The following is a 95324-nucleotide window of genomic DNA, read 5'->3' on the forward strand; positions in this document are numbered from 1 at the left end:
GGAGCACCTCCTCCTGGTGGGCCAGCGGCGGAACGTCGAGCTCCAGGTCATGCCTACCGACTGCGAGGACAACGCGGGTGTGAACGGCCCCTTCACGGTCGTCACGCGCAAGGACGGCAAGAAGTTCCTGTACGTCGAGGCACAGAACACCAGCTCCTTGACCACCGACCCTGAGCAGACCGTTCTCGCTGCAGCCCGCTATGGGATCATCCGGTCGCAGGCTCTCGCCCCGCGAGAGTCACTGGCGTTCATCGAGAAGTTGCTGGGAGAGCTATGAACAACGCTGAGCCCCTCGCCTGGTTCAAGAGCAGCTACAGCGGAACCGAGGGCGGCCAGTGCATCGAGGTCGCGACCGGCTCGGGAACCGTGCACGTCCGGGACTCCAAGGACGTGAGCCGCCCGGCCCTCCGGGTCTCGCCCGACGCATGGGCCGGTTTCATCGGGCTCGCCTCGGCCGAGTAGTACAGCCCGCCGTTGTACGTGTGAGAGCCCTGCCCGTCCGAGCCGGACGGCAGGGCTCTCCGGCTGGATGATCTACGCCCCGGGGCGGTATGCCTCCAGGCGGTCGGCCAGTTCCACGGGGTGACCGAGCATGGGGCAGTGGTCACCGGGCATCTCGTCGGGTGTGATGCCCAGGCGTTCCCGCACGATCCGGCGCATGTACGCGGCGGGGAAGAAGCGGTCGTCCCTGGCCAGGAGGAACTTCGTGGGCACATCCGGCCACGCGGCCAGTGGCCATGGCTTCTTGAGCGGCGTGGCCGATTGCGTGCGCGTGTGCTTCTGGGCCTCGGCGGCCAGAGCCGGCGGGGTGTCGTGGTGGAACAGGGCGACGTCGTCCTCCGGGTCGCCGCCGTCGCGTCCGTCCTGTTCGCGCCTGGCCTGCTCGTAGCCGGTGTTGGCCCACCACTCGCCCGGACTCTCGCCCGGTGCCGGGATCTGCGCCTGCAGCATCACCAGCACGTCCGCCCGCACGCGGCCGCACACCAACGGTGCGGTGAACCCGCCGAAGGAATGGGCCACCAGGATCAGATCGGTGCGATCGCCGATGGGCCTCGACCACGGCGTCGGCGTACTCGGCCAGACCGGCCGAGTCGTCGTCGCAGGGCAGGTCCACCGCCACCACGTCATGGCCCCGCCTGAGCAGCTCGGCCTCCAGCAGGTGCCAGTACCAGGGGTCGGACGCCGCACCGGGAATCAACACGTACGTTGCCATCGTCAGCGACCTCTCCGCAGCGAACACGGCGCCTCGGCGCCTTCGTTTTCAGCAACTGAGGTTGCTCAGGTGCCGGTGGAGCTCCTTGTGTCCTTCCGGGTCGGGGTGCAGACCGTCGACGAGCAGGTGGGGTCGGTCGCGGAGCGGCTCCCACATGTCGAGGAAGTCGATGTGGTTGTCCTCGCACCAGGTCTGCAGGATGGCACGCAGCGCGAGCGCCCGCTCCGTGGTGAAGCGGAGGCCCTCGTAATCGCCGAGCCGTGTCTCGTCGACCCAGACCGGTCCGACCACGACCATGCGCGCGTTGTGCTGCCGGGCTGTCGCGGCCAGCGAGGCGAGAGGGCCGTCGACGTGCGGCAACGCGTCGCGGTCGGTGTCCGACGCGGCGACCGGCAGGGCCGAGTCGTTGATCCCGGCGGCCACGACGAGCGTGTCGGGGTGGCGGGGAGCCAGGAGCGGCGGAGTCTGCTCGCCGACGTCGGCCAGGCTGCTGCCGGGGATGGCCAGGTTGAAGACTCGGTGCCGGGTCTCGTTCGCCGCGATGTGGGCAGCCGAGAAGTGCGCGGCCCAGCCTCCCTGAGCATCGCAGCGTCCGTACGCGATGCTGTCGCCGACGATCACGACACGTGCCGCCGCGCGCAGCGCCCGCGCGTCCAGGTAGGCCCACGCGGTCTCCCCCGAGGTGAGGAGTACGCGCCGCCGGGCGTAGTCGTCCACCTCGTAGTCGTCGGCGGCGGCCAGCTCCCGGTCGCTCAGACGCAGGACGGCGCCCTCGACCGTGGCGCCGAGCTTCCGCTCCAGCGTCAGGTGCACGTCCTGCCCGCTGGTGGCGATCACGGACTCGTCGGTGATGGTCAGGGGCCTGGTCGTGTAGCCGGCCAGTGACGCCGCGGTCGTCGGTACCGTGCGACCGAAGAGGGCGGTCTGGACCTGCTGGTCCAGCAGCGTGCCGAAGGAGAACAGAGCGTGGGGGCGCGGCTCGGTCACGTCGTGGCCTTTCAGTCAGAATGATCGAAATTCAGCCTATCGGCCCCAACAATCTCGCCACGGGCCGCTAAGCCAGCCGGGCCGCCAAGCCAGCCGGACCGCCAAGCCGCCCGGACCGCCAAGCCGCCCGGACCGCCAAGCCGCCCGGACCGCCAAGCCGCCCGGACCGCCAAGCCGCCCGGACCGCCAAGCCGCCCGGACCGCTAAGCCGCCCGGACCGCGAGGCCGACCGAGATCGCGCAGACCGCGAGGCCCGTGACCAGGGCGCGGGCCGGGACGGTCAGGCGGCGGACGGCGGGCGTGCGGAGAAGGGCGATCGGTACGGCCGCGACGGCGAGGCAGATCGGCACCCAGCGGAGCGGGAAGCCGTCGGTCGGTCCCGCGTCCGCCTCCGCCCACAGGGCCAGGAACGCCAGAAGGAAGAGCAGCAGGAGGGCGATGGCCCACAGCACGCCGGCCATCACGGCGAGGCCGGTTCCGCGGGGGCGTGGTGGTGCCGGGCGGGCGGGGCCGTAGAGGGTGCGGTACGTGTCGGGGTTCACGGGCTGCTCCTTCGGCTGAGGTGAACCCATCGTGGGGTCCCGGGCGCCGTCGGGGCGTGGGTGTGCGTGCTCAGTACCGGGCGGGCCCGTACTCAGTCGTCCTCCTTCAGGACGGGGAAGCGGCGCGGGGCCAGGGTGAGGAGGGCCAGGAGCGCGAGGGCCGCCGCGCCCGCGGCGCCCAGGTAGACCCAGTCGACGGCCGCGTCGACCGCTCGGCGGATCCGGTCGGTGGAGGTCAGGGCGCGGGCCAGGGTGTCGAGGTCGGTGTCGGCGCCGAGGCGGGCCGCGAGGACCCCGTTGGCGATCGCGCCGAACAGTGCCGCGCCGACGCTCTGGCCGACCTGGCGGCAGAAGAGGACCGAGGCCGTCGTCGTGCCCCTCTCCCCGTACGGGACGGTCGACTGCACGCCGACGATCAGGGGCAGTTGGAAAAGGCCGAGGGCTCCGCCGAGCAGCAGCATCAGGAGGGCGGGCTGCCAGGGTTCGCCGGGGAACGGCAGGAACGGGAACGCCAGGAGGAGGAGCACGGCCAGGGAGATGCCCAGGATCGCCGTGAGGCGGAAGCCGATGCGGGTGTAGACCCGGTTCGAGAGCGCCGCCGTGATCGGCCAGCTCAGGGTCCATGAGGAGAGGACGAAGCCGGCGGCTATCGGGCCCAGGCCGAGGACCGACTGGGCGTACGTCGGCAGGAAGACCGTCGGGGCGACCATCAGCAGGCCGAGGGCGCCGAGGGACAGGTTGACGGCGGCGATCGTGCGGCGGCGCCAGACCCAGCCGGGGATGATCGGCTCGGCCGCGCGCCGCTCGACGACGACGGTGAGGGCGGCGAGGGCGGCGGCTCCGCCGAGGAGGCCGAGGGACGGGGCCGAGAGCCAGGGCCAGGCGACTCCGCCCTGGACGAGCGCGGTGACGAGTACGGCTCCGGTGGCGAAGATCGCGAGGGCGCCGGCCCAGTCGATGCGGACGGGGTCGCGGGGGGCCGTACGGGCGGGTTCCACCAGGTGGCGGGTGATCAGCCAGAGGGCGAGCAGGCCCACCGGGAGGTTGATGAGGAAGATCCAGCGCCAGTCGGCGTACCCGGCGAGGAGGCCGCCCATGGCGGGGCCTGCGATGGAGGAGGCGGCCCAGACGGAGGAGAGGCGGGCCTGGATCTTCGGGCGTTCCTTCAGCGGGTAGAGGTCGGCGGCGAGGGTCTGGACGGTGCCCTGGAGGGCGCCGCCGCCGAGGCCCTGGACGATGCGGAAGGCGATCAGGGAGGCCATGTTCCAGGCGGCGGCGCACAGCACGGAGCCGATGAGGAAGAGGACGGTTCCGGCGATGAGGACGGGCTTGCGGCCGAAGGTGTCGCTGAGCTTCCCGTACACGGGCAGGGTGACGGTGACGGCGAGCAGATAGCCGGAGAAGAGCCAGGAGAAGACGGACAGTCCGCCGAGGTCGCCGACGATCTGCGGGACGGCGGTGGACACGATCGTGCCGTCGAGGGCGGCGAGCCCCATGGCGAGCATCAGGGCGGCCACGACGGGCCCGCGGCGGGCGGTGGCGGAGGCGGGGGGTGCGGGCGCCGGATCGGCTCCCGTCCGGGTCGTCGACGGTTCCGTCACCGCGCACCATTCCTTTCTTCGTACACCTAAAGATGCGCGGACAGGGTCTCACCCGACGGGTGGCGGCGGGTAGTCGTCGACGGTCACGGAGTCGTGGAGGCGTGCGCTCCTGGTGGTGAGGCGGATGAGGGCACGGCCGGGACCCGGGGGCAGGGCGGAGATCAGGCGGGCACCCTGGGTCAGTCCCCACACGCCGAGGCGGGTCGTGGGGACCAGGGTCTTCGCCGCGCTCAGCGCGGCCGCGCGGCTGCCGTCCGCGTACTCCCTCATCGCGCGCTCGTATGCGGGGAAGGCGCGCTCGTGGTCGCCGCCGGCCCGGGCCAGCTCTCCGGCGAGGACGTACGCGCCGACGACGGCCAGGGTGGTGCTGCCGCCGACGGCCGGACCGGGGCAGTAGCCCGCGTCGCCGACGAGCGTCACCCTCCCCTGCGACCAGGTGTCCATGCGGAGCTGGGTGATCGAGTCGAAGTAGAACGCCGGGGTGCGGTCGAGCTCGTCCAGCCAACGGTCCACGTCGGGGTGCATGCCGGTGAACGCGCCGCGCAGCAGCTCCTTCTGCCGGGGCACGTCGCGGTGGTGGCAGTCGAGTGCGCGCTCGCTCCGGAACAGGAACAGCGCCCGCGCGTCGCCGAGGTGCCGCGCGCCGTACATGCCGGCGGTACGGCCGACGCCGACGTGCATGAGGAGCTCGCGGTCGAGGCCGGCGGAGTTCGGCAGGGTCAGCACCCCGAAGTGGGCCCCGATGAAGGCGGTGGAGCGGGACTCCTCGTCGAAGGTGAGGCGGCGCACGGTGGAGTGCAGTCCGTCCGCGCCGACGACGAGATCGAAGCGGCGCGGCGCGCCGTTCTCGAACCGCACGTCGCCGTCGGGCGAGATCGCGGTGACCGAGTCGCCGAAGACGTACTCGACGTCGTCGCGCGCGGCGTCGTAGTAGATCGCGCTCAGGTCGTCGCGCATGATCTCGACGTGCCGGTCGGAGGCGGCGCCGAAGATCCTGGAGAGGTCCGCCCGGACGGGACGCCGTGAGCCCTCCCGGTGGACGGTCATCCGGTTCGTGCCGGTGGCCCGCTCCTCGACGCGCGGGAGCACGCCCATCCTCTCCGAGACGAGCACCGCGGGCCGGAACAGGTCGACCGCGTGCCCGCCGGCCCTGCGCAGGGCCGGCGCGCGCTCGACGACGGTGACGGAGAAGCCGTGCCGGGCGAGCCAGTAGGCCAGCACCGGACCGGCGACGCCCGCGCCGGAGACGAGGATCCGCATGGCACGCCTCCCTTTCACGGTGTTCGCGGAAGTTGTCATGGGCCCACCGTCTCCGCCGGTGCCCGTCGGCGGATTGGACGAATGTTCCGCTCGGGCGGCTCACGTAGCACCATGGGAGGGATGCAGACGTTCAGGCACGGTGCGGCCGAGTGGGGCGTCGCCTGCCCGCGGCGGCCGAGCAGGGTCGCCGGAGTCACCATGGCCGGGTTCCGGGTCGGTGACCTGGACGCGCTCCGGATGGTGCCGCACCCGGCCGTGACGCTGGTCCTGGAGTTCGGCGCCGGCCCGCCCGTCCTCGACTGTGTCTCCGGGCAGCAGCGCGGGTGCGTCGTCGCCGGGCCCGGGCTCGGATCCGGAGGCACGGTCCGGGCGCGAGGAGAGAACGTCGAGTGCGTGCAGGTCCGCCTGTCCCCGGTGGTCGCGGGCGCGATCCTGGGCGTCTCCCCCGCCGAACTCGACGGCGCCGTCGTGCCCTTGGACGCCCTGTGGGGCCGGGAGGTGTCCGGGATCCGGGAGCGGCTCGGCGAGGCCTCGTCCTGGCAGGAGCGCTTCGCACTGACGGACGCGCTGCTCGCCCGCCGGCACGAGGCGGGACGGCCGGTGGACCCGGAGGTGGCCCGGGCCTGGCACCGCATCGTCGGCAGCCGTGGCCTGACCCGGGTGGACGGCCTGGCCGCCGAGGTCGGATGGAGCCGGAAGCGGCTGTGGTCCCGGTTCCGGTCGCAGCTCGGCCTGCCGCCCAAGAACGCCGTGAAGCTGGTCCGCTTCGACCACGCCGTCCACCTCCTCGTCGCGGGCGAGGGCGTGGCCCGCGTCGCGGCCGACACCGGCTACGCCGACCAGTCCCATCTGCACCGGGACGTCAGGGCGTTCACCGGGGCGACGCCCGTGACCGTGGCGGACGAGCCGTTCCTCGCCGTCGACGCCCTGGCATGGCCGAGCCGCGGAACCGCCTGGTCCCCCCACCTCAGGGTTGAGAACCCCTAGGGGTCTCTCCCCCATGCGGCCCAGGGATCGTTCGTACCGGCGGAGGACGAGAGGCAGGGGTGGCCGGTTCTTAACTGGAACCTACAGACCCACCCACCTTCCCAAGGAGAAATCCGTGACTTCGGCTGTGACCATCCCCAGGCACGGGGGTACTGGCGAGGGGACGGCCGTCGCGGCGCGGGCGCGGCAGGTCGTGAAGGCGTACGGCTCCGGGGAGACCCGGGTCGTCGCCCTCGACTCCGTCGACGTGGACATCGCCCGCGGGAAGTTCACCGCGATCATGGGCCCCTCGGGTTCCGGCAAGTCGACCCTGATGCACTGCCTCGCCGGGCTCGACACCGTCACCAGCGGGCAGATCTTCCTCGACGAGACCGAGATCACCGGCCTCAAGGACAAGAAGCTCACCCGGCTGCGCCGGGACCGGATCGGCTTCATCTTCCAGGCGTTCAACCTGCTGCCCACCCTGAACGCCCTCGAGAACATCACGCTGCCGATGGACATCGCGGGCCGCAAGCCGGACGCCGAGTGGCTGCGGCGGGTCGTCGACACCGTCGGCCTGTCCGAGCGGCTGGGGCACAGGCCGAACCAGCTCTCCGGCGGCCAGCAGCAGCGCGTCGCCGTCGCCCGCGCGCTCGCCGCCCGCCCCGAGATCATCTTCGGCGACGAGCCGACCGGAAACCTCGACTCGCGGGCCGGCGCCGAGGTCCTCGGCTTCCTCCGCGCCTCCGTGGACCAGCTCGGGCAGACCATCGTCATGGTCACCCACGACCCCGTCGCCGCCTCCTACGCGGACCGGGTGCTCTACCTGGCCGACGGGCGGATCGTGGACGAGATGGAGCGGCCCACCGCCGAGGCCGTACTCGACCGGATGAAGGACTTCGACGCGCGCGGGCGGACGTCATGACCGTCCTCAGGACCTCGCTGCGCAACTTCCTCGCGCACAAGGGCCGCATGGCGCTCTCCGCCGTCGCCGTCCTGCTCTCCGTCGCCTTCGTCAGTGGGACCCTCGTCTTCACCGACACCATGAACACGACGTTCGACAAGCTCTTCGCGTCGACCGCCTCCGACGTCACCGTCAGCCCCAGGAGCGCGGGCGGCAACGACGAGACCCCGCAGAGCGGCCGACCCGAGTCCCTCCCCGCCTCGCTCGTCGAGCGGGTCCGGAAGGTCCAGGGCGTCAAGGACGCGCAGGGCTCGGTCACCTCCCTGAGCGTCACCGTCGTCGACGGGCACGACAAGAACGTCGGCCCGACCGGCGGCGCGCCGACCATCGCCGTCAACTGGAGCCCGTACGAGCTGCGTTCGGTCGAGCTGGCCTCCGGTCACGAACCGCGCGGGCCCACCGACGTCGTCGTCGACGCCGGCACCGCCGAGAAGCACCACCTGAAGATCGGCGACACCCTGCGCACGATCGCCGTCACCGGTGACCTCACCGCGAAGATCTCCGGCATCGTCGAGTTCAAGGTCACCAACCCCGGCGCCACCGTCGTCTACTTCGACACCGCCACCGCACAGCGCGGACTCCTCGGCAAGGAAGGCCTGTTCACCCAGGTCATGGTCGACGCCAAGCCCGGCGTCACCGACGAGGCCCTCAAGGCGGACGTGGCCGCCGCCCTCGGCGCCGACGCCAGGAACTACAAGCTGCACACCGCCGCCGAGGTCGCCGACGCGGGCCGCGAGGACGTCGCCGGCTTCCTCGACGTCATGAAGTACGCGATGCTCGGCTTCGCCGGGATCGCCTTCCTCGTCGGCATCTTCCTCATCGTCAACACCTTCTCCATGCTGGTCGCCCAGCGCACCCGCGAGATCGGCCTCATGCGGGCCATCGGGTCGAGCCGCACGCAGGTGAACCGTTCCGTCCTCGTCGAGGCGGTCCTCCTCGGCCTCGTCGGCTCGGTCGCCGGCGTCGCCGCGGGCGTCGGCCTCGCCGTCGGGCTCATGAAGCTCATGTCCTCGATGGGCATGGAACTCTCCACCCGCGACCTCACCGTCGCCTGGACGACCCCCGCCATCGGCCTCGCCCTCGGCACCGTCGTCACCGTCCTCGCCGCGTACATCCCCGCCCGCCGGGCCGGGAAGGTCTCCCCGATGGCCGCCCTCCGCGACGCGGGCACCCCCGCCGACGGCAAGGCGGGACGGGTACGGGGCGTGCTCGGGCTCGTCCTCACCGGCGCCGGAGCGGCCGCCCTGGTCGCCGCGGCCCGCGCCTCCGAGGCCAAGCCCGGCTCCCTCTGGCTCGGCCTGGGCGTCGTCCTCACCCTCCTCGGCTTCGTCGTCGTCGGCCCGCTCCTCGCCGGCGTCGTCGTCCGCGTCCTCGGCGCCGTCGTCCTGCGGATCTTCGGCCCCGTCGGCCGCATGGCCGAACGCAACGCGCTGCGCAACCCGCGCCGCACCGGCGCCACCGCCGCCGCCCTGATGATCGGCCTCGCGCTCGTCGCCGGCCTCTCCGTCGTCGGCTCCTCGATGGTCGCCTCGGCCACCGAGGAACTCGACCGCTCCGTCGGCGCCGACTTCATCGTGCAGTCCGGCACCGGGCAGCCGATCGTGCCGCAGGCCCAGGCCGCGCTGGAGAAGACCCCCGGCCTGGACCACGTCACCGAGTACAAGTGGGTCGACGCGAAGATCACCGACCCGCGGGGGAAGACCACCACGGCCGACCTGGCCGCCACCGACCCCACGTACGTGAAGGACCTGCGGCGCGAGACCACCGCGGGCACGCTCACCGACGCGTACGGCGAGAACGCGATGTCCGTCGGCAGCGAATACGCCACCGGGCACGGCGTGAAGGTCGGCGACGTCCTCACCGTCGCCTTCAAGGGCGGCGACACCGTCAAGCTGAAGGTCGCGGCGATCACGGCGGACACCGGGCAGGTCGACAAGGGCGCGATGTACACGAACGTGTCCACCGTCGCCCGCCACCTGCCCGCCGAGCGGGTGCCGAACAGCCTGCTCATCCTCGCCAGCGCCAAGGACGGCCAGGAGGACGCGGCGTACCAGGCGCTCAAGGACGCGCTCGCGCCGTACCCGCAGTACAAGGTCAGCAACCAGGCCGACTACAAGGAGGAGCTGCAGAACCAGGTCGGTCAGCTGCTCAACATCGTGTACGGGCTCCTCGCGCTCGCGATCGTCGTCGCGGTCCTCGGCGTCGTGAACACCCTCGCGCTCTCGGTGGTCGAGCGGACCCGCGAGATCGGCCTCATGCGGGCGATCGGGCTCTCGCGGCGGCAGCTGCGGCGCATGATCCGCCTGGAGTCGGTGGTCATCGCCCTCTTCGGCGCGCTGCTCGGCCTGGGGCTGGGAATGGGCTGGGGCACGGCGGCCCAGAAGCTCCTCGCGCTGGAGGGGCTCGGGGTCCTGGAGATCCCGTGGCCGACGATCGTGACGGTCTTCATCGGCTCGGCGTTCGTGGGGTTGTTCGCGGCGCTGGTCCCGGCGTTCCGCGCGGGCCGAATGAACGTCCTGAACGCCATCGCGACGGACTAGCTGCGCCGCCGCCCCGTTGTGGGCATGCGTTCCGCCGGGGCGGTGCCCACCCGCAACGGAGCGGCGCTCACGCCCGTTGTGGGCAATCGTTCCTCCCCCAGACTTCGTCCGGGAGGTGCCCCCAGGGCGGAACGGGTGGGCACAACGGAACGGCGCCCTTGCCGGCGCCAGAGGCTCCCGGGCCTGGACCCGCACCCTGTGCACTGGTGGTGCGGGTCCAGGCGCGTAAGGCGGAGGCGCCGCTGAAGGGCGCCGTCCCGTGTGCCCACCCTCCCCCAAGCTCTCGGCTTCGCTCGAGCAGGGGGGACCCCCATCGCCCCTTGCGGGACGATTGCCCACACGGGCCGGGGCACCGCCCAGGAGGGTGCGGGCCCAAGCCCGCGCGGGCCCAAGCCCGTCGTGTTTCGGGCGCGGGGGTTCAGGGCGCGTCGTAGGCTGGTCGCACCGGGCCCCGGCGTCCGGGACCACCCGGCCCGTGAGACGTGTCGGGCTGTTCGCGTTGCCCGCCCGCCCCCCGTCGTACGAACCCGGGATGGAAGAAGGTCCATGAGCCTGCACGGTCTGCTCGATGTCGTCGTCAAGGACGCCGCCCTCGCCGAGGCGGTGAAGGCCGCCGCCGACGGGAACCGTCCGCACGTGGACCTGGTCGGGCCGGCCGCCGCGCGCCCGTTCGCCGTGGCCGCGCTCGCCCGGGACTCGGGCCGGCCGGTGCTGGCGGTGACGGCGACCGGCCGGGAGGCCGAGGACCTCGCCGCCGCGCTGCGGTCCCTGCTCGACCCGGACAGGGTCGTCGAGTACCCCTCCTGGGAGACCCTGCCGCACGAGCGCCTCTCGCCCCGCTCGGACACGGTCGGGCGCCGGCTCGCCGTGCTGCGGCGGCTCGCGCACCCGAGCGAGGACGACCCGGCCGCAGGCCCCGTCTCCGTCGTCGTCGCGCCCATCCGTTCCGTACTCCAGCCGCAGGTCAAGGGGCTCGGTGACCTGGAGCCGGTGGCCCTGCGCAGTGGCCAGACCGCGGACCTGAACGACATCGTCGAGGGGCTCGCGGCCGCCGCGTACTCCCGGGTCGAGCTGGTCGAGAAGCGCGGCGAGTTCGCCGTGCGCGGCGGCATCCTGGACGTCTTCCCGCCCACCGAGGAGCACCCGCTCCGGATCGAGTTCTGGGGCGACGACGTCGAGGAGATCCGGTACTTCAAGGTCGCCGACCAGCGGTCCCTGGAGGTGGCCGAGCACGGGCTCTGGGCGCCGCCCTGCCGTGAGCTGCTGCTGACGGAGGACGTGCGCGAGAGGGCCGCGGCGCTCGCCGAGGAGCATCCCGAGCTGGGCGAGCTGCTCGGCAAGATCGCCGAGGGGATCGCGGTCGAGGGCATGGAGTCCCTCGCGCCGGTCCTCGTCGACGACATGGAGCTGCTGCTCGACGTCCTGCCCAAGGGCTCGATGGCCGTGGTCTGCGACCCGGAGCGGGTCCGTACCCGGGCCGCCGACCTCGTCGCCACCAGTCAGGAGTTCCTCCAGGCCTCCTGGGCCGCCACGGCCGGCGGCGGCGAGGCCCCGATCGACGTGGGCGCGGCCTCCCTGTGGGGGATCGCGGACGTACGGGACCGGGCGCGGGAGCTCGGCATGGCCTGGTGGTCGGTGTCGCCGTTCGCGGCGGACGAGACCGTCGCGGGGGACACCCTGACCCTCGGCATGCACGCGCCCGAGTCGTACCGCGGCGACACCGCCCGCGCGCTCGCCGACACCAAGGGCTGGCTGGCCGACGGCTGGCGCACGGTGTACGTGACGGAGGCCCACGGCCCCGCGTCCCGTACGGTCGAGGTCCTCGGCGGCGAGGGCATCGCCGCCCGCCTGGACGCGGACCTGGCGGAGATCTCGCCGTCCGTGGTGCACGTGGCGTGCGGCTCCATCGACTACGGTTTCGTCGACCCGGCGCTCAAGCTGGCGGTGCTGACCGAGACGGACCTGTCGGGGCAGAAGGCGGCCGGCAAGGACGGGCAGCGGATGCCCGCCAAGCGGCGCAAGACGATCGACCCGCTGACCCTGGAGGTCGGCGACTACATCGTGCACGAGCAGCACGGCGTCGGCCGGTACGTCGAGATGGTGCAGCGGACCGTGCAGGGCGCGACCCGCGAGTACCTCCTCGTCGAGTACGCGCCCGCGAAGCGCGGCCAGCCCGGCGACCGGCTGTACATCCCGACCGACCAGCTGGAGCAGGTCACCAAGTACGTGGGCGGCGAGGCGCCGACCCTGCACCGGCTCGGCGGCGCGGACTGGACGAAGACGAAGCAGCGCGCGAAGAAGGCCGTCAAGGAGATCGCGGCCGACCTGATCAAGCTGTACAGCGCCCGTATGGCCGCCCCCGGTCACGCCTTCGGCCCGGACACGCCGTGGCAGCGGGAGCTGGAGGACGCCTTCCCGTACGCGGAGACGCCCGACCAGCTGTCGACGATCGCCGAGGTGAAGGAGGACATGGAGAAGACGGTCCCCATGGACCGTCTGATCTGCGGCGACGTCGGCTACGGCAAGACGGAGATCGCGGTACGGGCGGCCTTCAAGGCGGTCCAGGACGGCAAGCAGGTCGCCGTCCTCGTCCCGACGACGCTGCTCGTGCAGCAGCACTTCGGCACGTTCAGCGAGCGGTACTCGCAGTTCCCGGTGAAGGTGCGGGCGCTGTCCCGGTTCCAGACGGACACCGAGTCGAAGGCGACGATGGAGGGGCTGCGGGAGGGCTCGGTCGACGTCGTCATCGGCACCCACCGCCTCTTCTCCTCCGAGACGAAGTTCAAGGACCTGGGCCTGGTCATCGTCGACGAGGAGCAGCGCTTCGGCGTCGAGCACAAGGAGCAGCTGAAGAAGCTCCGGGCCAATGTCGACGTGCTGACCATGTCCGCGACCCCGATCCCGCGCACCCTCGAGATGGCGGTGACGGGGATCAGGGAGATGTCGACGATCACGACGCCCCCCGAGGAGCGGCACCCGGTCCTCACCTTCGTCGGGCCGTACGAGGAGAAGCAGATCGGCGCCGCGATCCGGCGTGAACTCCTGCGCGAGGGCCAGGTCTTCTACATCCACAACCGGGTCGACTCGATCGACCGGGCGGCCGCGCGCCTGCGGGAGATCGTGCCCGAGGCGCGGATCGCGACCGCGCACGGCCAGATGTCGGAGCAGGCCCTGGAGCAGGTCGTCGTCGACTTCTGGGAGAAGAAGTTCGACGTGCTGGTGTCGACGACGATCGTCGAGTCCGGCATCGACATCTCCAACGCCAACACGCTCATCGTGGAGCGCGGCGACAACTTCGGCCTGTCGCAGCTCCACCAGCTGCGCGGCCGTGTCGGTCGAGGCCGCGAGCGGGGTTACGCGTACTTCCTGTACCCGCCGGAGAAGCCGCTCACGGAGACCGCGCACGAGCGGCTCGCGACGATCGCCCAGCACACCGAGATGGGCGCCGGCATGTACGTGGCGATGAAGGACCTGGAGATCCGCGGCGCGGGCAATCTGCTCGGCGGCGAGCAGTCCGGTCACATCGCGGGCGTCGGCTTCGACCTGTACGTACGGATGGTCGGCGAGGCCGTCGCCGACTACCGGGCCTCTCTGGAGGGCGGTGTCGAGGAGGAGCCGCCGCTGGAGGTCAAGATCGAGCTCCCGGTCGACGCCCACATGCCGCACGACTACGCGCCGGGCGAGCGGCTGCGGCTCCAGGCCTACCGGTCGATCGCCTCGGCGAACTCGGAGGAGGACATCAGGGCCGTACGCGAGGAGCTCACCGACCGGTACGGCAAGCTGCCCGAGCCCGTGGAGAACCTGCTCCTGGTCGCGGGCCTGCGGATGCTCGCGCGCGCGTGCGGGGTCGGCGAGATCGTCCTGCAGGGCTCCAACATCCGTTTCGCGCCGGTGGAGCTGCGCGAGTCCCAGGAGTTGCGCCTCAAGCGGCTCCACCCGCGCTCGGTGATCAAGCCGGCCGTGCACCAGATCCTGGTGCCGCGCCCGACGTCCGGGAAGATCGGCGGGAAGCCGGTGGTGGGCCGTGAACTCCTCGCGTGGACGGGCGAGTTCCTGACGACGATCCTCGGGGGCTGAGGGCGTACGGCGGCGCTCCCGGGGGGCGCCGCCGTACCGCTGTCACAGCTCGTCGATGTCGAGCGCCCCGGCCATGGCGCGGTAGCCCGCGTCGCCCGGGTGGAGGTGGTCGCCGGAGTCGTACGCGGGGAGGATGCGGTCCGGGTCGGCCGGGTCGGCGACGGCGCGGTCGAAGTCGACGACGGCGTCGTAGGCGCCGGAGGTGCGGACCCAGTCGTTGAAGGCGTCCCGCTTGGCCTCGTTGACGGGCGTGTCGTAGAAGGAGCCCTTGATCGGGGTGAGGGTGGCGCCCACGACCTTGAGGCCCTTGGCGTGGGCCTCGGCGATCAGGGTGCGGTGGCCGGCGATCAGCTTCTCGACGGAGACCTCGGGGGTGGGGCCGCCGGGGAAGGCCGGTCCGCTGCCGCCGAAGTCGTTGATGCCTTCGAGGAGGACGACGGTCCGCACGCCGTGCTCGGTGAGCACGTCCTTGCGGAAGCGGCTGAGGGCCTTCTCGCCCGCCCAGGTGGTGTCGTTGACGACCTCGTTGCCGCCGATGCCGTGGTTGAGGACGGCGCGGGGCCGGCCGGAGGCGGCGATGCGCTCGGCGAGCTCGTCGGGGTAGCGGTTGTCGGCGTCCGGGGTGGAGCCGACGCCGTCGGTGATGGAGTCGCCGAAGGTGACGATGCCGTCGCGGCGGGCGGTGTCGCGGCCGCCGGTGACCTCGACGCCGGAGAGGAAGTACCAGGAGCTGCTGGTCTCCTGGAAGGCGGCGCCGGAGAGGTCGGCGCGGTGGTCGCCGGTGGCGCGGTAGCTGGTGGCCGAGGCGAAGGAGTGGAAGGTCGCGGGGCCGGTCGGGCCCGCGAGGTAGAGGGTGACGGTCAGCTGCTCGAAGGCCTCGACGGGGAGGTTCACGGCGTCGCTGAGGAGGGTCTCGCCGGCCGGGATCGTCACGGACGGCCGGTGGTCGAAGCGGAGCGTGCGCACGGAGCCGGGCACGACCGCGCTGCGGGCCTTGTCTCCGGGGGCGGTACGGGCGACGGTCGCGCCGGTGATCCGCAGCGGGCCGGTGCCGTAACGATTCGTCAGCTCGATGCGGGTCCGGGTGCCGGCGGCGGTGACGCGGACGACTTGTCGGACCGTCTGGTTCTCGAAGCCCTGCTGCGACCAGTTGGGGCCGAGCGGCGCGGCCGCCGACTGCGGGGACGCGGCCCATGCGCCTCGCCAGGCGGGGCCGTTGGGGCCGTGGTGGCCGCTGTCGGCGAGCGCGGTGGGCGCCAGCGCCAGCGTGGCGGTGGTGAGGAGGGCGAGCGCGGAGCGGCGGAGGGTGTTCGAGGTTCGCATGCTTTCGTCAATTACGCGCTGACGCGGGCTATTCCCGTTCCCCGGTGGGAAGTTGGGGCGCGCCGCCGCCGGAAAGGAGTCCGGTGAGCGAGCGGAAGTACTCCTCGGGGTCGCGGTCGCCGACAGCGTCCCGCACGTTGTGGGTGAGGAGCAGGGTCGCGAAGCCGTGGGCGAGCGACCAGGCGGCGATGCCGGCCGTACGGGCGTCGGGGACGGCGCCCAGGTCGGCGACGCCCGTGCGCAGTTCGGCGGAGGCGCGCTCCTTGGCGGCGAGGAGGTCCGGGTCGTCGGCGCGCAGCAGCTCGGGCTGGAACATGACCTGGAAGTGCGCCGGGTGCTCCGTCGCGAAGCGGACGTACCGCACGCCGCGTTCGCGCAGCCCGGCCGTTCCGGCGAGGGCCTCGGCGAGGAGTTCGTAGCCCTCGGCGGCGATCGCGGTGAGCAGGCCGGTGCGGTCCTTGAAGTGGTGGGCGGGGGCGGCGTGCGAGACGCCCGCGCGGCGGGCGAGGTCGCGCAGGCTGAGCGCCCCGGGTCCGTCGGTGGCGATCACGTCGAGGGCGGCGGCGAGGACGGCCTGCCGCAGCTCGCCGTGGTGGTAGGTGCTCCGGCTCGTCGTCATGGCTGCAGCCTAGCCGCTATCTAGTCATTGACAAGTTCCCGCGCCGGGATGCAATCTAGTCACCGACAAGATGTGGATGAAGCCGGGAGGACCTCGTGGACACCGCTCGCGTACGTCAGATGTGGCACCTGCTCGAACCCCTGCACGCCGTGCTCTACTACGCCCCCGAGGCCTTCGAGGAGGCCGCCGCCCTCGGCTACGAGACCGCCGACCGCTGGCCCTCCTACTTCGCCTGGCGCGCCGCCGCGCTCGGCCCCGCCGGACCGGTCCGCGTCGCCTCCGCCTTCTACAGCTTCAGCCCCGGGGCGGTCGCCCGGCACGTCCCCGCCGCCTGGGAGGTCGCCGCCCCCGCCGACGTGCTCGCCGCCCGGCTCCGCGCCGTCGACCGCACCTACCGGACCCTCCTGGGACAGGAGACGCTCGACAGCCCCGCACTGGCCGAGGCGGCCGCGCTCGCCCGCCGCGCCGCCGAGGCGGCCGGCCTCGAAGGCCGCCCGCTCGCCGCCGCCCACGCCGAGCTGCCCTGGGCCGACGCCCCGCACCTCGTCCTCTGGCAGGCGGCGACGATCCTGCGCGAGCACCGGGGCGACGGCCACATCGCCGCCCTGGTCGCCGCCGGCCTCGATCCGGCCGAGTCGCTCGTCTCCTTCGCCGCCGTCGGAGCCGCCCCGGAGCCCGTCTTCCAGAGCCGCGGGTGGAGCCCTGCCGCCTGGGCCGCCGCCCGCGAGCGCCTCACCGCCCGCGGCCTCCTCGACCCCGAGGGAACCGTCACCGAGGCGGGCCGCGCCCTGCGCGACGAGGTCGAGCGCCGCACGGACGAGCTGGCCGCGGGCCCCTGGGAGGCCCTCGGCCAGGAGGACACCGCCAGGCTCGCCGACCTGCTGGGCGGACCCTGGCTCACCGTCATCGGCTCCGGCCTGCTGCCCGCCGAGAACACCCTCGGCATCGGCAAGATCTGACGCGACCTCACCTCCCGGGCCCTCGGGCCCGTCCGATTCGGGACCAAAGATCCGAAGGGCCCGCATCGCTCGGCCTAGGATCCCAGGGTGCTGACACGTCGAACGCTCCTGCCCGCCGCCCTCGCCGCCACCGCCGTCCTCACGGCCGGCGCCTGTTCACCGGCCGGAGGCGGCGAGCCGTCCGGCGGCGCGGCCGGGAGACCCGCCGCACGCGGGACGGCGCTCGCCGCGGTGGACACCCTCACCGTCAAGGGCCGCGCCCCGAAGACCGGCTACGAGCGGGAGAAGTTCGGCCGCGCCTGGGCGGACGTCGACGGGAACGGCTGCGGAACCCGCGTTATCTCTATGCTTCGCCGGGTGGCTGAGGCATTTACGCAGCTCATGCAGGGGATGGTGAGTTGTGCTTACTGAGAGGCACATGAGTCACAAGAGGGTGGGTGGCGTGCGCTTCCTCCGTGCGGTGACGGTGGCGACGGCTGGCGTGCTTCTCGTGTCGGGATGCGGGGGTCTCGGCGATGACGGCTCCTCCGCGGGGCCCGGACCGGCTCCCGGTGGGCGGGTGGTCAGCCCGCTCAAGAACCCGGACGGTACGAAGCCAGGGCTCGCGCCCCTGACGACCGCGGAGGACAGGGCCGAGGCCCGCAAGCTCATCGAGGAACTGTCCACGAAGGGGCGGGGGCCGAAGACGGGCTACGACCGCGACAAGTTCGGCTATGCATGGATGGACACGGCCGATGGGGTGCCGCTCGCGAGGAACGGGTGTGACACTCGAAACGATCTCATTCGCCGCGATGGCCAGAAGCTTCGTTTCCGAGCCGGCTCCGACTGCGTCGTGATCGCCATGACGCTTGACGACCCGTACACCGGGACGACCATCGAGTGGCGCAAGCAGCAGGCCTCCGAGGTGCAGATAGACCACGTGGTGCCGCTGTCGTACAGCTGGCAGATGGGTTCGTCTCGCTGGCCGAAGAGCAAGCGCGAGCAACTCGCCAACGACGTGCTCAACCTGATCCCGGTCCAGGGCCGAGCCAACTCGGCCAAGGGCGATTCCGGACCGGCGTCCTGGCTGCCTCCGGACAAGCAAGTCAGGTGCTCCTACGCGGTCCGCTTCGCACAGGTGGCCCACAAATACGACCTTGCGGTGACGAGAGCGGACAAGGCGACGATGCTGAAGCAGTGCGAAGACTGATTGCGATGTCGGAGGCGGTGACTAGGGTGCACTGCCGTGGACGCTGCTGATCTTGACTACCGGACCCGGACGTTGTCCGGCTGCATTCCTCCGCTCCTGGTCACCCGACTTCTCGAGCTGGGCCACACGGAGGAGGTGGAGTTCCAGGCCCGCCGTGGGGAGTGGTTCTGCGCGCGGGAGTGGGCGCGGCTGCTCGGCGACCAAGGTCGGCAGGCCGAGGCGTTGGAGGTGCTTGCTCCGTACGTCGCCACGGGCTGGTGGCCGGCCGCCCAGGCCCAGGCGGAACTACTGGAGAGCTGGGGGCGGGCCGAGGAGGCGATCGCGCTGGCCCGGCCGTACGCGGAGGTCGGAGGGCTTCCGCTCGAGTTCTTCGCGCGGCTGCTTGCCCGGCACGGACGTACGGACGAGGCGATCAGTCGGCTGAGCGCCGGGGTGGAGGACTGGTTCCTTGCCACCGCCCTGGTCGACATCGCCGAGGGAACAGACCGGGACGCAGACATCGCCGCGCTGCTGGCCGCCCGGATTCCGGACCAGCACCGGTGCGACAGCCCATGGTGCTGCCGAGGCCTCGAACCCGACACGGCGATCGGGCTGCTTGCCACGATCCGCGAACGTCAGGGCCGCGTCGACGAAGCGATCGCCCTGCTGCACACCCGGCAGCACATCACCTCCGTCAACAATCACGACCAACTGGCCGACCTGCTCGCGAGACACCATCGGATCGAGGAACTGCGGGCCTACGCCACGTCCGAGCACCACGGACACGCTGCGCAGTGCCTGGCCGACGTGCTGGCGGAACGCGGCGACGTGGAAGGAGCGATCGCCGCCTACCGGACGTTCGGCGCTTCACGGGAAGGCCTGTGGAACGTGGCCGTCCCTCTGACCCGACTTCTGGTCCGGCACGGCCGCAGCGACGAGGCGATCGAGGTGATGCACACGCTCGCCGACCAGGTCGGCGCAGAGGACTGGATCGTCGACACGCTGTGCGGCCTGTACGCCGACCACGGCCGGGCTCAGGACGGCCTGGCCTACCTCGACGCACTTGAGGCGCGCCGCGGAGGCGAGGAGGAGTGGGACTTCTTCAGGCTGCGGCTTCGGCTCATGGCCGACTGCGGCCTGCTCGACGAAGCGATCGAGCAGGCGCGGACGCATGCCCAGGGCGACGCCTCGTACGCGGCCGGGACCATCTCCGGCCTTCTGGCCAAGGCCGGTCGGGTCGAGGAGGCCGTCGCTGTACTCGAACCGCATGCCTTCGCCAACCGCAGTTCTCTGGCTGGGCACCTCATCGAGTTGGGCCGCGTCAAGGACGCCGTGGTGCTCCTTCAGCAGCGCAATCCGGAGCCGGTCGCACCCGGTGAAGAAGAAGTACGGCGTGTGGGTGACGGCGGGGGAGCGGGACGCGATGAAGCGGGTCCTCGGGACGTGCCCGCAGGAGAGGCTGCCGTAGAAAAACGATTGGGCTGGTCGTGAACGGTCTCTAACCTGGCCCCATGGACCTGAACATATCGACCCTCGCCGAACGTCCCGAGCTCGAAGGGGCGATGTGGTCCATGAAGGACCTCTGGCCCGAGTTCATGATGTACGACCCGGTCGGCTGGGCCAACATGGGCCGGATCGTCCGGGAGTTCCCGGAGTTCGTGCTCGTCGCCACCGACGCCGGGGGCGCGGTCGTCGCCCGCGGCTTCAGCGTGCCCTTCGCGCTCGACGTGGAGGGCCGTCGCGAGCTGCCCGCCCGCGGCTGGGACGAGGTCCTCAACTGGGCCTTCTCCGACCTGCGGCACGGCCGGGACGCCGACACGGTGAGCGCGATCGAGATCACCGTCGACCTCGGCCACCTCGGCAAGGGCATCTCGCACACGATGCTCGCCGCCATGCGCGCCAACGCCGGCAAGCGCGGCTTCGCCGAACTGGTCGCCCCGGTCCGCCCCAACGGCAAGCACCTGGAGCCCGAGGCCTCCATCCACGAGTACGCCTTCCGTACGCGTGAGGCCGACGGCCTGCCGCACGACCCGTGGCTCCGCGTCCATGTGCGCGCGGGCGGCGTGATCGAGGCGGTGGCCCCGGCGTCGATGACCGTCTCCGGCTCGCTTGAGCAGTGGCGCGCGTGGACCGGGCTGCCGTTCGACGCGGACGGGCCGGTCGAGGTCAAGGGCGCGCTGGTCCCGGTGCACTGCGAGGCCGCGCGCGGCTACGCGGTGTACGTGGAGCCCAATGTGTGGGTGCGCCACCGCACCTGACGTCCTACCCGCACGTGAGAGAGGGCCGTTCCCCCCCCGGGTGACGGCCCTCTCGCACGTGTCGCTCAGCACGCGTCGGTCAGTCGGTCTCGACGATGTCCTTCGCCGCCGGGGCTTTCGCCGCGACCGGCTTGCCGTAGTGGGAGAAGGTGATCGTCCCCGGCTCCTCGCCGCCCTTCGTGACGATCCGCAGCACGTACGGAGTGCCCTGCGTGGCCACGTAGACCGTGTTGGTCTCGCCGTCGTCGCCCGGCTCGGTGAGGGCCAGGGCCTTCTGGCCGCCGACGGTGGTCTCCGCCCCCTTCACGATCCCGCTCGCGCCCTGCTCGAACCCGCCGAGGAGCTCCTTCAGGTCGCAGAGCTCCACCATGCCCTTGTTGTCGGGGTCGGAGAGGGCCCCCTTCAGCCAGCGGCCCTTGAGCTCCTTGACCGTGGCGTCCTGCGCCTCCGGGCCCTCCTCCTTGACCTGCTCGCGCAGGAAGGCCTCGTCGAAGCGCATGTAGACGGTCTTGTCGTCGGTCTTGAGCAGTTCGACCGTGCTGGCCGCGCCCATGGTCAGGGTGCCGGTGCAGCGGCCCCGGGTGTCGAGGGACAGATAGGCCTTGAGCGGCTCGACGGGTCCCTGTTCGTCGACGTCCACGGTCAGGGACGTCGCGCTCCTCGTCGCCGCGAAGGCCTTGTCGACGATCTGCGATCCGGTCAGCTCCCCGAAGGGCCCGGCCGGCTTCGCGTCGTCCGTGGAGGGGCCGCAGGCGGTGGCCCCGAGGGTGAGGGCGGCGCTCAGGACGGTGACGAGGGCGGTCCGGCGGGGGGCGGCATGCATGGTGGTGTCTCCGGGAGGGGTTGTACGGGGGGTGGGGCCCCGAAGGGCCCCGGTCCTTGGGGTGCGTGGTGCGGGTCCGGCCTGGGTCAGCCGATCTTCAGCTCCCACTGGGAGGCGTCGTAGTCCCAGCCCGGGTTGACCTCGACGGTCAGGTTCTTGGCGTCCTTGGGGGCGTCGAAGGCGACGGTGACGGTGGCCTTCTTGCCGGGCATGATCGTGCCTTCGAAGCCCGCACCGACCTTGTCGTCGTAGATCTCCTCGGCCGCGACGCCGTTCTTGCCGGCGGTGGCGCTCAGGCTGACCAGGGAGGTGTCGAACTTCTCCTTGCTCTTGTTCTCGATGACGACGGTGACCTGGTACGCCTTGTTGCCCTTGGTGTGGCCCGAGGCGAACTCGCCGGGGGAGTACGACTTGGGGTCGGAGACCGTGACCGTGAGGTCGTCGTCGTAGACCGCGCTGTCGCCGTCCGCCAGGCCCGCGCCCTTGTTCTTGCCCGCCTTGCCGGCGTCGGCCGCCGGGGCCTTGCTCGCCGGGGCGGAGCTCGACGGGGCGGTGTCCTTGATGGACTTGTCGATCTCGTCGACCGCGTCGCCGACGGCGGTGACCACGATGACCAGGCCGACCACCGAGAGGACCAGGGACGCGAGGCCCAGGATCACGCCGGTGAGCGCCACGCCCTTGTTGTTCGCCTCGCCGCGCTTCACACGGCCCTTGCCGACGAGACCCAGGATCAGGGCGATCAGGCCGAGGATGCCGGCCAGCCAGAAGAAGAGCGGGATGAAGCCGGAGATCGTGCCGATGATGCCGAGGATCAGGGCCGTGGTGCCGAGACCGTTGCGCATGACCTGCGGGGCGGCGGCAGGCGGGACCTGGGTGTCGTACGACATGGGTGTGTCCTCCCGGACGATGGCGATGTCTGGTGCGATGGGTCAATCACAGCAGAGCCTGTGAACCGAGTCAACACGGTTCACGGAAAATGGGTCGACTCACACTGTGAAGTGGTGCGGCGCGTGTTCCTCGCTAGGATTGGTGTCACAGCCAGAGGGCGAGCCAGGGGAGTTGGGTCACGTGCCGGAGAACGAAGCAGCGGCGGGTGCGGAGCAGCCGGGCGGTACGGCCGACGCGGGTGCCGGGGCCGAAGAGAACGCCGCCGACACGAACGCCGCCGAAGCGAACACCGCCGATCCGGCCGCCGAAGCGAACACCGCCGAGGTGACCGCCGCCGGGATCGCCCGGCTCGCCGGGGTCGGCAGGGCCGCCGTGAGCAACTGGCGGCGCCGCCATCCCGACTTCCCCAAGCCCGTCGGCGGCACGGAGACCAGTCCCTCCTTCGCCCTCGCGGACGTCGAGCGCTGGCTCCGCACCCAGGGCAAGCTGGCCGAGGTCCCGCTCAAGGAGCGCGTCTGGCAGCAGATCGCGGGCCACCCGGCCGGCGCCGTCACCGCCCTCGTCCACGCGGGCTGCGCCCTCCTCCTCGTACGGGACAGGTCCGCGGCCTGGCCCGCGCTCGCCGAGCTCTCCGACGAGCGGCTCGCGGAGGTGCTGCCCGTCGCCCTGGAGGAGACGCTCACCGAGCGCCTCGGCCCCGGGCGGGCCGTCCTCACCCCCACCAGCGCCGCGCTCGCCGCCTCCGTCCCGCTCCTGCGCGGGGCCGCCGAGCTGGCGGCCGGGACCGGGGTGCGCGGGGCCTTCGAGTTCCTGCTCGGCCGTCACCTGGACGCCAACCCGCGGCAGTACACCCTCACCCCGCCCGGCCCCGCCGCCCTCATGGCGGCGCTCGCGGCGGCCCCGAGGACGGGGCGCGGCGGAGTCCCGCTCACCGTCCTCGACCCCGCCTGCGGGACCGGCGGCCTGCTCAGCGCGGTCGAGCTCCCCGGCGCCGTCTGCGGCCAGGACGCCGACCACGACCTCGCCGCGCTGACCGCCCTGCGCCTGGCGCTCGCCAGCGACGCCGACATCCGCGTCCGGTCCGGCGACAGCCTGCGCGCCGACGCCTTCCCGACGCTCGCGGCGGACGCGGTCCTGTGCCACCCGCCGTTCAACGAGCGGAACTGGGGCCACGACGAGCTGGCCTACGACCCGCGCTGGGAGTACGGCTTCCCGGCCCGTACGGAGTCCGAACTCGCCTGGGTCCAGCACGCCCTGGCCCGTCTGCGCCCCGGCGGCACCGCCGTCCTCCTCATGCCGCCCGCCGCCGCCTCCCGCCGCTCCGGCCGCCGCATCCGCGCCGATCTGCTCCGCAGGGGCGCCCTGCGCGCGGTGGTCGCCCTCCCGGCCGGCGCCGCCCCGCCGTACGGCATCCCGCTCCACCTGTGGGTGCTGCGCCGGCCCGTCCAGGGCGAGCGCCACACCGGCGAACTCCTCCTCGTCGACGCCGCGTCCGAGCAGTCGGGTCCCGGCCGGGAGGGCCGCGACCGGCTCGACTGGCCCGCCGTCCACTCCGCCGTACTGGACGCCTGGACGCCCTTCGACCGGGACGGCACCCTCGCCGGGACCCCCGGGGCGAGCCGTTCCGTGCCGGTCATCGAGCTCCTCGACGACGACGTCGACCTCGCCCCCGCCCGCCACCTCCCGCCGCCGGCCGCCGCCGAGGGCGCGGTCCAGCTGGCCGGGGTGCGCGAGCGGCTCACCGAGACGCTGCACCGGACCCGTGAACTGACCCCGCCGCCGGTGACCGACCCGGGCTCCGGGACCGGGCCCGGCCGGCCCACGACCACCGTCGGCGAACTCGCCCGCGCCGGAGCGCTCGCCCTGCGCGCGGGCGGCACGGGCACCGCCCCCGCCGGCGCACCGGTCGCCGTCCTCACCGACCACGACGTCCTCGCCGCCCAGCCGCCCTCCGGGACGCTGCCCGACGGCCCGCCCGAGGAGCCCGTCCTCCTCGCCGCCGGGGACGTCGTCGTCCCGGTCCTCGGCGGCGGCGCGGCCGTCCGGGTCGTCGACGCCTCGGCCGAGGGCGCGGCGCTCGGCCGGAACCTCCAGCTGCTCCGGCCCGATCCGGCGGCCCTCGACCCCTGGTTCCTGGCCGGTTTCCTGCGGGCCACCGCCAACACCCGGCAGGCCAGCAGCTACGCCTCCACCGCGACCCGGCTCGATGTCCGCCGCCTCCAGCTGCCCCGGCTGCCGCTGGCCGAACAGCGCAGGTTCGGCGAGCGGTTCCGGGCGCTCGCCGAGTTCGAGGAGTCGCTGCGGCTCGCCGCCCGGCTCGGCGACCAGCTGGTCCAGGGCCTGTACGACGGCCTGGCGGACGGCACGGTGGCCCCGTAGTCCGCCGCTCGGTTCGACAACGGTTCCGGGGATCCCGGAACCGTTGTCCGCGGGGGTGTATACGCTCGTCTCCGCACCCATCCGTCCGAGCAGGAGCAGCAGGATGTACGGCCCTCCGCAGGCCCCGCAGGTTCCGCAGCAGCCGAAGAGTCCCGCCTCCGCCGGCCGGATCGCGTTGCTCGTCCTCTTCTCCGCCCTCGCGCTGCTGAGCTGCGGCCTCCTGGCCTGGGCGCCGATGCTGCGCCTGGCGAGCGTCACCCGCAGGGCGCTGGACTGGGTGCTGTTCGGTGTGACGTTCCTGGTGGCGGCCGGCCTCTTCACGTACGCGGGGGTCACCGGCGACCAGGAGCCCACCACCGCCGAGTCCTTCATCGGCGTCGGGACGATGGTGCTCCTGGTGGCGGGCTCGATCACGTACTACCTGGTGACGGAGATCCGCCGGTTCGACCGGCCCGGCGCGGCCCCCGCGTTCCGCCCGCCGGGCCACGACCACGCCACCGCCGTCACGGTCCCGAGCACGATGCCGAACCCGAACCCGTACGTCCGCCCGGTCGTCGCGCCGCCCACCGCGCCGGCGCCCCGCATCGACCAGGTCCGCGCCGAGCTCGACGAGCTCAGCGACCTGCTCAGGAAGGACACCGGGAACGGCGGGGAAGGCGCGGGCGGCAGATGAACGGGCGGGTCATCGGCGGGCGTTACGAGCTCGCCACCGTCATCGGCCAGGGCGGCATGGGCCAGGTGTGGACGGCGTACGACGGACGTCTCGACCGCCGGGTCGCGGTGAAGCTGCTCCGGCCCGCCACCATGACCGGCCCCGCCACCGCCGCGGAGGAGCTGCGCCGCCGCTTCGTGCGCGAGTGCCGGGTCACCGCGCAGGTCGACCACCCCGGTCTGGTGACCGTGCACGACGCGGGCAGTGACGGCGACGACCTGTACCTCGTCATGCAGTACGTGGAGGGCGCGGACCTCGCGGACCATCTCGCCGAGCACGACCCGTACCCCTGGGAGTGGGCGGTCGGCGTCGCCGCGCAGCTCTGCGCGGTGCTCGCCGCCGTGCACGCGGTGCCGATCGTGCACCGCGACCTCAAGCCGCGGAACGTGATGATCCGCCCGGACGGGGCGCTGACCGTCCTCGACCTGGGCGTCGCCTCCGTCCTGGACACCGACACCACCCGCCTCACGCACACCGGTTCGCCGATCGGCAGTCCGGCGTACATGGCGCCGGAGCAGGCCATGGGCGGCGCCGTCGGCCCGTCCACCGACCTGTACGCGCTCGGTGTGCTGCTCCACGAACTCCTCAGCGGGAACGTGCCGTTCGCCGGATCCACCGCGCTGGGCGTCCTCCACCGCCATCTGCACGAGCCGCCCGCGCCGCTCCGGCAGCTGCGCCCCGAGGTCCCCGAGGCCCTCGAAGCGCTGGTCCTGCGGCTGCTCGCCAAGGACCCGCAGGCACGGCCGTCCGGTGCGCACGAGGTGTACGAGCACCTGCTGCCGCTGCTTCCGGCGCGCGGTGCCCCGGCGGGCCCGATGGACCCGACGCGGCCGTTCCTGCGCCCGCACGCGCCCTGGCCGGACCGTGCGCCGGGCCGTGCGCAGGACCGGGCGGTGCCGCTGCCCCCCGTGCCTCCGGTCCCGGTGCCTCCGGTCCCGGTGGCGCCGCCGTCTGCGCCGGCCGGTCCCCGTACCGATCCCCGTACCGACCCCCGGGTGTACGCGAGCGGGGCGCCCGCGCGTCCCGACGTGGCCGCGGCCGTCGACGAGGTCAAGCGGCTGCTCGCGGAGGGCTCGCTCACCCAGGCCGTGGACATGCTCGGCGGGATCCTGCCGGCCGCGGCGGCCGAGCATGGAGAGGGGTCGCCGGTCGTCCGGATCCTGCGCAAGCAGTACGCGTCGACGCTGATGGACGACGGCCAGTACCGGCGCGCGCTGCCGGAGCTGCGCCGGCTCGCGGAGGACCGCGGGGCCGAGGCGGGTCCGGCGGACCCGCAGTTCCTGCAGTTCCGTTACGACGCGGCGCTGTGCCTGGAGCAGTTGGGGGAGACGGCCGCCGCGCTCGCCGAGTTCCGTGCGGTGCTGCCGTACTACGAGCGGGATCTGGCCCGGGCCTTCGACATCCGGCAGCGGATCGGGCTGCTGCTCCTGGCGGCGGGCGAGTACGCGGCCGGTCAGGAGGAGCTCCAGCGGCTGCTGTTCGACGCGGAGCGCGCGTACGGCCCGTATCACCCGCTTCCGGTCGAGTTGCGGCGGGCGCTGGACCACCAGAGGCAGCTGGGGCAGCGGCCCTGACGGGGTGCCAGGGTCACGACTCGGCAACTGATCGGGGAGTGGATCTTCATGATCCTTTTTGACCGTTTTGGCACATGTAACGTTCGCGTCTGATCATGTCCGCGTCCCCCAAGGAATTCCACATGACGACGCCTCCCGCTCCCTTCGCCCCCGAGCAGCCCGCCGCCCCCGCCAAGAAGGGTGGCGCCCTCCTGAAGAAGGTCGGCGGCATCGTCGTCGCGATCGTCGTCGCCGTCGCGGTGAAGCTCGGCCTCCCGCACCTCACGGGCGACGCCCCGGTGCACGCCGAGGCCGGCGAGTGCGTCACCGTCACCGGTCCCGACAACGACCCGAAGGTCGACACCGTCGACTGCTCCTCCGGGAAGGCCGACCTGTTCAAGGTCGTCAAGGTCATCGACAACACCTTCGACCTGAACAAGTGCGGCGACGAGCTCTCCGCCCTCGCCCAGCAGCTGGGCTCGGACAAGTTCGTCCTCTGCCTGGACGAGGTCGCCGCGAAGTAGTCGCGCGCACCGCCCCGTACGACGCGAAGGGCCGGAACCCGATGGGTTCCGGCCCTTTCCGCTATCTCAACGTATAGCGCAGAGGGGGCCTTGCGGCAAGGCCCCCTCCGTGGCGCACAATCGCTCCTCGAAGCCAGAAGATGTATGAAAACGGGGTATTTGCCATATGACGTCCCTTATTGCCGGTGTGTTCGACCTCTCCGGCAACCTCGCTCCCAAGGCCGACCCGGCGCTCATCGCCGCCGACGAGCAGCACTTCGCCGCCATCGCCCGCTGCCTCGACGAGACGATCGCCGAACTGTCCGAGCGGCTCGACGCCGAGCGGAAGGCGCCCGGTGGCGTCGGCCGGGAGGCGATGGACCGGGACGCGGAGATCCACCGGCTGAGCGGCCGCCTGCGCACCCTGCGTCGCTTCGGCCTGGACCTGTGCCTGGGCCGGGTCGTCGGCACCGACGACCCGGAGCCCGTGTACATCGGCCGCCTCGGCCTCACCGACAGCACCGGCCGCCGCCTGCTCATCGACTGGCGCTCCCCGGCGGCGGAACCGTTCTTCGCGGCGACGCACGCCACCCCCATGGGCCTGGCCAGCCGCCGCCGCTACCGCTGGTCCGGCGGCCGGATCACCGACTACTGGGACGAGGTCTTCACCGCCGAGGGCCTCGAAGGCCACGCCGCGCTCGACGACCAGTCCGCGTTCATCGCCAGCCTCGGCGGCAACCGCTCGCCCCGGATGCGGGACGTGCTCGCCACCATCCAGTCCGACCAGGACGCCATCATCCGCGCCGGCTCCCGCGGCGCCCTCGTCGTCGACGGCGGCCCCGGTACGGGAAAGACCGTCGTCGCCCTGCACCGCACCGCGCACCTGCTCTACTCCGACCCGCGGCTCGGCCACCGCCGGGGCGGCGTCCTCTTCGTCGGCCCCCACCAGCCCTACCTGAACTACGTCGCCGACGTGCTCCCCAGCCTCGGCGAGGAGGGCGTGCGCACCTGCACCGTCCGCGACCTGGTCGCCGAGGGCGCGAAGGCCCCGGCGGAGACCGACCCGGAGGTGGCCCGCCTGAAGTCCTCGGCGGACATGGTGCGGGCGATCGAGAAGGCCGTGGCCTTCTACGAGGAGCCGCCCACCGAGGGCATGACCGTCTCCACCCACTGGTCGGACATCCCGCTGACCGCCGCCGACTGGGCCGAGGCCTTCGACGCGGCGGAGCCCGGCACCCCGCACAACGAGGCGCGCGAGCAGATCTGGGAGCACCTCGTCTCGATCCTCTTCGACAAGTACGACGGCGAGGAGATCCCGGAGCAGCAGTTCCGCACGTCGCTGCGCCAGGACCGCGAGCTGACCGGCGCCCTCCACAGCGCCTGGCCGATGCTGGAGGCGGCCGACCTCGTCGGCGACCTGTGGACGGTCCCCGCGTACCTGCGGATGTGCGCGCCCTGGCTGACCCCCGACGAGGTGAAGCGGCTGCGACGGGCGGACGCCCAGGCGTGGACGGTGTCGGACCTGCCGATCCTGGACGCCGCCCGGCAGCGGCTCGGCGACCCGGCGACGGCCCGGCTGAACCTCCGGCGCAAGGCCACCGTCGCCGCCGAACGCGAGCGGATGGCCGGGGTCATCGACAGCATCGTCGCGGCCGACGCGGACGGCGAGGGCGCGGTCACGATGCTGCGCGGCAAGGACCTCCAGGACAGCCTGATCGACGAGAGCGCCCTGCCGACCGCCGAACTGGAGCCGCTGGACGGCCCGTTCGCCCACATCGTGGTCGACGAGGCGCAGGAGCTGACCGACGCGGAATGGCAGATGCTGCTCCTGCGCTGCCCCTCCCGCAGCTTCACGATCGTCGGCGACCGCGCCCAGGCCCGCAACGGCTTCACCGAGTCCTGGCGGGAGCGCCTGGAGCGCGTCGGCTTCGACCGCATCGACATGACCGCCCTGAGCGTCAACTACCGCACGCCGGAAGAGGTCATGGCGGAGGCGGAGCCGGTCATCCGCGCCGCGCTCCCGGACGCCAACGTGCCGACGTCGATCCGCAGCAACGGCATCCCGGTCACCCACGGCCCGGTCGCGGACCTGGAGGAGATCCTCGACGGCTGGCTCGACGAGCACGCGGAGGGCGTCGCGTGCGTCATCGGCGCGCCCGCCTTCCGTGAGCGCCCCCGCGTCCGCTCGCTCACCCCGACCCTCTCCAAGGGCCTCGAATTCGACCTGGTCGTCCTCGTCGACCCGTCGCGCTTCGGCGAGGGCGTCGAGGGCGCGGTCGACCGGTACGTGGCGATGACACGCGCGACGCAGCGCCTGGTGATCCTGGGGAGCTGAAAAGGAAATGAGCGTCGTCGGGCCCCCTTGCTAGGGTGCCCGGATGGCATCGATCAAGGAAATCCAGATCACCCTCGACTGCGCGGAGCCCGCGCGCCTCGCCGAGTTCTGGTGCGAGGCCCTGGGGTACGTCCTTCCGCCGGTCCCCGAGGGGTTCGCCACCTGGTCGGAGTACCACCGGTCGCTGCCGCGCGAGGAGCAGCCCGTCTACTTCGCCTGCTCCGACCCCACGGGCGCGGGCCCGCGCGTGCTCTTCCAGCGCGTTCCCGAGGGCAAGGTCGTCAAGAACCGGGTGCACCTCGACGTGCGCGCCGGCAAGGGCCTTGTGGGCGACGAGCGCCTCGCCACCCTGGAGGCCGAGTGCGAGCGCCTGGTGAAGCTGGGCGCGACGCACCTGTACACGCAGTACGCAGACGGGGAGAACGAGTCCTGCATCACCCTGCAGGACCCCGAGGGCAACGAGTTCTGCCTCGACTGAGCGCCGAAGTCGTACGAAGCGGCCTCCGCCCCTGCCGGGCGGGGGCCGTTCGGCGTGCCGGGACCCGACTGCTGCGGGTCGCGCACCGCATCGCGCGGGCCCGCGACCCGGTGGGGCCCGACATCCTTCCAAGGACCGAGGGAAAGAACCCACCCCACCCCACCCTGCCCCACCTGCGTGGAGGCCCACGGCTACCTGCTCCGGCAGGACCGTCCGTGCGTCAGGCGCCCCGCGGGTCCCGCTTCATGGCCCACAGGACCGGGCCGCCGCCCGGCAGCGGGAACTCGTCGACGACCTTGAAGCCGAAGTGCTCGTACACCGGCAGGTTGTCCGGCTTGGAGGACTCCAGGTAGACCGGCAGGCCGTCCGCGTCGGCCTTCGCGAGGCCCGAGCGGAGGAGGGCCGAACCGTGGCCCCGACCGCGGGCCGCGGGGTCGGCGCCGATGACGGCGAGGTACCAGTGGGGCTCGCGCGGGCCGTGCTCGGCGGCCGCCGTCACGGCCTGCTGGAAGACCGGGGCGCGGTCGCCGAGTATCTCCACGAGCCGGCGGATCGTCTCCGCGTCGGGGTCGGCCTTGTCCGCACCCTCGGGCGACACCCAGAAGGCGGCGGCCGACCCCGTCCGCTCGCAGACGCCGTGCAGGCCGTATTGCCGGGTGAAGAGGGTCGTGAAGTAGCGGACGAGGTCCGTCTCGCGCGAGGCGTCGTCGGGGAAGAACCAGCGCATCATCGGGTCGTCGCCGAAGGCGGAGGCCAGCGTGCGGCCGACCGTGTGAGCGTCGTCGATCGTGGCCGTTTTCGGTGTGTTCGACAGGGTCATACGGGTCATTCTGCACCCGTGATGATCTTGGTCGGGGAGGGGGTGGGCCCTCCGGGGTCCGCGCCTGGTCAGGCGGTCGGCGGCTGGGTGCGGAGCAGGCGTACGGCCGCCACGGCCGGCAGCGTGATGCCCACGGCGAGGACGGCGAGCAGCTCCGTCGGGCCGAAGCGGGCGGCCAGGAGGAGCGCGCCGAGCGCGACGACGACCGGGGTCGCGAGGGTGAGGGCGGTCGTCTGGGCCTTGGTGCGCCGGTCCCACGCGTCGGACGTCCACAGCAGGACGAGGCCCACGATCAGGACGGCCACGGCGGGCGCGGAGCCGCCGAGCGCGGAGAGTCCCGTGATGCCGATCAGGACCGCCGTGACGACGTTCCGCGTGCGGGGCTTGACCTTCGGAGCGTCGGCGGCGGTCTCCGGCTCCTCCGCGCGGGCCGCGGCCACGATGGCGGAGGGGCTGCCGAGCCGTTCGAGGGCCTCGCGGACGGCCTGCGGGTCCTCCTCGTCACCGACGGCGACCGCGAGGTGTTCGCGCAGGTCGGCGAGGAGTTCCTCGCGGCGCCCGGCGGGCAGGAAGGACGCCTCCCGCTCGATCGTGGCCAGGTAGTCGGTCACGAGGGGGTGTTCGGTGCCGGTCATGCGGAGCCTCCGTGGGGTGCGGTCAGGAAGTGGTCGACGCCGTCGCGGAAGCGCGGCCAGCTCTCGGCGAACTCGGTGAGCGCGGTCCTGCCCGGCGTGGTGAGCGTGTAGTAGCGGCGGGCGGGTCCGGTGGCCGACTCGCGCAGCTCCGTGTCGACGAGCCCGTCGCGGCGGAGCCGGGACAGCAGGGGGTAGATCGTGCCCTGGCTGGTGGTCATGACGCTGACCGCGGCCAGTTCGTCGAGGATCTCGACGCCGTAGCGCGGCCCGTCGCGCAGCAGGGCGAGGACGCAGTACTCCAGTACGCCCTTGCGCAGCTGACTGGCGACCTTTCCGGCCGCCGTCTCGGATCTTGCTTCGCCAGGAACCATGTAATGCAAGATACCCCCGAGTGTGCCGCCGATCAACGCCCCCGAACCGCGTGCGACGATTTCCGTGTGCGTGAACTGAACGAGCTGACCCGGGTCGACGAGCCGGCGTGGCCGCTGCTCGAAGAGGAGCTGCGGGCCGCGAAGGTGCCCGTCGAGGTGCTGGACCCGGACCCCGGACAGGCGGCGGCCACCCTCATCCAGACACAGGTCACCGTCCGCTCGTACCTGGGCGCGTTCCTGTTCCACACCGGCGGGGTCCTCGTCGACGACGGCTGGCTGCGGGTGTACGGCAGCCCGGCCGCCCACAACGACCGGCGGCTGCCCGGCCTCGCCGCGGTCAACGGCTACCCGGCCGGGCCCGACCCCGACTGGCGGCCCGCCGCCGGGCTCGTCGTCGCGCACGACGTGCTGGGCGGGGCCTTCGCGATCCAGGGTGGCACCGAGGAGGAGACCGGACTGCCGGGCCGGCCCGGCGAGATGGTCTACTTCGCGCCCGACTCGCTGCGCTGGGACGCCATCGGCGCCGGGTACGGCGCCTGGCTGTCCTGGCTGCTCGCCGGAGGCGCCGAGGAGTTCTACGAGGGGCTGCGCTGGCCCGGCTGGCGCGACGAGGTCCCGAGCCTGACCGGCGGGGAGGGGCTCAGCCTCTATCCGCCCCTGTGGTCCGCCGAGGCGCACCAGGACCTGGCCGGCACCAGTCGCGCGGTCGTCCCCCTGGACCAGCTCCTCGCCATCGGACGCGAGACGGCCCTGCAGCTCGACGGCGACGACCCCGGCTTCCTGGGAGCCCCGTGAAGGCGGGGTGACGGGCGCGCCACGCCGGGCGAAACCCGGCGACAAACGCGTTCTCGCCGCTGCATTCTGGCCGCCGACGGCAAGATCGAACGGGGGAGCGTGCGATGTGGTCTGTGGTCTCGGCGGGGGAGTTGCCGGCGGCGGAGCGTTTCGACTGGTTCGCCGACCTGGTCACGCGGGAGGTGATGCCCACCGCGCTCAGCATCGAGCGGACCGCCGACTTCCAGGCCGAGGCCGCCGTCCTGGACCTGAACACCGTCCGCGTCGCCCGGTTCTCCTTCTCGCCCCTGCGCTCCCGCCGTACGCCCGCGCTGATCCGGCGCGGTGACCCCGAGCAGTACCAGCTGGGCCTGATGCGGCGGGGCGCCACCACACTGTCCCAGCAGCGCAACGACTGCAGCGTCGGCGCGGGGGACCTGGTCTTCTGGGACACCTCCCGGCCCTCCGACGCGGCCATGCCCACCGAGGCGGGGCTCGTGCAGCTGCTGATGCTCCAACTCCCCCGTGACGTACTGCCCTTGCGCACCCGGCGGATCGACCGGCTGCTCGCCAGCCGCATCCCCGGAGGCCACGGGCTCGGGGCGGTCCTCGCCTCCTTCCTCGGCTCCCTGGAGGGCCACGCCGGGCAGTGCGCGCCCGAGGACCTGCCGCGGCTCGGCTCGGTCGTCGTCGACCTCGTCGCCGCCTGCCTCGCCCAGAACCTCGACGCCGAGGACCAACTCCCCGCCGAGGCGCGGTCGCGGGCCCTGCTCCAGCGGATCCACACCTTCCTCGACACCCACCTCGGCGACCCCGACCTCACCCCGGCGGCCGTCGCCGCCGGCCACCACATCTCCGTACGGACCCTCCACCAGCTGTTCCGGGCGTACGGCGACGGGGAGACCGTCCAGGCCCGGATCCGGCGCCGCCGCCTCGAACGCTGCCGCGACGACCTCGCCCGCCCCGCACTCCTCGGGCTTCCCGTGCAGGCCGTCGCCGCGCGCTGGGGGTTCAGCGGCCCCGCCGTCTTCAGCCGCGCCTTCCGGGCGGCGTACGGCCTCAGCCCCACCGAGTACCGTGCGCTGAGCGTCAAGGAGGCCCGCGCCCGGCGCACAGCGTGACGGACGCTCCCGTTCCTAGGCTCGGAGCCGTCCGGCAGGCTTCGAGAGGACGGGGGAGGACCACCATGACCGACAGGAACAACGGACAGGCGATCTGGGACTTCGACGCGTGAAGAACAGCACCGTACGCACACGGCGGCTCGACCTCGTGCCGCTCGCCGTCGCGCACGCCGGCGAGATGACCGGTGTCCTCGCCGATCCCGCCCTGCACGCCTTCATCGGCGGCGCCCCGCTGACCGGGCCCGAGCTGCGGGCCCGGTACGAGCGGCTGGCCGCCGGATCGCCGGACCCGGCGGTCGTCTGGTGCAACTGGGTGGTGCGCCTCCGGGCCGAGGACCGGCTCGCCGGGACCGTGCAGGCGACGGTCACCGGAGGCGGGCGGACCGCCGAGGTCGCGTGGGTGATCGGGACGGAGTGGCAGGGCCGGGGGATCGCGCGCGAGGCGGCCGAGGGGCTGGTCGGACTGCTCCTCGACCGGGGCGTCCGTACCGTCGTCGCCCATGTCCACCCCGAGCACGCGGCCTCGGCGGCCGTGGCCCGCGCGGCGGGCCTCACGCCGACGGACGAGCGGCAGGACGGCGAGGTCCGCTGGGAGCTGCGGAACGCCCCGTAAACGAGGTGCGGTCGGGCGGGGCGGCTGTGCACACTCGCCCCTGTGCTCACCGACCACTGGCCGCTGATGGCCCTCCGTGTCCGTTCCCCCCGCCTGGAGCTGCGGCTCCCCTCCGAGGAGGAGCTCGCCGAGGTGGCCGACGTCGCCGCGCGCGGCGTCACCTCGCCCGGCGCCCGGACGACCCCGATGCCGTGGACGGAGCTGCCGCCCGCCGAGCGGGCCCGGCACGTGATCCAGCTGCACTGGAGCCGCCTCGGGCGGTGGACCCCGCAGGACTGGGCGCTGAACCTCGTCGCCTTCCACGAGGGCCGCCCCATCGGCATCCAGGACGTACGGGCCGTGGACTTCGGCGTCCGGCGCGAGATCGTCTCCGGCTCGTGGCTCGGCCTCGACCACCACGGCAAGGGCCTCGGCACCGAGATGCGGATCGCCATGCTGTACCTGGCGTTCGCGGAGCTCGGGACGGTCTCGGCGACGTCGCTGTCCTTCGCCGACAACCACGCCTCGGCAACGGTCTCCCGCAAGCTCGGCTACCGCCCCGACGGCATCACCCGCGACGTCCTCCACGGCGAGGTCGTCGAATCCCTCCGCTTCCGCCTCTCCCGGGAGGACTGGACCGCCCAGGACCACCCTCCGGTGACGGTGACCGGCCTGAAGGGCGGCGAGGAGCTCTTCGGGATCGAGGCCGTCAGCGAGGCGACCGCCCGGTCCTGACCCGCGCCATGGCCACGCCCAGGAGCCCGAGCGCCGCCAGTGCTCCCACGGCCAGTCCCGCCCGGAGGCCCGGTGGGCGGAACGTGCAGGAGAGTTCGCCGGTCCGGGTCGGGACGGCCAGGAGGCCGCCGTACGGGACGGGGGCGGCGCCCTCGCAGTGCCAGCCCGCGATGTGCGGGGCCGCCACGACCGCCGTGCCCGTGGTGCCCGGTGGGAGGTTGGCCCGGATGCCGTTCGAGGCGACCTGGACCGACGTCGCCGCGTGGGCGCGGAGGATCGTCACCGCCGCCCGCAACCGCTCCCTGTCCAGGCAGCCGAGCTCGCCGGGCCCGGGGAGGTCCGGCTTCAGGCCGGGCACGCGCTGGACGCCCAGGGACGTCAGGGCCGCGCGGCGCTTCGGGCCGCCGCCGAGGAGGTGCGCCGGGGCGTTCGAGCCGAGGCGGGCCGTGCCCGTGGCCTCGGGGGACCAGAGGAAGACCTCCGTACCGACCTGGCACGCGCCCGCGTGCGGAGCCTCGTACACCCGGGAGCCGAGCAGGAGTTCCTGGTTCCGGAAGGGCGACGGGCCGTAGGCCGGCGGCGGGCCCGGAGGCCGTACCGTCACCAGCGGCAGATACGCCTCCGTACGGACCACTCCGCCGTCCCGCCACCGCGCGCCCACCCCGAACAGCGCGTCCGTCACCGGATTGTCCAGGCTCAGCAGGTTCCGGCCGCGCGAGGTCCAGCCGCCGCCGAGCGCCGCGAGGGTCTCGGTCAGGACCGCGGGGGTGTGGCTGCTGTAGTACGCGGCGCCCTGGCCGCCCAGGAGCAGCGGATCGTTTCCCGCGACCCGGGGAAGGCCGGAGTCCGTGCGGTACGCGGGCCAGCCGTCGGCCGCCGCGAGGGCCGCCGCCCGCCGCTCCTGCTCCGCGCCCCACGGCGGGTAGTCGTCGAGCCGGACGAGCCGCTCCCGGTCCGCGTATGCCGTGGTCGCCGCCGCCTGCCCGAGCAGGGTGCCGGTGACGAGGAGCGCGGCGAGGAGCCCGTACCGGCCCCGGCGGGGGAGCAGGAGCGCGCCCGCCACCGCCGCGAGGCCCGCGCCCGCGAGGAGCAGCGCCCACGGGGTGAGGAGCTCGCTCGGCAGGGCCCCGGCTGTGAGGGCCAGGACGACCGCCGCCCCGCCGAGCAGCGCCCTGCGGTCCGGCAGGCCGTGCGCGAGGCCCGTCCAGGCGGCGAGCACGAGGACGCCGGACAGCACGAAGGTCTGGCGGTACGGGCTGCCGTTCGGCGTGGCGAAGACGTGCCACAGCAGGTGCGTCGGGGTCCACTGCATCGACAGCGCGACCGCCGCGCACAGACCGCCCCACAGCCACCGCTCCCGGCCCGGCGCGTCCCGGCGGAAGAGCAGCGCCCCCGCGAGCAGCGGCACCGCCGTGCAGACGAAGGCCGCCGGCGTCGCGAAGCTGTACGTCACCGGCAGCAGCCGGGCCAGCACGTCCGTGCCGGCCGCCGGGGCGAAGTCCCGGACCACGCCCGGGTGGGCGTGCCGGGAGCCGAGGAAGACCGGGACGAGGACGGGGGCCGCGAGGCCGATCCCGAGGACCGTGGTCAGCGCCGCCCTGAGCAGCGTCCGCCACCGGAAGGAGTCCGTGAGCGCCAGGCGGACCAGAAGGACGAGGGCGGCGCCGAGGGTCGCCATGTAGGCCGTGTAGAAGTTCGCGAGCCAGCAGACCGCCACCACCAGCGGGCCCAGGAGCGGCCGCCGGCCCTCCCGTACCCACTCGCCCACCAGGCAGAGCAGCGGGAAGGCGATCAGGCCGTCCAGCCACATCGGGTTGTACGTGCCCTCCGCGAGCGACCAGCCGCACAGCGCGTACGAGGCGCCGAGCACCGACGCCCACCACCACACGCCCGCCGGGCCGGTCCGCCGCAGCAGGAAGGTCATCGCGGCCGCCGCCAGCGCCGTCTTGAGGACGGTGATCCCGTACACCGCGTACTCGATGTCCCCGCGCGGGAAGAGCGCCACCAGCGGGGCGAACGGGCTCGACACATAGGTGCCGTAGTCGGGCAGGAAGCTCGTGCCCCAGCCCGCCCGCCAGTCGAGCAGCAGCCCGCCGTCCGCCCGGCCCCGCAGCAGGTCCCACAGGTGCGCGTGGAACGGCACGAACTGGTTGGCGAGGTCGTTGACGGCCCGGTGGCGCGGCCCGAAGGGGAAGACCCGGGCGACGGCGTCCCCGCCGCAGACGGCGAGGGCGGACAGGACGGCGGCGAGCAGACAGGAGAGCTTGGTTTTCGGCATGACGGATCGAATATGACAGCGACGGCACGGGAAGTGACGGGTCCGACGGGCCAGTTCACGTGATGGTCGCCTGCGCGCCATCCACCCGGACCGGCCGGGACACCGGGCTCCGTTGTCGTGGTCCGTGTGCTGCTCTCGATCGTCGTCCCGTGCTTCAACGAGGAGGACGTCCTCGCCCGCTTCCACGACCGTGTGACCGCCGAACTCGCCCGTCTCGACGGGGAGTTCGAGCTGGTCTACGTGGACGACGGAAGCCGGGACGGGACCCTCCCGCTCCTCCGTGAGCTCGCGGGGCGCGACCCGGACCGGGTCCGCTACCTCTCCTTCAGCCGCAACTTCGGCAAGGAGGCCGCGATGCTCGCCGGGCTCCGGCACGCCGCCGGCGACGCCGTCGTGATCATGGACGCCGACCTCCAGCACCCGCCGGAGCTCGTGCACCGCATGGCCGCCCTGTACGCCGAGGGGTACGACCAGGTCGTCGCCCGCCGCACCCGCGAGGGGGACCGGGTCACCCGTACCCTCACCGCCCGCCTCTACTACTGGGCGATCAACCGGCTCGTCGACGTCGAGCTCGTCGACGGCGTCGGCGACTTCCGGCTCCTGTCCCGCCGCACGGTCGACGCGGTCCTCGGCCTCGGCGAGTACAACCGCTTCTCCAAGGGCCTCTTCTCCTGGGTCGGCTTCCGCACGACGACCTTCTCCTACGAGAACGCCGTCCGCGAGCAGGGCCGCTCCAAGTGGTCCTTCGGCAAGCTCCTCAACTACGGCCTCGACGGACTCCTCTCCTTCAACAACAAGCCCCTGCGGGCCGCCGTCCACCTCGGCCTCCTCCTCACCGTCGTCGCCCTCGGCTACGCGGCCTGGATCGTCGGCGACGCCCTCGTCAACGGCGTCACCACCCCCGGCTACGTCACCCTCCTCGTCGCCGTCACCGCGCTCGCCGGCGTGCAGATGGTGATGGCAGGACTGATCGGCGAGTACGTCGGACGCATCTACTACGAGGTGAAGCGCCGGCCGCACTACCTGTTCAAGGAGACGAGCGGAGGTGCGCAGGCGGCCGACACCCGGGTGACGGGTGAGTCGTTGTGGGAAACAGTCGCTCCGAAGTAGTGGCTCCGGCCCCGGCGACTCCCTACCATCGATCACCGCAAGGTCGTTCAACTGACGCACGACCAGCCCGGGAGGCTCCTTTGCACCGCCGCACTGCGCTCACCGTGTCCGCCGCCCTGCTCGCCGCGGCCCCGCTGCTCACCGCCTGCGGCAGTGACGCCCACCCAGGAGCGGCGGCCGTCGTCGGCGGCGAACGCATCGACGTCTCCAGCGTCCAGGCCCAGGTCGCGGACGTCCGGGCCGCGCAGGCGGCCTCGCCGCAGTCCGCCCAGCTGGTCGCCGCGACCGGCGACCTCAGCCGCCGCAAACTCAACGTCATGATCTTCGACCGGGTCGTCGACAAGGTCGCCCGGGACCAGGGCGTCACCGCCACCCGCGCCGAGCTCCAGCAGACCAGGGCCTCCTTCGTCCGCCAGGCCGGCGGCGAGGACCAGCTCGCGGCCGTCCTCCTCCAGGAGCAGGGCGTGGCGCCCGACCAGATCGACGCCTTCGTCCGCCGCAACGTCCTCATGAACAAGATCGCGACGAAGCTGGGCGCGAGCGACGACGCCGCGGGCCAGAAGAAGCTGACGGACGTCTTCTCCGCCGCCTCCAAGGACCTCGCCGTCGACGTGAACCCGCGCTTCGGCCGCTGGGACGACGCCCAGGTCCGCCTCTCGGACACCACCGCGCCCTGGCTCCACCAGATCAGCCAGGACCCGGCCGCCGTCCCGTCCGGTGCGTGAGTCCGGGTAAGTTCGAAGGGTGACTTCTGAGAGCCCCGGCCGCATCGTCCTGCTCACCGCCAGCCACCGCGTGGCCCCCGGACTGCTGTCCTGGCCCGCCTGGCAGGCGCTGCACGGGGCCGACCGGGTGCTCTGCCCCGACGGGGACCACCCCCAGCTGCCCTACCTGAGGGAGGCCGGCGTCGCCGTCGAGCACGCCCGGCCCACCGCCGAGGAGCTCGTCGAGGCCTGCGCGGGGGGACGCACGGTCCTGCTGCTGCCCTCCGGCGAGGGGGACAGGGCGCTGACCGACGGCCTCGCCCGGCTCGCCGGCTCCGGCCGCGTCTCCATGCCCGACCTGGAGCTGCTGCCCGGCTCGTACGACCTGCCCGGCGCCCGTCTCCTCGACCTCGTGCAGATCATGGACCGCATCCGCCGCGAGTGCCCCTGGACCTCGCGCCAGACCCACCAGGGGCTCGCCAAGTACGCCATCGAGGAGGCGTACGAACTCGTCGAGGCGATCGAGGAGGGCGACCGGCACGAGCTGCGCGAGGAGCTCGGGGACGTCCTGCTGCAGGTCGTCTTCCACTCCCGGATCGCCGAGGAGGACGCGGAGGAGCCCTTCTCCGTGGACGACGTCGCCGGGACGCTCGTCGAGAAGCTGATCCACCGGCACCCGCACGTCTTCGGCGACGCGACCGCCGAGACCCCCGAGGACGTCCACGCGCACTGGCTGCGCACCAAGGCGATCGAGAAGCAGCGGGAGTCCGTGACGGACGGCGTCCCGCTCGGCCAGCCGGGCCTGGCGCTCGCCGCGAAGCTCGCGGGGCGGGTCCGGTCGGCGGGGCTCGACGTGAAGCTCCCGGCCGGTGAGGGCATCGGGTACGAACTCCTCGCCCTCGCGGCCCGCGCCGAGGCCTCCGGCGTGGACCCGGAGGCGGCCCTGCGGGCTGCGGCCCGTACGTACCGGGACGCGATCCGCGCGGCGGAGGGGCTGTAGCGCGGGTGAGCGGGTGACCCGTCACGCGGACCGGAGGAAGAACCGGACCGTCGTCGGGCCCGTGCAGCGGAACTCGTGGCCCGAGACGCGCCCGTACGGACGGCCCGCCCGGACCGGACACGCCCGTCCTCTGCCGCATGGCGTACGGACGACTACCCCTCGCGCGGCGCCCGGGCCTCCGGGTTGTGCCAGAGGGGGGCCGGGGGGCCCAGGAGGCGTTCGGCGGCGGTGCTCGGGCGGGTGGTGAAGCGGCCCACGGACGGCAGGGTGTCGTGGTGGATCCGCGCGGGCTCGGTGCCCAGCTCCTCCAGGACCTCGCGGACATCCGTCAGGAAGGCCGGCGGCCCCGCGAGGTACACGTCGTGCGCGGACCAGTGGACGCACGCCCGCAGCGCCTGGAGCAGCCGCTCCGTCGCCTGGTGCCGGCGCTGGCGCGGGGCGGCCGTGATGTAGGTGACGTGGAGTCCGGGGAGCCGTTCCTTCAGGAGCTCGACGTCCTCGCGCCCGTACAGGTACTCCTTCGCGCGGGCCACCACGAACAGTCGGCCCTGGAGCTCCGGCTCGGCCTCGGCGGCCTCCGCGAGCAGCGCCCGCACCGGGGCCCAGCCCGTACCCCCGCATATGTAGGTGCGCAGTCCGCCCCGGGGCGTCCGCGCGGTCAGCCCGCCGCCGGGGGCGCTGAGCCGCAGCACCTCGCCCGGTCCCGTCTCCTCGACGAGCGCCGTGCTCATCGCGCCGCCCGCCACCCGGCTGACATGGAGCTCCACGGTGCCGTCAGGGCGGGGCGCGTCGGCGAGGGAGTAGGTGCGCCAGACGCGCGGGACCCGCAGCGAGCTGACGCTGACGTACTGGCCGGGGCGGAACGGCAGCGGCTGCCGGGGGCGGAGGGTGAGGACGGCCAGGTCCTCGCCGTACCGCTCGTGGCGGACGACGTCCGCGTCCCACCAGGCGGGCTCCCCGGCGCGGGCCGCGGTGTCGGCGCCCGCGAGCATCAGGTCGGAGACGAGGCCGTACGCCTCGGACCACGCCTTCTCCGCCTCCATGGTCCAGGCGGCGCCGGCGGCGTGCGCGAACGCGGCGAGCAGGCTCTGCCCGACGGCCGCGTACAGTGCGGGGGCGGCGAGGAACTTGCGGTGGTCGCGGCCCAGCTGCCCCAGGTACGTCGCGAGTCCGGGTTCCTCCAGATGCGTCACCACGTGCGTGAGGGCGGCGAAGAGCCGGTCCCGCTGGGGGAGCATGTCCTCGGGGAACAGCTCGCGCACACCCGGGTTGTGCCAGAAGAGGTGCGAGTAGAAGAACGTGACGGCCTGCTCTGCGCGTCTCTCGACGACCGCGAACGTGCTTCTGAGTAGCTGAGGATCCACTGACAAGAATCTAGGGCACGACATGCGCCTCTTGATCACAGGTTCTCCACGAACGTGACGCCCGGGGCCGCCCTGTACGGTCGTGACGTGAGTACGACCCCCGGCCCCAGTCCCGCCCCCGAGCTCTTCACCTGGGAGTTCGCGAGCGATCCGTATCCCGCCTACGCCTGGCTGCGGGAGCACGCGCCCGTGCACCGGACGACGCTGCCCAGCGGGGTCGAGGCCTGGCTCGTGACGCGTTACGCGGACGCCCGGCAGGCCCTCGCCGACCAGCGGCTCTCCAAGAACCCTGCGCACCACGACGAGTCGCCGCACGCCAAGGGGAAGACGGGCATCCCGGGCGAGCGCAAGGCCGAGCTGATGACGCATCTGCTCAACATCGACCCGCCGGACCACACCCGGCTCCGGCGGCTCGTGTCGAAGGCCTTCACCCCGCGCCGGGTCGCCGAGTTCGCGCCGCGCGTGCAGGAGCTGACGGACCGGCTCATCGACTCCTTCGTGGCGCGGGGGAGCGCCGACCTCATCCACGAGTTCGCCTTCCCGCTCCCCATCTACGCGATCTGCGATCTGCTCGGGGTGCCGGAGGAGGACCAGGACGACTTCCGGGACTGGGCCGGGATGATGATCCGGCACGGCGGGGGGCCGCGCGGCGGGGTCGCCCGGTCGGTGAAGAAGATGCGCGGCTATCTCGCGGAGCTGATCCACCGGAAGCGCGAAGAGCCGGGAGACGACCTGATCTCGGGGCTGATCAAGGCCTCCGACCACGGCGAGCACCTCACCGAGAACGAGGCGGCGGCGATGGCGTTCATCCTGCTGTTCGCCGGCTTCGAGACGACCGTCAATCTGGTAGGAAACGGACTTTACGCGCTTCTTCGGAACCCCGAGCAGCGCGCGCGGCTCCAGGAATCCCTCGCCGCCGGGGAGACCGGACTCCTGGAGACCGGCGTCGAGGAACTCCTGCGGTACGACGGGCCCGTGGAGATGGCGACCTGGCGGTACGCGACACGCGCGCTGACCATCGGCGGGCAGGAGATCCCGGCGGGCGACCCGGTGCTCGTGGTGCTCGCCGCCGCCGACCGGGACCCGGAGCGGTTCGACGGCCCCGACACCCTCGACCTCGCCCGGCGCGACAACCAGCACCTCGGCTACGGGCACGGCATCCACTACTGCCTCGGCGCTCCGCTCGCCCGCCTCGAAGGTCAGACGGCGCTCGCGACCCTGCTGACTCGCCTGCCCGATCTGCGACTTGCCGCCGACCCTTCCGAACTCCGGTGGCGCGGTGGGCTCATCATGCGTGGTTTGCGCACGCTTCCGGTGGAGTTCTCCCCTTCCGTACCCCTCTTGCACACTGACGGACCATCAGAAATGTGATCTTCACGTGATCGCGGGGCGATCGACTTGTGACGGGCGTTCGAATACCGCTACGTTTCCCGGCAGTCTCAGCCGTCACGCGAAAGGCCCTCCTATGCGTTCCGGGAACGGACGACACCGTCGCCCCCGTCAGGCCCCCGCCATCGTCGTCGCCGCGGGCGTCACCGGATCCGCCATGGCGCTGCCGCTGCTCGCCACCGGATCCGCCTCCGCCGCCGACGCCGCCACCTGGGACCGGGTCGCCGAGTGCGAGTCCGGCGGCCAGTGGAGCGCCAACTTCGGCAACGGCATGTACGGCGGCCTGCAGTTCACCCAGGACAGCTGGGAGCGGCACGGCGGTCTCGCGTACGCGCCCAGCCCCGACCTCGCCAGCCGCGCCCAGCAGATCGCGGTGGCCGAGAAGGCGCTCGCCACGGGCAGCGACGAGTGGGCCACCTGCGCGCCGATCGCCGGCCTGAAGAACGACGGCAAGGCCACGGGTGTGAACCCCGGCCCGACCGTCGTCCCGACCACGCCCACGGGCCCCCTCCCCGAGTCCAACCGCACCACGGGCACCGAAGGCTCGGCGGCCGGGCGCTCCGCCGCGTCCGCGACCCCGGCCACTCCCGCGACGCCCGCCACGCCCAGCGCTCCGGCGACCTCCGCGACCCCGGCCACGCCCGCGACCCCGGCCACGCCCGGCACGTCCGCGAGCCCGGTCACACCCGACGCATCCGTTACGCCCGGTACGCCGGATTCGTCCGAGACGCCGAAGGGTGACGTGCCGTCGGCCACGCCCGGCACCGGCAAGCACCGGGGTGAGGCCGCCCCGGAGGAATCCGGCACAACGGACGGTTCGCTCGAAACCGGCCGACACGCGTCGAGCCCGGACAAGCCTGCGGAAAAGGTCGACTCCACGACGGCGGCTGACGGTGTGAAGCACGCGGGCGCAACGGACAGTCAGGACACTTCGGGCGAATACACCGTGCGACCCGGTGACAGCCTGTCCGACATCGCGGAGGAGAACGAACTCCCCGGAGGCTGGACCGCCCTCTACGACGCCAACCGGGGGACCGTGGGCACCGATCCGAACCTCATCCTGCCTGGTCAGAGCCTTGACCTGACGGCGGGTTCGACGGCGGCGGCGGGTTAGTTCGCGGTCTTATGTCCGGTTCTGGGCAAGTGAGACATGGGTCTCTTCGTCCCAACTGGCGTGTCACGTCCGCAAACTTTGCTTCCGTCACCTCTCACCTGCGCAAACACCGCCCACCGGAGGGCAAGCAGGGGCGATATTTCCGCAATAAGCCTCTTTGAACTTCCGGTGGGTCTGTGTCTACGGTCGTCACCGCTCGCCACCGCGGGCCCCGTCGACCGAAACGCCGAATCCTGCCGTCGGCCGCCGGGAACAGTCGTCGCGCAAGCGCCGAAGGCAGGAGTGGGGGACCCAAGGTAAGTGCCGGTCCCGGCCGTTGAGACAGACGGCCGACGACCGGCTTGGGGTGAAGCCGCGTGCAAGGACACGCGGCCGGGCAACTTTCCGGCCCGAACCCGACAGCTCACCTCACAGGCGTCGGTGAGGAGAATCCCCATGCTGTTTTCCGCCAAGGGCAAACACCGCCGTCCCTCCAAGGCCGCCCAGGTCGCCACGCTCGTCGGCGTGACCGGTGTCGCCGTCGCCGCCCCGCTGCTGACCGCGGGCACCGCCTCGGCCGCCACCACCGCCGAGTGGGACACCGTCGCCCAGTGCGAGTCCGGCGGCAACTGGTCCATCAACACGGGCAACGGCTTCTACGGCGGCCTGCAGTTCACCAACTCCACCTGGGCCGCCTTCGGTGGCACCGCCTACGCCCCGCGCGCCGACCTGGCCTCGAAGGCCCAGCAGATCGCCATCGCCGAGAAGGTCCTCGCGGGCCAGGGCAAGGGTGCCTGGCCGAGCTGCGGCGTCGGCCTCTCCAGCGCCTCGTACGACGGCGGCGCCGCCGAGACCGCCCCGCAGCAGAGCGAGCCCCAGCAGGCCGCCCCGCAGCAGGCCGCCCCCAAGCAGCAGGAGCGTCGCGCCGAGCAGCCGACCAGCCGCAGCGAGCAGCGCAAGGCGCCGAAGACCGTCACCACCCCGACCGGCAAGAAGGTCAAGAAGGGTGACGGCGAGTACAAGGTCGTCGCCGGCGACACCCTCAGCAAGATCGCCCAGGCGCACGGCGTCAAGGGCGGCTGGGCCAAGCTCTTCGAGCTGAACAAGGACGTCGTCGAGAACGCCGACCTCATCTACCCGGGTCAGCAGCTCCACCTGAAGTGAGCCCGGCGGCTCGCGTGAGTCCGGCGGCTCACGCGGCCCCGACGACCCTCCCGCGGTGACCACCCCGGTCCGGCGTGCCCTTCCCCCGTGCGCGCCGGACCGGGGTTCCCCCGTTTCAGGCGGGGCTCCGTGGTTACCGTCCAGTAGATCTGGGGTCCTTCGTCCCGGGATGCGTGCCCTTGGGTCCTTTTTCGTCCCAGGGGGCGGGCGCACGGCGGGCCGGAGCCCCCGAGCCGGTTAGGCTCTTGTCGCAAGGCCACGCGACCCTGCACGACCTTGCGTCACATCCAGCGTCACATCCCAGAAGGAGATGCTCGTGCCGTCCATCGACGTCGTCGTAGCCCGGGAAATCCTGGACTCCCGAGGCAACCCCACGGTCGAGGTCGAGGTCGGCCTCGACGACGGCAGCACCGGCCGTGCTGCTGTTCCGTCCGGCGCCTCCACCGGTGCGTTCGAGGCCATCGAGCTTCGCGACGGTGACCCCAACCGCTACCAGGGCAAGGGTGTCGAGAAGGCCGTCCTCGCCGTCATCGAGCAGATCGGCCCGGAGCTCGTCGGCTACGACGCCACCGAGCAGCGCCTGATCGACCAGGCCATGTTCGACCTGGACGCCACCGAGAACAAGGGCTCGCTCGGCGCCAACGCCATCCTCGGCGTCTCCCTCGCCGTCGCGCACGCCGCCTCCGAGGCCAGCGACCTCCCGCTCTTCCGCTACCTGGGCGGCCCGAACGCGCACCTGCTGCCCGTTCCGATGATGAACATCCTCAACGGTGGGTCGCACGCCGACTCCAACGTGGACATCCAGGAGTTCATGATCGCCCCGATCGGCGCGGAGTCCTTCTCCGAGGCCCTCCGCTGGGGCACCGAGGTCTACCACACCCTCAAGTCCGTCCTGAAGACCAAGGGCCTCTCCACCGGCCTCGGCGACGAGGGCGGCTTCGCCCCGAACCTGGACTCCAACCGCGAGGCGCTCGACCTCATCCTGGAGGCCATCAAGCAGGCCGGCTACGTCCCGGGCAAGGACATCGCGCTGGCGCTCGACGTCGCCGCGTCCGAGTTCTACAAGGACGGCGTGTACGAGTTCGAGGGCAAGTCCCGCTCGGCCGCCGAGATGACCGAGTACTACGAGGAGCTCGTCTCCGCGTACCCGCTCGTCTCCATCGAGGACCCGCTGTTCGAGGACGACTGGGCCGGCTGGAAGGTCATCACCGACAAGCTCGGCACCAAGGTCCAGCTCGTCGGCGACGACCTGTTCGTCACCAACCCGGAGCGCCTCGCCCGCGGCATCGAGGAGGGCACCGCCAACGCCCTCCTGGTCAAGGTCAACCAGATCGGCTCCCTGACCGAGACCCTGGACGCCGTCGAGCTCGCCCAGCGCAACGGCTTCAAGTGCATGATGTCGCACCGCTCCGGCGAGACCGAGGACGTCACCATCGCCGACCTCGCCGTCGCCACCAACTGCGGCCAGATCAAGACCGGCGCCCCGGCCCGCTCCGAGCGCGTCGCCAAGTACAACCAGCTCCTGCGCATCGAGGAGATCCTCGACGACGCCGCGGTCTACGCCGGCCGCAGCGCCTTCCCGCGCTTCAAGGGCTGAAAAGGCCTGACGCTGTAATAGGGCCGGCCTCTCCGTAGGGCGGCTTCCGTACGTCCCCGTACTCGGTCCCGTACCGTGTGCGGGGACGTCCGCGTGAACAGGGGAGGCGACACGACATGGCCGCGAAGGACCGGGACCGGTTCTCGACCGCGACCCGGATCAGGCTGCTCGGCGAGCAGACCGCCGCCCGTGTCTACCGCTCCCAGACCCGCCGCCAGGCCCGCCGCTCCCGGCTCACCGGCCGCGCGGCCTTCCTCGCCCTCGTGGTCTGCTCCCTCGTCGTGGCCCTCGCCTACCCGATGCGGAGCTACGTCTCCCAGCAGGGCGAGATCGCCGAGCAGGAGCGCAGGGCCGCCGAGGCCGCCCGGCGGGTCGAGGAGCTGAAGGACGAGAAGGCCCGCCTCCAGGACCCGGCCTACGTCCGCCGCCTCGCCCGCGAGCACCTGCACTACGTGCTCCCCGGCGAGACCGGCTTCACCGTGAACGACCCCGACGCGGAGCAACGGCCCCGCGCCGACCAGGGCGCGGCCGACCGCCCCTGGTACGACAACCTCTGGGACGGCGTCGACCACGCCGACCGTCCCTGACCCCTCCGCGACACGAACAAGGCAGACATGGAAACGCCCCCTCCGCAGACCGAACGCACCGAGCCCACCGAGACGGACATCGCCGCCTTCGAGCTCCAGCTCGGCCGCCCGCCCCGCGGCCTGCGCGCCATCGCGCACCGCTGCCCGTGCGGGAACCCGGACGTCGTCGAGACCGCGCCCCGGCTCCCCGACGGCACGCCGTTCCCGACCACGTACTACCTGACCTGCCCCCGGGCGGCCTCGGCCATCGGCACCCTGGAGGCCAACGGGGTCATGAAGGAGATGCAGGCCCGGCTCGCCACCGACCCGGAGCTGGCCGCCGCCTACCGGGCCGCGCACGAGGACTACATCGCCCGACGTGACGCCATCGAGGTCCTGGAGGGCTTCCCGAGCGCCGGCGGCATGCCGGACCGGGTCAAGTGCCTGCACGTGCTCGTCGGCCACTCCCTGGCCGCGGGCCCGGGCGTGAACCCGTTCGGCGACGAGGCCCTCGCGATGCTGCCGGAGTGGTGGGCGAAGGGCCCCTGCGTGAACCCGTGCGCCGACAAGGATGAGGAAGAAGGAGCGAAGTGACCAGGGTCGCGGCAATCGACTGCGGTACGAACTCCATCCGCCTCCTCGTCGCCGACGTGGCTGTGCCCGAGAGCGCCTCCGGCGCGGGGTCGACGGGCGAGCTGATCGAGCTGGACCGGCGGATGACGATCGTCCGGCTCGGGCAGGGCGTCGACAAGACCGGCCGGCTCGCCCCCGAGGCCCTGGAGCGGACCTTCGCGGCCTGCCGCGAGTACGCCGAGGCCATCAAGGAGCTGGGCGCCGAGCGGCTGCGCTTCGTCGCCACCTCCGCCTCCCGCGACGCCGAGAACCGCCAGGACTTCGTGAACGGGGTCGTGGAGATCCTGGGCGTCGAGCCCGAGGTCATCACCGGCGACCAGGAGGCCGAGTTCTCCTTCACCGGCGCCACCGGCGAGCTGCACGGGGACGACCGGCGCCTCGTCGTGGACATCGGCGGCGGCTCGACGGAGTTCGTGGTCGGCAACAAGCACGTCGAGGCCGCCCGCTCCGTCGACATCGGCTGCGTCCGGCTCACCGAGCGGCACGTCCGCCACGACCCGCCGACCGCCGAGGAGGTCGCCGCGATCCGCGCCGACGTCCGTACCGCGCTCGACCTGGCCGCCGAGACCGTCCCGATCGACGCGGCCGACACCCTCGTCGGACTCGCCGGCTCGGTCACCACGGTCGCCGCGATCGCCCTCGGACTCCCCGAGTACGACTCCGAGAAGGTCCACCACTCCCGGATCTCCGCCGCCCAGGTCGCCGAGGTGACCGAGCGGCTCCTCGCCTCCACCCACGACGAGCGGGCCGCGATCCCCGTCATCCACCCCGGCCGGGTCGACGTGATCATCGCCGGAGCCCTCGTCCTGCGGGAGATCGTGGAGCGCGTCGGGGCCCGCGAGGTCGTCGTCAGCGAGCACGACATTCTCGATGGGATCGCTCTATCCGTGGCATAGCGGGCGACTATCGAGCCCTCCGGCGACACCCCGTCGGAAAAGGTTCGTGAAGTTCTTCACAAGGAAAAGGGCCCTGATGGCGCCCGAGGAAGGTCATTGGGCCCTCCGAGGGGCGTCTCAGGGCCCTTTCGCAGGTCCGGAGGCCGATTCGCTCGATGTTTCCATCGTGTGAAGCTGGGCTCCGGTTCAGCGTTAACGGGGGCTCTCCAGGCCAGTTCACAAGGGGTGAACAACGTTCGCCCTTGCACCCTGGTTCCTTTGCAGCGCCATGACATGGATCACGTGGGCGGCGGAGTGTAGCAGAGGTGTCCACAGACCTTGTGAAGGGGCGCACGAGCACCCCCCTCAGGAGGGGTGGATACTCGATCCCATGAGCACCACGGAGCGTCCCAGGATCCTCGTAGTAGGCGGCGGGTACGTAGGCCTGTACGCAGCTCGGCGCATCCTCAAGAAGATGCGCTACGCGGAGGCGACCGTCACGGTCGTCGACCCGCGGTCGTACATGACCTACCAGCCCTTCCTCCCCGAAGCCGCCGCCGGCAGCATCTCTCCGCGTCACGTCGTCGTCCCGCTGCGACGCGTCGTCCGCGGAGCCGAGGTGCTCACCGGCCGGGTCACCACCATCGACCAGGACCGCAAGGTCGCCACGATCGCGCCGCTCGTCGGCGAGGCGTACGAGCTGCCGTTCGACTACCTGGTCATCTCGATGGGCGCGGTCTCGCGCACCTTCCCGATCCCCGGCCTCGCCGAGCAGGGCATCGGCATGAAGGGCATCGAGGAGGCCATCGGCCTGCGCAACCACGTCCTCGAGCAGCTCGACAAGGCCGACTCGACCACCGACGAGGAGGTCCGCCGCAAGGCGCTGACCTTCGTCTTCGTCGGCGGTGGCTTCGCCGGCGCCGAGACGATCGGCGAGGTCGAGGACATGGCCCGCGACGCCGCGAAGTACTACCAGAACGTGTCGCGCGAGGACATGCGCTTCATCCTGGTCGACGCGGCCGACAAGATCCTTCCCGAGGTCGGCCCCAAGCTCGGCCAGTACGGCAAGGAGCACCTGGAGTCCCGCGGCATCGAGATCTACCTCGAGACCTCCATGGACTCCTGCGTCGACGGCCACGTCGTCCTGAAGAACGGCCTCGAGGTCGACTCCAGCACGATCGTCTGGACCGCCGGTGTGAAGCCGAACCCGGCGCTCGCCCGCTTCGGTCTGCCGCTCGGCCCCCGCGGCCACGTGGACTGCAACGAGAAGCTCCAGGTCAACGGCATGGACTACGTGTGGGCCGCGGGCGACAACGCCCAGGTCCCGGACATGGCCGCGATCAAGGCCGGCGTCCCGCGCGAGCGCGCCTGGTGCCCGCCGAACGCCCAGCACGCCCTGCGCCAGGCCAAGGTCCTCGGTGACAACGTCGTGGCCGGCATGCGCGGCTTCCCGCAGAAGGAGTACAGCCACGCCAACAAGGGCGCCGTGGCCGGCCTCGGTCTGCACAAGGGCGTCGCGATGATCGTCATGGGCAAGGTGAAGATCAAGCTCAAGGGCCGTCTCGCCTGGTACATGCACCGTGGCTACCACGGCATGGCGATGCCGACCTTCAACCGCAAGATCCGCGTCTTCGCCGACTGGACCCTCGGCATGTTCCTCAAGCGCGAGGTCGTGTCGCTCGGCGCCATGGAGACGCCGCGCGAGGAGTTCTACGAGGCGGCCAAGCCCGCCCCGGCGCCGGCCGCCCCGGCGCAGGAGAAGGCCAAGGCCTCCTAAGCGGCACCGGCACCACCCGCAGTACCCAGCAGCACCAGCAGTTCCAGCAGTTCCAGCAGTACACGCAAGGCCGTAAAAGGGCCGTCCGCCATCCGTGGTGCGGACGGCCCTTCGCGTGTTTTGCCGACTTGTTGCGCGGCGCCGGGACTGCAAACGCCTACGGACGGTGTTCCCTTGGTGACGAGCATTTCTGGGGCACGAGATCACGGAGGTGTGCACCATGGCCGACGCCGCGTCGCGGCTGACGACACTCGCCGAGGAACTCCTCGGAGAACCGCTCCCGGTCCGCCTGCGAGCCTGGGACGGCAGCGAGTCCGGGCCCAAGGGCGGCCCCGTCCTGATCGTCCGCGACCGCCGGGCCCTGCGCAGGATGATCTGGAAGCCCGGCGAACTGGGCCTGGCCCGCGCCTGGGTGGCCGGCGAGATCGACGTCGAAGGCGACCTCTACGAGCTCCTGGACCGCCTCTCGGGCCTCCTGTGGGAGCGCGGCGAGGAGACCAGGAGCCTGCTCGACTCCGTACGCGACCCCAAGCTGCGTGCAGCCGCCCGCGCCCTGCTGCGGCTCGCCGGGCCCCTGCCGCCGCCGAAGCCCCCGGCCGAGGAGATGCGCGGCCGCCACGGCAGCCGGCACAGCAAGCGCCGCGACAAGCAGGCGATCAGTCACCACTACGACGTGGGCAACGACTTCTACGAGCTGGTCCTCGGCCCCTCGATGGTCTACTCGTGCGCGTACTGGACGGAGGACGGCACCCTCGAGGACGCCCAGCGCGACAAGCTGGACCTCATCGCCCGCAAGCTGAACCTCAAGGCGGGCGACCGGCTCCTCGACGTGGGCTGCGGCTGGGGCTCCATGGCCATCCACGCGGCCCGCGAGTACGGCGCCAGGGTCGTCGGCGTCACCCTCTCCCGCGAACAGGCCGCCTACGCCCGCAAGCGGATCGCCGACGAGGGCCTCACCGACCTGATCGAGATCCGGGTCCAGGACTACCGCGACGTCGCCGACGGCCCGTACGACGCGATCTCCTCGATCGGCATGGCCGAGCACGTCGGCGCCGCGAAGTACCGGGAGTACGCCGACGACCTGTACGCCCTCCTCAAGCCCGGCGGGCGGCTCCTGAACCACCAGATCTCCCGGCGCCCGGAGCCCGACGAGGAGGCCTACGAGGTCGACGCGTTCATCGACGCGTACGTCTTCCCCGACGGCGAACTCGCCCCCATGGGACGCACCCTGACGACCCTGGAGGACGCCGGCTTCGAGGTCCGGGACGTCGAGGCGATCCGCGAGCACTACGCGCTCACCCTGCGCCGCTGGGTGGCCAACCTGGAGGCCGGCTGGGACCGGGCGGTCCGGCTCACCTCGCCCGGACGGGCCCGGATCTGGCGGCTCTACATGGCGGCCTCGGCGGTCTCCTTCGAGCGCAACCGGATCGGCGTGAACCAGTTCCTCGCGGTGAAGACCCCCGTGTCGGGGAAGAGCGGGACGGCGCTGCGTCCGCGCGTCTGGCAGGAGTGAGACGACGAAGGGCCGGTCTCCCGTGGGGGAGACCGGCCCTTCGTGCGGGCGGGTCCTACTCGGCCTTGATGGCGGTGAGCATGTTCAGCTTCGCCGCGCTGCGGGCCGGCCACAGGGAGGCGAGGACGCCGACCAAGGCAGCCAGGACCACGAAGATCCCGATGCGGTCCCAGGGCACGACCAGGCCGTAGCCCGGCAGGCTGCTCTCGAAGGTCTTGCCGAGGGCCCAGGCGAGGAAGGTGCCGAGGCCGATGCCGACCACCGCGCCGAACACCGAGATGACGACGGCCTCCAGACGGACCATCCGCTTCACCCGGCGCCGGTCGAGACCGATGGCCCGGATCATGCCGATTTCCTGCTGCCGTTCGAAGACGGACATCGCGAGGGTGTTGACGACACCGAGGACGGCGATGAGCAGAGCCATCGCGAGCAGGCCGTACATGATGTTCAGCAGGAGGTTGATCTGCCCGCCGAAGGTGTCGCGGATGTCCTTCTGGTCGAGGACGGTGATGGCCGGGTTGTCACCCATGGCCTTGGCCAGCGCCCGCTCGTTCGCGTCGCTCGCGCCGCCGTCGGTGGAGACGAAGATCCGCGGGATGTACGGCTGCGGGTCGTGCGCGTCGAGGATCTTCGCGTCGACGAGGACGGGGGAGAGGAGCTCGCTCTCCTCGTAGATCGCGCCGACGGTCAGCGTGCTCTTCTTCTTGTCCACGTACTCGACCGGGACGGTGGAGCCGACCTTCAGGCCGCGGCCGGCGGCGGTCTTGTCCGCGACGGCGATCTTCCCCTCGCCGAGCGAGGCCAGCGAACCGTTCACGACCCCGACGTTGAGGACCTTCTCGATGTCGCCGGGGATGACGCCGGAGGCGGAGACGAACCTGCCCTTGAGGTCGAAGCCGCCGAACTGGTCGGGGGAGACCGCGGTGACGCCCGGGGCCTTCTCCAGGGCCGTCAGGGCCTCTCTGGACAGGCCGTTGCCGCTGGCCATGGTGACCATGTAGTCGGCCTTGACCTGATCGACGGTCATCTTGTCGAGGGCCTGGCCGGCGCTGACGCCGATCACGGACAGGCCGGTGACCAGGGTGAGGCCGATGGCGAGCGCGGAAGCGGTGGCGCCGGTGCGGCGCGGGTTGCGGACCGCGTTGAGGCCGGCGAGCTTGCCGGAGATCCCGAAGGCCGCCTCGAGGAGGGGGCGGAGCAGGGCGATCACGGGCCGCACCAGGAACGGGATGAGGACGATGACGCCGATGAGGGTGGCGAAGGCGCCGCCCGCGATGGTCAGGCGGCCCTCGTCGCCGCCGGTGTTCGCGCCGAGCACGATGAGGACGGCACCGATCGCGGTGATCGCGGCACCGATCGAGTTCCGTACGACCAGGGACTTGGTGGACGGCGTCGCGTGGACGCTGTTCATCGCGGCGACCGGCGGGATCTTCGCGGCGCGGCGGCCGGGCAGCCAGGCGGCCAGCGTGGTGATGACGACGCCGACGCCGAAGGCGGCCACGGCCGGGGTGGCGCCGAGGACCAGAGAGCCGTCCGGGACCTTCATGTCGAAGGCGGCCATGCCGGAGCGCAGGGCCACGGCGAGCCCGATGCCGAGGACGTATCCGACGGCGGAGGCGAGCAGGCCGACGATGCCGGCCTCGGCCAGGACGGAGCGGGTGATCTGCTTGCGCGAGGCACCGACCGCGCGCATCAGGGCCAGTTCCTTGGTGCGCTGGGCGACCAGCATGGTGAAGGTGTTGGAGATCAGGAAGATGCCGACGAAGAGCGCGATGCCGGCGAAGCCGAGCAGCGTCTGGTTCAGGGCGCCGAGGCCGGCCTCGATGTCCTTGGCCTGCTGGTCGGCGAGCGCCTGCCCGGTCTGGGCGGTGGCGGCCTTCGGGACGACCTTCAGGACCTCGTCGCGGAGCTTCTCGGCGTCCGCGCCGGGGGCCGCCGTGACGTTCATGTCCGAGTAGTAGCCGGGCTTGAGGTAGAGCTTCTGGGCGACCGGGGCGTCGAAGACGACGAGGCTGCCGCCGGCGTTGACGGCGCCGTCCTCGGTGGTGAAGACGCCGGAGAGGGTGAACTCCTTGACCGGGCCGTTGGTGGCGACCCGGACCCGGTCGCCGACCTTGTAGCCGCCCTTGTCGGCGGTGTCCTTGTCGAGGGCGACCTGGTCGTCCGTGGCCGGGCCGTTTCCGGTGGTGAAGGCGAGGGCCGGGTCCTTGCCGTCCTTGCCGGGGGCGAAGTTGGTGCCCTTGTTGGACCAGCCGACGCCGATCAGCTTGCCGTTCTTGTCCGGCACGCCGGCGAAGCCGTCGACGCGCGGGGCGACGGCGGTGACGCCGTCGAGCTTCGCGACCTCGTCGACGGTCCGCTGGGAGAGGCCGGGGTTCTTGAGGGCCTCCTCCGGGTTCGGCCGGAGGCTGACCGCGACGGCCACGTCGTCGTAGCTCTTGGCCGACTGGTTGCGGAAGGCCTGGGAGAGGGTGTCGGTGAAGACGAGGGTGCCGGAGACGAAGGCCACGCCGAGCATCACGGCGAGGACGGTCATCAGCAGCCGCGCCTTGTGCGCGAGGACGTTGCGCAGGGCGGTACGGAACATGGGTGGGTCCTGGGGTCCTGGAGGAGGGGTTCGGGTACGGGGGTGACGCGCGTGCGTCAGCTCGTACGGCCCTTGGCGTCGAAGGCCTTCATGCGGTCGAGGACGCCGTCCGCCGTCGGGCGGAGCATCTCGTCGACGATCCGGCCGTCCGCGAGGAAGATGACGCGGTCCGCGTAGGAGGCGGCCATCGCGTCGTGGGTGACCATGACGACGGTCTGGCCCAGCTCCCGTACCGAGTTGCGGAGGAAGCCGAGGACCTCGGCGCCCGAGCGGGAGTCCAGGTTTCCGGTCGGCTCGTCGCCGAAGATGATCTCGGGGCGGGAGGCGAGGGCGCGGGCCACGGCCACGCGCTGCTGCTGGCCGCCGGAGAGCTCGGACGGGCGGTGGCTGAGCCGGCCGGAGAGGCCGAGCATGTCGATGACCTGCTGGACCCACTGCTTGTCGGCCTTGCGGCCGGCGATGTCCATGGGGAGCGTGATGTTCTCCAGGGCCGTCAGCGTCGGCAGCAGGTTGAAGGCCTGGAAGATGAAGCCGATCTTGTCCCGGCGCAGCTGGGTGAGCTGCTTGTCCTTGAGGGTGGAGAGCTCCGTCTCGCCGATGCGGACCGAGCCGGAGGAGAAGGAGTCCAGGCCGGCGACGCAGTGCATGAGCGTCGACTTGCCGGAGCCGGAGGGGCCCATGATCGCGGTGAACTCGCCCTGCCGGAAGTCCACGCTGACCCGGTCGAGGGCGACCACCTGGGTCTCGCCCTGTCCGTAGACCTTCGAGAGATCCGTGGCGCGGGCGGCCACCGCGGTGGCGCGGGACACGGTGGGGGTGGTGGTCACGGGAGGACTCCTGTCACTGCGACGGCGATTCGGGAACCTCTCCATCGTGTCGAGCGTCAGGGGCCCGGGCGTCCGTCCACGTGCCCGTTCCGAGGGCAGTCTCGAGTCTGACCGGGGGGCCGTTCCGTCCTCCTGAGGTATGACGGCGCCCCTGAGAGACGCGGTCGCGCCGACGTGACAGAAGTGCGACGACTTTTCGTCATTCCAGGGGGTGCCGCTTTGCGCCTGCGACCCCCGTCACAGTTTGGCGAAAGGGCCCCCACCTGCACTGACGCACCCTCAGACGTCAATAAAATAAGACAACATCGGGACGATCTTCCGCTGATCGGGGGAAGCCGTCCGGATAGGCTCATGTGCCAACGCGGAGCTTCGCGGCGACGCCCGGATGGTGGAATGCAGACACGGCGAGCTTAAACCTCGCTGGCCTTCGGGCCGTGCCGGTTCGAGTCCGGCTCCGGGCACCATGGTTGCGCTAGCGCGCCAGGCGTGCGAGCAGCCCGGTGGCGTACTCCTCCGGGAGGAGGGGGCCGGCCGCGCCCGCCTCGCCGCGCAGGGTCTCGTCCGCGAACTCCTCGTCGAGGCCGTCGTCCACGCCGCTGTCGATCAGGCGCAGGAACCGGGGGAGCCGAGGCCTCCCGCCCATCCGGCTCAGCTCGGCCTCGTCCTCCAGCTCGGGAGCGGTGCCGTTGTGGGAGAAGAGGACGCCCGTGCGGTGCTCCAGCCGCTGGTACTCCATGCCCGCGAGGGCGTAGCGGGCGGCGAGGGCGCCCTGTCCGGTGCCGCCCACGGTCAGCGGGGCGTCGCCCGTGCTCTGCGCGAGCGCGCGCGTCACGGCGTTCTGGACGATCCCGCCGTCGCCGGTCATGGAGCCGTCGCCGGGCAGGCCGAGCAGGACCAGGTCGTGGCCGCGCGCCGTGAGTTCCGTGAGGAGCGAGTACGAGCCGTGGTCCGCGCTCGCGGCCAGGGCGGCGGGTTCGACACCGGCGTCACCGGCCAGGATCACGGGCCTGGTGAGCTTCTCGTCCGCCAGGAAGACCCATGCGGTGGCGTGGCGCAGGGTCCAGGTCTCGTTCGGTTCGGCGGCCATGGGGCTCTCCTGGGGAGGGGGTGGTTCCGTACGGGACGAGCCTGGCCGGGCGGGGCGGCCCACCGCCGACGAAGATCGAAAACTTACGGGAAAAGATCCTCCCCGAGCACTAGGGCGTTCCTTTTGCCTACCCATTACTCTTGACGCAAGACCGCGCCGCGCGGTCTTGCCATGGAGGAGTGAGATGAGGAGCAGCAACCCGGTCTTCTCGCGACGGGGGTTCAGCCGCGACGCCGGCTACGCGGGCTTCAACGCGCAGCAGCCGCAGGCCGGGGGCCCCGCCGTCGGAACCGACCCGTACGCCCAGGGCAACCCGTACGCCCAGGGTGCGACGAACCCGTACGCGACCAACCCGTACGCCCCGCAGGACGTCCAGCTCGGCGCCCCGCAGCAGGCCCCCGGCAACGTGATGACGATCGACGACGTCGTGAGCCGTACGGCCATGACGCTCGGCACGGTCGTGCTCACCGCCGTCCTGTCCTGGCTGCTGCTGCCGGTCGACCCGGCGAACCTGGGCAAGTCCTACGGCATCGCCATCGGCGCCGCCCTGGTCGCCATGGTCCTGTCGCTGGTGCAGTCCTTCAAGCGCAAGCCGTCGCCGGCGCTGATCCTGGCCTACGCCGCCTTCGAGGGCGTCTTCCTCGGCGTCATCTCGGCCGCCGTCTCGACGTACATCGCCGACGGCGTGGTCATCCAGGCGGTCCTGGGCACGATGGCGGTCTTCGCCGGTGTGCTCATCGCCTACAAGATGGGCTGGATCCGCGTCACGCGCCGCTTCTACGGCTTCGTGATCGCGGCCGCGATCGGCTTCACGCTGCTCATGCTGGCGAACCTGCTGTTCGCCGTCTTCGCCGGCGGTGACGGCCTCGGCTTCCGCAGCGGTGGCCTCGGCATCGTCTTCGGCATCGTCGGCATCATCCTCGGTGCCTGCTTCCTGGCCCTCGACTTCAAGCAGGTCGAGGACGGCGTGACCTACGGCGCGCCGCGCGAGGAGGCCTGGCTGGCCGCCTTCGGTCTCACCATGACCCTGGTGTGGATCTACCTGGAGATGCTGCGTCTCCTGTCGATCCTGCAGGGCGACGACTGACGCGTCACCCACTGACGGAAGGGCCCGCCCGGCTTCGTGCCGGGCGGGCCCTTCCGTGTGTCCGGGAGCGGGTCCGGGACCTGACCGGAGCGCGTCCGGAAGGCGTGTCCAGGAGCGCTTCTAGGCTGCGGCGGCGTCCAGCAGGACCCTCGCCGCCGCCTTCGCCTGCGCGGCCGGTTCCGGGGAGCCGGTGATGCCCGCGACGGCCATGGCGCCGTTGGCGAGCAGGGCCAGCTGGTCGGCGAGGGCGGGCGGGGCGCCGAGCGCGTCCGTCTGGTCCGCGAAGTAGGCCCGCAGGGCCTCCTTGTGGTCGCGGGCGATCGTGGCGACCGCCGGGGCGACCCCGCCGAGCTCACCGAAGGTGTTGATGAAGGCGCAGCCGCGGAACTCGGGCTCCGCGAACCAGCCGGCCAGCCAGTCGAAGACGGCCAGGGCCCGCTCGTACGGCCCGTCGGCGGTCCGGGCGCCGTGCGCGGCCAGGGCGGCCCGTACGGTCTCGTCGCGGCGCCGCAGGACGGCCTCCACGAGCACCTCCTTGGACGGGAAGACCTGGTAGAGCCGCTTCAGGGAGACCCCCGAGGCGGTGCGGATGGCGTCCATGCCGACGGCCTGCACCCCCCGCTCGTCGAAGAGCCGCTCCGCGGTGTCGAGCAGCTTCAGCTCGGCGGTTTCCGCGTCCATCGTCCGATCACCCCTTGCATGGAGAACCATCGTTCTCGTAGTCTACAGGGCATCGGGAGAACGATCGTTCTCCCGATCGGAAACCGGAAACGGGGAGTCAGCCATGTCCGCATACGCCCTGCGCGCCCGCACCGTCACCGTCGACGGGCTCGACGTCTTCTACCGGGAGGCCGGCGACCCGGCGAACCCCACCCTCGTCCTGCTGCACGGCTTCCCGTCCAGCTCGCACATGTACCGGGGGCTCATCGCCGAGCTCGCCGACGCGTACCACCTGATCGCCCCCGACCACATCGGCTTCGGCGCCTCCGCCGCACCGGCCGTCGAGGACTTCGAGTACAGCTTCGAGAAGCTCACCGAGATCACCCTCGGACTCCTCGACCGGCTGGGCGTGGACAGGTTCGCGCTCTACATCCAGGACTACGGAGCGCCGATCGGCCTGCGGATCGCCTCCCGCCACCCCGAGCGCGTCACCGCGATCGTCAGCCAGAGCGGCAACGCCTACCTGGAGGGCTTCACGCCCTTCTGGGACGTGCTCTTCGCCCACGCCGAGGACCGCGCGGCGAACGAGGCCGGCGTACGGGAACTGCTGACCGCCGAGGCCACCCGCTGGCAGTACACCCACGGCGTCCCCGCCGACCGGCTCGACCGCATCGGCCCCGAGACCTGGACCCTGGACCAGGCCGGCCTCGACCGGCCCGGCAACAAGGAGATCCAGCTGCAGCTCTTCTGGGACTACCAGTTCAACCTGGACGGCTACCCGGCCTTCCAGGAGTACTTCCGCACCCACCGGCCGCCGCTGCTCGCGGCCTGGGGGCGCGGCGACGAGATCTTCGGGCCGGCCGGTGCGGAGGCCTTCGCCCGCGACCTGCCGGACGCCGAGATCCACCTCCTGGACGCCGGGCACTTCGCGCTGGAGACGCACGGCGAGGAGATCGCCGCGCTCGTCCGCGACTTCCTCGGCCGGCACGTGAAGTGACGGCCGGTCGGTTCCGAAGCGGGTCTAGAGCAGCCTGCGGGCCGCCCGCCGCAGGTCGTACTCGTGGATGATCGCCTTCGCGTGGCCGTACGCCAGCTCGTGCGCCCCGCGGAGCCAGCTGACCCGCTCCTCGAAGCGGAGGAGGGAGGGGCCCTCCTCGACGGTGCGCATCCAGTCGGCGATCTCACGACCGGTGCGGCGCGGGATCCGGGCCAAGAGGTTGCGGTGGGTCTCTTCGGAGAATGTGTGGGACATCGGCGCCTCCGGACGCGTCGTACCGTGTGCTGCTCCTCGTACTCCTTCCCGTCACCGTGCCGAAGCCTCGGGCCGTTGGCAAGGGGCCCGGGAGGGCGCGTAGGGTCGCGGAGTGCGTGATACGAGTGAACTGACCGCCGCCGTCGAGCGGTTCGCCGACCGGCTGCGGGCGGCCCCGCAGAGCCGCCTCAAGCAGGGCGCGGCGGCCGAAGGACTCGCCCTGGCCAGGGAGTTGGCGGTGCGCGCGCAGCGCGCCGAGGACCGGGAGCGGGAGCCGAGGATCATGCCGGACGCGGGTCTCTTCGCGGTCGGCGACCAGCTCACCGTCGCCGGGAACGATCTGGCCGAAATCCTGCGAACGGCCCCGGCCGGTTCCCGCGAGGGGGAACTGGACGAGGCCGTGAGGCTGGTACGGGAGGCGGCGGAGCGCTCGGGGCTCTGACGCCGCCTCTTCAGGGGCCTACAGGGAGGCGATGACGCGGTCGGCGAGGATGTAGACGTTCTCCTCGTCCGAGTCGCCGTACGAGAAGGTCAGGGCGAAGGCGCCCGAGACGCCCGAACCGCCGAGCAGGACGGGGGTGCGGCCCGCGCGCAGCGCCTCCGCGAGGCGCTCCGCGGTCTCGCGGTGCCCCGGGGTCATGCAGAGCGTGGTGCCGTCCGCGAAGACGTACACGTCGAGGGTGCCGAGCGGGCCCGGGCGCACGTCGGTGAGCGCGGTACGGGTGTCCGCGAGCTCCTCCAGGCGGGCCACCGTCCGCTCGTGGTCCGTGACGACGGGCGTCTGCACCGGCACGAAGTCCGGGTGCGAGGGGTGCCGGCGGCGGGCCGCGGCCAGCTCCACGGAGTCCTCGGGGTACTCGGGGTACTCCTCGAAGGAGTCGAAGGCGTCCAGCGGGTCGGGGCCGTCGAGCGCGGCGGCCTCCGCCTCCATGGCCTCCAGGGCCATCGCCTCCAGGCCCACGAAGTCCGCCTGGCGCGGCACGAAGAGGGTGCCCTCGTCGGCCGGGCCGCCCAGGCCGCCGAGCAGGGACGGGGCGTCGGCCGCGTCACGGGCCTCCTGTGCGGCCCAGAACGCACGCGCCTCGGCGAGCTCGCGCTCGCGCTCCTCGGCCAGCGCCTCGGCGACCGCGGCCCGTATCTCGGCGGCGGGCGTGGCCCGGGCCGCGGGGACCGTGGCGCCGTGACCGGCGGCCAGCTCGCCCCGCAGGGCGCTGACCTCCTTGCGGAGACCGTGGACGGCGTGCAGGGCAGCAGCGCCCACGGCCGTGGCGGCGGCCGTGGTCAGCAGCAGGGCAAGAGACATGGCGCTCACTGACGTACTCCCAATCCGAGTCGATCCCCCGACTTCCTACATCAGCTTGTCCTGGGGTGGTGCTCGCTGTCAGTGCATTACGTCACGAATTGGACAGGTATTTCTGCCAGGCGTTTAGTCCCGAAACGGCTCTGACCTGGGAAAACGAACTCCCCCGGGATGTAGGTCACATCCTGGGGGAGATTCGGTCACGGCTCGGACGCGGAGCGGTTGACGCGCTCGGCGCGTGGAGAGCGGGGGCTCAGCGCGTAGGTGCCGCCTTCGTTCCTCAGGCGACCCCTACCCTCCGCTACGGCTCAGCTCAGTCGCTCGCTTTTCCGGTCGCACTGAGCTTCACCTCCGCTGCGGGCAGGTGCCGCCTTCGTTCCTCAGGCGACCCCTACCCTCCGCTACGGCTCAGCTCAGTCGCTCGATGACCATCGCCATGCCCTGGCCGCCGCCCACGCACATGGTCTCGAGACCGAACTGCTTGTCGTGGAACTGGAGGCTGTTGATCAGCGTGCCGGTGATGCGGGCGCCGGTCATGCCGAAGGGGTGGCCGACGGCGATGGCGCCACCGTTGACGTTGACCTTGTCCAGGTCGAGGCCCAGGTCCTGGTAGGACGGGATGACCTGGGCGGCGAAGGCCTCGTTGATCTCGGCGAGGTCGATGTCGCCGATGGTCAGGCCGGCGCGCTTGAGGGCCTGCTTCGAGGCCTCGACCGGGCCGAGGCCCATGATCTCGGGGGAGAGGCCGGAGACGCCGGTGGAGACGATCCGGGCCAGCGGGGTCAGGCCGAGCTCGCGGGCCTTGGTGTCGGACATGATCACGAGCGCGGCGGCGCCGTCGTTCAGCGGGCAGCAGTTGCCGGCGGTGACCAGGCCGTCGGGACGGAAGACCGGCTTGAGGCCGGAGACGCCCTCCAGGGTGACGCCGGCGCGCGGGCCGTCGTCGGCGGACACGACGGTGCCGTCCGGGAGCGTCACCGGGGTGATCTCGCGCTCCCAGAAGCCCTTCTTGATGGCTTCCTCGGCGAGGTTCTGCGACCGAACGCCGAACTCGTCCATCTCCTGGCGGCTGATGCCCTTCCAGCGGGCCAGGTTCTCCGCGGTCTGGCCCATGGCGATGTACGCGTCGGGGACGAGGCCGTCCTCGCGCGGGTCGTGCCAGGTCGAGCCCTCCGACTCGGCGACGGCCTTCGTGCGGGCCTCGGCCTCGGCGAAGAGCGGGTTGTGCGTGTCGGGCAGGGAGTCCGAGTTGCCCTTCACGAAGCGGGACACCATCTCGACACCGGCCGAGATGAAGACGTCGCCCTCGCCCGCCTTGATCGCGTGCAGCGCCATGCGGGAGGTCTGCAGGGAGGAGGAGCAGTACCGGGTGATCGTGCAGCCCGGCAGGTGGTCCATGCCCATCTGCACGGCGACGATCCGGCCCAGGTTGTTGCCCTGCTCGCCGCCGGGGAGGCCGCAGCCGAGCATCAGGTCGTCGATGTCGCGCGGGTCCAGCTCGGGGACCTTGGCGAGGGCGGCCTGGATGATCGTGGCGGTGAGGTCGTCCGGCCGCAGGTCCTTCAGGGAGCCCTTGAAGGCCCGGCCGATGGGCGAGCGGGCGGTCGAGACGATCACGGCTTCGGGCATGACGGCTCCCTGAGGGTGCGGAGTGGGCGGACTGAACAGGAAGTTACCCGTACGTACCGCACGGGTCACCGCCCGGAAGGTGTGACGCGGACCTCTTTTCTAAGCGAGCGCTCAGTCGAGACGGCGCCCTCCAGCGGCGCCTCCGCGTTCCGAGCCTGGACCCGCACCTCCAGGGTGCCGCACGACGCGGTGCGGGTTCAGGCGCGGGAGCCTCTGGCGCCGGCAAGGGCGCCGTCCGTTGTGCCCACCCGTTCCGCCCCAGCGGAACGATTGCCCACAACGGCGGGGCGCAGGCCCACAACGGCGGGGCGCAGGCCCACGACGGCGGAACGCCTGCCCACAACGGGCGTCAGGCCTGGGCGTCCTCCGGGGTCGGGGTTTCCGTCGGGACCGGGAGGCGGCGGCGCCGCCGGTGCTTCAGCAGGGCCCACGGCGCACGCGCCCCCGTGACCTCCGTCCCCGCCTCCCGCGCCGCCTCCGCCGCCGCCTTCGCCACCGGCAGCATGTCCTCCCGCCGCTCCGGCTCCAGCCGGTCCGTTTCCGGCCAGACGCCCAGCGCCGCGCACAGCGTCGGCAGGACGGCCATCGCCGCCGTCGCGTACCCCTCCGCCGAGGGGTGGAAGCTGTCGATCCCGAACATCTCGCGCGGGTTCGCCGCGAACTCGGGCCCGAGGAGATCGCCCAGGGACACCGTCCGGCCCCCCTGCTCCACCACCACGATCGTCTGCGCCGCCGCCAGCTGCCGCGAGGCCCGCCGGGCGAGCCAGCGCAGCGGCTGGTAGACCGGCTCGATCGTGCCGAGGTCCGGGCAGGTGCCGACCACCACCTCCGCGCCGACCGTCCGCAGCCGCCGCACGGCCGAGGCGAGGAGCCGTACGGACTCGGTCGCCGGCAGCCGGTGCGTCACGTCGTTCGCGCCGATCATGATCACGCACACGTCCGGTGGCCCCAGCGGCTGGGCGAGGAGCAGCGAGACCTGCCGCTCCAGGTCGTCCGAGCGCGCCCCCGAGAGGGCCACGTTCCGCAGGACCACCGGCCGCTCCGCCACCGCCGCGAGACCGGAGGCGAGCAGCGCGCCGGGCGTCTGACCCGAGCGGCGCACCCCCTGGCCCGCCGCCGTGGAATCACCCAGAAGGGCCAGCCGCAGCGGGTCCTCCGTGCCGAAGGCGCGGCCGTAGAGGCCGTCCGCCACCGGCGGCAGCGGCGCCGGGGCGCCGTAGACCGTGCGCTTGGCCAGCTGTGCCTCGGCCAGGAGGACCCCTACCGCCGCCACCCCGATCAGCCCGATGCTCCCGCCGCCGTACGCCGCACCTGCCGCGATCCGCCGCGCCACCCTCGCCCTCGACATGGGGGCCGTCACCTCCTTCAAGCCGTTCAGGGTGTAACTGCCCCGTAACCCGCTCCGACTACGCATACGCTGGCCACACCATTACGGAGACCCCGGAGATTACGGTGCAATTCCACGACTCGATGATCAGCCTCGTCGGCAACACCCCGCTGGTGAAGCTCAACAACGTCACAGCGGGCATTCAGGCGACCGTTCTGGCCAAGGTCGAGTACTTCAACCCCGGAGGCTCGGTCAAGGACCGGATCGCCCTGCGCATGATCGAGGCGGCCGAGCAGAGCGGTGAGCTCAAGCCCGGCGGAACCATCGTCGAGCCCACGTCCGGCAACACCGGCGTCGGCCTGGCGATCGTGGCCCAGCAGAAGGGCTACAAGTGCATCTTCGTCTGCCCGGACAAGGTGTCCACGGACAAGATCAACGTGCTGCGCGCCTACGGCGCCGAGGTCGTCGTCTGCCCCACGGCCGTCGACCCCGAGCACCCCGACTCGTACTACAACGTCTCGGACCGCCTGGTCCGTGAGACGCCGGGCGCCTGGAAGCCCGACCAGTACTCGAACCCGAACAACCCGCGCTCGCACTACGAGACCACCGGTCCCGAGCTCTGGGAGCAGACGGACGGGAAGATCACCCACTTCGTCGCGGGCGTCGGCACCGGCGGCACGATCTCCGGCACCGGCAACTACCTCAAGGAGGTCAGCGGCGGGAAGGTGAAGGTCATCGGCGCGGACCCGGAGGGTTCGGTCTACTCCGGCGGTTCCGGCCGTCCGTACCTGGTCGAGGGCGTCGGCGAGGACTTCTGGCCGACCGCGTACGACCGGAACGTGACGGACCGGATCGTCGCCGTGTCCGACAAGGACTCCTTCCAGATGACCCGCCGCCTCGCCAAGGAGGAGGGCCTCCTCGTCGGCGGCTCCTGCGGCATGGCCGTCGTCGCGGCCCTGGAGGTCGCCAAGGAGCTCGGCCCGGACGACGTCGTCGTCGTGCTGCTGCCGGACTCGGGCCGCGGCTACATGTCGAAGATCTTCAACGACGAGTGGATGGCCGACTACGGCTTCCTGGAGGACACCTCCACCGCCACCGTCGCGGACGTCCTGCGCCACAAGGAGGGCGGCCTGCCCTCGCTCGTCCACATGCACCCGGACGAGACCGTCGGCCAGGCCATCGAGGTGCTGCGCGAGTACGGCGTCTCCCAGATGCCCATCGTGAAGCCCGGCGCCGGCCACCCCGACGTCATGGCCGCCGAGGTCGTCGGCTCGGTCGTCGAGCGCGAGCTCCTCGACCACCTGTTCACCAAGAAGGCCTCCCTGGAGGACCCGCTGGAGCAGCACATGAGCGCGCCGCTGCCGCAGGTCGGCTCGGGCGAGCCGGTCGCCGACCTGATGTCCGTCCTCGGCGAGTCCGCCGACGCGGCGATCGTGCTCGTCGAGGGCAAGCCGACCGGTGTGGTGAGCCGTCAGGACCTGCTGGCGTTCCTGGCCGGCGGCGGTTCGAAGTAGGCGGTATGCAGCAGTTCGTGCAACTGGTACGAGGGCGACACGTACCCGCAGCACCCGCTTAACACGCGTCCGGCACATTGGTGGTTGTCGGCGTCACGGACTTCCGGAGCGGCTCCCGGGCCTCCACAGACGCCGCGGACGCGGAGACCGGCCCTGACCCGGGCCCGTGTCCCTCGCGGGGACCGCCGTCGTCCCGCCCCCCGTTTCGGGGGTGCGGCGGTCCCCGCGCCAACCGCCTCGCTCGACGCCGACGGGCCCTCGCTCACGCGGGGGCCCGTTCGCCTGCGCGCCGGGGCCCTCCCCGGGTAGCCTCCGGGGCCAGTGACATCCGAACGCAGAGGCGGAACCCCGCTCTGGATCAAGGTCCTGGGTGCGGTTCTGCTCGCCCCCGCCGTGGCGCTCTTCGCCCTCTACGTCCTCGCCCAGGCCCGCGAGTCCGGCCGGGAGGAGGACGCCTTCGACGCGACCCGGGCGGACGCGGCGCGGTTCGCCGACGTCCTCGCCGCGGAGGGCGGCACGCCTTCCGAGCGGGAGGTCCGGGAGGCCCTCGACCGGTCCGCGGGCGGCGGGCAGCGCCCGGGGGTGCTCGTGGAGGTGCGTCCCACGAAGCAGGGCACCCGGGTCCTGGTGCAGTTCTCCCGCATGTACGAGCGGACCGTGGTCGTCTTCGGCCCGGCCGAGGCCATGACCACCCGCTGCTTCACCATCGAGCTCACGGAGACGGACCGGCCCCGGGTCGCGGCCCACGGTTCCGGCGTGTCCTGCTCGGCCGTGGCCGCCCGCCCCTCGCCCTGAGGGCCCCCGACTGCATATCCTTATGCAACGTCTTTTGTGGGTGAATAGGTGAAGGGGGCGGCATGAGCGACAGCCCGGCCGGTCGGCTGCAGGCGCTCTTCGAGGGGCACCGGCTGACGCCGACGCAGCGGCGGATCGCGCACTGCATGGTCCGGCGCGCCGGCGACGTGCCGTTCCTGTCCAGCGTCGAGCTCGCCGAGCTCGCGGGCGTCAGCCAGCCCTCCGTGACCCGCTTCGCCGTCGCCCTCGGCTTCGACGGCTACCCGGCGCTCCGCAAGCACCTGCGGGACAGCATGCCCGCGGCCGCCGAGGAGGCGTCCGGCCACAACGAGTACCAGCAGGCCGTGCTCGCCGAGATCGAGAACCTCCAGCACCTGGCCGGACTGCTCGCCGATCCCGCGCCCGTCGAGCGGGCCGGCCGGCTCCTCGCCGGGTCCCGGCCGCTGCCCGTGCTCGGACTGCGGGCCGCCTCCTCGCAGGCCCGGGGCTTCGCCTACTTCGCCGCCAAGGTGCACCCGGACGTCCGCCTCCTCGACGAGGGCGGCTCGATGCTCACGGACCGCATCGACGCGGCCGTACGGGCCGGGGCGACGGCCCTGCTCTGCTTCGCGCTGCCCCGGCACCCCAAGGAGGTCGTCGAGGCCCTGGAGTACGCGCGGGCGGCGGGGCTCACGGTCGTGACCGTCGCCGAGTCGGCCTTCGCGCCTGTCGCCGCCCACAGCGACCTGCTCATCCCGGCCGCCGTCGGCACCGGACTCGCCTTCGACACGGCCTGCGCGCCGATGCTCCTCGGCCGGGTCCTCCTGGAGGCGATGGCCGACGAACTCCCCGACGCGCAGGCGCGTCTGGAGGAGTTCGACACGAAGGCGGCGTCCCGGGGCCTGTTCGTCGAGTAGCCGTCAGACCTCCAGCTCGGCCTCGATCTTCTTCAGCTGGTGGCGGGCCATCGCCAGGTTCGCGCGGTTCTTGTCGAGCGCCAGGTAGAGGAAGAGGCCGTTGTTGCCGCGCCCCTTGAGGAGCCGGATCAGGTGGTACTGGCTGCCGAGGGTGATGAGGATGTCCTCGATCTCCTCGTTCAGGCCCAGCATCTCCATCGTCCGTACCTTGGCCCGGACGACGTCGGTGTTGCCCGCCGCGGCCATGTTCAGGTCGAGCTCCTTGCCGCCGCCGATCGTGCCGAGCGCCATGCCGCTGGTGTAGTCGACGAGGGCCGCGCCGATCGTGCCTTCGATCTGGGCCGCTTCCTTGAGGGAGGTCTCGGTGTTCGCCATGGTGTCGTTCTTCTTCCTTCTCGGTGCTGTTCGGACGGGTTCAGTTCAGGTCTCTGCGTTCCAGCGCGCCGTCGACGAGCTCCCCTATCCGGGCGCTCGCCCTGCGGGCCTCCAGGTGGAGCCGGCCCACGTTGATCCGGGGTTCGGCGAGGAGCGTCAGGACGGCCGAGCCGCCTGCCGCGTACGTCGCCACGTAGCCGTCCTCGCCGCGTACGAGCAGTTCGCGGAAGCGGCCCTGCCCGGTGGTGTCGGTCAGCCGCTGGCCGACGCCGAGCGCGGCGGCGGTCAGCGCGGCCACGCTCTCCGCCTCGCCGTCGACGGTGTCGTGGGCGAGGACGAGTCCGTCGGCGCTGGCCGCCAGCGCCCCGGTGAGCTGGGGCAGCCGCGCCCGCAGCCGTCTGAGCTCGCCTAGGACCTCGGCTTCTGCCGTCATGAGCTGTCTCCTCTCGGCGCGCATGCGCAGGGCACGCCTCATCACAGGTGTGCCTCCAGGGCGTCACGGAGCCGGCGCAGCAGGGCGATGTCGGGATCGGCCACCGGCGGGGCCGGTAAGAGCACCGGCGGGGGCGGCACGGAGTCGGGTTCCGGCGGTGTCTCCACGAGCCCGGCGGCGGCGAGGCGCCGCACGTCGAGCAGTGTGTGGAAGGCGGGCCGGCCGAGCAGCCGGGCGAGCTCGGCGGGGGTCTTCTCCCCGTCGGCCGCGGCGAGCAGCGCGCGCTGCCTGGCGCCCACGGTCTGGCCGGGGGAGGCGGGGCGCGGCACGACCGGGGCGGTGTCGACGGTGGCGTACGGCCAGACGGCGTCGAGGAGTTCGCGGCGGCGGACGGTCTCGCGTTCGACGGCCTCCGCGGAGACCGGCCGCACGGTCCCGAACCAGTGCCCCACCCCGTAGCGGAAGCGGGTGGGTCCGCTCGTGGGGGAGAGGGCGAAGAAGGCCGCGTCGAAGACGGCGCCGAGGTGGCAGATCTCCAGTTCGCCGTCGCGCAGCCGGCCGCTGTCGACGAGGAAGCGGCCGACGGCGCGGTGGGCGCCGGCCCGGTCGACGGCCTCGTCCCAGCCCTCCCGGGGCAGCCGGCCGCCGGTGGTGAGGAGGACGTCGACGCCGGGGGCGGCGGGGGACTCGGCGTGTACGACCCGGCCGTCGACGAGGTAGAGCGTGCCGTGGTCGCGGAGCAGCGCGCCGGTGGCCTTCTCGGCGGCGAGCCGGACCAGCATCGGGGAGACGGCCGTCCGGCTCATCCGAGGACCAGTCTCTCGGCGAGGTCGCGGAGCCGGAGGCGGGCGAGGGCGAGGTTGCCGGAGTCGCGGTCGAGCCAGAGGTGGAGGAAGACGCTGCTGTCGAAGGAGGTCTCGACGAAGCGGAGGACGTGGTAGCCGGCGCGGGTGGTGACGATCAGGTCCTCGACGGGTGGGCCCTGGCCGGCGCCGCCCGCGGTGAACGAGTCGAACTCCGCTGCGGACCGGGCGAGTTCGGCGGTCTCGGCGGCTGTCGTCTCGTGGTCGCCGACCGGTGAGTCGCCCGCCGTGCCGAGCGCGAGTCCGCTGGTCCAGTCGACCAGGGAGGCGCCCCGTGCCCCGGGCAGGGCCATGGCCTCCAGAAGGCACTCGTCGATTCCGGGCACGCGGATTCCCCTCCCGTTGCGGCGTGCGAACGTGCGGCAGTGACGGTGACGCTACTGAACGTTCGTGCCCCGGGGAGGCGTTCTGGCATTTTCCATCGGAACATGCCGCTGTCTGACGCGAATTGATCCGAAGAGATCTTCGGTCGGGCGCTCAGCCGCGGGACTCCACCGCGTGCGCGATGTCGGACAGGTCCTTCGTGAGCGCCTTCGAGACCGCCTTCGCCCCGAAGCGGGCGAGCAGCCGGGCGACCGGCCCGGGGGCGCGGCCGCCGGCGGGGCGCGCGGAGAAGGCCATCCGCAGGGTGGTGGACCCGGCGCCGTCGGGGGTGAGGGTGAGCTCGGAGACGTAGTGCATGCCGTGCGAGTCGGCGACCGTGACGTACCGGTCGGGCGGCTCGCACTCGGTCACGGTCATCTCCTCGGTGGCCTCCTTGCCCAGCATCCGCCGGGTCTCGCGCCAGCGCGTGCCCACGCCGAAGCCGCCCTCGGTGAGCACCTGCACCCGGTCGACGCCGGAGAGGACCCGGGGCATGTCCCGCAGGTCGGTGATCGCCTCCCAGACCCGCCCCGGGGAGGCGGCGACCCGGCGCTCGACCACGACGGAGGTGGTGTCCGTACCCGTTCCAGTCATGGCTCCATGGAAGCCGGGCCGCCTCGCCCCCGCTACCTGACCAGCGCGTCCGCCCGCGCGCCGCCCGCCTCGGCGACGATCTCGTCGAGCGTCTGGGCCTCGCGCACGGTCGCGAAGGTCACCGCCCCGTCGTCGTCGACGGTGAAGCCGTGGATCCCGGGCCGGCGCAGGCTGTTGTAGGCGTAGTGGTGGGCGAAGTAGTACGCGCCGGTGTCCGGGACCGCCACGACGTCCCCGGGGTGCAGCAGCGGCAGCGCGCGGCCCGTGGCGAGCAGGTCCCCGGCGAAGCAGGCGGGGCCCGCCACGTCCTGGACGGTGACGTCGTCGGTGCGGGGCCGGCCCTCGGAGTCGTACGCGAGGACGCGCAGCGGCCAGGCCTCGGGGGCGTAGACCGTACGGGTGGCCAGCTGCACGCCCGCGTGGGTGACGGCGATGGGGCGACCGCCGGAGGTCTTCGTGTACTCCACGCGGGCGAGGACCGTGCCGTGCTTGGCGAGCAGGGAGCGCCCGAACTCGGTGACGAGCCGGTAGCGGCCGTCGAAGAGGCCGGGGACGGTGTCGGCGAGCAGCCGGGCGTACTCCGCGTACGTCGGGGTCTCCTCGTCGGAGGCGAAGTTCACCGGGAGGCCGCCGCCGATGTCGAGGGTGTCGATCTGCTGCCGCCCGGCCGCCCGGTTGACCTCCTCGGCGAGCACGTACACCTCCCCGACGGCCTGGGCCATGAGGGCGAGAGGAATGCCCTGCGAGCCGGTGTGGGTGTGCAGCCGGGTCAGCCAGGGGCGTTCCAGGCAGGCCTGGACGACGGTCTTGCGGGCGCCTTCGTCGCGGAGCGTCACGCCGAATTTGGAGGTGGCGGTCGCGGTCGAGAGCGCGCCGATGGAGCCGGCTCCGACCTGCGGGTTCACCCGGAGGCCGAGCGGTGAGGCGGTGGGGGCGGAGGCGACGAGCGCGTCGAGGCGGGCCAGCTCCTGGAGGCTGTCGGCGTTGACGGCGATCCCGAGCGCGAGGGCCTGGCGGAGCTCGGCCGGGGTCTTGGCGGGGGAGTCGAGGACGGTCCGCGCGGGCGGGATCCCGGCGGCGCGGGCGAGGGCCAGCTCGCCGGGGCTGGCGACCTCGGCGCCGAGGCCGGCCTCGTGGAGCAGGCGCAGGACGGGGACGAGCGGGGTGGCCTTCACGGCGAAGGCGTGCAGCACGTGGGCGTCGGTGACGGCGGCGAAAGCACTGGTCAGGGCGGTGGCGGAGGCGCGGATGCCGGCGGTGTCGAGGAGCGCGACGACCGGTTCGGCGGGCGAGAGGAGTCCTTGATCGACGGTGGCTCGGACGGCGAGATCGCGACGGGAGGAGGCCATGCGGCCCAGTCTCGTCGATGCCCCGTCCGCGGTGTGGCCGGTATGCCCTGTTGACTAAGACTATTCAGCGAGCCAAGATGTGAATATCTGAACGACATTCGAGGAGGCACCCCCCATGTCAGGACCCCGCCCCGTCCGAGCAGCCCGCGGTACGGAACTGAGCGCCCTGGGATGGCAGCAGGAAGCCGCCCTCCGGATGCTCCAGAACAACCTCGACCCCGAGGTCGCCGAGCACCCCGACAAGCTCGTCGTCTACGGCGGCACCGGCAAGGCCGCCCGCGACTGGCGCTCCTTCGACGCCATGGTCCGCACCCTGCGCACCCTCAAGCAGGACGAGACGATGCTCGTCCAGTCCGGCCGCCCCGTCGGCGTCATGCAGACCCACGAGTGGGCCCCCCGCGTCCTCCTCGCCAACTCCAACCTGGTCGGCGACTGGGCGAACTGGGAGGAGTTCCGCCGCCTGGAGCAGCTCGGCCTCACCATGTACGGCCAGATGACGGCCGGCTCCTGGATCTACATCGGCACCCAGGGCATCCTCCAGGGCACCTACGAGACCTTCGCCGCCGTCGCCGCGAAGAAGTTCAACGGCACCCTGGCCGGCACCATCACCCTCACCGCCGGCCTCGGCGGCATGGGCGGCGCCCAGCCCCTCGCCGTGACGATGAACGACGGCGTCGCCATCTGCATCGACGTCGACCCGCGCGCCATCGAGCGCCGCATCGAGCACCGCTACCTGGACGTCAAGGCCGACAACCTGGCCCACGCCCTCCAGCTCGCCGTCGAGGCCCGCGACGCCCGCCGTCCGCTCTCCATCGGCCTCCTCGGCAACGCCGCCGAGCTGCTCCCGCAGATGCTCGCCGAGGGCGCCCCCATCGACATCGTGACCGACCAGACCTCGGCCCACGACCCGCTGTCGTACCTCCCGGTCGGCGTCGCCTTCGAGGACATGGCCGACGCGGCCGCCAAGGACCCGGCCGGCTTCACCCAGCGCTCCCGCGAGTCGATGGCGAAGCACGTCGAGGCCATGGTCGGCTTCATGGACGCCGGCGCCGAGGTCTTCGACTACGGCAACTCGATCCGCGGCGAGGCCCAGCTCGCCGGCTACGACCGCGCCTTCGCCTTCCCCGGCTTCGTCCCGGCCTACATCCGCCCGCTGTTCTGCGAGGGCAAGGGCCCGTTCCGCTGGGCCGCCCTCTCCGGCGAGGCCTCCGACATCCACAAGACGGACAAGGCGATCCTCGACCTCTTCCCGGAGAACGAGTCCCTGCACCGCTGGATCAAGATGGCCGGCGAGAAGGTCCACTTCCAGGGCCTGCCCGCCCGCATCTGCTGGCTCGGCCAGGGCGAGCGCGACAAGGCCGGCGACATGTTCAACGACATGGTCGCCGACGGCACCCTCGCCGCCCCCCTCGCGATCGGCCGCGACCACCTCGACTGCGGCTCCGTCGCCTCCCCGTACCGCGAGACCGAGGCCATGCTCGACGGCTCCGACGCCATCGCCGACTGGCCGCTGCTCAACGCCATGGTGAACGTCGCCTCCGGCGCCTCCTGGGTCTCCATCCACCACGGCGGCGGCGTCGGCATGGGCCGCTCCATCCACGCCGGCCAGGTCTCCGTCGCCGACGGCACCAAGCTCGCCGGCGAGAAGATCCGCCGCGTGCTCACCAACGACCCGGGCATGGGCGTCATCCGCCACGTCGACGCCGGCTACGACATCGCCGAGCGCGTCGCCGACGAGAAGGGCGTCCGCGTCCCGATGCGCGAGGGTGACTCCGCGTGACCTCCTCCCACGACGCCGCCGAGGCGCCCCGCGGCTCCGCCCGGGCCGCCTCGGCGGGGCGGGGGAGCTCCCCCTCGTTCCACGCCATGTGGAGCAGCCTCCACGGAATCGGCCGCAACGCCGCCACCGGCGGCTACCGCCGCTACGCCTGGACGGCCGCCGACGCCGACTGCCGGCTCTGGTTCCGCATGCAGGCCGAGGCCCGCCGCCTGGACGTCGAGACCGACCGCAACGGCAACCAGTGGGCCTGGCTCGGCGACCCCACGGCCGGCGACGCCGTCGTCACCGGCTCCCACCTGGACTCCGTCCCCGACGGCGGCGCCTTCGACGGCCCCCTCGGCGTCGTGTCCTCCTTCGCCGCCCTCGACGAACTCCGCGCCCGCGGCGTCTCGTTCAAGCGGCCCCTCGCCATCGTCAACTTCGGCGACGAGGAAGGAGCCCGCTTCGGCCTCGCCTGCGTCGGCTCCCGCCTCACCGCGGGACGGCTGACGAAGGAGCAGGCCTACGAGCTCCGCGACGCCGACGGCATCAGCCTCCCGCAGGCCATGGAGGCGGCCGGCCACGACCCCTCCGGGATCGGCGCGGACCCCGAGCGGCTCGCCCGCATCGGCGCCTTCGTCGAGCTCCACGTCGAACAGGGCCGCGCCCTCGACCTCTCCGGCGACCCCGTCGGCATCGCGTCCTCCATCTGGCCGCACGGCCGCTGGCGGTACGACTTCGCCGGCGAGGCCAACCACGCGGGCACCACCCGTCTGGTCGACCGGCGCGACCCCATGCTCACGTACGCCGAGACCGTCCTCGCGGCCCGCCGCGAGGCCGAACTCGCGGGCGCCGTCGCCACCTTCGGCAAGATCGCGGTCGAGCCGAACGGCGTCAACGCCATCCCGTCGATGGTCCGCGGCTGGCTCGACGCCCGCGCCGCCGACCAGGGCTCCCTCGACAAGGTCGTCGCCGGCGTCGAGGCGGAGGCCCGCGCCTACGCCGAACGCCACGGAATCGACCTCGACGTCGTCCAGGAGTCCTACACCCCGGTCGTGGAGTTCTCGCACGCCCTGCGCGACGAGCTCTCCCGCATCCTGGGCACCACGGGCAAGGTGCCGGTCCTCGGCACCGGCGCGGGACACGACGCGGGCATCCTGTCCGAGTCGATCCCGACCGCCATGCTGTTCGTACGGAACCCCACCGGCGTCTCGCACTCCCCGGCCGAGTTCGCGGCCGAGGACGACTGCGTGGCCGGGGTCCTCGCACTCGCCGACGTACTGGAGGAGCTGGCGTGCCGCTGACGACGTACTGGCTGGAACACGCCTGGCTCGACACCGACGTCGAGCCGGGCGTGGCCCTGACCGTGTCCATCAGCGGCTCCGCCGCGGGCACTTCCGACGGCCGGATCAGCGCCGTACGCACGGGCGTCGAGGTCCCGCCCCCGGGCGCCGTCGTCCTCCGCGGCCTGACGATCCCCGGCCTGGCCAACGCCCACTCGCACGCCTTCCACCGCGCCCTGCGCGGCACCGTCCAGGTCGGCAGCGGCACGTTCTGGACCTGGCGCGAGGTCATGTACGCCGTCGCCCAGCGCCTCACCCCCGACAGCTACTTCGCGCTCGCCCGCGCGGTGTACGCGGAGATGGCGCTCGCCGGCATCACCTCCGTCGGCGAGTTCCACTACCTGCACCACGCGCCCGGCGGCAGCCCGTACGCCGACCCCAACGCCATGGGCGAGGCCCTGATCGCGGCGGCCGCCGAGGCGGGCATCCGCATCACCCTCCTCGACACCGCGTACCTCTCCTCCGGCTTCGGCGCCGCCCCCGAGCAGCACCAGCTCCGCTTCACCGACGGCACTGCCGAGCAGTGGGCCCAGCGGGTCTCGGCCCTCAAGGACCGGGACGGCGTACGCATCGGGGCGGCGATCCACTCCGTACGAGCGGTCCCGGCCGACCAGCTCTCGACGGTCGCCCAGTGGGCGGAGGCACGCCAGGCCCCCCTGCACGTCCACCTCTCGGAGCAGACCGCGGAGAACGAGGCCTGCCTCGCGGCCCACGGCATGACGCCCACGCGGCTCCTGGCGGAGCACGGCGTCCTCGGCGCGCGGACGACGGGCGTCCACAACACCCACATGACGGACGAGGACATCGCGCTCATCGGCGGGTCCTCGACCGGCACCTGCATGTGCCCGACGACCGAGCGGGACCTCGCGGACGGCATCGGCCCGGCCGTCGCCCTCCAGCGGGCCGGCTCCCCGCTCTCCCTCGGCAGCGACAGCCACGCCGTCATCGACCTCCTCGAAGAGGCCCGGGCGATGGAGCTGAACGAGCGCCTGCGCACCCGCACCCGCGGCCACTGGACGGCGGCGGCGCTGCTCCGCGCGGCGACCGCCGACGGCCACGCGGCCCTCGGCTGGACCGACGCGGGCGTCCTGGAGGCCGGCGCGCTCGCCGACTTCACGACGATCACCCTCGACTCGGTCCGCACGGCCGGCCCGGTCCCGCGCCTGGCGGCCGAGACGGCGGTCTTCGCGGCGACGGCGGCGGACGTGCACCACGTGGTGGTGGGCGGCCGGACGATCGTCGAGGACGGCGTCCACGTCGCCGTACCGAACGTGGGCGAGGCCCTGGCGACCGCGATCGCCGCGCTCAGAAGCTGACGCCGCCGCCGGTTGCGGGCGGGTGGGCACACCCGGCCCGCCGGCCCGCACCCGAACCGCCCGCCCCCACCGGAGAGCGACATGACGACGACGCTGATCACGAACATCGGCAGCCTGGTAACGAACGACCCCACCCTCGGCGAGGGCCCCCTCGGCCTGATCGAGGACGCGGCCCTGGTCCTGGAGGACGAGCGCGTCGCCTGGGCGGGGCCGGCGGCGCAGGCCCCGGCGGCGGACCAGGCCGTGGACGCGGCCGGCCGCGCCGTCATCCCCGGCTTCGTGGACTCCCACTCGCACCTCGTCTTCGCAGGCGACCGCACCGCGGAGTTCAACGCCCGGATGTCGGGCCAGCCCTACAAGGCGGGCGGCATCCGCACGACCGTCGCGGCGACCCGTGCGGCGAGCGACGCCGAGCTGTCGGCGAACGTGGCCAAGTACATGTGGGAGGCCCTGCGCCAGGGCACCACCACCTTCGAGACCAAGTCGGGCTACGGCCTCACCGTCGAGGACGAGGCCCGCGCCCTGCGCATCGCCTCGGAGCACACGGACGAGGTCACCTACCTCGGCGCGCACATCGTGTCGCCCGACTACGCCGACGACCCGGCCGGGTACGTGAAGCTGGTGACCGGCGAGATGCTGGACGCCTGTGCCCCGTACGCCCGTTGGGTGGACGTCTTCTGCGAGAAGGGCGCCTTCGACGGCGACCAGGCGCGCGCGATCCTCAAGGCCGGCCAGGCGAAGGGCCTGCAGGCCCGCGTCCACGCCAACCAGCTGTCCTACGGCCCCGGTGTGCAGCTGGCGGTGGAGCTGGACGCGGCGAGCGCCGACCACTGCACCCACCTCACCAACGCCGACATCGACGCCCTCGCCCAGGGCAACACGGTCGCGACGCTGCTCCCCGGCGCCGAGTTCTCCACCCGGGCCGAATGGCCGGACGCCCGCCGCCTGATCGACGTGGGCGTCACCGTGGCCCTGTCCACGGACTGCAACCCGGGCTCCTCCTTCACCTCCTCGATGCCCTTCTGCATCGCCCTCGCCGTCCGCGACATGCTGATGACCCCCGACGAGGCCCTCTGGTCGGCCACGGCAGGCGGCGCGGCGGCCCTCCGCCGCACCGACGTCGGCCACCTGAACGTCGGCGCGCGGGCGGACCTGACGATCCTCGACGCCCCCTCCCACGTCCACCTGGCCTACCGGCCGGGCGTGCCGCTGATCGCGGAGGTCTGGCGGAAGGGCGTCCGCGCGGTCTGAACCGTGGGCCGGGCCACCCCGTAGCCTGACCCGATGCGACCGTCAGACGACGAACTGTCCCGAGCGCTGCACGATCCCCCGGACCCGCCACTTCACCCGCTCCCGCAGGCGGTGGCGGACCTATTGTGCGCCCTGGCCGCGCCGCCGCGACTGGCCGCGCACCTGCGCGCGGTCCACGACGTGGCGCGGCAGCTGGTCACCTGGGCGGAGGGGCACTGTGCCGGCCTGGCCGTCGACCGGGAAGCCGTCCTGTTCGGGGCGGCGACCCACGACATCGGCAAGGTGGTGCACCCCGCCGAACTCTCCGGACCCGGCTCCCTCCACGAGGAGGCGGGGAGGGAGCTCCTCGTGGCCCACGGGATCGCCCCGGAGCTGGCCCGCTTCGCGGCCACCCACGCCATGTGGACGGACCCGGGGGTCACTCTGGAGGACCTCCTGGTCAGCACGGCCGACAAGGTCTGGAAGAACAAGCGGGTCCCCGCACTGGAGGACCTCGTCGTGGCCCGGCTGACCGAGGCGACCGGCAGGCCTCGCTGGGAGGAGTTCCTCGCCTTCGACGAGCTGCTCGAAGACCTTGGCGCCGGCGCGGACCACCGCCTCGCCTACCAGGCGTCGTTCACGACGACCCGGCCGGCACCCTAGCCCCGGTCACCGGAACTCGTGGACGACCTCGATCTCGCCCACGATGTGTGCGTTGAACTCGTCCAACTCCTCCGCCGGGACCCACAGTTCCAGGATCGTCCGGCCGCCCGCCTGCTGGACCGGGTACCTGCGGAGGAACTCCGTGTCGACCTCGAAGCGCGTCACGTAGCCGGCGCCGTTGTGCTTCACGTTCCAGTCGCGCGCGATCCGCACCGCGTACTCCTCGTTCAGCACCGGGTAGAAGATCGGCTGCTCCGGCAGCCGCGGCGGCCAGGCGCGCCATCCCGACTCCCGTACGAGCTCCAGCTCGACGGGGCCGGTGGGGCGCCACAGGGTCGTCGTCGGGCCGGTGCGGGCGGTCATGATGGTTCGCTCTCTGCGTGAGGTCGGGGAGCTCGACGGTATCGACGGGCCTGTGACTGCCGCCAATTGATTACGCGACGGGCCGCGAGCCGTGCGAGCGTGGAGGCATGGGACATTCGCGGGCCTACGCCGTCTTCACGACCACCGACGCCGACGAGGCGCACGCGCGGGCGCGGCGGCTCGTCGCGCTGCTCGAGCGGGTCCAGGACGAGGTGTACGTCGACGTGGAGGTCCGTACCGTCGAGGAGGCGCGGCGGGTCGCGGGGCTGCTGCCGGGGGCGGACGTCGACCGGGTGGAGGTCGAGCGGGACCCCGTGACCGGGCAGTACGTCTGCTGCGCGCTCGACCTCGACACCGCCGGGGACGAGGAGATCCGCGCCGAACTGCCGTTGTTCCTCTCCGCCGAGGTGCCCGCCCCGGCCGTCGGCGCCGAGCTCGTCCGGGCCGTCGGCGACGGCACCGCCGACATCTGGTGGCGCGGCCGCTGGCCGGACGACCCGGAGACGGACCGGCCCGGCTTCGACAAGTACGACGGGGTCCAGCTGGTCCTGCACGGGGACCAGGCCCAGATCGACGCCCGGACCCCGCACCACACCGTCTTCGTGCACGTCGACAAGTGGGGCGACCTCCCCCGCGCCCGGAAGCTCGCCGCCCTCGTCGACGGCGAGGTCGTCGGAGACGTACAGATCGGCTGGTAGGCCACAGAGAGGGCCCGTCCAGGGTCGACCGACCGTGAACGGGCCCGTGGCACGGCCGTGGTGGCCGTCACTCCTCCAGCGTCAGCCCCCGGCGCAGCCGGCCCAGGGTGCGGGCCAGCAGGCGCGACACGTGCATCTGCGAGATGCCGAGCTCCGCGCCGATCTCCGACTGGGTGAGGCCGGAGACGAAGCGCAGGGAGAGGATCTGCCGTTCGCGCGCCGGCAGCGAGGCGATCATCGGCTTGAGGGAGGCGATGTACTCGATCCCGGTGAGCCCGTTGTCCTCGTAGCCGAGCCGGTCGACGAGCGCGGCCTCGCCGCCGACGCCGTCCTCCTCGTCGGGCTGCGCGTCGAGCGAGGTCGCGGTGTACGCGTTGCTCGCGGCCATGCCCTCGACGACCTCCTCCGGGCGGATGCCGAGCTCCTCGGCGAGCTCGGCGACGGTCGGCGCGCGGTCGAGCCGCTGCGCGAGCGCGTCACCGGCCCTGGCGAGGTCGAGCCGGAGCTCCTGGAGTCTGCGCGGCACGTGCACGGACCACGAGGTGTCGCGGAAGAAGCGCTTGATCTCGCCGATGATCGTCGGCATCGCGAACGTCGGGAACTCGACGCCGCGGGCCAGTTCGAAGCGGTCGATCGCCTTGATGAGGCCGATCGTGCCGACCTGGACGATGTCCTCCATCGGTTCGCTGCGGGTGCCGAACCGTGCGGCGGCGAACCGGACCAGGGCGAGGTTGAGTTCGACCAGGGTGTTGCGGACGTACGCGTACTCGTGGGTGCCCTCCTCCAGCTCGGAGAGCCGGGCGAAGAGCTGCTTCGACAGGGCACGCGCGTCGACCGGTCCGATCCGGTCGAGCGGTGTGTCGAGCAGCCGTTCGGGCAGATGGACCACGGGAGGGAGGGGGACTGCTGCCGACGGCGCGTCGGGGGTACGCGGGGCGTCGAGCCGGGGTGACATGGGTCTCCTTCGGGTTCTTCTCGCTGCGGTTTGCGGCGCCTCCAAAGCCGGCCGGGTCGGACGTTGCCCTTCTAGCCCTACCCGCTCGACCCTGATGGTTGCAAGTGGCAATAATCCGTTTCGTGTCGATATGAGAAGTACCTCGTGTGCATCGGAGGGCGCCACGCTTGTAGGGTTCGAGGCACGTCAGTCGGCATCCGCGACAGCGAGAAGAGGCACCGCCATGGACCGCGAACACATCGGCAGCGCGCCGCCCGCGCGGCTGCGGGTCGAGGTCCGCGACGTCGCCGGGAGCGCCCTCCTCACGCCCGTCGGTGAGCTCGATCACCACACCGCCGAACTGCTGCGCGCCCCGCTGGACACCGCCCTCGACGCGGGCCGCGCACGGCTCGTCGTCGACTGCTCGGGCCTGGAGTTCTGCGATTCGACCGGGCTCAACGTGCTGCTGGGCGCCCGGCTGAGGGCGGACGCCGCCGGCGGCGGCGTCCATCTGGTGGGGATGCGGCCCGCGGTGGCCAGGGTGTTCCAGATCACGGGCGCGGACGCCGTCTTCACCGTCCACGAGACGCTCGCCACGGCACTCCCCGGCTGAGACCCACGTCATACGCCGCGGGGCGGCTCCGCCCGTACGTCCTGTCCCCATGTCCCGTCGATCGGTGAGGTGAAGCGTTGATGGACCAGGCTTCCGACGTCCGGACGCTCGCCCTCGGCGAGACCAGCGGCACCGTGCCGCTGGCGCGCGACTTCACGCGCTCGGCGCTCCACGAGTGGGGCTGGCTCCCGGCCGCCACCGCCGACCGCAGGGCCGCCGCCGAGGACGTCCTGCTCGTCGTCTCGGAGCTCGTCACCAACGCCTGCCTGCACGCCGAGGGCCCCGAACGGCTCCGCGTCCTGCGCCTGCCCCGCGCCCTGCGCCTCGAAGTCACCGACCGCGGCGCCGGACAGCCCGCCCCCCGCACCCCGCACCGCTCCGGACGCCCGGGCGGCCACGGGATGTTCATCGTGCAGCGCCTCTGCCTCGACTGGGGCATCGACCGCACCCCGGGAGCCCCCGGCAAGACGGTCTGGGCCGAACTGGCCGCACCCGCCTAGGACTTTCACAACTTCACCGGTTCCCCTGCCTTCCCTCCTCAGGGCCCCCGGCGTACCTTGACGGCCAATCTGAAAGACCGTCAGTTACGTTGCGGTGAGGGGTGCTCGGGGTGTCCAAGGTGCCGAACCGGAGGAGAACGACCGCCGCGCTCACGGCCGCGGTCGCGGTGGCGGGCGCGACCGTGCTGGCCGGAGCGCCGGCCGCCCACGCGGCCGTCGTCGACGTCGACTACGCCTGCGAGACGAAGATCGGGCCCAAGAGCGCCGTCTCGCCCGTCGACATCAAGGCCGTCAAGAACGGCAGCTCGTACACCATCACGATGTCGTTCGAGAAGGGCGTCTCCGACAGCCCGGTCGAGCTCCCCAAGGGCGTCATGACCCCGCGCGCCGAGCTCGTCCTCGGCGGCGACGCGAGCGGCACGGTGAAGGTGAAGGGCACGCCCAACACGGCCGCCATCCCGCCCGACACCCCGATCAGGATCGGCACGCTGACCGGCACGTTCACCCCGAAGAAGAACGGCAAGGTCACCTTCACGGCGGGCGTCCTCACCGTGCACGCCCTCGGGATGGACGCGGCCGTCTGCACCCCGAAGAACAACCCGAAGCCCTCGCTCGAACTCCAGGTCAGCGGGGTCTCGGGCGGCTCCGACACCCCGCCGCCCGCCGCCGACGACGGCGACTCGGGTGCCGACGACCAGCTGCCCAAGACGGGCCCGCTCGACTCCGCCCTGGCGCTCGGCACCCTCGGCGGCACCGTCCTGCTGACCGGCGCCGCCGGAGTCCTCTGGCTCACGCGGCGCACGGCACGTTGATGCGTACGGCGGCGCAGCCCGGGCGCCGGACGGCCGCCCGCGCCGGGCTCGTCACCGCCGCGGCCGCCGTCCTCGGCGCGGTCGCGGCGGCGCCCCCCGCCGCCCGGGAGTGGACGGCGGCGCCCGCCGCCGGACGGCCGTACGCCTACCTGGAGGGCCCGCCCGGCAGCGTCCTCCAGGACACCCTGTCCGTCACCAACCCCGGCACCGCGCCGCTCACCGTCCGCCTCACCGGCCGGGGCGCCCCGGTGTCCTTCGCCGCGCGGTCCGTGACCGTGCCCGCCCGCACCCGCGCCGACGTGCCCTTCGCCGTGACCGTCACCGCCGACACCCCGCCCGGTGAACACCGCGGCACCGTACGGGCCGTGGCCGCCGGCCGGGAGGTCAGCGTCGACCTGCGGCTACGGGTCAGCGGACCGCGACTCGCCGCGCTCACCGTCGAGGACGTCCACGTGGCCGGGGGCGCCGTCCGCTACACCCTGGTCAACCGCGGCACCACCGTCCTCGCCCCGCGCCTCGCGGTCCGCGCCGAGGGCCTCCTCGGCACCGTCCTCGACCGACCGGACCGCCCCCTGCCGCTCACCCTCCGCCCCGGCGAGCGGGCCACCCGCACCGAACCCTGGCCCGACCCGCCCGCCCTCGACTCCGTCACCGTCCGGCTGACGGCCACCGCACCGGGCGCCGCCCCCGCCACCGCCCGCGCCGAGGCCTCCTTCGCCTCGGGCCCCGCCCTCGCCGGCACGGCCGGACTACTCCTGGCGGCGGCGGGCGGCGCCGGGTACGCGGCCCGGCGGCGCAGCACGTCCCGTACCCGGCGAGACCCGGCGGGAGCGACACCATGAGGACGACGAGCCCCGGCGGGAGCGACACCATGAGGACGATCCGTACGGCCGCCGCACTCCTCGCCGCCCTCGCCCTCGTCCTGCTGCCCACCGCCCCCGCGGCGACGGCGGCCCCGGGACCGGTGGTCGAGCTCTCCGCGGCCGAGGGCGGCAAAGGAGGCGAGATCACCGTCGGCGGCAGCGGCTGGAAACCCGGCGCGCTGCTCATGCTCCTGATCTGCGGTCAGGGCGCCCCCGGCAAGGGCGTCATCGGCGGCACCAACTCCTGCGCCAACACCGAGGGCCGGGCGGCCACCGTTGACAGCCGGGGCGCGTTCAGCGCGAAGCTCCCCGTCGCCGAACCGCCCAAGCCCTGCCCCTGCGTGGTGCACGTCGCCGGAGTCACCGGACAACAGGACGCCGTCGACAAGGAGTTCACCGTCGCCGGGCACCCCGTCGCCCCGCTCCCCGAGCCCTCCGGCGACGGCCGCCTCGCCGTCCTCGCCGCCGTACGACTCGACGGCTCCAGCGGCCTCCTCGTCTGGTTCGGCGCGCCCCCGCGCCGCGAGGTCGTCTTCACCGTCGGCAACCTCGGCCCGGCCCCCGTCAAGGACCCCGTCTTCCAGGTCGGCACCAGCCACGGCGTCTTCGCGCCCCAGTACGAGGAACGGCAGTGGCGCGGCACGATCGAACCCGGCAAGAAGGCCCTGATCCGGCTCCCCGCCGAGCTCACGGCCGGCGCCCACGGCGACTACCAGGTCTCCGTGAAGTACGCGGGCAAGGTCCTCGTCGAGCAGCCGTGGGGCGTCGGCCGTCCCTGGGGCGTGACGCTCTTCTGGGTGCTCCTCGCCGTCGTGGTGCCGGCCGCGCTGTTCCGGATCGGCATGGCCGTGGTCGACCGCGCGCGGCCCGCTTCCGGGGCCGGCCGGGGCGGCGCCCCCAGGACCCGGACGAGGGCGCGCCCGCGTCGGCGCGCCCCGGCCCGTACACCCGCTTCCGCCCCCGCTCCGGGGGACGGCGAGACGACCGCGGCCCTGCCGTGGTTCAGCCCTGACTCCGCACCGTCAGCGCCAGAGAGCAGCAGCCCGACCACGACGAAGGGACAAGCGTGAGGACGCAACGGAGGATGAGCGCGGCCGGGGTCGCGCTGATGCTCGGCGGCGCGGGGATCCTGTATGCCGCCGGCCCCGCCCAGGCCGCCGAGGTGAGTTACGCGACGGAGTGCATCCCGCCGTCGATCTCGGGGCTCCCGCCGGTGCAGGGCACCACGAAGGTGCTGATCACCGCGCCCGCGGAGGCCAAGGTCGGCGACGAGGTCGAGATCGTCTGGAAGACGGTCCAGGCCGCCTCGAAGAACCCCGACGTGCTCGACCTGGAGAAGGACACGGTGAAGCCGACCGGTGTCCTCACCGTGGGCGGCGCGGGGAGCGGGACCGTCGCGATGGAGGGGCCGCGGCAGAACCCGCCGATCCCCAAGAACAGCCCGATGGTCCTCCCCGACATGAAGGGGAAGCTGAAGCTGGACAAGGCGGGCGAGATCACGCTGACGCCCGGCAAGTACACGATCAACGTCTCCAAGCCCCTGTCGACGGACACCAAGTGCTCCCCGAAGGAGACGGTCCCGGTCGGCGCGACGATCAAGGTGACGGACGGCTCGTCGACGTCCGGGGGCGGTACGACGACGTCGGGCGGCAGCAGCACGTCCGGTGGTTCGACGGCGTCGGGCGGTTCGACGGCGTCGGGCGGCTCCTCGGCGTCGGGTGGTTCCTCGACCTCCGGCGGTACGACGACCACGTCCGGCGGTACGAGCACGACGTCCGGCGGTACGACCACGTCCGGCGGTACGAGTTCCACTTCGGGCGGTACGAGTTCCACGTCGGGCGGCACCACCGCCTCCGGTGGAAGCTCAGGTGGCTCCGGCGGGCAGACCGACTTCCCCGGCAAGCAGGTCTCGGTCCAGTTCTCCTGCCAGGCCCCCGGCCCCGCCTCGATCGCCTCCAAGGTGACGATCGACGCCAAGAAGAACGGCAACGGCTACGACCTCACGGTCAAGACCGCCAAGGGCGTCATGAACAGCCCGGCCGCCCTGCCGGCCGGCGCCCTCAAGCCGTCCATGGCCGTCAAGCTCGGCGGTGCCGACAGCGGAACGGTGAAGGTCACCGGCCCGGCCAACGCGGCCCCCCTGGAGGCGGGCAAGCCGGTCGACCTGCCCGACATGAAGGGCACGTACACACCGGGGGCGACGGGCAAGTCCACCCTCAGCCCGGGCGCGCTCACCATCAGCGTCTCGCTGGGCGGTTCGCCGATCGTCATCCCCTGCCAGGTCAAGGGCGCCGTCCAGGCCTCCCTCGAACTGGACACCAGCAAGCAGGCCGGCGGCGCCTCCGGCGGCTCCGACGGCGGTACGACCGCGGGCACGAGCTCGGCCTCCGGTGGTTCCGACGGCGGAAACCTCGCCCACACCGGCGCCGAGAACGACGGCGCCCTGCGCGCCCTCGGCCTCGTCGCGGGCACGATCATCCTGGTCGGCGGCGCGGTCTTCACCTTCACCCCCTGGGCACGCCTCAGGCGCTGAGGCGTGGTGAGGAACGACGGAGGGCCCGTCGCACCGGTGCGGTGCGACGGGCCCTCCGTGCGGGGCGGGTGACGTCAGTGGACGTCGCCCATGAGCGCCTTGACCTTCTTGCGGTACATGAAGACCGCGACGGCGGCGACCGTGACGGCCACGGCCTGCAGCGCGATGATCCCGGTGCCGTTCAGGTCCACGCCCGCGAGGGAGAGCAGACCCGTGGTGCAGTCACCGGCGGTGACGGCGAGGAACCAGACACCCAGCATCTGCGAGGCGTACTTCTGCGGCGCCATCTTCGTGGTGACGGAGAGGCCGACCGGGGACAGGCACAGTTCGGCGACGGTCTGGATGAAGTAGATCCCGACCAGCCACATCGGGCTGACCTTGGTGTCGCCGGTGGCCAGGCCGATCGGGGCCAGGAAGACGAAGAACGAGATGCCGATGCCCACCAGGCCCAGCGAGAACTTCACGATGGTGCTCGGCTCCTGGTTGCGGCGGGCGAGCCACAGCCACAGCCAGGCGAAGACCGGAGCCAGCGCCATGACGAAGAGCGGGTTGAGCGACTGGAACCAGGTGGCCGGGAAGCTCAGCGGACCGATGTGGTCGGTGGTCTTGCTGTCCGCGAAGAGGGACAGGGTCGAGCCGCCCTGGTCGTAGATCATCCAGAAGACGGCCGCGGCCACGAAGAACCAGATGTAGCCGCTGACCTTGGACTGCTCGGCCTTGTCGAGGTCCTTGTCGCGCTTGATGCGGACGATGACGGCGATCGGGATGAGCAGACCGGCGAGGGTGATCGGGACGAGCGCCCAGTTCAGGGTGTACATGCCGGCGGCGATGACGATGCCGTAGAAGACGGCGACGACGGCGATCGTGGCGCAGACCTTCACGAGGACCGACTTGCGCTCGGCGTCGGACAGCGGGTTCGGGACCACGCTGCTCTTCTCGCTCAGGTGCTTGGTGCCGAACAGGAACTGGCCCAGACCGATGGCCATGCCGATGGCCGCGAGCAGGAAGCCCATGTGCCAGTTGTAGCTCTCGCCGACGGTGCCGATGACCAGCGGGGCGAGGAACGCACCGAGGTTGATGCCGACGTAGAAGAGCGTGAAGCCACCGTCACGGCGCGGGTCGTCCGGGCCGTCGTAGAGGTGGCCGACCATCGTGGAGATGTTGGCCTTCAGCAGACCGGAGCCGGCGGCGACGAGCGCCAGGCCGACGAAGAACATCGCCTGGCCGGGGATGGCCAGCGAGGCGTGACCGGCCATGATCACAAAGCCGGCGATGGTGACGGTCTTGCGGGCGCCCCAGACGCGGTCGCCGAACCAGCCGCCGGGCATGGCCATCAGGTAGACCATCGAGACGTAGACGGAGTAGATCGCCGTCGCCGTCGCCGCGGTCATGGCGAGGCCGCCACCCTGGCTGCCGGTCGCGGCGTCCGCGCCGCCGGAGACCAGGTACAGAACCAGAAGGGCCCTCATGCCGTAGTAGGAGAAACGCTCCCACATCTCGGTCATGAAGAGGGTGGCCAGACCACGGGGGTGGCCGAAGAACGTCTTCTCGGAACCAGTGGTCCCGGCGGAACCTCCGGAGCCGGAGGAAGCCGTCGTCAGGCTGGACGCCATGTCGATCCTTGCTCTGTCGGGACGCACGCCTTGTGAGCGTGGTGCGCCCGGTGGGGGAGGCCGGCACCGGGGGAATCGAGTGACTCCACCGGGATCCACGCCCCGGAGACCGCGTTGTCGCGTCCCGGGACCCGGCCCACAGGTCATTCACCGTCTCAAGGTTCGGCTGAGCCGACCTCACGCAGAAAGAGGACCTTGGCGCACGAAGCTGGCCAAAGGTCCCCGATTACCGCTACTGACGTCTCGCCACCATACGACACGACAGTGCCGGATATGGAAGGACTTGAGAGATGGATCACAGGTGACGAAGGAACCGCACGCGATCATTCGAAGGTCATCTGCTGGATACCCACAAGATCCACAGGGTTCGTGCGGGCCCCTCGGATCCCGCCCCGGCCCGGGCGCCGTGCGGACTACCATCACCCCATGACCCGTGTACTGCTCGCCGAGGACGACGCATCCATCTCGGAACCGCTGGCCCGCGCCCTGCGGAGAGAGGGGTACGAGGTCGAGGTCCGCGAGGACGGCCCCACCGCCCTCGACGCCGGTCTCCAGGGCGGAGTCGACCTGGTCGTGCTCGACCTGGGCCTGCCCGGCATGGACGGCCTCGAAGTCGCCCGGCGGCTGCGCGCCGAAGGCCACACGGTCCCGATCCTGGTCCTCACCGCCCGCGCGGACGAGGTCGACACCGTCGTCGGGCTCGACGCGGGCGCCGACGACTACGTCACCAAGCCCTTCCGGCTCGCCGAGCTCCTCGCCCGGGTCCGGGCCCTGCTCCGGCGCGGCTCCACCGAGCCCGCCGCCGCCCCCGCGACCCACGGAGTACGGATCGACGTCGAGTCCCACCGGGCCTGGATGGGCGACGAGGAGCTGCAGCTCACGGCGAAGGAGTTCGACCTGCTCCGGGTCCTGGTCCGGGACGCCGGCCGGGTCGTCACCCGCGACCAGCTGATGCGCGAGGTCTGGGACACCACGTGGTGGTCCTCCACCAAGACCCTGGACATGCACATCTCCTGGCTGCGCAAGAAGCTCGGCGACGACGCGGCGAACCCGCGCTACATCGCCACGGTCCGAGGCGTCGGCTTCCGCTTCGAGAAGAGCTGAGCTCCCACCCCCCGTGTGGGCAATCGTTCCGCTGGGGCGATGGGGGTCCCCCCTGCTCGAGCGAAGCCGAGAGCTTGGGGGAGGGTGGGCACGCGGGACGGCGCCCGCTGCCGGGCCCGGGCTTCCGCGCCTGAGCCCGCGCCCGAAAGCCCAGGCGGCCCGTAGGCTCGGCAGCGCAAACCCGTACCCCGCCCGGAGGGCACCGTGCGCCGCCGCCTGATCAACTCCACGCTCGCCGTCGTCCTCGTCGTCATCGGCGTCTTCGGCGTCTCCCTCGTCATCGTCGAGAGCCGCACCATCTCCAGCAGCGCCCAGGAGAGCGTGGACTCGGAGGCGCTGCGGATCGTCTCGATCGTCGACAGCCGGCTGATCGGAGGCGAGCCGGTCAACCCGGACATCCTCGCCGAGCAGAGCATCGCCAAGCGGTACGCCCAGATCCGCATCCCCGGCCGCGACACCATCGAGATCGGCGTCCGCCCCGAGGGCGAGGTCATCCGGGGCCTCGCGGAGGGCGAGCGCGGCGAGACCGTGATCGTCGAGGAGTCCCGCTCCACGGTGACCGCCGAGGTCGGCCGCACCCTGCTGATCATCGGCGCGGTGGCCCTGCTCGCGGTCGTGGCCGCGGTCCTCCTCGCCGTACGGCAGGCGAACAAGCTGGCGTCGCCGCTGACCGACCTCGCCGAGACCGCCGAGCGCCTCGGCTCCGGCGACCCGCGGCCCCGGCACAAGCGGTACGGGGTGCCCGAGCTGGACCGGGTCGCGGACGTCCTCGACGCCTCCGCCGAGCGCATCGCCCGGATGCTCACCGCCGAACGCCGGCTCGCCGCCGACGCCTCCCACCAGCTCCGTACGCCCCTCACCGCGCTCTCCATGCGCCTGGAGGAGGTCGCCCTCGCCGACGACCTGGACACGGTCAAGGAGGAGGCGACGATCGCACTGACCCAGGTCGAGCGGCTGACCGACGTCGTCGAGCGGCTCCTGACGAACGCGCGGGACCCCCGCACCGGCTCCGCCGTCGCCTTCGACCTGGACGAGGTCGTCAAGCAGCAGATCGAGGAGTGGCGCCCGGCCTACCGCAGCGCGGGGAGGGCCATCGTGCACTCCGGGAAGCAGGGGATGCGGGCGGTCGGCACCCCGGGCGCGGTCGCCCAGGTCCTCGCCGCCCTGATCGAGAACTCGCTCATGCACGGCGGCGGCACGGTCGCCCTGCGCACCCGCGTCACCGGCAACCAGTCGGTGATCGAGGTCACCGACGAGGGCCCGGGCGTCCCCGCCGACCTCGGCGCGCGGATCTTCGAGCGGGCCGTGAGCGGCCGCAGCTCGACCGGGATCGGCCTCGCGGTGGCCCGGGACCTGGCAGAGGCGGACGGCGGCCGTCTGGAGCTGCTCCAGCAGCAGCCGCCGGTCTTCGCGCTCTTCCTGAGCCGGGAGGTCAGGAGCGTCGCGGAGGCGCCGCAGGAGCGCCCCGTGCGGTAAGCGGCCCCGAAGGAATCAGACGCGGTCGGGCTGGCGGCGGGTCGCCTGCCGCGGGGCCTGCTCCAGGAACGATTCGGCGGTCTGCACCGCCTCCTTCGCCGGCAGCGCCCGGAACACCCACGTGCGGTAGGACCAGAAGCGGAACAGCGTCGCGACGCCGATGCCGAAGAACTTGAAGAAGTTGCTCTGCAGCGGGGTGTCCCAGCCGAAGCCGTACGTCGCCGCGTACAGCAGACCGTTCTGGATCACCAGGCCGACCAGGCTGAAGACCAGGAAGAGGGAGAGCTCCTTGGCGCGGCTGCTCTTGTCCCGGTCCCGGTAGGTGAAGTACCGGAAGCCCAGGTAGTTGAAGACGATCGCGACCACGGTGGCGATGACACTCGCCCGTACGACCGGCAGGTCCGAGAAGTGGCGCACGAGGTTGAACACGCCGAGGTCCACCAGAACCCCGACCGCGCCGACCGCGCCGAACTTGGCGACCTCGCGGAAGAGCGCCTCGAGTCGCATGCGCAGCGCGCCGGGTTCACTCATGGTGATCGCTCTGTCCCGTCCGTCCGGATGACGTCCGGGCGACGTCAACCAGACCATGCTAACCAGCCCCCCTGTCACCCGCCTGTGTAGCTCGCAAACCCGTGGAGAACCCGTGCCTCACCGGGGTCCCGCCCGTGTTGCGCTTGTGCCAAAGCACAGCCGGACGAGTGTTCCCCGATGGTGCGGATACCCTAAGAGGGTGACGTTCCCCGTAGTAGGCATGGTCGGTGGCGGGCAACTCGCCCGTATGACCCACGAGGCGGGTATCCCCCTCGGTATCAAGTTCAAGCTCCTCAGCGACACCCCGCAGGACTCCGCGGCCCAGGTGGTGAGCGAGGTCGTCATCGGCGACTACCGCGACCTGGACACGCTGCGTGACTTCGCGCGCGGCTGCGACGTGATCACCTTCGATCACGAGCACGTCCCCGCCGATCACCTGGCCGCCCTGGAGGCGGACGGCGTCGTGATCCGTCCGGGCCGTGAGGCCCTCGTGCACGCGCAGGACAAGGGGGTGATGCGCGCCAAGCTCGACGAGATCGGCGCGCCGAGCCCCCGGCACCGCATCGTCGCCGACCCGGCCGACGCCGCGGCCTTCGCGGACGAGGTCGGCGGCTTCCCGATCATCCTCAAGACCGTGCGCGGCGGCTACGACGGCAAGGGCGTCTGGTTCGTCCGCACGCCCGAGGACGCCCGCGACCCCTTCCTCGCCGGGGTCGAGGTCCTCGCCGAGGAGAAGGTCGACTTCGTCCGCGAGCTCGCGGCGAACATCGTCCGCTCCCCGCACGGCCAGGCCGTCGCCTATCCGGTCGTCGAGTCCCGTCAGGTCGACGGCGTCTGCGACACGGTCATCGCGCCCGCGCCCGGCCTCGACGGCGAGCTGGCGGGGCAGGCCCAGGAGCTGGCCCTGCGGATCGCCAAGGAGCTGAACGTCGTCGGCCACCTCGCCGTCGAGCTGTTCCAGACCACGGACGGCCGCATCCTCGTCAACGAACTGGCGATGCGCCCGCACAACTCCGGCCACTGGACCCAGGACGGGGCGATCACCTCGCAGTTCGCCAACCACGTCCGGGCGGTTCTCGACCTGCCCCTCGGCGATCCGCGCCCGCGCGCGACGTGGACCGTGATGTGCAATGTCCTGGGCGGCGACTACCCGGACATGTACTCCGCGTATCTGCACTGCATGGCCAGGGACCCGCAGCTCAAGATCCACATGTACGGCAAGGACGTGAAGCCCGGTCGCAAGGTGGGCCACGTCAACACCTACGGCGACGACCTCGACGACGTGCTGGAGCGCGCCCGTCACGCCGCCGGCTATCTGCGAGGAACCATCACCGAATGAGCACCGCCACCGCCCCCGTCGTCGGCATCGCCATGGGGTCCGACTCCGACTGGACCGTCATGGAGGCCGCCGCGCAGGCCCTCGACGAGTTCGAGATCCCGTACGAGGTGAACGTCCTCTCCGCGCACCGGATGCCGCGCGAGATGATCGCGTACGGCGAGGAGGCGGCGGACCGCGGCCTCCAGGCGATCATCGCGGGCGCGGGTGGCGCCGCCCACCTGCCCGGCATGCTCGCCTCCGTCACCCCGCTGCCCGTCATCGGCGTGCCGGTGCCGCTGAAGTACCTCGACGGCATGGACTCGCTGCTCTCCATCGTGCAGATGCCGGCCGGCATCCCCGTCGCCACGGTCTCCGTCGCCGGCGCGCGGAACGCGGGCCTGCTCGCCGCCCGGATCCTCGCCGCGAGCGACGCCGACCTCCGCGCCCGGATGACCGAGTTCCTGCAGGAGCTCAACGACCAGGCCACGGAGAAGGGCAAGCGGCTCCGGGCCAAGGTCGAGGGCGCGGCGTCCTTCGGCTTCGCCAAGTGAGCGCGGCCGACCGTCTGGAGGAGGCCCGCGAGCTGCTCGCGGGCCACCCCGTGGTCGACGGCCACAACGACCTCCCCTGGGCGCTGCGCGAGCACGTGCGCTACGACCTGGACCGGATGGACATCGGGGCGGACCAGACCGGCGCGCTCCACACCGACCTCGCCAGGCTGCGGGCCGGCGGTGTCGGTGCCCAGTTCTGGTCGGTGTACGTGCCCTGCCGGCTGGCCGGCGACGACGCGGTCAGCGCGACGCTGGAGCAGATCGACATCGTCGACCAGCTCCTCGACCGGTACGCCTCCGACCTCGCCCCGGCGCTGACGGCGGACGACATGGAGGCGGCCCGGAAGCAGGGCCGTATCGCCTCGCTCAAGGGCGCCGAGGGCGGCCACTCGATCAACAACTCGCTCGCCACCCTGCGCGCGCTGCACGCCCTGGGCGTGCGGTACATGACGCTCACGCACAACGACAACAACGACTGGGCGGACTCGGCGACCGACGAGCCCGGCGTCGGCGGTCTCTCCGCCTTCGGCCGGCAGGTCGTCCGCGAGATGAACCGCTCCGGCATGCTCGTCGACCTCTCGCACGTCGCCGCGACGACGATGCGGGACGCGCTCGACGCGACGGCGGCGCCGGTGATCTTCTCGCACTCCTCGTCCCTCGCGGTCTGCGACCACCCGCGGAACGTCCCGGACGACGTCCTGGAGCGGCTGCCCGCCAACGGCGGTGTCGCGATGGCGACGTTCGTGCCCAAGTTCATCCTCCCCGCGGCCGTCGAGTGGACCGCGCGGGCGGACGAGAACCTCCGGGCGCACGGCTTCGACCACCTCGACACCACCGCCGAGGCGATGAGGCTGCACCGCGCCTTCGAGGCGGAGAACCCGCGCCCGATCGCCACCGCCGCCACGGTCGCCGACCACCTCGACCACATGCGCGAGGCCGCCGGCATCGACCACATCGGCATCGGCGGCGACTACGACGGAACGGCCTTCACCCCGGCCGGTCTCGACGACGTCGCCGGCTATCCGAACCTGATCGCGGAGCTGCTGCACCGCGGCTGGTCCCACGCGGACCTCGCCAAGCTGACCTGGTCCAACGCGGTCCGCGCGCTGCGGGACGCGGAGGCGGTCTCCCGCGACCTGAGGAGCCGTACGGCCCCGTCGAACGCCACGATCGAGGCCGACACGCCGTGACCCGGCTCACCGAACGGCACGGTCGAGGTGTCCTCGACACGCCGTGACCCGGCTCACTCCGTCGGCGTAGCCCACCGAGCCCCCCGGCGGGGCCGGTGGCACGGTTGTCGGTACTGCCCCGCCGCACTCGGCGGGGCGGTACTGCATCGCCGAGTTCGGAGTAAGACCATGGCGGAACTGCTAGACGTCCACCCCACCCCCACGTCCCCCCTCCCGACCGTGCCCGCCGCCCCGGAGCCACCTCCGCCGCTCGACGAGACGGCACGAGCCAGGGCCCTCCTCACCGCCCAGCCCGTCACCGAGGGCCACGCCGAACTCCCCGAGTCCCTCGATCCCGAGGACCTGCCGCCCGTCCGCAGCGCGGAGGCCGGGGCCCAACTCTGGTCCCTGCACACGGAGATGGAGGAGGGTGTCATCGGGACCCTGCGGCGGATCGACTCCGTCCGCGCCCTCGTCGCCGCCTGCCCCGAGGACCTGCGCCTCGCGTACACCACCTCCGAGCTGGCCCACGCCCGCAACTGCGGCCGTGTCGCCGCCCTGCTCGGCCCGGTCAGCTGGACGGCGCTCGGCGGCTCCGCGGCCACCCTGCGTGCCTACCACGCCCTGGGCGTACGGGCCGTGAACCTGACCCGCTTCGACCGCTTCGCCCGCGACGCCGTACGGGAGATGAACCGCATCGGCCTGGCCGTGGACCTCTCCGGCGCCGACCAGGACACGGTCCGCCGCGTCCTCGCCGTCACCCGCGCCCCCGCGCTGCTGACCCGGGCCGAGCCGGAGACCCTGCCGGACGACGTCCTGCGCCTCCTCGGTGAGAACGGCGCCGTCCTCATGGTCACGGTCACCGAGGACCCGGCCGCCGTCGCCGACGTCCTCGACCGGGTACGGGCGCAGGCGGGCCCGCACCGCGTGGGCATCTCCCACACCACCGCCCCGGACACCGGCTATGTGCCGCTCTTCGCGGAGCTGCTCCGCCGGGGCTGGCCGGCCCTGGAACTCGTCGGCCTCGCGCACGCCGACGCGACCCGGGCGCTGCGGCAGACGGAGTTCCTGTCCCGGACGAACAGGATCCGCCCGGCGGCGGCCTGACCGTACGTGACGACGGAGGGGGCGCACCGCCTGGCGGTGCGCCCCCTCCGTCGTCGTCTCAGGCCGTCGGGCGGCCCATCGCCCGGTACGTCCAGCCGGCCGCCCGCCACCGCTCGCCGTCGAGGGCGTTGCGGCCGTCGAGGATCACGCGGGTGGCGGCGACCGCGGCGAGCTCGGCCGGGTCGAGCTCGCGGAACTCGCGCCACTCGGTCAGGTGCAGGACCACGTCCGCCCCGCGCACGGCCTCCAGGGCCGAGTCCGCGTAGCCGAGGGTCGGGAAGACCCTGCGGGCGTTCTCCATGCCCTTCGGGTCGTAGACGGTCACCTGGCCGCCCTGGAGGTGTATCTGGCCGGCGACGTTGAGCGCGGGGGAGTCGCGGACGTCGTCGGAGTCCGGCTTGAAGGTGGCGCCGAGGACGGCGACCCGGCGGCCCAGGAAGGTGGACCCGCCGAGGGCCTCGCGGGCCATCTCCACCATCTGGCCGCGCCGCCGCATGTTGATCGAGTCGATCTCGCGGAGGAAGGTCAGCGCCTGGTCGGCGCCCAGCTCGCCCGCGCGGGCCATGAAGGCCCGGATGTCCTTGGGCAGGCAGCCGCCGCCGAAGCCGATGCCGGCGCGCAGGAACTTGGCGCCGATGCGGTCGTCGTGGCCGATGGCCTCGGCGAGCTTGGCGACGTCGCCGCCGGCGGCCTCGCAGACCTCGGCCATCGCGTTGATGAAGGAGATCTTGGTGGCGAGGAAGGAGTTCGCGGCCGTCTTCACGAGCTCGGCCGTCGGGAAGTCGGTGACGACGAACGGCGAGCCCTCGCCGACCGGTACGGCGTACACCTCGCGGAGCGTCTTCTCGGCCCGCTCGCCGCGCACGCCGACGACGATCCGGTCCGGGTGCAGGGTGTCGTTGACGGCGAAGCCCTCGCGCAGGAACTCGGGGTTCCAGGCGAGCTCGACGCCCTCGGGGAGGAGCGCCGCGAGCCGCTCGGCCGAGCCGACCGGGACGGTGGACTTGCCGACGACCAGGGCCCCTTCGCGCACGACCGCGGCGAGGGAGGTGAAGGCGGCGTCGACGTAGCTCATGTCGCAGGCGTACTCGCCGTGCTTCTGCGGGGTGTTCACGCAGACGAAGTGCACGTCGCCGAAGGCGCCGACCTCCTCCCAGGAGGTGGTGAAGCGCAGCCGGCCGCTCGATCCCTCGATGCCGGCCACGTGCTTCGCGAGCAGATCCTCCAGGCCCGGCTCGAACATGGGGACGCGTCCGGCGGACAGCATCTCGATCTTCTCGGGGACGACGTCCAGGCCGAGCACCTCGAAGCCCAGCTCCGCCATGGCCGCGGCGTGCGTGGCGCCGAGGTAGCCGGTGCCGATCACGGTGATCTTGAGGGCCATGCGGGACTCCAGGGAACGTCGGGCGGAATGCCTGCCCGAGCATAGTCGTGCCCTGGTCCGGCGCCGGGTCACGCCCTACCATTTGGGTTACTTAACGGTAGTTAGCAGTGTGGGAGTGAGTGAGCGTGTCGGGTTCGACTGATTTCGACCTTTACCGGCCTTCCGAGGAGCACGACATGCTCCGGGAGTCGGTGCGTGCCCTCGCGGAGGCGAAGATCGTGCCGTTCGCGGCGGCGGTGGACGAGGA

Annotated in this window: 91 protein-coding genes, 1 tRNA gene, 1 pseudogene and 1 riboswitch; of the genes and pseudogenes, 58 read left to right on the forward strand and 35 right to left on the reverse strand. The window is 72.3% G+C overall.

Annotated elements, in window-relative coordinates; translation table 11 throughout:
- On the forward strand, positions 1-277 hold a 277-nt coding region (locus ABT041_RS32650; RefSeq protein WP_351191312.1), incomplete at its 5' end, for a Scr1 family TA system antitoxin-like transcriptional regulator.
- A complete protein-coding gene (locus ABT041_RS32655) occupies positions 274-462 on the forward strand; it encodes a DUF397 domain-containing protein (RefSeq protein WP_351191314.1) in 189 nt (62 codons plus the stop codon). The genes ABT041_RS32650 and ABT041_RS32655, both read left to right, overlap by 4 nt.
- A 72-nt stretch (positions 463-534) precedes the next feature.
- Here ABT041_RS32655 and ABT041_RS32660 read toward each other — a convergent pair whose 3' ends face one another.
- From ABT041_RS32660 to ABT041_RS32680, 5 genes are all read right to left on the reverse strand, one after another.
- Positions 535-1128, reverse strand: a complete 594-nt coding sequence (locus ABT041_RS32660) for an alpha/beta hydrolase (RefSeq protein WP_351191316.1) — start codon at positions 1126-1128, stop codon at positions 535-537.
- A 133-nt stretch (positions 1129-1261) separates the two neighbouring features.
- Positions 1262-2200 carry a GDSL-type esterase/lipase family protein gene (locus tag ABT041_RS32665; protein WP_351191318.1) on the reverse strand — a complete coding sequence of 313 codons (939 nt, stop codon included), beginning with the start codon at positions 2198-2200 and terminating at the stop codon, positions 1262-1264.
- 203 nt (positions 2201-2403) lie between these two features.
- Positions 2404-2742, reverse strand: a complete 339-nt coding sequence (locus ABT041_RS32670) for a hypothetical protein (protein WP_351191320.1) — start codon at positions 2740-2742, stop codon at positions 2404-2406.
- Between the two features lie 92 nt (positions 2743-2834).
- Positions 2835-4343: an MFS transporter gene (locus ABT041_RS32675; RefSeq protein WP_351191322.1), complete on the reverse strand. Its 1509-nt coding sequence runs from the start codon at positions 4341-4343 to the stop codon at positions 2835-2837.
- Between the two features lie 48 nt (positions 4344-4391).
- Positions 4392-5603, reverse strand: coding sequence for an FAD-dependent monooxygenase (locus tag ABT041_RS32680; protein ID WP_351191324.1), 1212 nt, complete (start codon positions 5601-5603; stop codon positions 4392-4394).
- A gap of 120 nt (positions 5604-5723) precedes the next feature.
- On the opposite strand from ABT041_RS32680, the gene ABT041_RS32685 reads away from it, so the two are divergent.
- The 4 genes from ABT041_RS32685 to mfd all read left to right on the forward strand — a co-directional run bounded on the left by ABT041_RS32685 (position 5724) and on the right by mfd (position 14150).
- Positions 5724-6590: a helix-turn-helix domain-containing protein gene (locus ABT041_RS32685; protein WP_351191326.1), complete on the forward strand. Its 867-nt coding sequence runs from the start codon at positions 5724-5726 to the stop codon at positions 6588-6590.
- A 115-nt stretch (positions 6591-6705) separates the two neighbouring features.
- Positions 6706-7494 (forward strand): ABC transporter ATP-binding protein, encoded by a 789-nt coding sequence (locus ABT041_RS32690; RefSeq protein ID WP_351191328.1) that lies wholly within the window; start codon positions 6706-6708, stop codon positions 7492-7494.
- The gene (locus ABT041_RS32695; RefSeq protein ID WP_351191330.1) at positions 7491-10073 is read left to right on the forward strand and encodes an ABC transporter permease; all 2583 of its coding nucleotides are present in this window, start codon (positions 7491-7493) and stop codon (positions 10071-10073) included. Before ABT041_RS32690 ends, ABT041_RS32695 begins: the two co-directional genes overlap by 4 nt.
- A gap of 546 nt (positions 10074-10619) precedes the next feature.
- Complete coding sequence (gene mfd, locus ABT041_RS32700; protein ID WP_351191332.1) at positions 10620-14150, forward strand: transcription-repair coupling factor; 3531 nt, start codon at positions 10620-10622, stop codon at positions 14148-14150.
- Between the two features lie 42 nt (positions 14151-14192).
- Here the strand turns inward: mfd and ABT041_RS32705 are convergent, their stop codons facing one another.
- Positions 14193-15473: an SGNH/GDSL hydrolase family protein gene (locus ABT041_RS32705; protein ID WP_351191334.1), complete on the reverse strand. Its 1281-nt coding sequence runs from the start codon at positions 15471-15473 to the stop codon at positions 14193-14195.
- Positions 15474-15501: 28 nt separating this feature from the next.
- On the reverse strand, positions 15502-16092 hold the full coding sequence (locus ABT041_RS32710; RefSeq protein WP_351191336.1) for a TetR/AcrR family transcriptional regulator: 591 nt from the start codon (positions 16090-16092) through the stop codon (positions 15502-15504).
- Positions 16093-16211: 119 nt separating this feature from the next.
- On the opposite strand from ABT041_RS32710, the gene ABT041_RS32715 reads away from it, so the two are divergent.
- The 3 genes from ABT041_RS32715 (at position 16212) to ABT041_RS32725 (ending at position 18240) form a co-directional block, all read left to right on the forward strand.
- A complete protein-coding gene (locus ABT041_RS32715; protein WP_351191477.1) occupies positions 16212-17051 on the forward strand; it encodes an SCO6745 family protein in 840 nt (279 codons plus the stop codon).
- 87 nt (positions 17052-17138) lie between these two features.
- Complete coding sequence (locus ABT041_RS32720; protein ID WP_502976641.1) at positions 17139-17462, forward strand: hypothetical protein; 324 nt, start codon at positions 17139-17141, stop codon at positions 17460-17462.
- Positions 17463-17469: 7 nt separating this feature from the next.
- On the forward strand, positions 17470-18240 hold the full coding sequence (locus ABT041_RS32725; RefSeq protein ID WP_351191338.1) for an HNH endonuclease family protein: 771 nt from the start codon (positions 17470-17472) through the stop codon (positions 18238-18240).
- 285 nt (positions 18241-18525) lie between these two features.
- Here the strand turns inward: ABT041_RS32725 and ABT041_RS32730 are convergent, their stop codons facing one another.
- Together ABT041_RS32730 and ABT041_RS32735 are read right to left on the reverse strand one after the other, a co-directional pair.
- Positions 18526-19005, reverse strand: a complete 480-nt coding sequence (locus tag ABT041_RS32730; RefSeq protein ID WP_351191340.1) for a hypothetical protein — start codon at positions 19003-19005, stop codon at positions 18526-18528.
- 81 nt (positions 19006-19086) lie between these two features.
- Entirely contained in the window at positions 19087-19488 is a 402-nt protein-coding gene (locus ABT041_RS32735) for a hypothetical protein (protein ID WP_351191342.1), read from the reverse strand.
- Positions 19489-19730: 242 nt separating this feature from the next.
- Here ABT041_RS32735 and ABT041_RS32740 point away from each other — a divergent pair, with 242 nt between their 5' ends.
- The gene (locus tag ABT041_RS32740) at positions 19731-20477 is read left to right on the forward strand and encodes an N-acetyltransferase (RefSeq protein WP_351191344.1); all 747 of its coding nucleotides are present in this window, start codon (positions 19731-19733) and stop codon (positions 20475-20477) included.
- 79 nt (positions 20478-20556) lie between these two features.
- On the opposite strand, the gene ABT041_RS32745 is transcribed toward ABT041_RS32740, so the two are convergent.
- Positions 20557-21300, reverse strand: coding sequence for a hypothetical protein (locus ABT041_RS32745; protein ID WP_351191346.1), 744 nt, complete (start codon positions 21298-21300; stop codon positions 20557-20559).
- Between the two features lie 86 nt (positions 21301-21386).
- Positions 21387-22187 (reverse strand): DUF4190 domain-containing protein, encoded by an 801-nt coding sequence (locus tag ABT041_RS32750; RefSeq protein WP_351191348.1) that lies wholly within the window; start codon positions 22185-22187, stop codon positions 21387-21389.
- Positions 22188-22512: 325 nt separating this feature from the next.
- On the opposite strand from ABT041_RS32750, the gene ABT041_RS32755 reads away from it, so the two are divergent.
- The 6 genes from ABT041_RS32755 (at position 22513) to ABT041_RS32780 (ending at position 30148) form a co-directional block, all read left to right on the forward strand.
- Positions 22513-24567: an N-6 DNA methylase gene (locus tag ABT041_RS32755; protein ID WP_351191479.1), complete on the forward strand. Its 2055-nt coding sequence runs from the start codon at positions 22513-22515 to the stop codon at positions 24565-24567.
- Between the two features lie 103 nt (positions 24568-24670).
- Entirely contained in the window at positions 24671-25240 is a 570-nt protein-coding gene (locus tag ABT041_RS32760; RefSeq protein ID WP_351191350.1) for a hypothetical protein, read from the forward strand.
- A complete protein-coding gene (locus ABT041_RS32765; RefSeq protein ID WP_351191352.1) occupies positions 25237-26853 on the forward strand; it encodes a serine/threonine-protein kinase in 1617 nt (538 codons plus the stop codon). Before ABT041_RS32760 ends, ABT041_RS32765 begins: the two co-directional genes overlap by 4 nt.
- Before the next feature lie 122 nt (positions 26854-26975).
- On the forward strand, positions 26976-27356 hold the full coding sequence (locus ABT041_RS32770; RefSeq protein WP_351191354.1) for an LppU/SCO3897 family protein: 381 nt from the start codon (positions 26976-26978) through the stop codon (positions 27354-27356).
- Positions 27357-27522: 166 nt separating this feature from the next.
- Positions 27523-29670: an RNA polymerase recycling motor ATPase HelR gene (gene helR / locus ABT041_RS32775; RefSeq protein ID WP_351191356.1), complete on the forward strand. Its 2148-nt coding sequence runs from the start codon at positions 27523-27525 to the stop codon at positions 29668-29670.
- Positions 29671-29713: 43 nt separating this feature from the next.
- The gene (locus tag ABT041_RS32780; RefSeq protein ID WP_351191358.1) at positions 29714-30148 is read left to right on the forward strand and encodes a VOC family protein; all 435 of its coding nucleotides are present in this window, start codon (positions 29714-29716) and stop codon (positions 30146-30148) included.
- Between the two features lie 220 nt (positions 30149-30368).
- Here ABT041_RS32780 and ABT041_RS32785 read toward each other — a convergent pair whose 3' ends face one another.
- The 3 genes from ABT041_RS32785 to ABT041_RS32795 are packed head-to-tail and all read right to left on the reverse strand — an operon-like array spanning position 30369 to position 31974.
- A complete protein-coding gene (locus ABT041_RS32785; RefSeq protein WP_351191360.1) occupies positions 30369-30977 on the reverse strand; it encodes a GNAT family N-acetyltransferase in 609 nt (202 codons plus the stop codon).
- A 59-nt stretch (positions 30978-31036) separates the two neighbouring features.
- Complete coding sequence (locus ABT041_RS32790) at positions 31037-31603, reverse strand: HAAS signaling domain-containing protein (protein WP_351191362.1); 567 nt, start codon at positions 31601-31603, stop codon at positions 31037-31039.
- Positions 31600-31974 carry a PadR family transcriptional regulator gene (locus tag ABT041_RS32795; protein WP_351191364.1) on the reverse strand — a complete coding sequence of 125 codons (375 nt, stop codon included), beginning with the start codon at positions 31972-31974 and terminating at the stop codon, positions 31600-31602. The genes ABT041_RS32790 and ABT041_RS32795 overlap by 4 nt, the downstream gene beginning before the upstream one ends.
- Before the next feature lie 66 nt (positions 31975-32040).
- Here ABT041_RS32795 and ABT041_RS32800 point away from each other — a divergent pair, with 66 nt between their 5' ends.
- The 4 genes from ABT041_RS32800 (at position 32041) to ABT041_RS32815 (ending at position 35196) form a co-directional block, all read left to right on the forward strand.
- Complete coding sequence (locus tag ABT041_RS32800) at positions 32041-32769, forward strand: DUF2625 domain-containing protein (RefSeq protein ID WP_351191366.1); 729 nt, start codon at positions 32041-32043, stop codon at positions 32767-32769.
- Between the two features lie 104 nt (positions 32770-32873).
- The gene (locus ABT041_RS32805; RefSeq protein WP_351191368.1) at positions 32874-33869 is read left to right on the forward strand and encodes an AraC-like ligand-binding domain-containing protein; all 996 of its coding nucleotides are present in this window, start codon (positions 32874-32876) and stop codon (positions 33867-33869) included.
- 109 nt (positions 33870-33978) lie between these two features.
- Positions 33979-34482, forward strand: a complete 504-nt coding sequence (locus ABT041_RS32810) for a GNAT family N-acetyltransferase (protein ID WP_351191370.1) — start codon at positions 33979-33981, stop codon at positions 34480-34482.
- 42 nt (positions 34483-34524) lie between these two features.
- Entirely contained in the window at positions 34525-35196 is a 672-nt protein-coding gene (locus ABT041_RS32815; protein ID WP_351191372.1) for a GNAT family N-acetyltransferase, read from the forward strand.
- Here the strand turns inward: ABT041_RS32815 and ABT041_RS32820 are convergent.
- Positions 35171-37474 carry a YfhO family protein gene (locus ABT041_RS32820; RefSeq protein WP_351191374.1) on the reverse strand — a complete coding sequence of 768 codons (2304 nt, stop codon included), beginning with the start codon at positions 37472-37474 and terminating at the stop codon, positions 35171-35173. The two genes, ABT041_RS32815 and ABT041_RS32820, sit on opposite strands and share 26 nt — an antisense overlap.
- Positions 37475-37600: 126 nt before the next feature.
- Here ABT041_RS32820 and ABT041_RS32825 point away from each other — a divergent pair, with 126 nt between their 5' ends.
- The 3 genes from ABT041_RS32825 to ABT041_RS32835 all read left to right on the forward strand — a co-directional run bounded on the left by ABT041_RS32825 (position 37601) and on the right by ABT041_RS32835 (position 40288).
- Positions 37601-38584, forward strand: a complete 984-nt coding sequence (locus ABT041_RS32825; RefSeq protein ID WP_351191376.1) for a glycosyltransferase family 2 protein — start codon at positions 37601-37603, stop codon at positions 38582-38584.
- Between the two features lie 80 nt (positions 38585-38664).
- Positions 38665-39309, forward strand: coding sequence for a SurA N-terminal domain-containing protein (locus ABT041_RS32830; protein WP_351191378.1), 645 nt, complete (start codon positions 38665-38667; stop codon positions 39307-39309).
- Between the two features lie 19 nt (positions 39310-39328).
- On the forward strand, positions 39329-40288 hold the full coding sequence (locus ABT041_RS32835; RefSeq protein WP_351191380.1) for a nucleoside triphosphate pyrophosphohydrolase: 960 nt from the start codon (positions 39329-39331) through the stop codon (positions 40286-40288).
- 152 nt (positions 40289-40440) lie between these two features.
- Here ABT041_RS32835 and ABT041_RS32840 read toward each other — a convergent pair whose 3' ends face one another.
- Positions 40441-41652 (reverse strand): globin domain-containing protein, encoded by a 1212-nt coding sequence (locus ABT041_RS32840; protein ID WP_351191385.1) that lies wholly within the window; start codon positions 41650-41652, stop codon positions 40441-40443.
- Between the two features lie 87 nt (positions 41653-41739).
- Between ABT041_RS32840 and ABT041_RS32845 the strand changes: the two genes are divergently transcribed.
- The 9 genes from ABT041_RS32845 to ABT041_RS32885 all read left to right on the forward strand — a co-directional run bounded on the left by ABT041_RS32845 (position 41740) and on the right by ABT041_RS32885 (position 52259).
- Positions 41740-43023, forward strand: a complete 1284-nt coding sequence (locus tag ABT041_RS32845) for a cytochrome P450 family protein (protein WP_351191387.1) — start codon at positions 41740-41742, stop codon at positions 43021-43023.
- A gap of 94 nt (positions 43024-43117) precedes the next feature.
- Entirely contained in the window at positions 43118-44155 is a 1038-nt protein-coding gene (locus ABT041_RS32850; protein WP_351191389.1) for a transglycosylase family protein, read from the forward strand.
- A 258-nt stretch (positions 44156-44413) separates the two neighbouring features.
- Positions 44414-44587, forward strand: a riboswitch (cyclic di-AMP (ydaO/yuaA leader).
- Positions 44588-44590: 3 nt separating this feature from the next.
- Positions 44591-45298, forward strand: a complete 708-nt coding sequence (locus tag ABT041_RS32855; RefSeq protein ID WP_351191391.1) for a transglycosylase family protein — start codon at positions 44591-44593, stop codon at positions 45296-45298.
- A 310-nt stretch (positions 45299-45608) separates the two neighbouring features.
- The gene (gene eno, locus ABT041_RS32860; RefSeq protein WP_351191393.1) at positions 45609-46895 is read left to right on the forward strand and encodes a phosphopyruvate hydratase; all 1287 of its coding nucleotides are present in this window, start codon (positions 45609-45611) and stop codon (positions 46893-46895) included.
- A gap of 116 nt (positions 46896-47011) precedes the next feature.
- Complete coding sequence (locus ABT041_RS32865) at positions 47012-47482, forward strand: FtsB family cell division protein (RefSeq protein ID WP_189805618.1); 471 nt, start codon at positions 47012-47014, stop codon at positions 47480-47482.
- A gap of 27 nt (positions 47483-47509) precedes the next feature.
- Complete coding sequence (locus tag ABT041_RS32870) at positions 47510-48055, forward strand: DUF501 domain-containing protein (RefSeq protein ID WP_351191395.1); 546 nt, start codon at positions 47510-47512, stop codon at positions 48053-48055.
- Entirely contained in the window at positions 48052-48990 is a 939-nt protein-coding gene (locus ABT041_RS32875; RefSeq protein WP_351191397.1) for a Ppx/GppA phosphatase family protein, read from the forward strand. Before ABT041_RS32870 ends, ABT041_RS32875 begins: the two co-directional genes overlap by 4 nt.
- A 370-nt stretch (positions 48991-49360) precedes the next feature.
- Positions 49361-50746, forward strand: a complete 1386-nt coding sequence (locus ABT041_RS32880; RefSeq protein WP_351191399.1) for an NAD(P)/FAD-dependent oxidoreductase — start codon at positions 49361-49363, stop codon at positions 50744-50746.
- A 220-nt stretch (positions 50747-50966) separates the two neighbouring features.
- Entirely contained in the window at positions 50967-52259 is a 1293-nt protein-coding gene (locus tag ABT041_RS32885; RefSeq protein ID WP_351191401.1) for a class I SAM-dependent methyltransferase, read from the forward strand.
- 55 nt (positions 52260-52314) lie between these two features.
- On the opposite strand, the gene ABT041_RS32890 is transcribed toward ABT041_RS32885, so the two are convergent.
- Entirely contained in the window at positions 52315-54846 is a 2532-nt protein-coding gene (locus ABT041_RS32890; RefSeq protein ID WP_351191403.1) for an ABC transporter permease, read from the reverse strand.
- A 56-nt stretch (positions 54847-54902) separates the two neighbouring features.
- Entirely contained in the window at positions 54903-55673 is a 771-nt protein-coding gene (locus ABT041_RS32895; protein ID WP_351191404.1) for an ABC transporter ATP-binding protein, read from the reverse strand.
- A 379-nt stretch (positions 55674-56052) separates the two neighbouring features.
- Here ABT041_RS32895 and ABT041_RS32900 point away from each other — a divergent pair.
- Positions 56053-56137 (forward strand) — tRNA-Leu (locus ABT041_RS32900).
- A gap of 8 nt (positions 56138-56145) precedes the next feature.
- Here ABT041_RS32900 and ABT041_RS32905 read toward each other — a convergent pair.
- Positions 56146-56760 (reverse strand): hypothetical protein, encoded by a 615-nt coding sequence (locus ABT041_RS32905; RefSeq protein ID WP_351191405.1) that lies wholly within the window; start codon positions 56758-56760, stop codon positions 56146-56148.
- 184 nt (positions 56761-56944) lie between these two features.
- On the opposite strand from ABT041_RS32905, the gene ABT041_RS32910 reads away from it, so the two are divergent.
- The gene (locus ABT041_RS32910; protein WP_351191406.1) at positions 56945-57847 is read left to right on the forward strand and encodes a Bax inhibitor-1/YccA family protein; all 903 of its coding nucleotides are present in this window, start codon (positions 56945-56947) and stop codon (positions 57845-57847) included.
- 120 nt (positions 57848-57967) lie between these two features.
- On the opposite strand, the gene ABT041_RS32915 is transcribed toward ABT041_RS32910, so the two are convergent.
- The gene (locus ABT041_RS32915; protein WP_351191408.1) at positions 57968-58528 is read right to left on the reverse strand and encodes a TetR/AcrR family transcriptional regulator; all 561 of its coding nucleotides are present in this window, start codon (positions 58526-58528) and stop codon (positions 57968-57970) included.
- Positions 58529-58631: 103 nt separating this feature from the next.
- Between ABT041_RS32915 and ABT041_RS32920 the strand changes: the two genes are divergently transcribed.
- A complete protein-coding gene (locus tag ABT041_RS32920; protein ID WP_351191410.1) occupies positions 58632-59504 on the forward strand; it encodes an alpha/beta fold hydrolase in 873 nt (290 codons plus the stop codon).
- A gap of 24 nt (positions 59505-59528) precedes the next feature.
- On the opposite strand, the gene ABT041_RS32925 is transcribed toward ABT041_RS32920, so the two are convergent.
- Entirely contained in the window at positions 59529-59759 is a 231-nt protein-coding gene (locus tag ABT041_RS32925; protein ID WP_189805629.1) for a DUF4287 domain-containing protein, read from the reverse strand.
- 112 nt (positions 59760-59871) lie between these two features.
- Between ABT041_RS32925 and ABT041_RS32930 the strand changes: the two genes are divergently transcribed.
- Positions 59872-60201, forward strand: a complete 330-nt coding sequence (locus ABT041_RS32930; RefSeq protein WP_351191412.1) for a hypothetical protein — start codon at positions 59872-59874, stop codon at positions 60199-60201.
- Positions 60202-60219: 18 nt separating this feature from the next.
- Here the strand turns inward: ABT041_RS32930 and ABT041_RS32935 are convergent, their stop codons facing one another.
- The 3 genes from ABT041_RS32935 to ABT041_RS32945 all read right to left on the reverse strand — a co-directional run bounded on the left by ABT041_RS32935 (position 60220) and on the right by ABT041_RS32945 (position 64036).
- Entirely contained in the window at positions 60220-61062 is an 843-nt protein-coding gene (locus ABT041_RS32935; RefSeq protein WP_351191414.1) for a hypothetical protein, read from the reverse strand.
- Between the two features lie 405 nt (positions 61063-61467).
- Positions 61468-62688 carry an acetyl-CoA C-acetyltransferase gene (locus tag ABT041_RS32940; RefSeq protein ID WP_351191416.1) on the reverse strand — a complete coding sequence of 407 codons (1221 nt, stop codon included), beginning with the start codon at positions 62686-62688 and terminating at the stop codon, positions 61468-61470.
- A gap of 349 nt (positions 62689-63037) precedes the next feature.
- Positions 63038-64036 carry an SGNH/GDSL hydrolase family protein gene (locus ABT041_RS32945; RefSeq protein ID WP_351191418.1) on the reverse strand — a complete coding sequence of 333 codons (999 nt, stop codon included), beginning with the start codon at positions 64034-64036 and terminating at the stop codon, positions 63038-63040.
- A gap of 104 nt (positions 64037-64140) precedes the next feature.
- Here ABT041_RS32945 and ABT041_RS32950 point away from each other — a divergent pair, with 104 nt between their 5' ends.
- The 3 genes from ABT041_RS32950 (at position 64141) to ABT041_RS32960 (ending at position 67220) form a co-directional block, all read left to right on the forward strand.
- Entirely contained in the window at positions 64141-65529 is a 1389-nt protein-coding gene (locus ABT041_RS32950; RefSeq protein ID WP_351191420.1) for a cystathionine beta-synthase, read from the forward strand.
- 321 nt (positions 65530-65850) lie between these two features.
- Complete coding sequence (locus ABT041_RS32955; protein ID WP_351191422.1) at positions 65851-66324, forward strand: hypothetical protein; 474 nt, start codon at positions 65851-65853, stop codon at positions 66322-66324.
- A gap of 62 nt (positions 66325-66386) precedes the next feature.
- Positions 66387-67220, forward strand: a complete 834-nt coding sequence (locus ABT041_RS32960; protein ID WP_351191424.1) for a MurR/RpiR family transcriptional regulator — start codon at positions 66387-66389, stop codon at positions 67218-67220.
- A gap of 3 nt (positions 67221-67223) precedes the next feature.
- Here ABT041_RS32960 and ABT041_RS32965 read toward each other — a convergent pair whose 3' ends face one another.
- The 6 genes from ABT041_RS32965 to ABT041_RS32990 form a co-directional block, all read right to left on the reverse strand.
- Positions 67224-67595: a hypothetical protein gene (locus ABT041_RS32965; protein WP_351191426.1), complete on the reverse strand. Its 372-nt coding sequence runs from the start codon at positions 67593-67595 to the stop codon at positions 67224-67226.
- Between the two features lie 40 nt (positions 67596-67635).
- Complete coding sequence (locus tag ABT041_RS32970; protein WP_351191428.1) at positions 67636-68070, reverse strand: roadblock/LC7 domain-containing protein; 435 nt, start codon at positions 68068-68070, stop codon at positions 67636-67638.
- Complete coding sequence (locus ABT041_RS32975) at positions 68070-68834, reverse strand: transcriptional regulator (RefSeq protein WP_351191430.1); 765 nt, start codon at positions 68832-68834, stop codon at positions 68070-68072. The genes ABT041_RS32970 and ABT041_RS32975 overlap by 1 nt, the downstream gene beginning before the upstream one ends.
- Positions 68831-69217 (reverse strand): roadblock/LC7 domain-containing protein, encoded by a 387-nt coding sequence (locus ABT041_RS32980; protein WP_351191432.1) that lies wholly within the window; start codon positions 69215-69217, stop codon positions 68831-68833. The genes ABT041_RS32975 and ABT041_RS32980 overlap by 4 nt, the downstream gene beginning before the upstream one ends.
- A gap of 151 nt (positions 69218-69368) precedes the next feature.
- Positions 69369-69848, reverse strand: coding sequence for an SRPBCC family protein (locus tag ABT041_RS32985; protein ID WP_351191434.1), 480 nt, complete (start codon positions 69846-69848; stop codon positions 69369-69371).
- Positions 69849-69880: 32 nt separating this feature from the next.
- Positions 69881-71197 carry a type III PLP-dependent enzyme domain-containing protein gene (locus ABT041_RS32990; protein WP_351191436.1) on the reverse strand — a complete coding sequence of 439 codons (1317 nt, stop codon included), beginning with the start codon at positions 71195-71197 and terminating at the stop codon, positions 69881-69883.
- Positions 71198-71312: 115 nt separating this feature from the next.
- Here ABT041_RS32990 and hutU point away from each other — a divergent pair, with 115 nt between their 5' ends.
- The 5 genes from hutU (at position 71313) to ABT041_RS33015 (ending at position 77508) form a co-directional block, all read left to right on the forward strand.
- Positions 71313-72977, forward strand: a complete 1665-nt coding sequence (hutU, locus tag ABT041_RS32995) for a urocanate hydratase (RefSeq protein ID WP_351191438.1) — start codon at positions 71313-71315, stop codon at positions 72975-72977.
- An 86-nt stretch (positions 72978-73063) separates the two neighbouring features.
- Entirely contained in the window at positions 73064-74260 is a 1197-nt protein-coding gene (locus tag ABT041_RS33000) for an allantoate amidohydrolase (protein ID WP_351191481.1), read from the forward strand.
- Positions 74251-75615 carry a formimidoylglutamate deiminase gene (locus tag ABT041_RS33005; protein WP_351191440.1) on the forward strand — a complete coding sequence of 455 codons (1365 nt, stop codon included), beginning with the start codon at positions 74251-74253 and terminating at the stop codon, positions 75613-75615. Before ABT041_RS33000 ends, ABT041_RS33005 begins: the two co-directional genes overlap by 10 nt.
- An 81-nt stretch (positions 75616-75696) precedes the next feature.
- The gene (gene hutI / locus ABT041_RS33010) at positions 75697-76866 is read left to right on the forward strand and encodes an imidazolonepropionase (RefSeq protein WP_351191442.1); all 1170 of its coding nucleotides are present in this window, start codon (positions 75697-75699) and stop codon (positions 76864-76866) included.
- A gap of 33 nt (positions 76867-76899) precedes the next feature.
- Positions 76900-77508 (forward strand): HD domain-containing protein, encoded by a 609-nt coding sequence (locus ABT041_RS33015; RefSeq protein WP_351191444.1) that lies wholly within the window; start codon positions 76900-76902, stop codon positions 77506-77508.
- Positions 77509-77514: 6 nt separating this feature from the next.
- Here ABT041_RS33015 and ABT041_RS33020 read toward each other — a convergent pair whose 3' ends face one another.
- Complete coding sequence (locus tag ABT041_RS33020; RefSeq protein WP_351191446.1) at positions 77515-77871, reverse strand: hypothetical protein; 357 nt, start codon at positions 77869-77871, stop codon at positions 77515-77517.
- 107 nt (positions 77872-77978) lie between these two features.
- Between ABT041_RS33020 and ABT041_RS33025 the strand changes: the two genes are divergently transcribed.
- On the forward strand, positions 77979-78569 hold the full coding sequence (locus ABT041_RS33025) for a hypothetical protein (protein ID WP_351191448.1): 591 nt from the start codon (positions 77979-77981) through the stop codon (positions 78567-78569).
- A 67-nt stretch (positions 78570-78636) separates the two neighbouring features.
- Here ABT041_RS33025 and ABT041_RS33030 read toward each other — a convergent pair whose 3' ends face one another.
- Positions 78637-79524: an RNA polymerase sigma factor SigF gene (locus ABT041_RS33030; protein ID WP_351191450.1), complete on the reverse strand. Its 888-nt coding sequence runs from the start codon at positions 79522-79524 to the stop codon at positions 78637-78639.
- A gap of 223 nt (positions 79525-79747) precedes the next feature.
- On the opposite strand from ABT041_RS33030, the gene ABT041_RS33035 reads away from it, so the two are divergent.
- From ABT041_RS33035 to ABT041_RS33060, 6 genes are all read left to right on the forward strand, one after another.
- On the forward strand, positions 79748-80116 hold the full coding sequence (locus ABT041_RS33035) for an STAS domain-containing protein (RefSeq protein ID WP_351191452.1): 369 nt from the start codon (positions 79748-79750) through the stop codon (positions 80114-80116).
- Positions 80117-80196: 80 nt separating this feature from the next.
- Positions 80197-80616 carry an ATP-binding protein gene (locus ABT041_RS33040; RefSeq protein WP_351191454.1) on the forward strand — a complete coding sequence of 140 codons (420 nt, stop codon included), beginning with the start codon at positions 80197-80199 and terminating at the stop codon, positions 80614-80616.
- A 119-nt stretch (positions 80617-80735) separates the two neighbouring features.
- A complete protein-coding gene (locus ABT041_RS33045; RefSeq protein WP_351191483.1) occupies positions 80736-81428 on the forward strand; it encodes a peptidase in 693 nt (230 codons plus the stop codon).
- Entirely contained in the window at positions 81428-82270 is an 843-nt protein-coding gene (locus ABT041_RS33050; RefSeq protein ID WP_351191456.1) for a COG1470 family protein, read from the forward strand. Before ABT041_RS33045 ends, ABT041_RS33050 begins: the two co-directional genes overlap by 1 nt.
- The gene (locus tag ABT041_RS33055) at positions 82267-83361 is read left to right on the forward strand and encodes a hypothetical protein (RefSeq protein WP_502976644.1); all 1095 of its coding nucleotides are present in this window, start codon (positions 82267-82269) and stop codon (positions 83359-83361) included. Before ABT041_RS33050 ends, ABT041_RS33055 begins: the two co-directional genes overlap by 4 nt.
- Positions 83362-83375: 14 nt before the next feature.
- Positions 83376-84824 (forward strand): hypothetical protein, encoded by a 1449-nt coding sequence (locus ABT041_RS33060; protein ID WP_351191458.1) that lies wholly within the window; start codon positions 83376-83378, stop codon positions 84822-84824.
- A 74-nt stretch (positions 84825-84898) separates the two neighbouring features.
- Here ABT041_RS33060 and ABT041_RS33065 read toward each other — a convergent pair whose 3' ends face one another.
- Positions 84899-86437 (reverse strand): peptide MFS transporter, encoded by a 1539-nt coding sequence (locus ABT041_RS33065; protein WP_351191460.1) that lies wholly within the window; start codon positions 86435-86437, stop codon positions 84899-84901.
- 426 nt (positions 86438-86863) lie between these two features.
- Between ABT041_RS33065 and ABT041_RS33070 the strand changes: the two genes are divergently transcribed.
- A complete protein-coding gene (locus ABT041_RS33070; protein WP_041129540.1) occupies positions 86864-87541 on the forward strand; it encodes a response regulator transcription factor in 678 nt (225 codons plus the stop codon).
- Positions 87542-87745: 204 nt separating this feature from the next.
- Positions 87746-89017: a sensor histidine kinase gene (locus ABT041_RS33075; RefSeq protein ID WP_351191463.1), complete on the forward strand. Its 1272-nt coding sequence runs from the start codon at positions 87746-87748 to the stop codon at positions 89015-89017.
- Between the two features lie 15 nt (positions 89018-89032).
- Here ABT041_RS33075 and ABT041_RS33080 read toward each other — a convergent pair whose 3' ends face one another.
- Complete coding sequence (locus ABT041_RS33080; RefSeq protein ID WP_351191465.1) at positions 89033-89548, reverse strand: GtrA family protein; 516 nt, start codon at positions 89546-89548, stop codon at positions 89033-89035.
- Between the two features lie 55 nt (positions 89549-89603).
- Here ABT041_RS33080 and ABT041_RS33085 point away from each other — a divergent pair, with 55 nt between their 5' ends.
- The 4 genes from ABT041_RS33085 to ABT041_RS33100 all read left to right on the forward strand — a co-directional run bounded on the left by ABT041_RS33085 (position 89604) and on the right by ABT041_RS33100 (position 93693).
- Positions 89604-90887: a 5-(carboxyamino)imidazole ribonucleotide synthase gene (locus ABT041_RS33085; RefSeq protein ID WP_502976645.1), complete on the forward strand. Its 1284-nt coding sequence runs from the start codon at positions 89604-89606 to the stop codon at positions 90885-90887.
- A complete protein-coding gene (gene purE, locus ABT041_RS33090; RefSeq protein WP_351191469.1) occupies positions 90884-91417 on the forward strand; it encodes a 5-(carboxyamino)imidazole ribonucleotide mutase in 534 nt (177 codons plus the stop codon). Before ABT041_RS33085 ends, purE begins: the two co-directional genes overlap by 4 nt.
- Positions 91414-92607, forward strand: a complete 1194-nt coding sequence (locus tag ABT041_RS33095) for a dipeptidase (protein WP_351191471.1) — start codon at positions 91414-91416, stop codon at positions 92605-92607. The genes purE and ABT041_RS33095 overlap by 4 nt, the downstream gene beginning before the upstream one ends.
- A 168-nt stretch (positions 92608-92775) precedes the next feature.
- Positions 92776-93693, forward strand: a complete 918-nt coding sequence (locus tag ABT041_RS33100) for a membrane dipeptidase (protein ID WP_351191473.1) — start codon at positions 92776-92778, stop codon at positions 93691-93693.
- A gap of 58 nt (positions 93694-93751) precedes the next feature.
- Here ABT041_RS33100 and ABT041_RS33105 read toward each other — a convergent pair whose 3' ends face one another.
- Positions 93752-95077: a UDP-glucose dehydrogenase family protein gene (locus ABT041_RS33105; protein WP_351191475.1), complete on the reverse strand. Its 1326-nt coding sequence runs from the start codon at positions 95075-95077 to the stop codon at positions 93752-93754.
- Positions 95078-95202: 125 nt separating this feature from the next.
- Here ABT041_RS33105 and ABT041_RS33110 point away from each other — a divergent pair.
- Positions 95203-95324 (forward strand): annotated as a pseudogene (locus ABT041_RS33110) (acyl-CoA dehydrogenase); the annotation flags it as partial.

The sequence above is a fragment of the Streptomyces sp. NPDC002825 genome, from assembly GCF_040295385.1.
GTDB lineage: Bacteria > Actinomycetota > Actinomycetes > Streptomycetales > Streptomycetaceae > Streptomyces.

Excerpts from the sequence above, each read along its gene's own strand:
- ABT041_RS33000 (WP_351191481.1), top strand. The coding sequence starts at position 73,064 with ATGTGGAGCAGCCTCCACGGAATCGGCCGCAACGCCGCCACCGGCGGC.
- ABT041_RS32910 (WP_351191406.1), top strand. The coding sequence starts at position 56,945 with ATGAGGAGCAGCAACCCGGTCTTCTCGCGACGGGGGTTCAGCCGCGAC.
- ABT041_RS32805 (WP_351191368.1), top strand. The coding sequence starts at position 32,874 with ATGTGGTCTGTGGTCTCGGCGGGGGAGTTGCCGGCGGCGGAGCGTTTC.
- ABT041_RS33060 (WP_351191458.1), top strand. The coding sequence starts at position 83,376 with ATGAGCGCGGCCGGGGTCGCGCTGATGCTCGGCGGCGCGGGGATCCTG.
- ABT041_RS32655 (WP_351191314.1), top strand. The coding sequence starts at position 274 with ATGAACAACGCTGAGCCCCTCGCCTGGTTCAAGAGCAGCTACAGCGGA.
- ABT041_RS32785 (WP_351191360.1), bottom strand. The coding sequence starts at position 30,977 with ATGACCCGTATGACCCTGTCGAACACACCGAAAACGGCCACGATCGAC.
- ABT041_RS32935 (WP_351191414.1), bottom strand. The coding sequence starts at position 61,062 with ATGTCTCTTGCCCTGCTGCTGACCACGGCCGCCGCCACGGCCGTGGGC.
- ABT041_RS33100 (WP_351191473.1), top strand. The coding sequence starts at position 92,776 with ATGGCGGAACTGCTAGACGTCCACCCCACCCCCACGTCCCCCCTCCCG.
- ABT041_RS32795 (WP_351191364.1), bottom strand. The coding sequence starts at position 31,974 with ATGGTTCCTGGCGAAGCAAGATCCGAGACGGCGGCCGGAAAGGTCGCC.
- ABT041_RS32890 (WP_351191403.1), bottom strand. The coding sequence starts at position 54,846 with ATGTTCCGTACCGCCCTGCGCAACGTCCTCGCGCACAAGGCGCGGCTG.
- ABT041_RS32735 (WP_351191342.1), bottom strand. The coding sequence starts at position 19,488 with ATGCGGTTCGAGTACAGCGACGGCCTCCTCGACCCGACCGGCCTTGGC.
- ABT041_RS32765 (WP_351191352.1), top strand. The coding sequence starts at position 25,237 with ATGAACGGGCGGGTCATCGGCGGGCGTTACGAGCTCGCCACCGTCATC.
- ABT041_RS32855 (WP_351191391.1), top strand. The coding sequence starts at position 44,591 with ATGCTGTTTTCCGCCAAGGGCAAACACCGCCGTCCCTCCAAGGCCGCC.
- ABT041_RS32790 (WP_351191362.1), bottom strand. The coding sequence starts at position 31,603 with ATGACCGGCACCGAACACCCCCTCGTGACCGACTACCTGGCCACGATC.
- ABT041_RS32750 (WP_351191348.1), bottom strand. The coding sequence starts at position 22,187 with ATGTCGTACGACACCCAGGTCCCGCCTGCCGCCGCCCCGCAGGTCATG.
- ABT041_RS32915 (WP_351191408.1), bottom strand. The coding sequence starts at position 58,528 with ATGGACGCGGAAACCGCCGAGCTGAAGCTGCTCGACACCGCGGAGCGG.
- eno (WP_351191393.1), top strand. The coding sequence starts at position 45,609 with ATGCTCGTGCCGTCCATCGACGTCGTCGTAGCCCGGGAAATCCTGGAC.
- ABT041_RS32970 (WP_351191428.1), bottom strand. The coding sequence starts at position 68,070 with ATGAGGCGTGCCCTGCGCATGCGCGCCGAGAGGAGACAGCTCATGACG.
- ABT041_RS32725 (WP_351191338.1), top strand. The coding sequence starts at position 17,470 with ATGAGTCACAAGAGGGTGGGTGGCGTGCGCTTCCTCCGTGCGGTGACG.
- ABT041_RS32905 (WP_351191405.1), bottom strand. The coding sequence starts at position 56,760 with ATGGCCGCCGAACCGAACGAGACCTGGACCCTGCGCCACGCCACCGCA.
- ABT041_RS33105 (WP_351191475.1), bottom strand. The coding sequence starts at position 95,077 with ATGGCCCTCAAGATCACCGTGATCGGCACCGGCTACCTCGGCGCCACG.
- mfd (WP_351191332.1), top strand. The coding sequence starts at position 10,620 with ATGAGCCTGCACGGTCTGCTCGATGTCGTCGTCAAGGACGCCGCCCTC.
- ABT041_RS32940 (WP_351191416.1), bottom strand. The coding sequence starts at position 62,688 with ATGCCCGAAGCCGTGATCGTCTCGACCGCCCGCTCGCCCATCGGCCGG.
- ABT041_RS32745 (WP_351191346.1), bottom strand. The coding sequence starts at position 21,300 with ATGCATGCCGCCCCCCGCCGGACCGCCCTCGTCACCGTCCTGAGCGCC.
- ABT041_RS32880 (WP_351191399.1), top strand. The coding sequence starts at position 49,361 with ATGAGCACCACGGAGCGTCCCAGGATCCTCGTAGTAGGCGGCGGGTAC.
- hutI (WP_351191442.1), top strand. The coding sequence starts at position 75,697 with ATGACGACGACGCTGATCACGAACATCGGCAGCCTGGTAACGAACGAC.
- ABT041_RS32740 (WP_351191344.1), top strand. The coding sequence starts at position 19,731 with ATGGACCTGAACATATCGACCCTCGCCGAACGTCCCGAGCTCGAAGGG.
- ABT041_RS32870 (WP_351191395.1), top strand. The coding sequence starts at position 47,510 with ATGGAAACGCCCCCTCCGCAGACCGAACGCACCGAGCCCACCGAGACG.
- ABT041_RS32960 (WP_351191424.1), top strand. The coding sequence starts at position 66,387 with ATGAGCGACAGCCCGGCCGGTCGGCTGCAGGCGCTCTTCGAGGGGCAC.
- ABT041_RS33055 (WP_502976644.1), top strand. The coding sequence starts at position 82,267 with ATGAGGACGACGAGCCCCGGCGGGAGCGACACCATGAGGACGATCCGT.
- ABT041_RS32710 (WP_351191336.1), bottom strand. The coding sequence starts at position 16,092 with ATGACGACGAGCCGGAGCACCTACCACCACGGCGAGCTGCGGCAGGCC.
- ABT041_RS33025 (WP_351191448.1), top strand. The coding sequence starts at position 77,979 with ATGGGACATTCGCGGGCCTACGCCGTCTTCACGACCACCGACGCCGAC.
- ABT041_RS33050 (WP_351191456.1), top strand. The coding sequence starts at position 81,428 with ATGCGTACGGCGGCGCAGCCCGGGCGCCGGACGGCCGCCCGCGCCGGG.
- ABT041_RS33070 (WP_041129540.1), top strand. The coding sequence starts at position 86,864 with ATGACCCGTGTACTGCTCGCCGAGGACGACGCATCCATCTCGGAACCG.
- ABT041_RS33015 (WP_351191444.1), top strand. The coding sequence starts at position 76,900 with ATGCGACCGTCAGACGACGAACTGTCCCGAGCGCTGCACGATCCCCCG.
- purE (WP_351191469.1), top strand. The coding sequence starts at position 90,884 with ATGAGCACCGCCACCGCCCCCGTCGTCGGCATCGCCATGGGGTCCGAC.
- ABT041_RS32925 (WP_189805629.1), bottom strand. The coding sequence starts at position 59,759 with ATGTCCCACACATTCTCCGAAGAGACCCACCGCAACCTCTTGGCCCGG.
- ABT041_RS32965 (WP_351191426.1), bottom strand. The coding sequence starts at position 67,595 with ATGGCGAACACCGAGACCTCCCTCAAGGAAGCGGCCCAGATCGAAGGC.
- hutU (WP_351191438.1), top strand. The coding sequence starts at position 71,313 with ATGTCAGGACCCCGCCCCGTCCGAGCAGCCCGCGGTACGGAACTGAGC.
- ABT041_RS32985 (WP_351191434.1), bottom strand. The coding sequence starts at position 69,848 with ATGACTGGAACGGGTACGGACACCACCTCCGTCGTGGTCGAGCGCCGG.
- ABT041_RS32975 (WP_351191430.1), bottom strand. The coding sequence starts at position 68,834 with ATGAGCCGGACGGCCGTCTCCCCGATGCTGGTCCGGCTCGCCGCCGAG.
- ABT041_RS32945 (WP_351191418.1), bottom strand. The coding sequence starts at position 64,036 with ATGTCGAGGGCGAGGGTGGCGCGGCGGATCGCGGCAGGTGCGGCGTAC.
- ABT041_RS33035 (WP_351191452.1), top strand. The coding sequence starts at position 79,748 with ATGGACCGCGAACACATCGGCAGCGCGCCGCCCGCGCGGCTGCGGGTC.
- ABT041_RS33030 (WP_351191450.1), bottom strand. The coding sequence starts at position 79,524 with ATGTCACCCCGGCTCGACGCCCCGCGTACCCCCGACGCGCCGTCGGCA.
- ABT041_RS33040 (WP_351191454.1), top strand. The coding sequence starts at position 80,197 with ATGGACCAGGCTTCCGACGTCCGGACGCTCGCCCTCGGCGAGACCAGC.
- ABT041_RS32705 (WP_351191334.1), bottom strand. The coding sequence starts at position 15,473 with ATGCGAACCTCGAACACCCTCCGCCGCTCCGCGCTCGCCCTCCTCACC.
- ABT041_RS32685 (WP_351191326.1), top strand. The coding sequence starts at position 5,724 with ATGCAGACGTTCAGGCACGGTGCGGCCGAGTGGGGCGTCGCCTGCCCG.
- ABT041_RS32660 (WP_351191316.1), bottom strand. The coding sequence starts at position 1,128 with ATGACGTGGTGGCGGTGGACCTGCCCTGCGACGACGACTCGGCCGGTC.
- ABT041_RS32770 (WP_351191354.1), top strand. The coding sequence starts at position 26,976 with ATGACGACGCCTCCCGCTCCCTTCGCCCCCGAGCAGCCCGCCGCCCCC.
- ABT041_RS32920 (WP_351191410.1), top strand. The coding sequence starts at position 58,632 with ATGTCCGCATACGCCCTGCGCGCCCGCACCGTCACCGTCGACGGGCTC.
- ABT041_RS32680 (WP_351191324.1), bottom strand. The coding sequence starts at position 5,603 with ATGCGGATCCTCGTCTCCGGCGCGGGCGTCGCCGGTCCGGTGCTGGCC.
- ABT041_RS32850 (WP_351191389.1), top strand. The coding sequence starts at position 43,118 with ATGCGTTCCGGGAACGGACGACACCGTCGCCCCCGTCAGGCCCCCGCC.
- ABT041_RS32695 (WP_351191330.1), top strand. The coding sequence starts at position 7,491 with ATGACCGTCCTCAGGACCTCGCTGCGCAACTTCCTCGCGCACAAGGGC.
- ABT041_RS32820 (WP_351191374.1), bottom strand. The coding sequence starts at position 37,474 with ATGCCGAAAACCAAGCTCTCCTGTCTGCTCGCCGCCGTCCTGTCCGCC.
- ABT041_RS32715 (WP_351191477.1), top strand. The coding sequence starts at position 16,212 with ATGTGGCACCTGCTCGAACCCCTGCACGCCGTGCTCTACTACGCCCCC.
- ABT041_RS32990 (WP_351191436.1), bottom strand. The coding sequence starts at position 71,197 with ATGGCCTCCTCCCGTCGCGATCTCGCCGTCCGAGCCACCGTCGATCAA.
- ABT041_RS33080 (WP_351191465.1), bottom strand. The coding sequence starts at position 89,548 with ATGAGTGAACCCGGCGCGCTGCGCATGCGACTCGAGGCGCTCTTCCGC.
- ABT041_RS33065 (WP_351191460.1), bottom strand. The coding sequence starts at position 86,437 with ATGGCGTCCAGCCTGACGACGGCTTCCTCCGGCTCCGGAGGTTCCGCC.
- ABT041_RS33085 (WP_502976645.1), top strand. The coding sequence starts at position 89,604 with ATGCTAACCAGCCCCCCTGTCACCCGCCTGTGTAGCTCGCAAACCCGT.
- ABT041_RS32885 (WP_351191401.1), top strand. The coding sequence starts at position 50,967 with ATGGCCGACGCCGCGTCGCGGCTGACGACACTCGCCGAGGAACTCCTC.
- ABT041_RS32865 (WP_189805618.1), top strand. The coding sequence starts at position 47,012 with ATGGCCGCGAAGGACCGGGACCGGTTCTCGACCGCGACCCGGATCAGG.
- ABT041_RS33020 (WP_351191446.1), bottom strand. The coding sequence starts at position 77,871 with ATGACCGCCCGCACCGGCCCGACGACGACCCTGTGGCGCCCCACCGGC.
- ABT041_RS32760 (WP_351191350.1), top strand. The coding sequence starts at position 24,671 with ATGTACGGCCCTCCGCAGGCCCCGCAGGTTCCGCAGCAGCCGAAGAGT.
- helR (WP_351191356.1), top strand. The coding sequence starts at position 27,523 with ATGACGTCCCTTATTGCCGGTGTGTTCGACCTCTCCGGCAACCTCGCT.
- ABT041_RS32780 (WP_351191358.1), top strand. The coding sequence starts at position 29,714 with ATGGCATCGATCAAGGAAATCCAGATCACCCTCGACTGCGCGGAGCCC.